Genomic DNA, 115343 nt, shown 5'->3' on the forward strand with positions numbered 1-115343 from the left:
CCGAGTTTTTTCGCCCCTACAGGCCCGCAAGGGCCTGAGCTGTAAGCAGCCGGGCTACCAAGCGGTACTGCTCTACGAAGAACTCATCATTCGTGAACCATTCGGCATAGGGCGCCATGCGAACGCCCTTCGCTTCGGCATCGTTGATCTGGCTGGCGCCGGCGAAGATTAGCCGTTTGCCGTCCGATGAACGAACCATCTCAGCGCTGACGGTCATTGCAATGCCTCGCCCATCGTTAACCGGAACGCTCAATGCGTGGTTGACGTTGATCTTCAGCCTGGCGGAGGCGCCCGATGCCGCGTCTGTCACGCGGTATCCCTTGCTGACAAGGTCTTCCTTCGCCTGACTCTCGATGAACTCGCGGAGGTTGGTGCGCGTATCCACGACCTCTTGAAGACGGGAAGTGGCCTCTGCCACCGTGGCGGGCACTTTCCCCGAACTTGCATTTGCCTCACTTGAATTTGGCGCAAAGACAGTGGCTTTCGACAGCTGCACCGGCTCCACGTAGACGAAGCCCAAGGAGGCCTTGCTCTGCGGGTCAATGGAGGACGCGACGCAACCTGTAAGAGCGATCGCGACAAGGGCAATAAGACTGCGGCGAAGCAATGGAATCTCCAAATTTTCAAAGTCGATTCGCTATACTACGGAACAGGTTATTCGGAGAGGGCCACGCGCGTTCACTTCGGCCGCGCCGGGCGTCTACATGAAAGCAATCTACAAGGATGAGGCCGGCGGCGAATCCACGATCCTGATGAAACTGGATCCCGGCCTTGCACGCTCACGATGAACTCGAGGAAGTGCGCGTGCAGGGAGGCTCGGAAGGCGCAGAGGATGAAGATGGCGCAGAGCGTCAGCATCTGGGCGGCAATGCTGCCGCGCTCCGGAACTGCGGCAGGAAGGCGAGGAAGATCGCCACCTTCGGGTTAGTCACGTCCATGACGATGCCACGCATATACGGCGTGCCGGGCGAATTCTAATCGCGGTCACTGGCGAGACGCCGTCTGCGGTTGCTCACGATCGCCGGCGTCCAGCCGAGGCCGCGACAGGTGATCCAAAGCAGAACGGCCTGACCGGCGAGGCCGACGACGATCGAAGCAACGGCTATGCCCGAGACGATATCGGAATCCATGTTTGCGAGCCCCCGCCCGGCATGATTACCAGCAGGAAGTATTGGCTCGACCGGCGTGCGAGTCACTTACCGAATAATATGGACTAGGCCGAAAGGGGTATGTCGTGACGGGCGAAGCAATTCCTGCAAGCGCAGCGGTCGCCGATGGCGACAGCGGGCGCGTCAAGGAGCGCCGTGTTTGTCACCTTCGTCATCCTGGGGCGGAGCAAGGAGCGAAGCGACGCGCGCAGACCCTGGATCCATGCCGCGACCTGCGCGCCTTGCGACGGTGCAGTTTTTGATCCGCCGCATTCTACGAAAAGCGTCACGGCATGGATCCTCGGGTCAAGCCCGAGGATGACGAAGCGTTGGCGGAGCCGGAGCACCAGGCGCTGAGAGCGCCGGCGGACAGCGCACCCCTTCGGGTCAAGCCCGAGGATGACGAAGCGTGGCGCGAGTCTGCGGCAGGTCGCGATGCACGGCCCGCTCAGGCGGCCCTGGTCTTCACCAGGCTCACGGCAGCCATCAGCGCCTCCGCCGCCTCGACCGACGACCCCGGATTCTGACCGGTGACGAGCCGGCCGTCGACCACCGTGTGCACGCCCCAATCCTTGACCCTGGAGAAGACCGCGCCGAGCTGGATGAGCTCGTCCTCGACGAGGAAAGGCACGACGTTGGTGAGACCCACGGCCGCTTCCTCGGCGTTGGTGAAGCCGGTGACATAGCGGCCTTGAACGAACGGGGTGCCGTCGGGATTGGTCACGTGACGCAGGACGCCCGGCGCATGGCAAACGAGGCCGACCGGCTTGCCGGCGGCAGCGAAGGATTCGATCAGCCTGATCGAATTCGGATCTTCGGCCAGATCCCACAGCGGCCCGTGTCCGCCCGGGTAGAAGACCGTGTCGAAGTCCTTCTGGTCGATGCTGTCCAGGCGCACCGTTTCCCCAAGCTGCGCCTTGGCAAGCTCGTCGGCGCTGAAGCGCCGCGTAAGGTCGGTCTGGAACATCGGCTCGTCGCTCTTCGGGTCGAGAGGCGGCTGGCCGCCCTTCGGCGAGGCGAGCGTGATCTCGGCGCCGGCGTCCTTGAAGACATAATACGGCCCTGCCAGCTCTTCGAGCCAGAAGCCGGTCTTCTTGCCGGTGTCGCCCAGAGTGTCGTGGGAGGTGAGTACGATGAGGACTTTCATTGTCGCTTGCTTTCGTCAGAGGATGCCGCGCCGCGAGGCGTCGCCGCCGGTTGATTGGGAGCTCGATCAGCCGCATCGGCTTATCGAGGAGCCGATAATGGCACTTGCCCACATATTTCAGAAATTTACTTCTTCGATTTCAGATATTTATCTGAGATTATATCTCGATGAGATACGACCTGAACCTGCTCCCGGTTTTCCTGGCCCTGATGGAGGAGCGCAGCGTGACACGGGCGGCAGCGCGGCTGGGCATCACGCAGCCGGCGCTGTCCAATTCGTTGAACCGCCTGCGCGACACCCTGCGGGATCCGCTGTTCATCCGGGAACGCTACGGCATAAAGCCGACGCAGCTCGCCGAGGAGATCGCGCCGACGATCGAGGCGGCGCTGGCGCAACTGGACGATCTCATCCTGAACCAGCAGGAGTTCCAGCCGGCAACCACCGAACGACTGTTCACCCTTGCCCCCAACAGCTACGTGGAGATCGTGCTGATGCCGGCGCTGGTGGCGAGGGCGCGCGAACGAGCGCCGGGGATCAAGCTGCGCATGACGGCCTTCGGCAACGATCTGGCCGAGACCGGGGTCATTTCCGGCACCACGGCCATGGTGCTCGGCCGGATCGTCGATCCGCCGGACAACCTCGTCGTCCAGCATCTCATGGACGATGGGCTGGCCTGCGTGGTGCGCAAGGACCATCCCGGCGTGCGGGACCGGATTTCCCGAGAACAGTACGAAATGCTCAAGCATGTGAACGTGCTGCCGCCGGGCCGGCTGCGCGCGGGTGTCTTCCAGGCATTGGGGCAGCAAAACCTCAAGCGCGAGGTTGCGGTTTCCGTCACGCATTTCCTTGCCGTGCCGGAGATGCTTGCCGTCACCGACTATTGCGCAACGCTGCCGAAGCTTATCTGCCGCAGTCTGGAGCGCGATCCCCGGCTGAAGGGGCTGCCGACGCCGGTCGACCTCGGCACCTTTCCGGTGGAGATGGCCTGGCACGTTCGCTACCGCCACGACCCCGCCCACAGGTGGTTGCGCTCGCTGATCGGCGAGCTGGCAAAGGAAATGACGGCGCAAGTCCCCTGAGAGCGCCTTTCTGGTTCGGCGCGTGTTGCTCGAGCCTGTCCCCCACAAGGTGGGGGCCGCGTAGCGGTCGGAGAGGGGGATGGCGCTGCCCAGACCCCCCCTCACGCCCCCAGCGTCGGCTCCGTATTCACCTCCAGCGCCTCTTCCGCTTCGTCCTCCTCGCCGAGCACCTCCTCATGCACCCCCAGCGCCTGCCCGATCCACACCGGGTCGACCGTGTGGTCTCGCTTGGGGTTGGTGGTGTTGGGGTGGATGAGGATGCTCAAGCCGCCGTGGTTCAGCATCAGCCATGGCACCAGCGTGGCGAAAACCGCGTTGGCGAAGGAGACCTGGTACATGGCCTGCTGGTGCGGACCGACTGGCTCGTCGCGCCAGTTGCCCAGGCGCACGCGGAAGCGTTCCGCGATGCGCAGGCGCAGCCATTCGGCATGCTGCCGCTCAGGCTGCCCGGCGTAGTAGATATGGGCGTGATAGCTGGCGATCTCCGCAAGCTGCCTCGGACTGTTTTTCTCGTTCACCGCGATCCTCCCCTTCGATTGGTGTCGCGCCCGGCTCTCCCAGGCCCTCCAGGCAGCCTCGCGCGCTTGGCGGACTTGAGTCAATTCAAAGGCGAATGGCCGCCTTTTGCCAATCCTGCCAAAGTCGAAAGTCCGGCCCGCCGACATCTTGACGAAAACTGGTGCGCCTGATGAGACATGGTGCAATCGGTTCCAGGGGGAGATGGGCAAGCGGTGGGCAGGCTGTGAAGCGCGTTTTTCGTTTGCTTGCCGCTGTTATCATGGCGTCCGGGCTGACCGGTTGCACCAGCATCTCCTACTACGCGCAGTCGCTGCAGGGTCATGTCGAGATCATGGCCGCGCGGAAAGATGTCGGAACGCTCGTCCAGGATCCTTCGACGCCTCAGGCCTTGCGCGCCAGGCTGACGTCGGCGAGCGCCATCAGGCGGTTTGCGACGGATGAGCTGGCGCTGCCCGACAACAGCAGCTACCGCAGCTATGTCGACATCCATCGCGACGCCGTGACCTGGGCCGTTTTCGCCGCGCCGCAGTTCTCGCTTGCGCCGCGCACATGGTGCTTTCCAGTGTTCGGCTGCGTTCCATACCGGGGCTACTTTGCCCGCAAAGCCGCGACCGAAAGCGCGCTCGAACTGCACAGGCAGGGGCTGGACGTCTATGTCACCGGCATCACCGCCTATTCCACGCTGGGCTGGTCGAGCGACCCGCTGCTCAGCACCATGCTCGGTCAGGACGACACCTATCTCGCCAGCCTGATCTTTCATGAACTGGCGCATCAGCGCCTTTATGTCGACGGCGACTCCGCCTTCAACGAGGCCTTCGCGGTTGCCGTCGAAACCACCGGCGTCAGGAAATGGCTGCGCGCCGCTGGCGATCGCGCCGGATTGCGCCGCTACGAAGCCGATCGCAGGCGCAGGGCCGATTTTCTCGCACTGCTGGCGAAAACCCGCGACGAGCTGGGGCAGGTCTATGAAAGCTCCCGCAGCCCGGAGCAGATGGCGGCCGCCAAGGCTGCCGCGATCGACAGGCTGCGCATGCGCTATCGGCAGCTGCGCGACCGGCGCTGGGCGGGATATCGGGGCTACGACGCCTGGTTCTCGGCCCCGATCAACAACGCAAAGCTCGCCGCGACCGCCGTCTACGGCGAACAGGTTCCGGCCTTTCTTCGCCTGTTCGACCTGTGCGCCGGCGACTATCCGAGGTTCTACGCTTCCGTTCGACGCATCGCCGATCTGCCCCAACCTTCCCGTGCCGAAGCGCTCAAGACTGCCGCTACCTGTGATCGACCGGGCGCCGGGACCGCGGCCGCGCGGCCTAACGCTTTCTGAAGAAACCGGACAGGATGTTCGGACCCGCTTCGCCGGGCCGCAGCCTGATCCCGTCCTCGAACGAGTTCAGCGTCACGCACTCGAAGCCGTGGTGCGCGAGCAGCGCCACCAGCGAGCCGCGGTCGAAATGGTGCAGGTGCTCGTCGGGCAGGCGCATGCGCCAGGTCTGGAACCACGCATCGCCGTCGGCGCCGAGCTCGCGCCAGCGGCAATAGGGCACGGCGATGGCCAGGTGGCGGGCCTTGAGGCGGGCGAGGAAACTCAGGTCCGGTATATGCTCGAGCACGTCGAACATGGCGACGAGATCCCACGAGCTGGCGAGCGCCTCATCCCAATCGACGAAGCGGACGCCCTGCGGCAGCGGAAACCTGGCGATGTCGCAGCCGGCGCAGTCGGCGACGCCGGTTATCTTCGCCGCTTCGACGAACGTGCCGGTGCCGTAGCCGATCTCCAGCACCGACCGGGGAATCTCGCCGGTGACGCCCAGCACCCAGCCAAGCCGCTGATAGCCGAGCTTGATGGTCCGGTCGCTCAAATCCTCGTAATAGGAGATGTATTGCTTGTCGTACTTGATCGGGGTGAAGTCGATCTGGTGGATCACGCCGAACCCGTCCAGCTCGTAGTTGTCCAGCATTCGCGTGCGCCCTCCGCAGTGCGGATTCCTTACATGGCGGAGCTAAACGCAAGGTAACCGGCCGAGCCGGCCAAAGAATCGAACCAGCGGGCCTCACTCCACCTCACGCCGCGCTCCGCCCTTCGTACCGCTCCCCCACAGGGCGCGCTGGAACACGTTGCGCTTGCCCTTGCGCGGGACGAGCTCGATGTCGCTGACCAGCTTGGCGCCGCCCTTGCGCCGCTCCAGCGTGATCTTGCGGCTGTGAAAGGCTTCGAGTTCGGCGCGATGCGCCACGCTGATGATGGTCACCTTCGGCAGCTCGTGGACGATGGTCTTCATCATCTTCTCCTGGCTCTTCTCGTCCAGCGCCGAGGTCGCTTCGTCGAGCACGATGATGTCGGGGCTGTGCAGCAGGAGGCGCGCGAAGGCGAGGCGCTGCTTTTCGCCGCCCGACAGCGTCTGGTCCCATGGCGCCTCTTCCTCGAGCCTGGCCGCGAGATAGGCGAGGCCGACCTTGTCGAGGGCGGTGTTGATCTCTTCGGCCGTCCAGTTGTCGGCGGCGGCGGGATAGGCGACGGCGCGGCGCAGCGTGCCGGTGGGGATGTAGGGCCGCTGCGGCAGCATGAACAGCCGCCTGCCGGGGTGGAAATTGACGCTGCCGCCGCCCCATGGCCAGAGGCCGGCGACGGCGCGCACCAGCGTCGACTTGCCCGAGCCGGATTCGCCCGCCACCAGCACCCGTTCGCCGGGTTCGATCGCGACTCCGGTTTCCTTGACCACGGCGGTGCCGTCGTCGAGCGTCACCGAGAGATTGTCGAGGCTGAGCATGGCGCCGTCCTCGGTTTCGCCGCGGCTTATGCGTCCGAGCGCGTCACTCTGCTCGGCGCGCTCCAGCCCGTCGAGCGACATCATCAGCGACGCGATGCGCCGCGCCGAGGCGTTCCAGTCGGCAAGCCGCGGGTAGTTGTCGACCAGCCAGCCGAACGCGCCCTGCACGATGCCGAAGGCGGAAGCCGCCTGCATCACCTCGCCAAGCGACATGCCGCCTGCGAGGAATTTCGGCGCGCAGAGCAGGATCGGCACCACCGGCGCGAACAGCAACGACCCTTGCGATACCAGCGCGGTGCGCATGTGCTGGCCGGTCAGCAGCGCCCATTGCCTCAGCACATGGCCGAAATTCCTGTCGATGCCGCTGCGCTCCTCGTCCTCGCCGCCGAGCAGCGCGATGCTCTCGCCGTTCTCGCGCACGCGCGTCAGCGTGTAGCGCAGCTCGGCCTCGGCCTGGTTCTTCGTCTCGGAGATGCGCACGAAGTTGCGGCCGATGACCACCATCGAGGTCGAGGTGATGGCGGCATAGATCACCGCCGTGATCACCAGGAAGCCCGGAATGGTGACGCTTTCGCCGCCGATCGGCAGGGTCAGCGCGCCGCCGATCGTCCACAGCACGATGATGAAGGTCGAGGCCGACAGGAACGCGTTGAGGACGCCGGCGATGAAATCGACGGGCGATTCGGTGGCGATGCGCAAATCCTCGGTCATGCGCGCTTCGGGGTTCTGGTGGTCGCCGCCGACCAGGTTGAGCTGATAGTAGCGGCCGCTGGCCAGCCAGCGCGCGATGACCGCGGTGGTCAGCCAGGAACGCCAGCGGCGCTGGATCGTCATGCGCATATAGACCTGCGTGACGACAAGGCTGCCGCTGCACAGCACCAGCGGCACGAAGACGGCACTGAGGAAATAGACGCTGCGGGCGTTGCGCTGCTCGAGCGCGTCGAAGATCGAGCGGTTCCAGACATTGATGCCGTACTGGAAGCCGATATTGATGCAGATCAGCAAAAGCACGCCGATGGTGAGCGGCCAGGCGAGCCGGTCGCCGCGACGGCTCCAGTAGCCGCGCGCGCTGATCCAGAAACGCTTCAGCAGATATTTCCTGCGCGCCTGCTCGGCTTGCTCGGGCGCCAGCTGCGGATCGGGTTCGGCAGCCTCCGGCGGTGGCGCCGCCTCGCCATTGACCTCAGGCGCGGCTTCGACAACCAAATGCTTGTCTTCATTCGATTTCTCCCGGCCCGATTTCGCTTTGCCCGGCGTTCGGGCAGTACGCGATTTGGCGCCGCGGGCCGGTTTCGATTTGGATCTAGCTTCTGACATCAGGCCGACAACGGCCTAAAAATCAAAAGGTTTCACGACGTTCGCCCGGCCATGCGGCCGCCGGCGCGCCTTGGTTCCGGTGCTGGCGGCCATCCGCCGTGATTGCCGGGATAGCCGCGACAAGTGGAAACACGGAGCCGGAAGCTTGCCTATCGGACAAACCTCACGCGATTATTCCGGCCAACAATGCCTGCACCGGATCGACAGGCTCGATCCGGTGCCGGCCTGAAGGGGGTTCGATGCGGCGTGTACCGATCGTCATGCGACCGCTTGGCGGTATGGGCAACAGGATGTTTCAGTACATGTTCAGCCATGTGCTGGCCAGGCGCATTCCCGGCGGCTATGTCTGCAACGCCGACCTGCCGGAATGGTCCATCGCCACGGTGCGGCCGCCCCTCTTGTGGCGGTACCGGGCGCTTCGGCTCGAAGGCTCGCATCGCTACGATCTCGACGCGATCGCCGCCGCGTTCCGCCAGAAACGGGCGCGCAGCGTCCTGTTCAAGGGCTTCGCACAGAGACTGGGCTATTACGATCGAGCCGAGGTTTCCAGGATTTTCGACGGGCGCCCAGCCGAGGCGCCGACCTATGGCGACGACTTCCTCGTCATCCATGTGCGGGCCGGCGACATCCTCGACGGCTTCCACAAGAACTACTGCCCGATGCCGTTCGCCTTCTTCGAAACCTTGATCCGCGACAGCGGCCGCAAGCCGGTCTTCGTCGGCCAGACCCATGACGACAACGACTATTGCCGGCGCCTGCGCCAGCGCTTTCCGGATGCCGTCTTCGCGCCGCAGGCATCGCCATTGACCGATTTCGAGACGCTGCGCCGGGCAAGCCAAGTCGTCGCGTCGGTAGGCACCTTTTCCTGGCTGGCCAGCTGGCTGTCGTCGGCGCACACGATCCATCTGCCGGTGGCCGGCATCCTCGATCCGATAATCAGGCCGGACATCGACCTGCTTCCGGCGGGCGACGCGCGCTACCGCTTCCATCAACTGGACATCGGCGACTGGACGGCGTCCGCCGAGCAGCTCGCGGCCTTCTATGGCGATGCGATCGCGTTTCGGCAGGTCGAACTTGGGCAAATTGCGCGATGAAAGAATTGCGATGAGATTTCCGCTTTCCATCGACAGGCCTTTGATCTGCGCGATCATGAAGCTGGAGCAGCCCTATGTGATCGAGTGGATCGCGTGGCACAAGCTGCACGGCTTCGATCTGATGATCGCCGACAATTGTCTCGCCGGACCGCAGACGGCAGTGCTTTCGGCGTTGCGCGACGCCGGCTGGATCCAACTGGTCGACTGGCGGCACGATCGCTCGCAGCCGCAGCGGCGCGCCTATTCGCACCTTTATTGGCGGGCGCTGCTGCAGGGCTATCGCTATCTCGGCTTCCTCGACGCCGACGAATTTCTCGAGCCACTCGACGGACCGCCCTGGAGCGGCGCCGAGCTCGTCCGCTCGCTGCTCAGACGGCGCGGCGTGCGCAGCGTCGCCTTCCGCTGGGCGAATTTCGGCAGCGACGGCAAAGAGGCCTATGACGACGAGCTGGTCACCGTCCGGTTTCCGAGACGCGGCAGGCACGACGCCTCGACGGCGCGCTGGAAGAAGGCGTTTGCGCGCGTCGCCTCATGCCTGCCGAAGGCCCTGCGAAGCCCGACGCTGTTCATGGCGCATCCGCACGGTTTCCCGATCGGGCAGCGCAGGACGCTGGTCGACGGCATCACCCTCGACAGGCATCAAGCCGCCATGCCGATGGAATGGAAGCTCGGCTGGGTCCGCCACTATGCGGTGAAGTCGCGGCAGGAATTGCTGAGCAAGCACGCCCGCGGCGGAGGCTTCACGCCGGCGAGCGAGGCGCCCTCCCTGGAAGAATACATCGCGTCGCGGGATCAAAATGACATTCTCGAACCGCTCGACGACGCGGCGATCGAGGCCCTGCGGGCCAAGGTCGCGGAGATCGTCCGGTCGCTCGATCCGGCGATCCTCGAGCAGACGCGGCCGCTGTTCGAACAGCACAAGTAGGATCGGCGCCGTCGCGTGCCCCTAGGCAAGCACAAGCGGCGCGGTGCTCATCCCGTGGAACGACAGCGACGGGCGGCGCCCGGCGCCGGCGGCATCGAGCCACCAGCCAGGGGCGCGGGTGAACAGCGCCTCGATCATCGCCGCGATCTCGATGCGGGCGACATGCTGGCCGAGGCAAACATGCAGGCCGGTGCCGAAGGTCAATGACAAGGCCGGCGAGCGGGTGAGGTCCAGCCGGTCACCGTCCGCGAAGACCGCATCGTCGCGGTTGCCGCTGCCGAGCACCGCCACCACCGCCTCGCCGTTCGCGATCCTGGCTGTGCCGAGGTCGATGTCTTCGGCCGCAATGCGCGCGACCGCGTATTGCACGGAGGCGCCGTAGCGCAGGAGCTCGGCGGCGGCGCTGCTCCAGTCGACAGCCCGGCGCTCGAGCAGGTCGCGCTGTTCTGGAAAACGGTGCAGCGCGACCACCGCGTTGCCGAAAGCGTCGACGACGGTCTCCTGTCCGGCAAACAGCATGAACACGACGTTGGCCACCATGTCTTCGTGGGACCAGCGCCCTTCGGCGACTTCCCGCGCCATGCGGGCGACCATTCCGTCCGGCCGGAAGGCCTGTTGCGCCAGCCGTTCCTCGACAAAGGCCCGGCACTCGCCATAGGCCGCGGTGCTGGCAGCCGGCGGCTGGTCTGTTCGCAGGTCGAACGCACCAGCCATGCGGCTGGTCACCGATTTCAGCGCCCATGGATCCTCGATCTCGATGCCCATGATTTCCTGCAGGAGCCAGAAGGAGACCGGCACGGCGAGCCCGGCGACGGCATCGATGCGGCCGTCCGCCATCGCCCGGTCGACCAGCTCGCGGCTTAGCGCGCGCAGGCCCTGTGTCAGCGTCTCGACGGCGGATCTGGAGAGGCAGCCTGCAACCGGCCGGCGCAGCTCACCATGATGCGGCGGATCGGCGAGCATCACAGACCGGCTGAGCAGCGCCATCGGCGCCTGGTCGACAAGCTTGCGGCGGACCTCCTCATACCTGCCGGGCGGCGCCTGCAGCAGGGCCGGATGCTTGAGGACGCGGGACACCAGTTCATGGCTGAAGACGTAATGCGCGTCGGCAAGTTCCGGATAGGGCGCGGCGCCGCGCGCGATGCCGCCCGACGCGCGCATTCGGGCAAAATGCGCAAACGGATCGTCGCCGAGCGCGAACGGATCGAAGAACGGAGCCGTCATGCCGTGGCCGGCCCGCATGTCATTTCTTGAGGTCCTTGGCCGAGATGACCCGGAACCCACCGGACGCGGCGTCCTGAGGGAAGAAATCCGGCATGACGTAGAGGAATTCGCAGTCGTAGACGCGGTAGTGCAGCCGCAGCAGCGGATCGCGGATGATCTCTTCGAGCGGCGGCCTTATGCCGGTCTCGTTCCAGCGGTCTATGGTGGCGCGGAACCGCGGGTCGGACCTGACCTGGTCGTCGTCGTCCTCGTCGCCGGATGAGCCGGCATAGGCCGAGCAGCGGCCGTCGCCGATCAGCCAGCGCGCGCCGAGGCGGCGGCCGTGGTGCTCCATCTCCTTCAGCAGCCGGATTGCCGTGTTGCCGCCGCGGTGGCTGGGGCGGACGCAGAGATTGTAGGCATAAAGCGAGTGCACCGGCTCGCTGCGCGGCAGCGATGCAAAGGCATCGAAATTCGTGGGAAAATCGGCGCGCACCAGCGGGTCCTGGCTGGTTTCGGTGAAGCAGAGCGTGCCGGCCAGCGCGTCGCCGTCGATCGCGCCCAGCATGGTGTGGCCAAGCGCCAGCCGGCGGCGGATGGTCGCCTCGCTGGCTCGCAGCGGACCGGCCCAGGCGGCAGCCTCAAGCTCCATCAGCAGCGGCATGTCGTCCGCGTCCAGCTTCCGGATTGGAAGCGCATTGCTCTCGACGTTCATCTCTCGGCCACCCGACTTGCCCACGCGCTATAGGGCGTGCCGCAGCTTTTTGCTAGTCAGCAAGGCTGCCGTTTGCAATTGTGCAGGCCGGGGGACGCGATCACTTGATATTCTACGTCACGCATAGAAAGCACGCCTATACTCATGCGGTCGTGCTTCTCTATCACCGCCCAGACCTGCAAGCATCGTTCCGGCTGGTTCGCTATGAGGATGCCGGGTTGCTGCGCGGCGTTCGCGCGGGCGTGGTGGTCTGGTCGGACATGGACCGGCTGAGCGCCGAGGAGTTGCAGCGGGCAGCCGAGCTGAGCGCCGAGCTGGCGCAGCAAACGGGCTTGACGCAGCTCAACCATCCGACGGCCAGCCTGCAGCGCTTGGATCTGTTGCGCGTGCTGCGCGGCGACGACGGCAACTTTTTTCGCGCATTCAGGCCGGACGAGCTCGATGACACGATGTGCTATCCCGTCTTCATCCGCGACGAGGTGGGCGCGCTGTACGAGGAGCCGCCGCTTCTGCACGACCGGCCGGCGCTGGACGCGGCACTCGCAAGGCCGGACGGGCGCAAGCTGGTGCGGCCGATCGTGGTGGAGATGACCGGCACGCCAGGGCCTGACGGATACTACCGGAAATTCGCCGCCTACCGGGTCGGCGATACGATCTACGCCCAGCATATTGCGATGTCGAAATCGTGGTTCGTCAAGAATGCGGCCGATCGGCTCTTGCCGGCCCACATCGACGAGATCAGGGCCTACATTACCGAGAACCCGCATGCCGGGCGGGTGATGCAGGTCTTCGAAAAGGCCCGCATGCAGTACGGGCGCATCGACTACACGCTTGCCGAGGGCAAGCTCGTGGTGTTCGAGATCAACAGCAATCCGACCGTGCTGAGTGACCCGCCGACGCCGTTCGCCACCTACGACCCGCAGCCTTTCGCCGACCGCCACGCCGACGCGCTGCTCGCGCTGCCGCAGGCGGCAGCGCCGGACTCGCTGCCCGCGATCGACGCCGCCAACCGGGCGACGCTGGCCAAATTGCGGCGCCGCTACGAGTTCAAGCGGCTGAAGCTCGTGCTGCAGAAGATCTTTGGGCGAGGTGGGGCAAAATAGTCTGAAGCGCGACGCCTTGCCCAGCGACCCGCTCGAGCGAAACAACCGCAAAGCCGGGGCCGGCGGAAGTCTTGGCGGGCCGGCGCACTGCGCCGGCCCGTTCGCCTTTCGCCATCAGGCGGCCTTGACCTTCAGCTCTTCCTCGCCGCGCACCAGCTTGGTCACGCCGGCGAAGTCGAGCTTGCCGGAACCGAGCACCGGCACCTTCGGCACCACGCGCACCTCGGCCGGCACCATCAGGTCCATGGCGCCGTTGGCCTTGGCGAAGGCCAGGAATTCGGCCCGGGTGGCGTTCGCGGCCTCGGTGATGAGGATCAGCTTTTCGCCCTTGCGGGCATCCGGCACGCTGGCAACCGCCGACAGCGACCCTTTCCACAATTCGCCGGCCAGCGCCTCGACAGCGGCCAGCGAGATCATCTCGCCGCCGATCTTGGCGAAGCGCTTGGCGCGGCCGCGGATGGTGATGAAGCCGGCCTCGTCGACGGTGACGACGTCGCCGGTGTCATGCCAGCCGTCTGCCAGCGGCTCGAGCACGCCCGGCTTCTCGGCCCGCAGATAGCCCGACATGACATTGGGGCCGCGCACGTAGAGCCGCCCGCCGTCATCGACGCCGGGCACCGGATCCAGCCGATACTCCATGCCGGGCATGATTTTGCCGACGCTGCCGGACCGGTTGTACATCGGCGTGTTGATCGAGATCACCGGAGCCGCCTCGGTCACGCCGTAGCCTTCGAGGATACGCAGGCCGAACTTCTCCATATAGGTCATGCGCGTCGCCGGCTTGACCGGCTCGGCGCCGGCAAAGCAGTAGCGCACCGAGCGGAAGTCGTAAGGATGCGCCGTGCGCGCATAGCCGGAGAGGAACATGTCGGTGCCGAAGATGATCGTCGCATTCGACGCGTAGACCAGTTCCGGCACGATGCGGTAGTGCAGCGGCGAGGGGTAGAAATAGACCGGCACGCCCGAGATCAGCGGCAGCACCGTGCCCGCCGTCATGCCGAAGGAGTGGAAGATCGGCAGGACGTTGAACACCTTGTCGCCCGAGTGGAAATCGATCCGCGAGGCAGCCTGGGCTGCGTTGGCCAGGATGTTGCGGTGGGTGAGCACCACGCCCTTCGGCGTGCCTTCCGAACCCGAGGTGAACAGGATCACCGCGGCGTCGTCGGGCTTGCGGGCGACGCGCGGCGTGGTCTTGCGCAGCAAGCCGAGCAGCTTGTCCTTGAGGCCGATGCCGGCCCGCAGCTCGTCGAGCCAGACGATCTCCACCGAGCGGCCGATTTCCTCGACCACGGCGCCGAGCTTTGCCTGTTCGACAAACGCGCGCGAGGTGAGCACAGTCTTCACCTCGGCGGCCTTGCAGGCGGAGAGGATGTTCGCCGCACCGGCGGTGAAGTTGATCATCGCCGGCACCTTGCCGGCCGACATGACGCCGAGCAGCGTCGCGCATGCGCCATTGGCGTTGGGCAGCATGATGCCGATCGTCTGCTGGCCGGCATAGAGGTGCTCGAACTTCTCGCCGAGCACGGCGGCGGCCGTCAGCAGCTTGCCATAGCTCAGCGAGCCGGTGACCGGGTCCTGCACGGCGAGCTCCTTCATGCCGCGCTCGCCCGCCGTCAGGATGATCTTCTCCAGCACGGTCCTATCGATGTCCTCGGTGCGGAAGACGAGATCCGACATCACCTGATAGAGGGCGGCGCCCGCCGCGGTGCGACGCTGGCGGCCCTTGAGCTCCTGCGGAACGTCGAGCTTCACCGGCTCCAGGATGGTCACCTTGACCTTCGGGAACAGCCGGCGGCGCACGTGCTGCGACGTTAGCCGCGAGAAGTAGCTCTTCTCCAGCCCGTCGATGCGCACAGGCACCACCATCGAGCCGGTCTTGTCGGCGACCATGGCCGCGCCGTCATAGACCTTCATCAGGCCTCCGGTGACGGTGATGCGGCCTTCCGGGAAGATGACCAGCGGGTCGCCGCCCTGCACGATCTTGATCAGCGTGCGGGTCGACATCGGCTTCGCCGGATTGAGCGGCAGGGCGCGGGCGAGTTTCAGGAACGGCTTCATCCACCAGGCCTGCGCGATGGTGTGGTCGATGGCGAAGACCGGCTCCTCGTCGGTCAGCGTCAGGGCCAGCGGACCGTCGAGGAAGCTGACATGGTTGAGCGCCAGGATCGGCGCCGGGCCGGCGGCCTTGAGGTTGTCCAGCCCCTCGACCTCCAGATGATGGAAGGCGCGGAACAGTATGGAGACGAAATCGCGGAAAGGATTCGTCGGCAGGTATTTCAGCATCAGCCAGGCGGCGACGGCATTGACCGCGGCAAGGCCGGCCAGCACGCCGGCGATCGAGACGCCGGCGCCCTGGATGACGGCGACGAGGCCGCCGCCAATGGTCATGAAACCGGCGCTGACGACATTCACCGCGGCGACGACACGGGCGCGGCGGTCCTCCGGCGCCCAGGCCTGCACGGCCGCGAAGGTCGGCACGACCAGGAAGGCGCCGGCGATCGCCAGGCCGGCGAGATCGATGGCGACGCGAATGGTGTTCTGGCCGGCGAAGAAGGCGCCGAGCGTCTCGGCCTGGACCGTGCTGTGCAGGCCCCACACGCTCCAGGCGAGGTCCAGCCCGAAAACAGCCATCAGCGCGGTGCCGACAGGAGCCGGCAACAGCACCATGCGGCCCTGCGACATCCATGCGGCGATGGCCGAGCCGACGGCGACGGCGACCGCGAAGACGGCCAGATAGGCGGTCACCGCGATCTCGGTGCCGCCGAGCGAATTCTTGACCAGGGGGGGCAGGATGGAAAGGACGATGGCCCCGACCAGCCAGAACCACGACGCCATCAGCGCCGCCCGCCAGATGCGCTGGTTGGTGCGCAACTCGCTGACCAGACGCCAGGTGGAGCGCAGGATGTTCTTGTCGATCGCGAGATCGGGTGCGGCCGAACCGGTGGCCGGGATGTAGCGGCTGACGAGCCAGCAGCCGACGGCAAGCGCCATCATGATCGGGCCGAACACCGCAACGCCGATGCCGTCGGCCGAGACGATGCCGCCGGCGATGGTGCCACCGAGGATCGCGGCGAAGGTGGCCGACTCGATCCAGGCGTTGGCGCGCGGCAGTTCCTTGCGCTCGAGGTGATCGGGCAGGATGCCGTACTTGATCGGGCCGAACAGCGCCGAAATGACGCCGAACAGGAACAGCGCCGTCAGCAGAACCGGAATGGAGGAGAGCGCGATGCCGATGACCGCGAGCAGTGCGGCGCCGATCTCGACGAACTTCAGCCTGCGCGCCACGAAAGCCTTGTCGAAGCGGTCGGCGATCTCGCCGCCAAGCGCGGACAAGAGCAGGAAAGGAGCCATGAAGATGGCGCCGGCCAAGGTCACCAGTGACGCCGCCTGGTCGGCGGCAAGGGTGAAGAGGATGAGGAACACCAGCGTGTTCTTCAGGAAATTGTCGTTGAAGGCGGACAGGAACTGCGTCCAGAAGAGAGGCGCGAAGCGCCGCGACATCATCAGATGGGTGTTCATGGCAGGTTCCAATGGGCAAGGCCATCGAGCAATCCGAGATGGATCGGTCAGCGGTTGCTTGCGCGGTTTGAGCCTCGTTTTAAGCGGGAAGCCGGTTAAACTTCGTTACTGCGGTTGATATCCATCATCAGCTTTTCGGTCTTAGCGCCTTGCAGCCTGTTGATGAACCGGCCCGTTTCCTCCGCGTCACGCAGCGTCTTGGTGATGGCGATGGACGTCTTCCAGGCACTCGAATGGTTGGAAACATAACTGTTGGTGGCCATCGATATGATCCTTTCGTTTCAGGGTTAAGCCGGGTCGGCGCTGGCTGGTTTCAGGGCCGGATACAATCAGCCGGCTTCGTCATCCTCTTCGCCGCTCATTTTCCATGAACGATGTTCATAAACGCAACATAGCACATTGTGAACGGCGTTCAAGAGAAAAGTGAACACCGTTCAAAGATTCAAATGAAGGCGGCGACCGCGACCTTGGGCGAGGCCGCGCATACGGCGAGTTCCGCCTCGCCGATGCGGGATGTCACGCCTCGCCGGTCAGCCGTGCCGCAATCAGGCGCGCCGCCTTGACCGCCGCAGCACCCTGGTTGGCCGCGACCGCATCGTCGACGCGGGATATGGGGGACGCCACCGCCAGCGCGCCGATCGGTTGGCCGTCGGCGCCGAGGATCGCGGCGCCGATGCTGTGCACGCCTTCCTCATAGCCCTGCGAGCTGCGCGAATAGCCGCTCGCGGCGGCAAAAGCGATGGCTTTGGCCAGCGTGTCCGGTCCTGTCACCGTATGCGCGGTGAAGGCCTGCAAGGGCTTCTCCAGATAGGCGCTGACCACTTGCAGCCGCGAGGCGGCGAGGAAGGCGATGCCGGAGGCCGTGCCGTGCAGTGGCAGGATCTGGCCGACATCGACATTGACGCGGTTGGCCTTCGCCGACAGTTCGACATGCACGGTGAGCAGCGCGCCGGCGCTGAACTCCGACAGATGCACGGTCTCGCCGGTTTCGAGCGACAGCTCCCGCGCCACCGGCGCCGCCACGCGCACGAAAGGGAAATGCGCGTCGCGGATGCGGGCCAGCCGCGACAGGCCGGCGCCCAGCCGGTAGCGGCGGCTTTGCGGCTCCTGCTCGATCAGCCGATGGTTGGCGAGCGCCATCAGCAGGCGCCGGGCTGTCGCCTTGTCGAGGCCGGCCTTGCGGGCGAGGTCGGACAGCCCGATCTCCGGCTCGTCGAGCGTGAACAGCTCCAGCAGCGAGACCGCCTTGCCCACCGTGCTCATGATGCATTCTCCAAGATAGTTCGCATGTGAATTAACTTGACAGCAGCCGAGGTAGCCTGCAGTTTGTCTATAACATACAAAACGATGGTTCAAATAGTGAACCGACAAGAAAATCATCTTGTGCCCAACTGACGGCACACAAGGGAGGCTTCGCCCCGTGACGGCTGCCAAAAACGCTTTCCATTCAAAGACAACCGGCGATCTGCTCGACAGCGAGCAGCAGCGCTTCCTCGAAAACCACCCGCGCTCGGCGGCAGCATGGGAAGAGGGCAAGAGGCACTTCCTCTATGGCGGTCCCTCGCACTGGATGCGACGCTGGGCCGGCGGCTTCCCGGTCTATGCGGCGTCGGCCAGCGGCGCCCATATCCGTGACATCGACGGTCACGACTATGTCGACTTCGCCCTTGGCGACACCGGAGGCATGTGCGGCCATGCGCCGGAAGCGGTCACCCGCGCCGCGCTTCGCCAGTTGCAGAACGGCACCACGATGATGCTGCCGACCGAGGACAGCCTCTGGGTCGGCGCAGAGCTTACGCGCCGCTTCGGCCTGCCTTACTGGACGCTGACCACCTCGGCCACCGACGCCAATCGCGGCGCCATCCGCATCGCCCGCATGATCACCGGCCGCGACAAGGTGCTGGTCTTCTCCGGCTGCTATCACGGCGGCGTCGAGGAAGCGCATGTCGAGATCCGCGACGGCCGCGTCGGTATGCGCAACATGATCCATCCCAACGGCGTCGACCATTCCGCCGTCTCCAGGGTGGTCGAGTTCAACGACATCGCGGCGCTGGAGGAGGCGCTCTCGGCCGGCGACGTCGCCTGCGTGCTGACCGAGCCGCTGATGACCAATTTCGGCATGATCCCTGTCGCCGACGGTTTTCACGCCGCGCTTCGCGAAATCACGCGCCGCACCGGCACGGTGCTGATCATCGACGAGACGCACACCATCTCCAGCGGGCCGGGCGGCTATACTGCGCAGCACGGTCTGGAGCCGGACATGCTGGTCGCCGGCAAGGCAATCGCCGGCGGCATCCCGGCCGGCGTCTTCGGTGTCTCGCGGGAGATCGCCGAGCGGCTGTGGGCGATCGTGCCGATGGTCAATCCGCGTGTGCGTCAGTCGGCGCATCTCGGCATCGGTGGCACGCTGGCCGGCAACGCGCTGACCGTCGCCACCATGCGCGCGGTGCTGGAGGAGGTGCTGACGCCGGCCAATTTCGAAAAGATGATCGCCAACGCTTCGCGGCTGGCCGAGGCGGCGCGGGGCATCATCAGCGCCAACAAATTGCCCTGGCATGTGACGCAGATCGGCGCCCGCGCCGAGATCATGTTCATGCCCGCGCCGCCGCGCAACGGCGCCGACGTCATTGCCGGCCGGCGCGGCGATCTCGAGACGCTGCTGCATGCCTTCTACATGAACGAGGGCATATTGGTGACGCCGTTCCACACCATGTTCCTAATGTGCCCGGCGACCTCGCCGTCCGACGTCGACCGCCACACGGATGTCTTTACCCGCTTCGTCGATCTGGTTCGCAGCGCGGGCGTCGTCTAAGCGATGGCAAATCCATTCGACCTCAAGGGCCGGGTGGCGCTGGTGACCGGCGGGGGGCGCGGTATCGGTGCCGCGATCGTCACGCGCTTCGCCGAGGCTGGCGCTTCGTTGGTCATCGCCAACCGCACGCTCGACGTTGCCGAAACCCTCGCGGCCGATCTCTCGGCGCGGGGCCTCTCCGTCCGCGCCGTTACGCTTGCCGGACTCGACCGCGCCGCCTTGCACGGGCTCGTCGGCGACGTCATCCGCGAAGCCGGCCGCCTCGACATCGTCGTCCACAATGCCGGCGGCTGCCCCTGGGCCTCGATCGAGGACCTCGACGAGGACAAGCTCGAAGAGGCATTGGCGCTCAATCTCAAACCCTGCTTCTGGCTGGCGCAGGCGGCGGCGCCGGCAATGCGCGCCAACGGTTTCGGCCGCATCCTCGTCACCTCGTCAGTGTCGGCGCGCGTGGCCATGGCCGGCGGCGCGCACTATTCGGCGGCCAAGGCCGGCGTCAACGCCTTCATCCGGGGCGCCGCCTTCGAGTTCGCGCGCGACGGCATCACCATCAACGGCGTCGAGCCGGGCTTCATCGCCAAGGGCAGGGGCACAATGAGCGCGCCGGAAGTCGCCGACAGGCTCGGCCGGTTCATCCCCGCCGGCCGTCTCGGCGAGGCAGACGACATCGCCTATGCCATGCTCTACCTCGCCTCCGAGCAGGCGAGGTACTTGACCGGCCAGACCATCGTCGTCGACGGCGGCTCGACCTTGCCGGAGACCGGCTATGCCGTCGAGCGGCATTGGGGGCTGGCATGAGCCGGCGCCTTGAAGGCCGCAAGGCGCTGATCACCGGTGCCGCCACCGGCATGGGCCGCGCCACCGCCGAGCTGTTCGGCCGGCATGGCGCCGAGGTCATCGCCTTCGGCCATGGCGACGAAGTGCTGGACGAGGCCGCGAGGGCAAGCGGCGGCATCGCCGTGCGCGGCGACATCACGGTTCCCGGTGACATAGCCTTCGCCATCGACGCCTGCGAGGGTCGCCTCGACATCGTCGTCAACGCCGCCGGCGTGATGATCCTCGACGAGCCGGAGACGCTGAGCGACGAGACCTGGGCCAAGAGTTTCGCCGTCAACGTCACCGGCTCGATGATGGTCTGCCGCGCGGCGCTGCCGCTGCTGAAGCAGCGCGGCGGCGCGATCGTCAACATCGCTTCCGTCGGCGCGTTCAACGCCAGCGGCCAGAACGCCGCCTATTCGGCAAGCAAGGCAGCGCTCGTCTCCTATACGCGCTCGCTCGCCTTCGCACACGGCCCCGACGGCATCCGCGCCAATGCCGTGGCGCCCGGCTGGGTGCGCACGCCGATGAGCGTGTACGAGATGGAAGTGGCGGCGGCCGCCAACGGCTCGACGCCGGAGAAGGAGTTCGCGGCGCTGACCGGCCGCATCGCGCTGCGCCGTGTCGCCGAGCCCGAAGAGATCGCCTCCTGCTGCCTGTTCCTCGCCTCCGACGAAGCGTCCTTCGTCACCGGCGCGGTGCTGGTCGCCGACGGCGGCGGCCGCGCGCCGACGCAGAACAGGGCGGTGTGACGTGATCTGAAATTTCCCGTTCACCACGTTGGTCGCGGGTAAAACTTTGCGGCAGTTGGAGCTACACCAGCGCGCCGCAAACGGCTATCTATCGTCGCGGTATCATGCTTCGGGGTCATGAGAGGCGCGGGCTTGCAACTGGACCTGAAAACCATTGAAGCGCTTGCCCCTGACCAGGCCTCGCTCAGCGCCGCCTCCAAGCTGACCAAGCGCTCGAACTGGCCGCGCCTGGAGATGAATGAGCAACTGGGGCTCATCTGGGGGGAATGCCAGGGCTCGGGATCGAATCCCTATCGTGTCGCGTTCGACACCGGCGACCATGGCTACAAATGCACCTGTCCATCGCGAAAATTCCCGTGCAAGCACATATTGGGGCTGATGTGGATCGGCGCCACCGCGCCGGCCAGCTTCGATCGCGTCGATCAGACGCCGGAATGGGTGAATGACTGGCTCGGACGCCGCCGCAAGACCGGGCAGCAGCCAGCACAATCGGCGGCCAGCGCCGAAGGCAAAAGCATCGACGAGGCATCGCGGCCGGACGAGAGCGCCCCGGTCGAGGATGCCGCGGCCGCCGAACGCCGCGAGGCGGCACAGCGCAAGCGGGCAGAGGATACGCGAAGCGCGGTCTCGGCGGCGTTGGACGAGCTCGATCAATGGATAGCCGACCAGCTCCGGCTCGGCCTTGCCGGGTTCGTCGATGCCTGCAGCGAGCGCTGCCGCCGCATTGCAGCCCGGCTTGTCGACCTCAAGGCGACCGCGCTTGCCGGCCGCATCGACGAGTTGCCGGCGCGGCTGATGGCGCTGCGCGGCGAGGAGAAGCCGGATGCCGCGATCCGCGAGCTGGGCAAGCTGGTGCTGCTCGCCAAGGCCTGGCGCGCCACGCCCGATGATCCCGAGCTGAAACGACTTGTGTCGACATCTGAGACGCGCGAGCAGGTCCTCGCCAACCCCGATGCCGTCCAGGTCGCGAGCGACTGGGAGGTGCTGGGAGAAAAGATCGAGACCCGCCGCGACGGCCTCGTCAGCCATGCGACCTGGCTGCTCGATCTGCAGAGCCCGGCGCCGCGCTTTGCCGTCCTGCTCGACTTCTTCCCGGCCTCGGCCGGGCGGCGCTCAGGCGCCTTCGCGCCGGGCGATCGCTTCAAGGCCAGGCTGGTATTCTATCCATCGCGCACTCCGCTGCGGGCGCTGGTCGCGGAGCGGCTCGGCGATGCGGCGCCCGGTGCATGGCCAGCTTTCGCCTCGGACGCCGGCGATCCGCTTGCCGCCTATGCCGCTTTCCAGGACGGTGCGCCATGGCTGTCGGATTGCCCGGTCATCCTGCCGGCCGGCGCGATCGCGCTGGACGAGAAGGACGGCGCGTGGTGGCAGGCGGCGAACGATCCGCACGGCATTGCCCTGCCTGTCGAGGGCTCGGTCAACCGGACCTTGCTGGGCCTCGATCTCGCGGCCACGGCCGCGCTCTGGAACGGCGCCAGGCTGGAGCTGCTGGCGTCGCAGAGCAATATGGGGAGGCTCGATCTGTCGTGAACGAGCCCGAGCAGGCAGGGCTGGCGAGATTGCGCGACGGCTGGATTTCCGGCGGCGCCGCTTTCGAACTTGCCCCTGCAGAATGGAAGGAAGTGGCGGCAGCGGCCAACCCGGACGAGCAGGAGCGGCGGCTGTTGGCGATTGCCGCGCAGGCGCTCGATGTCGCGCTTCGCCCGGCAGCGCCGAAAACCCTGAAGCGGCGCCCGCCGTTGCCGGCGCTGGCCATGCCGATGATCCCGGAACGGCTGCGGCCGTTGCTGCGCGCCGCATTGAAATATGCGGCCGATGCGAGGCTCAAGGCCCGCGTGGCCACGCTCGTCGCCAGCCGAGGCTTCGTGCTGCATCCGATGGATTGGATGCCCGCTGCCTCGGATCAGGAAAGTCCCGAGGTCTATGCCCCCTGGGTCGACTGGCAGGCAGGCGCGGATGGCGAGAAACAGTCCCGGCGCGAGCAGCTGACAGCGGAGACCTGGGATGACTTCTATCCAGCGGCGCGCCGTACCGCGCTGGTCGATTTGCGGCGCACCACGCCTGCTCTGGCGCGGACGCTGATCGAGACCAAGGGGGCAAGCGAGTCGGCGGAGGTCAGGCTTGCGCTGGTTGAACTCATGCGCTTCGGCCTGGGTGCCGACGACGTTCCGTTCCTTAAGAGCCTGTCCGCCGATCGCTCCGGCAAGGTGCGCGAACTGGCCGGCCGGCTGCTGGCAAGGCTGGGGGAGCATGGCAATCAGGCTGATGGCGGGTCGGAAGATCCGACAGCCGAGCTCGCCGCCTTCATCGAGGAAGGCAAATCCGGCTTCATTCGCCGCCGCACCACCTACGCACCGATGAAACTCAAATCGCCTGCGCAACAGGCCCGTCGCGCCGACTTGTTCGCTTCCTGCTACTTCGGCGATCTTGTTGCTCGCTTCGGCAAGACAGAGCCTGATTTCATCGGCGCATGGCAGTTCGGCGTCGATGACAATGCCGATCGTTTTCTCGTTCTAATGGTCTCGGTGTCCGGCAGCGATGCGGCGGTGGCCTGTTTGGCGGATAGGCTTGTCGCCGAAGGCGGCAAGCTTCCGCTTCTCGCCCTCCAGCTCATGTTGCGTTTGGACAGCGGCAGGAAGCGTCTTTTGATCAGTCAGATCCTGAATGACGCACAAAATCTGCACGCGCTAAACCTGGTCGAAGGCGTAGAAGCAGGCTGGCTGGATTGGGGCGACCTCGCCAAAGGCAAGACGCTTTCGGCGCTGCGCTCCGCCGTCTCGGGTGACAACTCCGTCATGAAGCGAAGCGCTGAGCAGTATCTCGAGGCCATAGGCTTTCTCGCCACGGCGGCGACGGCGGAGAAACTGATCGGCGAGGTCGTCACCGCCGGCCTGCCGCCGGCATCGCCATCGCTCGGCCTGCTGCGGCTCAACGCGGCGCTGGCCGAAAATCGTTCCCAATCCGAAAGATGATCAACCCGGAGATGATCGCATGAACGCAGCCATCCGCCTTCCGGCCGAGCAGGTCTATGCCTCCGAACTGCAGGCGCTCGCGCGCGGCGACGATCGCCAGAAGCCAGCCGGCTGGAGCTTGTCGCCGAAAGCCGTGCTCACCTACCTGATGGGCGGCAAGGCTAGCGACGGCACCGTGATTTCGCCGAAATATGTCGGCCGCCGGCAGCTGATGGAGACCGCGATCGCGACGCTTGCCACCGACCGGGCGCTGCTGCTGCTCGGCGTGCCGGGCACGGCGAAATCCTGGGTCTCGGAACATCTCGCCGGCGCCATCATGGGAAACTCGACGCTGATCGTGCAGTGCACTGCCGGCACCGACGAGAACCAGATCCGCTATGGCTGGAACTATGCCCAGCTGCTGGCCAAGGGCCCGAGCCAGGAGGCGCTGGTGCCGACGCCGCTCTACCGCGCCATGCAGGAGGGCAAGCTCTGCCGGCTGGAAGAGCTGACGCGCATGGGTTCCGACGTGCAGGACACGCTGATCACCGTGCTGTCGGAAAAGATGATGCCGGTGCCGGAATTGAACACCTCGATCTACGCCCAGCGCGGCTTCAACATCATCGCCACCGCCAACAATCGCGACAAGGGCGTCAACGAGCTCTCATCGGCGCTGAAGCGTCGCTTCAACGTCGTGGTGCTGCCTCTGCCCGAGGACATGGCGGAAGAGGTCTCGATCGTCTCCCGACGCGTCGGCGAGATGGCCGGCGGGCTGGACCTGCCGGTGCCCAAGAATGTCGGCGAGGAGATCGCGCGGGTGCTCACCATCTTCCGCGAGTTGCGCTCCGGCGCGACCGCCGACGGCAAGGTGACGCTGAAGACGCCGTCGGGCTCGCTCTCCACCGCCGAGGCGATCGCCACGATGGTCAGCGGCCTCAGCCAGGCGGCTTGGTTCGACGGCGGCAAGCTCCACGCTGAAGGCCTGGCGCCAAGCCTGGTCGGCGCGATCGTCAAGGATCCTGTGCAGGACAAGGTGGTGCTGGAGGAATATTTGGAGACGGTGCTGAAGAAGCGGCCGGACTATGCCGGCTACTACGCGGCGCTCAACGCGGCCATCTGAGCCATGACTGAGGACGGCATCAGCTATTTCGGCATACGCCACCACGGTCCGGGCTCCGCCGAGAGCCTGGTCAAGGCGTTGCAGGAATTGCAGCCGGTCGCGGTGCTGATCGAAGGGCCGGTCGATGCCTCGCCACTGCTGCCGCTGCTCGCCAGTCCCGAGATGAAGCCGCCGGTGGCGCTGCTCTGCTATCCCGAGGACGATCCGGCCGCGACCAGCTTCTGGCCCTTCGCCGAATTCTCGCCCGAATATCAGGCGGCGCTGTGGGCCGTCGCCAACAAGGCGGCGCTGCGCTTCGTCGACCTGCCGTCCGCGGCGCGGCTGGCCGAGAAGGCGCCCGAAGGATCGACCGACGCCGAGCCCGCCGAAGCGGAACCCGTCGAAGAGCAAGGCGAGGAAGCGACGCGCATCCAGGATCCGATCGGCACGCTGGCGCGCGCCGCCGGCTACGAGGATGGCGAAAGCTGGTGGTCCGACATCATCGAGCAGAATCCCGAACCCGGCCCAATCTTCGCGGCCATCGCCGACGCGATGACGACGTTGCGCGACGGCGAGGGGGCGATCGGCAAATTCGAGGCGATGCGCGAGGCGCACATGCGGCTGGAAATCGCCGCCGCGCGAAAGGAGTTCGCTGGGCCGCTGGCGATCGTCTGCGGCGCCTGGCATGTGCCAGCCCTGCAGGCGGCACATACGCAAAAGAGTGACCAGGCGCTGCTCAAGGGAATGGCTCGCCGCAAGACGATGATGACCTTCGCGCCATGGACGGGACCGCGCCTGGCGCTGGGCTATGGCTACGGCGCCGGCGTCGTCGCGCCCGGCTGGTGCAAGCATCTGTGGCAGACGCGCGGGCAGGGCGACTCTTCCATCCTGTGGCTGGCACGGATCGCATCGGTTCTCAGGGCCAAAGGCCACATGATCTCGACCGCATCGCTGATCGAGGCTGAGCGGCTGGCGCGGGCGCTCGCCGCCATCCGCGAACGCCCGAAGCCGGGTTTCGAGGAACTGCGCGACGCTTCGATTTCGGCCCTGTTCAACGGCGAGGCCCTGCTGTGGAAGATGGTCGAGGCCGAACTGCTGCTCGGCGCCGATGTCGGTGAGATTCCGCCGGACACACCGCTGGCGCCGCTGATCGACGACCTTCAGCGCAACCAGAAAGCGGCGCGGCTGAAGCCCGAGGCCTTGGAGCGGGAGCTCTCCATCGACCTGCGCAGCGAGAGCGGGCTGTTTCGGTCGACGCTGCTGCACCGGCTGAACGTGCTTGGCGTGAGCTGGGGCAAGCTGACCGACACCGGGCGCAGCCGCGGCACCTTCCGCGAGCGGTGGGTGCTGGCCTGGCAGCCGGAATATGCCGTTCGCCTGGTCGAGAACCTGGTCTATGGCCCGACCATTGAAAAGGCCGCCAACGGCCGCCTGGTCCAGATGATCGGTGCCGCCGCGACGCTCGACACCCTTGCCACGCTGGTCCAGAGCGCCATCACGGCGGCACTGAGCGAAGCCTCCGCCGCCGGCCTCGTCGCGCTGGAGGAAAAGGCGGCGCACAGCAGCGAGTGCCTGGAACTGCTGGCCTCGGTGCCGCCGCTGGCCGACATCATCCGCTATGGCGAGGCGCGCAAGACCGAGACCGAACGTCTTGCCGGCCTCTTGGAACGGCTGATCGTCGAGGGCTCGATCGCGCTACCCTACGCCGCGCGCGATCTTGATGCGCAGGCGGCCGCGGCGCTGATGGGCGCGCTGCGCAAGGCCGACGAGGCGATCAGGCTGGTGGAGCCGGGCGCGGATGTCGTGGATGCCTGGCGCAACGGCCTCGCGGCCGTGCTCGAGTCGTCGCGATCGACGGCGCTCGTCGCCGGTTGCGCGGCGCATCTGCTCTACGAGGCCGGGCGGCTTTCCGCCGAGGACGCGGCCGACCTTTTGGCAAAGCGCCTGTCGCCGGGGACGCCGGTCATCGAAGCGGCCGCCTTCTTCGAGGGTTTCTTCAGCGGCGCTGGTCAAAGACTGATCTATGACGAGGGTCTGCGCGGCGCCGTCGATGCATGGCTTGCCTCACTCGACGAAGAGGCCTTCGTCGCCCATCTGCCCTTGCTGCGCCGGGTCTTCTCCAACCTCGACAGCATGGAGCGCCGGCGTTTGATCGAGGCCGTGCTCGGCCGCAGGGCCAGCCTGCCCACCGGGCTGACGCCGGCGCCCGATGGCGGCGAAGCCTGGCGCCGGCATTTTGGTCTCCTCGGCAGGCTGCTCGCGGGGGAGCCCAGCCATGGATGATGACGCGATCGTGCCGGACCCAAGCGAAGATCAGCGCGAGCGCCGCTGGCGGCTGGCGATCGGCGCCGACGATGAAACGTCGTCGGCACTGTCGGCGGAAGACCGGCGGCTTTCGGCGGCGCTCGATGCGCTTTATGGCGACGGCAGCGGCGAGACGGCCGGCGATCCGCGCAAGCGGCGCGGCGGGCTCGGCCGCTCGGCGCCGCGCGTCGCGCAATGGATGGGGGATATCCGCTCGTTCTTCCCCGAGCAGGTCGTCCAGGTCGTGCAGAAGGACGCCTTCGAGCGGCTGAACCTGAAACAAATGCTGATGGAGCCGGAGTTCCTCAAGGCGATCGAGGCGGACGTCAATCTCGTCGCCGACCTGGTCTCGCTGCGTTCGGCGATGCCGGACAAGACCAAGGACATCGCCCGTTCGATCATCTCCGACATCGTCGCCAAGCTGATGCAGCGCCTCGAGCAGAAGACCACCGAGGCGATCCGCGGCGCGCTCGACCGGTCGCGGCGCACCAACCGGCCGCGGCAGCGCGACATCGACTGGCCGCGCACCATTACGGCGAACCTCCGCCACTACCAGCCGGACCACAAGACCGTCGTGCCGGAAAGACTGGTCGGCTTCATGCGGCGCCAGCGCCGGCTGGTCGACCTCGACGAGGTGACGCTCTGCGTCGACCAGTCGGGCTCGATGGCAAGCTCGGTCATCTACGCCTCGATCTTCGCCGCGGTGATGGCCTCGTTGCCGGTGGTGCGCACCAAGCTCGTCTGCTTCGACACCGCGATCGTCGACCTGACGGAGGAACTCAGCGATCCGGTCGAAGTGCTGTTCGGCGTCCAGCTCGGCGGCGGCACCGACATCAACCAGGCCGTCGCCTATTGCGCCGAGCGGATCGAGCGGCCGACCAAGGCGCATTTCATCTTGATCACCGACCTCTACGAGGGCGGCAACGGCCAGGAGCTTCTGCAGCGGTTGGCTGCGCTGGTCCGGTCGGGCGTCAATGTCGTCGTGCTGCTGGCGCTGACCGATCAGGGCCGTCCCGGCTATGATCCCGCAATGGCGGGATCGGTCGCATCGCTCGGCATCCCGGTTTTCGCCTGCACCCCTGACCATTTCCCGGACATGATGGCGGCGGCGCTGCGTCGGGAAGACATCGGCGCCTGGGCGGCAGGGGCGGACATCAAGCTGATCCGGGCCGACACCGAAGCAGCCAAGACAGCCGAGTAAGCCTGCCGCCGCCTTCAACGATGATCAGCCTGCTTTCTCGCTGATCAGCTCGAAGCGCTCGACTTCGCAGTGCTGGCCGACCGCGGCCAGGATTTCCATCGACGGTTCGACCGCATCGGGCTGCTTCCATCCGAGATTGAAGGTGTGGACGAAGCGGTCACGGCCGGCGTCATGTTCCATGCCGACAAAGCGCGCGTCATAGCCGAGTGGACGAACCATTTCCCGCAGATCCGGCGGCGAGCCTTTCGGCCACGAGACCGCCAGGATCGCATGGTGGTCGCGCGGGATCCTGAGATCGACCCATTTCAGCGCCTGCAGCGTCACCAGCGTCAGCACCGTCGCGATCGCGCCAAGGCCGAACTGGCCGCCGCCGAAGGCCAGCCCGATCATGGTCATGATCCACATCGTGGCGGCGGTGGTCACGCCTGTCACGAGATCGCCGCGCCGCAGGATGGCGCCGCCGCCGATGAAGCCGACACCGGTGAGCACGCCCAGCGGAAAACGCAGCACGTCCATGCGCACGAAAGAGTCCGTGCCCTTGCCGGCGACATCGAGCAGCATGTTGGCCTGGATCATGGCGATGGCGGCGGCAAGGCCGACCAGGATCGTCGTGCGAAGCCCGGCGGTGTGGCCGCGTGCCTCCCTGTTCAGACCGATCAGGAACCCCGCCAGCAGCGTCAGCAGAAGCCTCGCCAGCAGGTCTGGCCAGCCCGGATGAAGCGGCATGTCGCAGCAAAGCGGCTCGAACATCGTTCCACGAGGCGCGGGCGAGCCGCGCTCCTTGTTCCCAACGACTTCAACCTCGTTGGCGGGCTGAAGGTTCCTTGGCGGGCCAGGAGCACTGGCGCCGTCTGTCACACCCCGCGCACGATTTTGAGACACGCGCCGCTTGACTCCGGCGAAGCCTTGTGAAAAATTTTGCAGCAACTGATAAAAATATCAAAAGGGCGGAAATGGTTGGGTTCGGCAATGGCCTCCTGCGCGACGACGAGACCAGCATGGCCGCCCGCGCCGCCTGGCTTCACTATGCCGGCGGTCTGACCCAGGCCGAGGTCGCCAAGCGGCTCGGCCTCACCAGCCTCAAGGCGCATCGCCTCATCACCAAGGCCAACCAGGAAGGGCTGGTTAAGGTCTATATCGACGGCGAGATCTCCGAATGCGTGGCGCTCGAGGACGAGCTGTCCGGCCGCTACGGGCTCGACTATTGCGAAGTGGTGCCGGACTTCGATCCGGAAGACCTGCCGCTCAAGGCGCTTGGCATTGCCGGCGCGCAATTCCTCAAGCGCGAGATCGAGCGCGGCGAGGACAAGCTGATCGGCGTCGGCCACGGCCGCACGCTCGCCGCTTGCGTGGAGTACCTGCCGCGCATTTCGGCCGACGGCATCCGCTTCGTCTCGCTGCTCGGCGGCCTGACGCGCAAGTTCTCGGCCAACCCGCACGACGTGATCCATCGCCTCGCCGAGCGCACCGGCGCCGAAGCCTATGTCATGCCGGTGCCGATGTTCGCCAACACGGTGGAGGATCGTGCCGTGCTGCTCGGCCAGAAGGGCATTAGCGAGGTCTTCGATCTGGCGAAATCCGCCGACCTGCTGCTGGCCGGCATAGGCACCGCCGAGCAGGAGGCCTCGCTGGTCGCCACCGGCATGATCGACAAGGCCGAGATGGAGGAGACTCGCCGCAACGGCGCCGTCGGCGAACTGCTCGGCCATTTCTTCGACGAGGCCGGCAAGCCGGTGGCGACCACGGTTTCCAGCCGTGCCCTGGCGTTGGCGCGGGAGGACATCGCCAACCGCAGGATCGTCGCCGTCGCCGGCGGCAAGGTGAAGGTTCGCGCCATCAAGTCAGTGCTGGAGGGCCGTTATCTCAAGGGCCTGATAACCGACGAGCGGACGGCGCGATCGCTCGTGGAACAGACGCCGGTCGGGTAGCCGGCACCGCTTTGGTTGAAACTACCCTGTGGAGGAGAAGAGGACATGCATGAGAAAGAAAAAGACCTGATCGACGCGTTCCTGCGTGGACAAGTCGACCGCCGTGGACTGATCAGGGGGCTGGGCGCCATGGGCCTCGCCGCCAGCACCGCCGGCGTCCTGCTCAATATGGGCCAGACCCGCGCGCTCGCCGCCGATTTCGACTGGCAGGCGCACAAGGGCAAGACCATCAAGCTCTTGCTCAACAAGCACCCCTATGCCGACGCGATGATCGCCGACCTCGACAATTTCAAGCAGCTGACCGGCATGAACGTCGTCTATGACGTGTTCCCGGAGGACGTCTATTTCGACAAGGTCACCGCCGCGCTCTCGGCGAGCTCCTCCGAATACGACGCCTTCATGACCGGCGCCTACATGACCTGGACCTATGGTCCGGCCGGCTGGATCACCGACCTCAACGAATGGATCAAGGACCCGGCCAAGACCAATCCGAAATATGCCTGGGACGACTTCCTGCCCGGCGTCAAGAACTCCTGCGCCTGGAACGGCAAGCCGGGCGGTGCGCTGGGTTCGGAAGACGCCAAGCAGTGGTGCATTCCATGGGGCTTCGAGCAGAACAACATCACCTACAACAAGGCGATGTTCGACAAGGCCGGCGTCAAGGTTCCCGGCAGCATGGACGAGATGGTGGCGGCCGCCGCCAAGCTCACCAAGGATGTCGGTGGCGGCGTCTACGGCATCGGCGTGCGCGGCTCGCGCTCCTGGGCGACGATCCATCCGGGGTTCCTGTCGGCTTACGCCAATTTCGACCAGAAGGACCTCAACGTATCGGCCGACGGCAAGCTGTCCGCCGCCATGAACACCGCCGAATCCAAGGCCTTCCACAAGCAATGGGTGCAGATGATCCAGGAGAGCGGTCCGAAGGACTGGTCGACCTACACCTGGTACCAGGTCGGCACCGATCTCGGCGCCGGCGCCTCGGCGATGATCTTCGACGCCGACATCCTCGGCTACTTCATGAATGGCGGCACCAACAAGATGGCCGGCCAGCTCGCCTTCGCCGGCTTCAAGGCCAATCCGGCCGCCAAGGCGCCGACGCCCAACATCTGGATCTGGTCGCTGTCGATGTCAAACTTCTCCAAGGACAAGGACGCCACCTGGTACTTCATGCAGTGGGCTTCCGGGCTCGATCACTGCCTGTTCGGCGCCACCAAGATGGACTTCGTCAATCCGGTCCGGCAGTCGGTCTGGAAGGACGAGGTGTTCCGTGAGAAGCTGAACAAGAGCTATCCGGGCTATGTCGAGATGTTCGACGCCTCGGCACCCGGCGCCAGCATCAAGTTCACGGCGCAACCGCTGTTCTTCGACCTCACCACCGAATGGGCCGCGACGCTGCAGAAGATGGTGGCCAAGGAAGTGCCGATCGACGAGGGCCTCGACAAGCTGGCCGAGAGCATCAACGGCCAGCTCAAGGAGGCCGGCCTCGGCTGATATCGGGCAGCGGCTGGCGCGCAAGCGCGGGCCAGCCGCGACCCTCAACGACACTCGCGAGGCGAAGCGGTATGCTTCGCCAACGCCCGACCGGCCGCCTTGCTCCCTTGGGCGGCCGGCAGGGCGGAGCAACCGGGATAACGGAAGAGCGCGATGACCGCGGCGACGACAGTCCACAGACCCTCCGGCTTCAGGATCAGCAAGCGGGTTCTGCCCTATCTCCTCAGCCTGCCGGCGCTCCTGGTCTGCATCGGCATCCTGATCCCGTTCCTGACCTCGGTGGTCTATTCCTTCCAGCGCTACAGGCTGAGCCAGCCATGGGCCAGGCAGTTCAACTGGGGCGACAACTACATTTCCTTCTTCACCGACCCGAAGTTCTGGAACACGCTCGAGGTGTCGCTGCTCTATGCCGGCATCACCGTGGTGCTCGAACTGCTGCTCGGCCTCGGCATCGCCATGCTCCTGCAGAAGCGCTCGACGCTGAACAACTTCATCTCGATCATGCTGTTGATGCCGCTGATGACGGCGCCGGCGCTGGCCGCGCTGATGTGGAAGCTGATGACCAATCCCGGCTTCGGCGTGCTGAGCTATCTTGCCAGCCTCATAGGCCTGCAGGACTTCCGTTGGGCGTCCTCGCCGTCGACCGCGCTGCTCACCGTCGTGCTGGTCGACATCTGGGTCTACACGCCCTTCATCATGATCCTGCTGCTCGCCGGCCTGCGCAGCCTGCCGACTCAGCCCTTCGAGGCGGCCGCGCTCGACGGCGTGCCGAGGAGCTTCGTGTTCTTCCGCATCACCCTGCCGATGCTGACGCCCTATATCCTGACGGCGACGCTGTTTCGCCTGCTCGATTCCATCCAGCAGTTCGACATCATCTACGCGATGACTCAAGGCGGCCCCGGCGACACGCTGACCGTGTTCCAGGTCGAGGCCTATCTCAACTTCTTCCAGTCGACCAATGTCGGGCGCTCGGCGGCGCTGATGATCATCCTGTGGGCGATCACCTATTTCCTCTCCAACATCTTCATCAAGAACTGGCTCCGGCTGCGCGAACGCGCCCGCGGCCAGGCATAGGAGGCAGGGATGGAACACACCTCGCTTCTCGAACGCATCCTGCGCGGCGCAGCGCTCACGCTGGTGGTGATCTTCTTCATGTTCCCGATCGCCTGGATCTTCATGATGTCGTTCCAGACCAACGAGACCATCCTGCGCATCCCGCCGCAGCTGATCTTCGAGCCGACGCTCGCCAACTACACGGCGCTGATCACCGGCAAGCTGGTGACCGCGGCCGGCACGCTCGACATCGCCTTCATGCGCAATCTCTGGAACTCGGTGTTCCTGTCGGTGACCTCGGTTGCCGTCTCGCTGCTGCTCGGCGTGCCCGCCGCCTATGCCTTCGCCCGCCACAAATTCCGCGGCTCGGAGGACATCGCCTTCACGCTCTTGTCGTTCCGCTTCGCGCCGGCGCTGCTGGTGCTGCTGCCGCTCACGCTCTATTTCCAGAAGCTCGGCCTCGCCAACACCTATATCGGCCTGATCTGGGTCTACCAGCTGATCTGCCTGCCGCTGATCCTGTGGATCGTGCGCGGCTATTTCGAGGACATCCCGGCCGACATCGAATACGCCTACCGCATCGGCGGCCATTCCTGGTTCGCCACCTTCCGCAAGATCGCGCTGCCGCTTGCCGGGCCGGGCATCGCCGCCGCCGGCCTGCTCGCCTTCATCTTCGCCTGGAACAATTTCGTCTTCGCGCTGGTGCTCGCCTCCGCCGACAAGCAGCCGGTGACGGTCGGCGCGCTCGCCTTCATCACCTCGTCCGGCATTCAGTATGGCCAGATCTCGGCCGCGATTGTGCTGTCGATCACGCCGACGCTGGCGCTGGCGCTATACGCGCAGCGCTATCTCGTCGAAGGCCTGTCGCTCGGCGCCGTGAAAGGGTAGTTCCGATGGCCAGCCTCGAACTCAAAAATGTCGTCAAGCGCTACAAGAGCCAGACGGTCCTCGACAATCTGTCGCTGAGCGTCGCCGACGGCGAGACGCTGGTGCTGTTCGGCCCGTCCGGCGCCGGCAAGACGGTGCTGCTGCGCATGGTTGCCGGCGTCATCGATCCCGACGAGGGCAAGATCCTGATCGGCGGCGAGGACATGACCGATGTCGACGCCGAGTTCCGCGGCGTCGGCATGGCGTTCCAGAACTTCGCGCTGTTCCCGCATATGAGCGCCTTCGACAACATCGCGACGCCGCTGCAGGCCAGGCACTCCTCGCAAGGCGCGATCAAGGCCGGCGTCGAGAGCGTCGCCAAGCTGCTCAAGATCGACCATGTGCTGAGCCACAAGCCGCGCGCGCTGTCCAACGGCCAGAAGCAGCGCACCGCGCTTGCTCGCGCGTTGGTCGGCTCGCCGCCGATTCTCCTGCTCGACGATCCCTTGCGCAATGTCGACGCCAAACTCCGCTTCGAGATGCGGCTTGAACTGCCGCGGCTCCTGCATGATCGCGGCGCGACCGTCGTCTACGTCACCCAGGACTACAAGGAGGCGATGGCGCTCGGCAACCGCATCGCGGTGATGTCGCAAGGCGTCATCCGCCAGCTCGGCACGCCCGAGCAGATCTATCGCGAGCCGGCCAATGTCGAGATCGCCAGGCTGTTCGGCGACCCGACCATCAATTTGCTCGACGTCAAGCCGGCGCGCGACGCCAAGGGCATCTATGTCGGCCTGTCGAACGTACAGGTCCATCTCGCCGGCGCCTATGAGGCGGCGGTCGGGCGCGACTGCGTTATCGGCCTGCGGCCCGAGGCGCTGAGTTTCGTCGGTGAGGCCACGCCCGGCGCCGTTCCTGTGACCGTCGAGGCCGAGACGCCGCTCAACGAAAAGATCGTCACCTTGGTGCGCACCGTGCGCGGCCGTGAAATCCTGGTTTCGCGCCCTGCTGGAACGCCGGGCCAGACCGAGGGCAAGGCGCATGTCGCCGTCGACGGCAAAAGCGCGCTGCTGTTCGATCATGCCAGCGGCGAGCGCATCGGCGCCAACAAGGTCGTCACTTTGCGCAGCGGAGAAGCGGCATGAGCGCCAGCGCCCTCACCATTTCCGGCGTCGACAAGTTCTACGGCCCGATCGACCGCGGCGTGCATGCGGTGAAGCAGCTGACGATGGAGATCGCCAGGGGCGAGATCGTGGCGCTGCTCGGCTCGTCGGGCTGCGGCAAGACCTCGACGCTGCGCATGATCGCCGGCTTCGAGGAGGTTTCGCGTGGCGAGATCGCCGTCGCCGGCCGCAAGGTGCACACGCTGGCGCCGGTCAAGCGCAACGTGGCGATGGCCTTCGAGGGCTATTCGCTCTATCCGCCGCTCACCGTGCGCGAGAACATGGCCTTCGCTCTCAAGGCGGCAAGGCTTTCGAAGAGCGACGTCGACGCCAAGGTCGCCAGCATCGCCAAGCTGCTCGAGATCGAGGACATCCTCGAGCGCTATCCGAGCTCGATCTCCGGCGGCCAGCAGCAGCGCGCCAGCCTCGGCCGCGCCTTGATCCGCGAGGCGGACCTGCATCTGCTCGACGAGCCGATGGGGCAGCTCGAGCCGCAGTTGCGCGCCGTGCTGCGTGGCCGCATCAAGCACTTCATCAAGGAGCGCGGCCTGACCGCGATCCTGGTCACCCACGACCAGACCGAGGCCAACGCGCTCGCCGACCGCATCGCGGTGATGGAAGGCGGCGTGCTGCAGCAGTTCGACACGCCCGACATGATCAAGCGGCGGCCGGCGAACCTGTTCACCGGCACCTTCGTCGGCGAGCCGCCGATGAATGTCTTCGAGGCCTTTGTCGGCACGACTGCCGGCAAGATCAGCCTGAAGCTCCCCGACGGGCTCTCGCTCGACTACGACAAGGATGCCTTCAGCGGCCCGGTGCGCGACCAGCTGCTCGCCCGCGAGCGTGTCGTCATCGGCGTCAGGCCCTACGCGGTGCGCCGCTCGAAGGACGGCGTGCCGGCCACCGTCTCGGCCAATCAATGGCTCGGCGACCAGACCCACATCGCCGCCGATTTTGCCGGCGGCTCGCTGGTGCTGGTCGAGCACGACCGCACCCGCCTCGAGCTCGGGGCGCCGATCAAAGTCAGCATCGATCCGAAGAACCTGCACGTCTTCGACCAGGCCGACGGCAAGGCGATTTCGCACGGGATGGAGCTTGCCTGATGCGGGATGTGCTGATCGGCATCGACGCCGGCACGTCTGTCATCAAGTCCGTCGCCTTCGACAGGGCGGGCCGGCAGATCGCGGCCACCGCGCTGGCGAATCGCTACGAAACGCTGCCGGGCGGTGGCGCCGAGCAGGACCTGGCGCGCACCTGGGCCGATACGGCGACCACCTTGCGCCAGTTGGCCGACAAGGTGCCGGACCTCGCCAGCCGGGTGATCGCCATCGCGGTGACCGGGCAGGGCGACGGCACCTGGCTGATCGACAAGGCCGGCGAACCGGTGGCCAAGGGCTGGCTGTGGCTCGATGCGCGCGCCGCCAGGATCGTCGAGGAGATCCGGGCACGGCCGGAGGACCGGCTGCGCTTCGAAAAGACCGGCAGCGGGCTTGCCGCCTGCCAGCAGGGATCGCAGTTCGTCTTCATGAAGCGAAACATGCCGGCCATGCTCGAGAGGGCCGCGACGGCGTTCCACTGCAAGGACTGGCTCTATTTCAAGCTGACCGGCGAGCGCGCCACCGACCCTTCGGAAGGGACCTTCACCTTCGGCGATTTCCGCACCCGCGACTACAGCGACGAGGTGCTCGACGTGCTCGGCGTCGCCGACCTCAGGCACCTTCTGCCGCCGATCGTCGACGGCACCAGGCACAGCGCCGGCCTGTCAAAGGCCGCGGCCGACGCGACCGGGCTCACCGCCGGCACGCCGGTCGTGCTGACCTATGTCGACGTGGTCTGTACCGCGCTCGGCGCCGGCCTGTTCGACCGCAAGCACAAGCCCGGCTGCACCATCATCGGCTCAACCGGCATGCATATGCGACTTGCCGAGACACCGGACGAGGTGCAGCTCAACGAAGCGAAGACCGGCTACACCATGACCATGCCGGCGCCGGGCGTGTTTGCCCAGCTGCAGTCGAACATGGCGGCGACGCTCAACATCGACTGGGTGCTTGGCCTCGCTTCCGGCATCCTCGCCTCGCAAGGCATTTCGCGCTCGAACGGTGAGATGATCGCGCTGGTCGATGACTGGATTTCGTCGTCCAAGCCGGCCTCGCTGATCTACCAGCCCTATGTGTCCGAGGCCGGCGAGCGCGGTCCGTTCGTCGATGCCAATGCGAGGGCCGGCTTCGTCGGCATCTCCTCCCGCCACGGCTATGCCGACATGGTGCGCGCCGTCTTCGAAGGGCTCGCCTTCGCTTCGCGCGATTGCTACGCCGCTATGGGCCCGCTGCCGCGGGAAATCCGCCTTACCGGCGGCGCGGCGCGCAGCCCGGCGCTGCGCAAGATCCTTGGCGCCGCCGTCGGCGCCGCCACCCGCACCAGCGAACGCGAGGAGGCGGGTGCCGCCGGTGCCGCCATGATCGCAGCGGTCTGCGTCGGCCTCTACCGGTCAATGGACGATTGCGTCGCCGAATGGGTCACCCCCCTGCTTGGCGAGGCCGAGCCGAGCGACCCGGAACTCGCCGCCATCTACGACAGGATGGCGCCATCCTACACATTGGCGCACGAGGCGCTGCGTCCGGTCTGGCGGTCGATGGCCGCGACCAAGGCAGATTGAGAAGTCGAGCATGCACAGGAAAATTGCGATCATCGGCGACCGTTTCATGCTTCCGGAGGTCTTTCGGACTGAGATCGAGAAGGCCTGCGGCAACAGCCTCGACATCCGCACGCTGGAAACCGCGTGGCCCGACGAGCCGATGGAGTTCGGCAACACCGCGCTCGGCCTCGACAAAGTCAAGGAGTATTTCGGCCATCCGGACGAGGTGGTCGATTTTGTCGGCGATGCCGAGATCCTGGTCACCCAGCTCGCTCCGCTCTCGGATGGAATGATGCGGCGCCTTCCGGCGCTGAAATTGGTCGCTGTGTCGCGCGGCGGACCGATCAACATCGACATGGCGGCCGCCAAGGCTCACGACATCCGCGTCGTCAACGTTCCAGGCCGCAATGCGAGCGCGGTGGCCGAATTCACCATCGGCGCCATCCTCGCCGAGACGCGGCTGATCCGCGTCGGCCACGAGGCCTTGCGCAAGGGCGAATGGCGCGGCGATCTCTATCGCGCCGACCGCACCGGCCGCGAGCTCAGCGAGATGACCGTCGGTGTCGTCGGCTACGGCAATATCGGCACCAAAGTGGTGCGCCTGCTGCGCGCCTTCGGCTGCCGCGTCCTGGTCTGCGATCCCTACGTGCAGCTGAGCGCGGACGACCGCAATGCCGGCGTCGAGCTGGTCTCGCTCGACGAACTTCTGTCGCGCTCCGACGTGGTCACCCTGCATTCGCGGGTGACCGCGGAAACCCGCGGCCTGATCAACAAGGACACCATCGCCGGCATGAAGCCCGGCGTGATCTTCATCAACACCGCGCGCGGGCCGCTGGTCGACTATGACGCGCTTTACGAGGCGCTGGTCGCCGGCCATATCGCCAGCGCCATGCTGGAAACCTTCGCGATCGAGCCGGTGCCTTCGGACTGGCCGCTGCTGCAGCTGCCGAATGTGACGCTGACCCCGCACATCGCCGGCGCCTCGGTGCGCACCGTTACCTACGCGGCAGAGCAGGTGGCCGAGGAAGTGCGCCGCTACATCGCCGGCCTGCCGCCGGTCAATCCGTGCTGACCGCCATGAAGCGTTGTGCAGAGGGTTCGGCGAGATGAGCGGCGACGGCGACATTGTCGACCTTTTCGTCATCGGCGGCGGCGTCAACGGCGCCGGCATCGCGCGCGACGCCGCCGGCCGTGGCCTGTCCGTCATCTTGTGCGAGAAGGACGATCTCGCCGAAGGCACCAGCTCGCGTTCGGGCAAGCTGGTTCATGGCGGCCTGCGCTATCTCGAATATTACGAGTTCCGCCTGGTGCGCGAGGCGTTGATCGAGCGCGAGGTGCTCCTGGAATCCGCGCCCCACATCATCTGGCCGATGCGCTTCGTGCTGCCGCACAGCCCCGACGATCGCCCGGCCTGGCTGGTCCGCATCGGCCTCTTCCTCTACGACCATCTCGGCGGCCGCAAGCGGCTGCCGCCCACCCGCACGCTGAACTTGCGCACGGCGCCGGAGGGCGCGCCGATCAAGGACGCTTTCAGACGCGGCTTCGAATATTCCGACTGCTGGGTCGACGATGCCCGCCTCGTCGTCATCAACGCGCTGGACGCGGCGGAGCGCGGGGCGAAAGTCTTCACCCGCACCGCTTGCACCGCCGCCCGCCGCGACAAAGGCCTGTGGTCGGTCGAGATGCGCGACGGCAGGACCGGCGTGAGGACCGCGGTGCGGGCGCGCGCGCTGATCAACGCCGCCGGTCCCTGGGTCAACGACGTCGTCAACCGCGTCGCCGGGCAGAACTCCAAGCGCAACGTCCGCCTGGTCAAGGGCAGCCACATCGTCGTGCCGAAATTCTGGGAAGGGCGGCAGGCTTATCTCGTCCAGAACAACGACAAGCGCGTCATCTTCATCAATCCCTATCAGAACGACCTGGCGCTGATCGGCACCACCGACATTCCCTATGAAGGGCGGCCGGAAGACGTGGCGGCGGAGGAGAGCGAGATCGACTACCTGATCAAGGTCGTCAATCGCTACTTCAAGCGCGGGCTGACGCGCGGCGACGTCGTCTATTCCTTCTCCGGCGTCAGGCCGCTCTACGACGACAATGCCGACAATCCGAGCGCGGTGACGCGCGACTACATCTTCGAGCTCGATGCGCCGACCGGGCAGGCGCCGCTGCTCTCCGTCTTCGGCGGCAAGATCACCACCTTCCGCAAGCTCGCCGAGCACGCGCTCGACCGCATCGAGCCGTTCTTTCCGAAGATGGGCAAGGCGTGGACGTCCGGTGCGCATCTGCCGGGCGGCGACATCGCAAATGCCGATTTCGAGCAGTTCCTCGGCGATCTCGGCCGCGACTACCCCTGGATGCCGGCGTCGCTGCTCAAGCACTATGGCCGGCTCTACGGCACGCGCACCCGTTCAATCGTCGGCAATGCCGGATCGCTCGAACAGCTCGGGCGGCGCTTCGGCAAGGATTTCTTCGAGCGCGAGGCGAGCTACCTGTTCGAGCATGAGTGGGCGTCGACTGCTGCCGACATCCTGGACCGCCGCACCAAGCACGGCCTGCATCTCTCGGCCGCCGAGAGAGGGGCCTTCGAGGACTGGTGCGCCAACCGTTTGGCAAAGGCCGGCTGATGGCAGCTCGCATTGATCACGATGCCGTCGAATTGCAGGCGTTGCGTGTCCTGTCGGCCAGTGTTGGCGCCGATCCTCTGCTGGTCCAGGGCGCCGGTGGCAACACCTCGCTCAAGCAAGCCGGTGTGCTGTGGATCAAGGCGTCCGGCACCTGGCTGATGAATGCGGCGACAGCCGACATCATGGTGCCCGTGGAGCTGTCGCCCTTGCTCGATGCCGTCGCGCGCAAGGACCCGGCGGCCGAGAAGACCGCCGCATTCACGCTTGCCGAGCTCAACCCGCACCAGTTGCGGCCGTCCATCGAGACGACGGTGCATGCATTGCTGCCGCAAAAGGTCGTCGTCCATGTCCACTGCGTCGAGACCATCGCCATCGCCGTGCAGACCAATGCCGAGGCGCTGCTGGAGGAGCGTCTGCGCGGCCTCGACTGGGCCTTCGTGCCCTATCGCCGCCCGGGCCTGCCGCTGGCGCAGGGCATTGCCGAACGGCTGAAGCCGCGCACCGACGTCCTCGTCCTCGGCAATCATGGGCTGGTCGTGGCCGCCGACACAGTCGCCGAAGCAAACCTGCTGCTGCGGCGCGTTACCGGCCTGCTTGCCCGCGCGCCGCGCAAAGCGCCGGCGCCCGACCTCGACGCGCTGCTCAGGCTGGCCATGGGCAGCGATTACCGCCTTCCGGTCGCGGTCGAGGCCCATGCCGCCGCCACCGATCTCGCCAGTTGCCGGATCGTCGCGTCGGGCAGCCTTTACCCGGACCACGTCATCTTCCTCGGCATAGGCTCGGTGATCGCCGGTCCGAACGAGAATGCCGCTGCCGTGGTGGCGCGGACAACGGCCGGCGGGCAGCCGGCACCCGCCTCCATCCTTTTCCCGGGCAAGGGCATATTGATGCGCCGGGATGCCAATGCCGGCGCCGAGGCGATGGCGCGCTGCCTTGCCGATGTCGCCATCCGCGTCGATCCGACGGCGCGCGTCAACTATCTCAGCATCGAGGAGAATGCCGAGCTCCTGAACTGGGACGCCGAGAAATACCGCCAGGAGCTCAACCGGCGCGCCGGCAGCGTGCTGCAATGATTGCGCTTCATGCCGGCAGTTCGGGTGCGTGCGCCATCGATCGCCACGCCGTCGGGCAGGCCTGAACAGGAGACTGGAATTTGGCCTTCACGCTCTCCCTCAACACCAATCCGCTGGTCAACCGCTTTGCCGATCCGGACGACCTGATCGACGCCATCGCCTATGACATCGGCATAAGGGACGTCCAGCTCACACATGAATTCGTCAATCCCGGCTGGCCGGCGGCGACGATCGCCAAGTTCGTCCGGCTGTTCCAGGCAGCACTTGCCCGCACCGGCGTGCGCATCACGTCCGGCATGACCGGCCCCTATGGTCGGCTCAACCATTTCGGCCATCCCGATGCCGACGTGCGCCGCTACTATGTCGACTGGTTCAAGACCTTCGCCGCCATCTCGGCCGAGCTCGGCGCCAGCGGCATCGGCACGCAATTCGCGATCTTCACCCACAGGGACTACGACGATCCCGAACGCCGCGCCCGGCTGCTCGACATCGCGATGGAATGCTGGCGCGAGGTCGCCGATCATGCCAAGGCGGCTGGCCTCACCTACCTGTTCTGGGAGCCGATGTCGGTCGGCCGTGAATTCGGCCATACCATCGACAGCTGCCGCGCGCTGCACCGGGAGATCGAGGCAGCGGGCTTGGCCATCCCGCTGCAGATGATGGTCGACATCGACCATGGCGACGTCACCTCCAGCAACCCCGCCGACATCGACCCTTACGCCTGGGCCGAGGCCTTCCCGAAAGAGTCGCCGATCATCCACATCAAGCAGTCGTCGATGAACAAGGGTGGCCACTGGCCATTCACCGCCGCCTACAACAGGGATGGCCGCATTACTCCGGAGAAATTCCTGGAGACGGTGCGGCGCGGCGGCGGCACCGACAACGAGATCTGCCTGGAGCTGTCATTCCGCGAGCGCGAGCCGGTCGATCACCAGGTCGTCGCCATGATCCGTGAATCGGTCGACTACTGGACGCCGTTCATCGACGCCGGCAGGGCGGACCTGAGGCCGCGACCAAAATGAAAAAGGGCGGGAGCCGCTATGGCTCCCGCCCTTGAACTCTCGATCAGATGTAACTCAGCCGAACTTCGGATCGAGGCTGCCCGCCTTGTAGCGCTTGGCCATGTCCGACAGCGGGATCGGCTTGATCTTCGGCGCATTGCCGGCGGTGCCGAACTGCTCGAAGCGCTCCTTGCAGAGCTTCTTCATCGCCGCCATGGCCGGCGTCAGGTATTTGCGCGGGTCGAACTCGCTCGGGTTCTCGGTCAGCACCTTGCGGATGGCGCCGGTCAGCGCCATGCGGTTGTCGGTGTCGATGTTGATCTTGCGCACGCCGTGCTTGATGCCGCGCTGGATCTCCTCGACCGGAACGCCCCAGGTTGGCTTCATCTGGCCGCCGTACTTGTTGATGGTCTCCTGCAGATCCTCCGGCACCGACGACGAGCCGTGCATGACCAGGTGCATGTTCGGCAGGCGGCGGTGGATCTCCTCGATCACGTTCATCGCCAGCACCGCGCCGTCCGGCTTGCGCGAGAATTTGTAGGCGCCGTGGCTGGTGCCCATGGCAACCGCCAGCGCGTCGACATGCGTGTCCTTGACGAACTCCACCGCCTGTTCCGGATCGGTCAGAAGCTGGTCGTGGCTGATCGCGCCTTCGACGCCATGGCCGTCTTCCTGCTCGCCGCCGCCGCTCTCAAGCGAGCCGAGCACGCCGATCTCGCCTTCGACCGAGACGCCGCCCCAATGCGCCATGTCGACGACGCGGCGCGTGATGCCTGAATTGTAGGCGTAGTCGGCCGGCGACTTGCCGTCTTCCTTGAGCGAGCCGTCCATCATCACCGAGGTGAAGCCGTACTGGATCGCGGTGACGCAGGTGGCTTCGTTGTTGCCGTGGTCGAGATGCATGCAGACCGGGATGTCGGGGTGGATTTCGACCAGCGCGTCGATCAGCTTGGCAAGCACCACGTCATTGGCATAGGCGCGCGCGCCGCGGCTGGCCTGCAGGATGACCGGCGACTTGGTCTCCTCGGCCGCCTCCATGATGGCGAGGCCCTGTTCCATGTTGTTCATGTTGAAGGCCGGCACGCCATAGCCGTGTTCGGCGGCATGGTCGAGCAATTGTCTCAGTGTGATGCGAGCCACCCAATAGTCTCCCGTAACTGGTTTCGAATTCGGTTGCTGGCTGTTCGACCGTCGTCCAGCCCGCCGATGCTTCTGGCCGGAATCCCGGCGGACCGCAACCGTCCGGCACGTCGCAGGGAGCAATTCTTGTTACAGGTCGGCAATCTCCGGCAAAGGAAAATCCCACGCCATTGTCACATTATCACAGATATTATGATATGAATGCGATATCCGTTGTTATATATGGAAGAGCGACCAAAGCGCCCGGACGCTCGGAGGAACCGCGGAATGAAGAGCGACAGCCGCCGGCAAGGCGTCATGGATTTCCTAATGGAGGCCGGCACGGCCTCCGTCGAGGATCTCGCCGCGCGCTTCGGCGTCTCGAAGATGACCGTTCATCGCGACCTCGACGAGCTTGAGGAGAGCGGATTCCTGCGCAAGGTGCGAGGCGGCGCCTCGATCCAGCCGAGCGGCCTGTTCGAGAGCGATTTCCGCTACCGGCAAAAGCAGGCGGTCGGTGAGAAGCAGCGCCTTGCCGCCGCCGCCGTCGCCATGATCGAGCCGGGGCAGACGGTGATCATCGACGACGGCTCGACGGCGGGCGGCATTGCAGGGCACCTCGCCGATCTTCGCCCGCTGACCGTGATCTCCAACAATCTGGCCGTCATCCAGGACCTCGCCGGTGTTGGCGGCATCACGCTCATCGCGCTTGGCGGCCAGTACAGCAAGAAGTTCCACGGCTTCTTCGGCCTGCTCGCCGAGGAGACGCTGAAATCGCTGCGCGCGGACGTCGCCTTCCTCTCGTCCTCAGCCATCCACGGCGCCTCGGCCTTTCACCAGGACGAGGAGGTGGTGCAGACCAAGCGCCTCATGATGGCGGCCGCGGGGCGGAAATATCTGCTGGTCGATCACGGCAAGTTCGGCCGCACGGCGCTGCATTTTCTCACCGACCTCAAGGCGTTCGACGCGGTCTTCACCGGCAGCGAACTCGGCCAGCCCGTGCGGGACGAGCTGGAAGCCACAGGGGTTTCACTGACGGTTGTCGATGGCAAGGAATAGGGGAGCGGTACGCGTGGTCTACTGGGTCGGTACAAGCTGGAAGATGAACAAGACGCTCGCCGAGGCGCTCGCTTTCGCCAGGGCGCTGGCCGGCTTCGCGCCGGGGTTCGACCAGCGCATCCAGCCCTTCGTCATTCCGCCCTTCACGGCGGTGCGCGAGGTCAAGCAGGCGCTGGCCCCGACGCGCATCAAGGTTGGCGCCCAGAACATGCACTGGGCCGATGCCGGCGCCTGGACCGGTGAGATCTCGCCGCTGATGCTTGGGGATTGCGGCCTCGACCTGGTCGAGCTCGGCCACAGCGAACGGCGCGAGCATTTCGGCGAGACCGACCACACGGTCGGCCTGAAGACGGCGGCGGCGGCCAAGCACGGCCTGATCCCGCTGATCTGCGTCGGCGAAACGCTGGCCGAGCGCGAGAGCGGCAAGGCCGATGCGGTGCTGACCGCGCAGGTCGAGGGCGCGCTGCAATTCCTCGAAGGCGAGGCGAGGGGCGCAAAGATCCTGTTCGCCTATGAGCCGGTCTGGGCGATCGGCGACAAGGGCATTCCGGCCAGCTCCGACTATGCCGACAGGCAGCAGGCGCTGATCAAGACGGTTGCCGGCGGCCTGCTGCCTGCCGTGCCGCCGGTGCTCTATGGCGGCAGCGTCAACCCCGGCAATGCCGCCGAACTGATCGGCCAGCCAAACATCGACGGCCTCTTCATCGGCCGCTCCGCCTGGCAGGCGGAGGGCTACATCGACATCCTCCAGCGCGCCTCAGCCGCGATCTGACATCATCCGACCAGGAAAGGACACGACCATGAGAATAGCCATCGGAGCCGACAGCGCCGGCAAGCCGCTGCTCGACGTCATCGCCGCCCACCTCGCCACCAAGCCCGGCCTGACCGTCAGCGACCTCAGCCAGGCCGGCTTCTATGCCGACCTGTCGCAGAAACTCGCCCAGACCATCGTCGACGGCGAGAACGATCGCGGCATCCTGTTCTGCGGCACCGGCATCGGCGTCTCGATCTCGGCCAACAAGGTGCCGGGCATCCGCGCCGCACTCACCCACGACACCTATTCGGCCGAGCGCGCGGCGAAATCCAACAATGCCCAGATTATCACCATGGGCGCCCGCGTCATCGGTCCGGAGCTCGCCAAGGCGATCGTCGATACCTGGCTCGCCTCGGAATTCGACGAGAAGGGGCCGTCGGCCGGCAATGTTCAGGCGATCAACCGTTTGGATGCAGCAAAGGCCTAATTGAGACTGCTTCGCATCGCGCCGATGACGGTGACGGCCGAGGCAGCACCCGGGTCGATATGGCCGAGCGAACGCTCGCCAAGCCGCGAGGATCGGCCCTTGGCCGCGATCATGTCCTTGGTCGCTTCGGCGCCGCGTTCGGCGGCGGTCAGCGCGGCCTGCAGGCTCTCGGCCAGGCTTTTGCCCGCGGCATGCGCGGCGGCGGCCGCCTCGGCCGCCGGCTGCCAGGCGTCGATCATCGTCTTTTCGCCGATTTCGGCCTTGCCGCGATCCTTGATGCCTTGCGCCATCGCCTGGACCATGGCGATCACATCGTCTGCCGCCAGCGTCGCCTTGCCTTTGACGGCGGCGGCGGCGCGCATCAAGGCGGTCGCGTAAAGAGGTCCCGATGAGGCGCCGACGGCGTTGAGGAAGGATTTCGCCGCAGTGTTGAGCAGCGCCGTCGGCTCGATCGCCACAAGGTCGAGCGCGGCGAGCGCATCGCGCGCGGCATTGAAGCCGAGCGCCATCGCGATGCCGTGGTCGGCGTCGCCGATGACGCCGTCGAGCTGGCAGAGCCGGTCCTTGTCGGCCTCGATCGCCGCGGCGATGGCGACGAACATTGTCTTCAGCTCTGCCGTTCCGATGGCGGTCATGGACAGTCCCCTCAGCCGGCGCGGAACATGGCGCAGTCGCACGGATGGTCGAGCAGGGTCTGCAACTCGCCGTCGAGATGCTCCAGTGTCAGCGAGGCGCCAGCCATTTCGAGCGAGGTGCAGTAATTGCCGACCCAGGTCGCATGCACCGAGACGCCGATGTCGTCGAGCCGCTGCTTGACGCGCCGGTTCATGATGTAGAGCTCCATCAACGGCGTCGAGCCGAGCGAGTTGACCAACACCGCGACCTTGTCGCCACGCGACGGCGCCATCTCGGCAATGATCCTGTCCAGCATCTCGTCGGTGATCTCGTCAGCGGTCCTGAGCTTGCCGCGCGCGATGCCGGGCTCGCCATGGATGCCCATGCCGATCTCCATCTCGTCGGCGCCGATCTCGAAGTTCGGCCGCCGCGTCTGCGGCAGCGAGCAGGGCGACAGCGCCACGCCCATGGTGAAGGTGTGGTCGTTGGCCTTCCTGGCGATGCGCTCGACCTCGTCGAAGGAGAGCATGCGCTCGCAGGCAGCGCCCGCCGCCTTGAAGATGAAGAAATTGCCGGCGACGCCGCGCCGCTTCTGCCGCTGGTCGCGCGGCGCCGAGGCGACGTCGTCGGTGGTCAGCACCGTGCGCACCTCGATGTCGTCCATCGCCGCCATCTCGGCCGCCATGTCGAAATTCATCACGTCGCCGGCATAGTTGCCGTACATGAACAGGACGCCCGCGCCGCCGCTCACCGCCTTGGCGCATTCGAGGATCGGGTCCGGCGGCGGCGAGGCAAAGACATTGCCGATCGCCGCGGCATCCGCCAGCCCCTTGCCGACGAAGCCGAGAAAGGTCGGCTCGTGGCCCGAGCCGCCACCGATGACCAGCCCGACCTTGCCTGGCCGCGGCCCGTCGCGGGCGATGATCGAGCGCGGGCTGCCGTCCACGCTCCTGAGGTGGCGAGGATGCGCGGCCAGTATTCCTTCCAGCATCTCGTCGACGGAACGGTTGCCGTCGTTGATGATCTTCTTGGTCTGCACCGGCATCCTCCCGATCTCGGTTTTTTCGCGATATTAGAGGCTGTTACCGGGATTGCCACCCCGGCAACCGCGCCTCACGCCGCGATCTTTTCACGCGCCGCACTTATCTCAACGCAGGCCTTGGCCGCTTCCTTGCCCTTGACCTGGAAGTGCTCGAAGAAGAAGCGGTGGTGCTCGGCGCTGTCGTGATAATTGTGCGGCGTCAGCACCGCTGAAAGCACCGGCACGCCGGTCGCAAGCTGCACGGTCATCATGCCGCCGAGGACGGCGCCGGCGACGAAATCGTGCCGGTAGATGCCGCCATCGACGACGAAGGCGGTGCCGAGGATCGCGGCATAGCGGCCGGTCTCGGCGAGGGTCTTGGCATGCAATGGGATCTCGTAGGCGCCGGGCACGTCGAAGACGTCGACGGTGAAGCGGCCGCCGCCGAGAACGGCAAGCTCCGCCTCGAACGCCGTCACGCACTGGTCGACGATGTCGGCGTGCCAGCGCGCCCGTATGACGGCAACGCGGCGGATTTCATAGTCTTTTGGGGAATGCTGATTCATGGGTCCATCCTTCCGTTTCGAACCAGAATCAGGACGCACGATACGAAAACCCGGCCCGCGCGAGCGGCCCGTCCTTCCGTTCGTTCTCTTTCATCCGGACTGTGACCGTCGGCTCCGGAATCACACCGGATCTGCTGACCTTCCCTTCCGGGAAGCGCTCGCGGGCTTGAGCCGAGGCTCTTACCGCCGGTGGGGACTTTCACCCCGCCCTGAGAACTTTAACGGTGAAGCTATGGAGGGGGAGGGCGGCGCTGTCAATTAGCGCCGTCGCCGCAGCTGCCAATCTCCCTCCTTGTGGCTAACCACGCTCCGGGAACATCGCCTTCAGCCCTTCGCGCGAGGCCTTGGCGACGCCGCGCTCGGTAATCAGGCCGGTGACAAGCCGCGCCGGGGTCACGTCGAAGGCCGGGTTTGCCGCCGGCGTCGCTTCCGGCGAGACGCGCACCTGGGCGATCTCGCCCTTGGCGTTCTTGCCCCAGACCAGCGACACCTCGTCGCCGGAGCGTTCCTCGATCGGGATTTCCGCGAGCCCGTCGCCCACCGTCCAGTCTATGGTCGGCGAGGGCAGCGCGACATAGAAGGGCACATCATTGTCGGAGGCGGCCAGCGCCTTGAGATAGGTGCCGATCTTGTTGCAGACGTCGCCGTCGGCGGTCGTGCGGTCGGTGCCGACGATGACCATGTCGATCTGGCCACGCTGCATCAGGTGGCCGCCGGCATTGTCGACGATCAGCGTGTGCGGCACCCCGTGCCCGGCCATTTCCCAGGCGGTCAGCTGGGCGCCCTGGTTGCGCGGCCTGGTCTCGTCGACATAGACGTGGACCGGAATGCCGGCTTCGGTCGCCAGATAGATCGGCGCGGTGGCGGTGCCGTAGTCGACGGTCGCCAGCCAGCCGGCATTGCAGTGGGTCAGGATGTTGACTGTCTCGCCCGGAGCTTTTCGCGCCGCGATTTGCTTGATGATGGCAAGCCCGTTCTCGCCGATGGCGCGGTTCAGCCCGACATCCTCGTCGGCGATCTCCGCTGCGCGCTTGTAAGCGGCCTCGGCGCGCTCGGCCGGCGGCAGCGGCTTGAGAACGCGCCGCATCTCGTCCAGCGCCCAGCGCAAATTGATCGCCGTCGGCCGCGTCGCGTGCAATGTCTCCCAGACGGCGTCGAGCGCCGCATCCGACGGGTCGCCTTCCATCTGGATGGCTACGCCATAGGCGGCAGTGACGCCGATCAGCGGCGCGCCGCGCACCCACATGTCTCGGATCGCAGTGGCGATGCCGGCAACGGTGCCGATCTTCTCGATGCGGAACTCATGCGGCAGCCAGCGCTGGTCGATGATCTCGACCGAGCGGCCGTCGCCGCTCAGCCAGATGGTGCGGTAGTGGCGCTCGCCGACGTTCAAAGGCTGCTCTCCTGTTCGATCCGCGCGGCCAGATTGTTGACCTCGTCGATGCCATGGATCTGGCGCCGGTTGACGGCGATGTGGCGGCCGAACTTCAGCGCCTTCGCCTCGCATGTGGCGCGCAGATTCTCATCGGCAATGGCCTCGAAGTCGGCATTGTGGGCGAGGCCGAGGATACGCCGGTGCACCTCGATGCCGGCAAAGCCGAGCAGGTCGGTCCAGATCGAATGGAGCATATGGTCGAGCGCCTGCTCGGCGCCGAGCCGGTCGCCCTGATCCTCGAACAGGCTTCTGTGGTAGAGCATGCCGGTGCGCTCGGTCCGCCACAGATGCGAGAACTCGGCGCGGAACACAGCCCAGGTCTCGGCGGTGACCCCAAGCAGATAGGCGCGCATGGCGTCGCGTTTTTCCGTCTGCTCATGGCCGCGCTGCGAGAAGAACGACATCCAGAAATTGGCGAGCAGCATGCCGACGTCGAAGGCGATCGGTCCGTAGAAGGCGAACTCCGGATCGATCATCCGGGTTTCTGTGTCGGTCACCATGATCGAGCCGGAATGCAGGTCGCCATGCAAGAGCGTCTCGGCATTGGCGGCGAAAAGATGCTTCAGCCGCTGCGCCTCGACCTTGAGATCGCGGTCGGCGCGCAGCTCGGCGACCAGGCCGTCTAGCTGCGGCGACGTATGCCGGTTCAGCTTGGCGTCGAAATAGGGATCGGTGAACACCAGGTCCTCGGTGATGCCGCAGAGCTCGACATTGTCGACGAACAGCGCCAGATCGGCTTTGCGGTCCCTGGTCGGCATATGCAGGTCGGAGCCGCGGAACAGGGTGCGGGCCATGAACAGGCCGATGTCGCGGGCGATGTTCGGCAGTTGCCGGCCTTCGATCAGCGCACGCCGCAGGATGATGTGCGGCGGCGCCAGGTATTCCATGACGATCAGCGCCTGGGCCTCGTCGAAATGGTGGATTGCGGGCACCGAGCCGGGCGCTCGGCGCTCCTGCCTGGTCAGCGCGTGATACTCGAAGAAGGAGCGCTTCAGCGGCAGCGGCCAGCTGTCGCCGACCAGCCGCACATAGGGCAGGGCCTGCTTGACGACGACCGCGCCTTCGGCGCCCTCGACGATGAACACCAGGTTGAGATTGCCGTCGCCGACCTCACGCACCTTCCAGCGCCGGGCATCCTTGCCGATCTGCGCGGTGACGGCCTCGTTGGCGCCGAGGCGCGCCGGCAGCGTTTCGACCGATAGTGCTTCGAACGGCAGTTTCTGCGTCATCATCATCCTCTCGCTTATGCGCTCCGAACATAACGGAGGCATGGCGGCGGGGCCAAGCTAGGAAGCAAGCTGGCAATTGTCAATCGTGTTGACAATTGCCGATATAGCCCATAGCGTCTGTGTCAGGGAGGAATGAATGGGCACTGGTGCCGTGTTCCGCGTGGACGGCCTGAGGAAGTCCTTTGGCCATATCGAGGTGCTTGGCGGCATCTCGCTCGACTTGCATGCGGGCGAAGTCACCGTGCTGATGGGCGCCAACGGCGCCGGCAAATCCACCCTGGTCAAGATCGTCAGCGGCGTTTACGAGCGCGGCGTCGGCATGATGCATCTCGCCGGCGAGGACTTCGCGCCGAACACGCCGGCCGAGGCGATCCGCGCCGGCGTCGTCACCGTGCATCAGAACATCAATGACGGTGTCGTCGCCGACCTCGACGTCGCCACCAACCTGACACTCGACAGGCTGACCGGCAGCGGCGCGCCGACTTTCTTCAATCCGGGCCGGGTGCGCCGCGAGGCCAGGGCCGTCGCCGATCGCATGGGGCTCGCCATCGACCTCAAGGCCCGCGTCAGCGACCTGTCGCTGGCAGACCGCCAGATGGTGGCGATCGCGCGGGCCATGGCGCACCGGCCGAAGGTGCTGATCCTCGACGAGCCGACCTCGTCGCTGTCCAGCGCCGAAGCCGACCGGCTGTTCCAGCTGATCGACCGGCTGCGCGAGCAGAGCGTGGCGATCCTCTACATCTCGCACCGCATGTCCGACATCCGCCGCCTTGCCGACCGCATCGTCTCGATGCGCGACGGCGTGGTGAGCGGCGTGTTCGACAACAAGCCGCTCGACTATGAGGGCGCCGTCAACGCCATGCTCGGCCGCAAGATCCATCTCGACCGGGTGGTCGCGAGAAGCTCGGCGCGTGCCGTCTTCACCGCGGAAGGCCTGCGGATCGCGCAAGGGTCGAAGCCGATCTCGATGACGCTCGGCGCCGGCGAGGTGGTGGCGATCACCGGCTTGGTCGGCGTTGGCAAGACGGCCTTGGCCGAAACGCTGTTCGGCGTGCGCCGGCCGCTCGCCGGCGTCATGACCATGGACGGCAAGCCCTATGCGCCGGCCTCGGCCGGCGAAGCGATCGCCGCCGGCGTCTTCCTCGTCGCCAAGGACCGCGCCACCAGCGGCATCGTCGGCGGCTTCAACATCGAGCGCAACATCAGCCTGCCCTTCCTCAAGCGCCTGTCAGGCTTCGGCATCATGAAGCGCCGCGCCGAACGCGGCATCGCACGCCGGCAGATCGACGAACTCGCCATCGTCTGCCGTTCGGAGCGGGACGAGCTTTCCACACTTTCGGGCGGCAACCAGCAGAAGGTGATGGTCGGCCGCTGGATGTCGCAGGATGCAAGACTGTTCATCCTCGACGAGCCGTTTCAGGGCGTCGACATCTCGGCCAGGCGCGACATCGCCGCCAAGCTGCGAGCCAGCGCCGACGGCCGCGCCACGCTGCTCTTCGTCACCGAGCTCGACGAGGCGCTGGAGACGGCCGACCGCATCCTGGTCATGTCGGAGCAGACGATCGTCGGCGAACACAGGAACGAAGACGTCGATCTCGAGCGGCTGCTTGCCGAAGTGGCGGGCGGCCCGCTGCACAGCGCGGCGTGAGAGCATGGACAGGAATGGAGCAGGCATGCGTTGGACTGACACGGCAACGGCGCCGGAGAGCGCTGCATGACGGTGCGTGACCACGCCATCCGCTACGGCTTCATCGTCCTTCTGTTCGGCCTGATCGCCTATTTCGCGGTCGCCGCCGACGGCTTCGTCTCGCCGCAAAGCGCGGTCTTCATCTTCCAGTCCGTCGCCATCACCGGCGTGCTGGCGCTCGGCGTCACCGCCACCTTGGTGGTCGGCGGCTTCGACCTGTCGATCGGCTCGGTCGCCACCAGCGCCATGATGGCGGCCGCCTATGTCATGGTGGTGCTGGAACAGAACGCCGTCGTCGCGGTCGTCGTCTGCCTGCTGATCGGCGCCGCCGTCGGCCTGATCAACGGCTGGCTGATCGTCTATATGCGGGTGCCCGACCTGCTGGCCACGCTCGGCATGATGTTCCTGCTCGTGGGCCTGCAGCGCATCCCGACGGAAGGCCGCTCGATCGCCACCGGCATGACCATGCCCGACGGCTCGGTCGCCAACGGCAAGTTCGGCGAAGCCTTCCTGGCGCTCGGCCGCCATCGCTTCGATTTCTTCGTGCCAAACCTCGTTCCCGTGTCGGTCGTGGTGCTGATCGTGCTGGCGCTGCTGATCTGGTTCTTCCTCGAATACACGCGCTTCGGCCGCATGATGTATGCCGTCGGCAGCAACGAGCGCGCGGCCGAGCTCGCCGGTGCGCCGGTCAAGGCCTACAAGATCTGGGCCTACGTCATTTCGGGCGTCTTTGCCTCGATCGGCGGCATCCTGCTCGCCGCCCGGCTCGGTCGCGGCGACATCGCCTCCGGCAACAATCTGCTGCTCGACGCGGTGGCCGCCGCGCTCATCGGCTACGCGGTGCTTGGCGCGGCCAAGCCCAACGCCTTCGGCACCGCCGTCGGCGCGGTCTTCGTCGGCGTGCTGCTGCAGGGCCTGACGATGATGAACGCGCCTTACTACACGCAGGATTTCGTCAAGGGCGGGGTTCTCGTCGTCGCCCTTGTCTTCACCTTCGCCCTTTCCGGCAGGGGCAGGAGATAGGTTCGACCGGGGCATATTTTCGAGTTCAACAAAGTGGAGGAAACAAAGTGAGCATCACAAGAAGACTTTTGGGGAAGGCGGCGCTCGGGTTGGCTGGCGCCGCGCTGCTGATGCAGGGGACTGCGATGGCCGCTGACATGCCTGTGCCTTTCGACAAGCCGGGCGTCAAGATCGCGCTGGTTCGCTATCTCTCGACCGGCGACTTCTTCCAGGCCTATCTCTCCGGCGTCGAGGCGCAGGCCAAGGCGCTCGGCGTTGACCTGCGCGTGCTCGACAGCCGCCAGGACGCCGCCCTCCAGGCCGACATGGTCGACCAGGCCATCGCGCTCGGCGTGCAGGGTATCATCATCCAGCACGGCCTGACGGAATCGATGAAGGATGCCGCCCAGCGCGCGGTCGATGCCGGCATCAAGGTCGTCGCCTTCGACGTCAATGTCGAGAACCCGAAGATCCCGCAGATCGAGCAGTCCGACCGCGACCTTGCCCGCCTCGCGCTGGAGCAGGCGGTCACCGACAATGGCGACAGCTGGAAGGCCGGCTATGTCTACGTCGCCGGCATCGCGCCGCTCGACCGCCGCAACGAGACCTGGGTCGACGTCAAGAAGAAGCATGCCGGCATCGACGAGGTCGCCATGTTCGGCACGCTCGACAATCCGATTGCCAACTCGGTCGCCAACCAGGCGCGTTCGGTGCTGTCGGCGCATCCCGACATCAAGGTGATGTTCGCCCCCTATGACGAATTCGCCAAGGGCGTGAAGATCGCCGTCGACGAGGCAGGCATGAACAAGGCCATCAAGATCTATTCGGCCGACATCTCGACCTCGGATATTTCGGCGATGCGCGAGCCTGACAGCGCCTGGGCCGCCACCGCCGCCACCAACCCGGCCGTCGTCGGCCAGGTCTCGGTCCGGGCGCTGGCGCAGCTGCTTGCCGGCGAGGATCCCGGCCACAACGTCATCGTGCCGCCGACGCTGATCACCCAGAAGGAACTCATCGACAAGGACATCAAGAACATGGAGGACCTGTCGGCCAAGCTGCCGCAATTCGCCCATGCCGATGTCGCCATGCCCGCCTGGATGCCCAACCCGAACGCCAAGTAGTTCTGGTCTAGGCGAAAGGGGAGCCGTCGACCCCCACTCCGTCGAGCTTCGCTCGACACCTCTCCCCCGATCGACGGGGGAGAGGAAAGGCGCGACCTCAATCAGATGGCACCTTCCTCTCCCTCCGGAGGGGGGAGAGGTGGCGCCGCGAAGCGGCGACGGAGTGGGGACGGCGCTTCTGAAATGCGCACTCGCCGAAAAACAGGCACAACCCAGCAAGCACGAAGACTCAGGTCGGCAGCTAAACCCAACCCTCAGCCCACTCTTCCGGCGCGCGCCAGCCCGTGCGCCACCAGCCGGTCGATGACCTCCGGGTAGCTGACGCCGCTTGCCGCCATCGCCTTGGCGTACATGCTGATATCGGTGAAGCCGGGAATGGTGTTGAGCTCGTTGATCAGGAACGTCATGTCCGGCATCAGGAAGAAGTCGATACGTGCCATGCCGTCGCAACCGACGGCCCTGAAGGCCCTTGCGGCCATGTCGCGCATCGCCTGCTCGACTTCCCGCGGCAGTTCGGCCGGCACGATCAATGCCGCGCCGTTCTCGTCGATATACTTGGCATTGTAGTTGTAGAAGCCGTGGCTTTCCGCCGGCACGATCTCGCCCGGCCGCGAGACGAAGAGCTTGCCCGCGGAGTCTTCCAGCACGCTGAATTCGATCTCGCGGCCACGGACGAATTCCTCCGCCAAGAGCTTGCGATCGTGCTGGAAGGCTTCCGCAAGCGCTCGATCGAATTCCTGGCTGGCATTGACCTTTGCGACGCCGACAGACGAGCCCTGCCGCGCCGGTTTGACGAAGAGCGGCAGGCCGAGCTGGTCTACCAGCACGGCAAGCGATGGCGCCGAACCTTCCTCAATAGTCACCGACCGCGCGACTGGCAGGCCGGCAGCTTTCAGCAGCCGCTTGGCGATGTCCTTGTCGAGCGCCGTTGCCGAGCCGAGAATGCCGCAACCGGCAAGCGGCACCTGCGCCACTTCCGCCAGCCCCTGCACCGCGCCGTCCTCGCCATGCAGCCCGTGCAGGACGGGAAACAGGATGTCGATATCTGGCAGCGCGTAGGGCGCGCCCTCGGCCGGGACCGCCAGCATGCGCCCGTGTCCGCCCGGCACCAGGCAAACCTCCGTGCCACTTGAAGGCGTCGCCAGCGCGCCACCCTCGAAACGGCTGAGCAGCCATTTTCCTTCGCGGGTGACGAAGATCGGAACGGCATCGTACTTCGCCGGCTCCAACGCCCGCATGACATTGGTTGCCGAGAGCACCGAAACTTCATGCTCGGCCGAACGCCCGCCAAAGAGGACGGCAATACGCAGCCTGTTCGCGGTCACGACTATCTCCACCTTGCGAAGCCGTTCAAGGCATAGATTGAAGCGGAATTTCGGCAACCGCTTCAGACCGGCGACAGTTTCCAGCTCGTGGCGGCGAGGTCGCTGATTGTCGAAGTCGCCGCCGGCCCTCTGAACCCCTGCATGACGGCAGGGGTTCATGGCAGGGGTTGTCGCTAGCGCAGCGCCGCCGCGATGTTGCCGCCGTCGACGGTCGTCACGTCGGCGGTGGTCCGGTCGGCCAGCGCCTGGTGCAGGAAGGCCTGCGCCACGTCCTCGGCCGTTACTTCCTGGCCGAGCAGATTGCCGGACATGTATTCCTTCTCCGACACGCCGCGCGCGCCCGAGCGGCTGGCGATCATGGCGTCGGTCAGAAGGCCCGAGCGGATGCGGTCGGCGTTGACCGCGTTCGAGCGGATGCCCTGCGCGCCGTAGTCCAGCGCATATTGCCTGGACAAGAACAGCGTCGCCGCCTTCGGGATGCCATAGGCGCCGAACTTCGGCCCCGGGTTGATCGCCTGCTTGGACGTGTTGAACAGGAGCACGCCGCCGGTGCCCTGTTCCAGCATGATGCGCACGGCATTCTGCGCCGCCGACTGGTGGGCGAAGAAATTGAGCTCGAAGCTCTTGCGCAGCGTGGTGTCATCGAGCTCGCCGATGCGGCCTTCCCAGGCCGCGCCCGCATTGGAGACCAGGATGTCGAGGCCGCCATAGACCGCGACCGCCCGGTCGAATGCGGCGCGCAGTTCGACGGGATTGGTGATGTCGGCGCCGACGCCGATCGAGCCGTTTCCGGCCTTCTTCGCCGCTTCCGCGGCCTTGGCCGGATCGAGGTCGACGATGACGGCATGCGCGCCATTGTCGGCGAACAGCTTCGCCGTCGCCGCGCCGATCGCGCCGGCGCCGCCGGTCACCAGCACCACCTGGCCGGTCAGCGGCTTCGGCTTGTTGGAGGCGAGCTTGGCCTGTTCCAGCGACCAGTATTCGAGCGGGAAGAGATCGGCCTTGGACAGCGGGTGGAAATGGCCGACGGCCTCGGCGCCGCGCACCGCCTCGATCCACATCTCGCCGACATCGGAGGCGATTTTTGCGTCCTTCAGCGTGCGGCCGTGGCCGAACATGCCGAGGCCCGGCACCAGCGTCAGGCGCGGCATCGGATCGAGCATGGTGCGCTTGACGTCGTCCAACGCGTCATTGGTCTGGAAATAGGCGCGGTAGTCCTTGGCGAAGGTCTCGACATGGTTGCGGATGACGGCTTTGTAGTCGCCGATCTTGTCGGCGTCCGGCGCCGGCACGGCCATCGGCCCGGTCTTGATGCGGATCGAGAGATCCGGCGTCGAGACACCGCGCCCGGCATAGTCGGCGATGCTGGCCGAGTTGATGAAATCGACGATCGCATCCGAAGTGCGGAAGTCGCTGATCATGCGGTCGAAGCGGCCCTCGCCGCGCGCCACCGCGACGGCGCCGCGCAGCGCGGGCGCGATATCGGACGGTCTGGCGAGCTTCGCCGGCAGCGCCGCCTTGACCGTCTTCGGCTTGCCGTTTTTGGCGACATAGTCCTCGGCGACCGTCACATGGTGGATCATCCGGTCATAGGCCTGCCTGGCGTCGTCGCCGAAGGTGAAGATGCCGTGCTTGTCGAGGATCAGGCCTTCGACGCTTGGATCGGCATCGAAGACGTCGCCCGCCGCCTTCGCCAGGTCGAAGCCTGGCATGATGTAGGGCACGTAGCCCATCTTCTCGCCGAACACTTTCCTAACCAGCGCCTTGCTGTCTTCCTGGTCGACAATGGCGAGGACGGCGGTCGAATGCGTGTGGTCGACGAATTTGTGCGGCAGGAAGGCGTGCAGCAGCGTTTCGACCGACGGATTGGGCGAGGCGGGATCGATGAGGTTGGCGCGTTGCAGCGCCACCATGTCTTCGTCGGAAAGCCTCTCCAGCGCGCGCGCCTTGAGCAGCGCGCCCATCTTCACCGCCGGCAGGCCCTGCGGCTCGATGACGGCCATGTCCCAGCCGCTGCCCTTGACGCAGAGCACGTCCCACTCGTCGCCGACAAGATCGGTGGCCTTGATCTTGCACGACGTGTTGCCGCCGCCATGGAGCACCAGCCGCGGCTCGCCGCCGAGCAGCCGGGTCGTGTAGACGCGCAGCGCGAGGTCGCGGCCGACGCCCTTCTTGGCATAGTCGGCAACCATCTTTTCCGCGTCGCCGTCATTCCACAGGTTCTTCATGTCGCTTCGTCCGCTTTCATGTCTTTGATTGCTGTGAACAGGAATGCCGCGACGCTTTGATGACAAGGCGCCGGCGGCGAGGGTTGTTTGTCTAGGAGGCCTTCTTGGTCACCGCTCCGGCATGGTCCAGCAGCCGCTGCGCCACGCGCGCGCCGACAACCAGATGCGTGCAGAGCCCGCCGGCGAGCGCGGCAAGCAGCGGCTCGAACTTGCTGTCCTCCTGCACCACCATCAGCCGCTTTTCGATGGCGCCGAGCGAGCCGAGTTCGGCGGAGATGACCCGGCGGTTGTAGCTGCAATCGAGCGCCTCGCCGGCGGCATCGATGATCTGTCCCGCGATCACGCCGGCGGCGCCGGCGTTGCGAAGCACTTCCATTTCGCTCACCGTCAGCGCGCCGCATTTGACGACATGGCTGTCGGCGTCGACGGTGCCGACTGAAAACAGCGCGAGGTTGCAATCGCTGATGCCTGCCAGTTGCTCGCGGATCACCGGCTCGGCGCGCAGGGCCCGCGCCAGCTCTTCCGTCGACAGCACCAGCGGCGCGTAGAAGTTCAGCCCCTTGGCGTTGAGCCGCCGGGCTATTTCCATCGTGCACTGGTCGGGCCGGTAGGAATAGGGCGCCCCGAGGTTGCCGCAGAGCTGTACCACCGTCACGTCCTGCAGGTCTGCGAAGGACATGATGTCCGCGATGGTGTAGACGGTGCGGCCCCAGGCGACGCCGATGCGGTCGCCCTTCTTGACCAGCTCGAGAAAGACGCTGGCCGCGAGCACCGCGATGTCGGTCGACGGATCGACGACATAGGCGTTTTCGGGCGCGATCCAGACGGCGTCGAGCTTCAGCGCGTCTTCCAGTCGGCGCGCCAAGACGTCGTCGGTGAAAAGCTGGGTCGAGGTTGAGATGTTGACGATGCCGGTCTCGCGGGCCTTGCGCAGATACATGGCGACCGAAGCGCGCGAAATCTTGAGCTGGTTCGCCACTTCGTCCTGGCGCAGGCCATGGGCGTAGTAGAGCCAGGCGGCCTTGTGGATAAGCTGTTCTGCCGGTCGGATCGCCATGCCATCTCCTCGGCTGACATTATTCACGGCTCTCGACAAAAGTCAAACCGAGCGGAGGTATGCATTTCCGTTTCACCGGCTGAATCTAGATCACCATTGTGCCAAATGCCCCCTGTCGTGGCATCGTTGGTGGTGACGCGGAGCGGAGCCTGTGATTAGAAGTCGATAAACATATTGGGGAGGATGGGATGGGCAATCCCTACGAACAGGATCTCGACAGGAATGCCGCCAACCACCAGCCGCTGACGCCGCTGACCTATCTGGAGAGGGCGGCAAAAACCTATCCCGACCATGTCGCCATCATCCATGGCAACCAGCGCATCACCTATCGCGATTTCTGGCGTCGCTCGCTGCGGCTCGCCTCGGCGCTGGCCAAGCGCGGCATCGGCAAGGGCGATACGGTGACGGTGATGCTGTCGAACACGCCGCCGATTCTGGAGGCGCATTTCGGCGTGCCGATGACCAGGGCGGTGCTGCATTCGCTGAACACAAGGCTCGACGCCGCCGTCATCGCTTTCCAGCTCGACCACGCCGATACAAAGGTGCTGATCGTCGACCGTGAATTCTCCGGCGCGGTCAGGGAGGCGTTGTCATTGGCCAAGGCCAAGCCCTTGGTCATCGACTATGACGATCCCGACTATGCCCCCGATGCCCCCTATCCGAAGGGCGAGCGGATCGGCTCATCAGACTATGAGGAGTTCGTCGCAGGCGGCGATGAGGCTTTCGCCTGGTCGATGCCCGACGACGAGTGGGACGCCATCTCGCTCAACTACACCTCCGGCACCACCGGCAACCCCAAGGGCGTCGTCTATCACCATCGTGGCGCGGCGCTGATGGCCTATACCAACACCATTCATGCCGGCATGGCCAAGCACGCGGTCTATCTCTGGACGCTGCCGATGTTCCACTGCAACGGCTGGTGCTTTCCCTGGACGCTGGCCGTGCAGGCCGGCACCCATGTCTGCCTGCGCTGGGTGCGGGCAAAGCCGATGTATGACGCGATCGCCGATCATGGCGTCACCCATCTCTGCGGTGCGCCGATCGTCATGTCGGTTCTGATCAACGCCAAGGCCGAGGACAAGCGTGAGTTCGCGCAAACCGTCACCTTCAACACGGCGGCCGCGCCGCCGCCGGAGGCAGTGCTGTCAGGCATGGCCGATGCCGGCTTCGCCGTCACCCATCTCTACGGCCTGACCGAGACCTACGGGCCGGCTGTCGTCAACGAATGGCACAATGAGTGGGACGAGCTGGAGAAGGGACCGCGCACGGCGAAGAAGGCGCGCCAAGGCGTGCGCTATGCTTCGCTCGAGGGCCTGACGGTGATGGATCCCGAGACGATGACGGAAACGCCGGCGGACGGCGAGACCATCGGCGAGGTCATGTTCCGCGGCAACATCGTCATGAAGGGCTATTTGAAGAACAGGAAGGCGACTGACGAGGCCTTCGCCGGCGGCTGGTTCCACTCAGGCGATCTCGGCGTCATGCATCCGGACGGCTACATCCAGCTCAAGGATCGCTCCAAGGACATCATCATTTCCGGCGGTGAGAACATCTCCTCGATCGAGGTCGAGGATGCGCTCTACAAGCATGCAGCCGTCGCCTCCTGCGGCGTCGTTGCGAAGTCCGATGACAAATGGGGCGAGGTGCCTGTCGCCTATGTAGAGCTGAAGCCAGGCAAGAGCGCGACCGAGGCCGAGATCATCGACCACTGCCGCACTTTGCTCGCCCGCTTCAAGGTGCCGAAGGCAGTGGTGTTTGCGGAGATCCCGAAGACCTCGACCGGGAAGATCCAGAAGTTCCGGCTGAGGGAAATGGCGAAGGGTCTCTGAGTTCGTCATCCGAGGGTGAGAGCAGTCGCGGAGCGACGTCGCGGAAACCCTGGGATCCATGCCGTGACCTTGCGGCCGTGCTCCGGCGGTCGAGAATAGCCTGCACGAATCGCGGCGCTGGCAAGCTAACTGCTTGATCCGACTTTATTCTTTGGCCGACGTCACGGCATGGATCCTAGGGTCTGCGCTGCGTCGCTTCGCTCCTTGCTTCACCCTAGGATGACGAACTCGTCGTGGGTTTCACGCTTCCTCGCTGTCACCATCTGTCACCAATTGTACGCGTACGTCGATTCCGCGTTGACATGCCGCTCGTTTCGATTTACGACTGACGAAAATTGAAATTCGTCACTCGTTATTTGACAGAGAGCTAATGTCCGAAGCCGCCCACATCGTGGCCGACCCCGCCCGCCAGGAAAACGTGACGCGCATCCTCGATTGCGCCGAGCGTCTGTTCCGGCATTACGGTTACGGCAAGACCAACGTCGCCGACATCGCCCGCGAGCTCGGCATGTCGCCGGCCAATATCTATCGCTTCTTCGCCTCCAAGGTCGAAATCCACCAGGCCGTCTGCGGCCGCATGCTCGGCGCCAGCTACAAGATGGCCTACGAGATTTCGCGTCTGCCGCTCAGCGCCGAGGAGCGGCTGCGCCGCTATGTGCATGCCCAGTACAAGATGACCACGGAAGTCATGCTCGACGACCAGAAGGTGCATGAGATGGTCATCGTCGCGCTCGAGCGCGACTGGGCCGTCATCGACAAGCATGTCGACAGCATCCACGATCTGTTCGCCGAGGTGATCCGCCAGGGCATCGAAGCCGGCGAGTTCAGGGACCAGGATCCGGTGATCGCGTCGCGCTGCTTCGGTGCCGCCACCGTCATCCTGTGCCACCCGCAGATGGTGGCGCAGTGCCTTGCCAAGACCAACCGGGCGATGCCCGACGATCTCATCGATTACGCGATCAAAGCCTTGAAATAGCCGCCGCCCGCCGGGCGCGCGGTGTCGAAAAGTTGATCTCCAGTCAGGAGTGCTAAGGTGTCTTTGTCCAATTCCATCATCCGCAGGCTGCCGGTCGCCGGCCTGATCGTCGCCGCTCTCGGGCTTGCCGGCTGCAGCCAGGAGAAGGCCGAAATCAAGGAAATCATCCGGCCGGTCAAGGTGGTCGAGATCGGTGAGGCCCAGACCACCCGCGAGCTCGACTATTCCGGCTCGGTGCGCGCTCGCACCGAGATGAACCTTGGCTTTCGCGTCGCCGGCAAGGTCACCGAGCGCCTCGTCGATATCGGCCAGCATGTGAATTCGGGCGATGTGCTCGCTCGCATCGATGCCTCCGACTACGATTTGTCGGTCAGGAGCGCGGCGGCGAGCCTTGACGCCGCCGAGCGGCAGGTCGAAACGGTGGATCTGGCAAAGAAGCGCGCCGAGCAGCTCTACGCCAAGAGCTTCGCGTCGAAGTCGCAGCTCGATCAGGCGACGCTGACCTATGCTCAGGCCGTGGCGACGCGCGACGCCGCCCGCTCGACGCTTGCCCAGGCGAAGAACCAGGTCGGCTATACCGATCTCAAGGCGAGCGAGGACGGTATCGTTACCGCCATCAGCGCCGATATCGGCCAGGTGGTCGGCGCCGGAACGCCGGTGATGACCGTTGCCGTCGACGGCGAGAAGGAAGTGCTGATCGCCGTTCCCGAGATGGACATCGCCGAGTTTCGGCCGGGTAAGGACGTCAAGGCGGGCTTCTGGTCCGACGATGCGCTGACGCTGGCCGGCAAGGTGCGTGAGGTTTCCGGCAGCGCCGATCCGCAGTCGCGCACCTTCGCTGTCCGCGTCTCGCTGCCCAACGATCCGCGCGTGCTGCTCGGCATGACCGCCAACATCGAAGCCTCGGTGGCGAGCCGGAAGCAGATGGTGTCGATCCCCCTCAGCGCGCTCGCCGAGAAGGACGGCCGGAAGATTGTCTGGACCGTCGACCGCACCAGCGAGACGGTTCATCCGCGCCCGGTCAAGGTCGGCGACTTCACGGTCGACGGCGTCAATGTCGCCGACGGGTTGAAGCAGGGCGACGTCGTGGTTGCCGCCGGCACGCAGTTCATGACCGAGAACCTCAAGGTCAAGCTCTCCGGCGACGCGGCGCAGCAGTCGGCGTCGGCCGAAGGCAAGGCCGACATCACCAGCAGCCTGCGCTGAAGCCGGGCGAATGAAAACGCCGCTCGCTCGGCGAGTGGACCATGGTTTCCGGGCGGCGAGCGCCCGGCTGTCGAGACGTCAGGTTGATGTAACCCCCACATCGATCCTCGCGTCCCACCGCGACGAGTGTCTCTCCGCCTCGGAAAGCCTCGCCGCCCGGAAGCCAGCATCGGAAATATCGTGAGCACGCGCAGTTGCGTGCCTTGCCGATCAATCGGAATGGACTGACGCCGATGACCACCGACAGCACTGAGAAGCGGCCCTTCAATCTTTCGCGCTGGGCGATCGGCCACCCCAGCATCGCGCGCTTCCTGTTCGGCCTGATCATCCTTGCCGGCGCGCTCGGCCTGATGCGCATGGGCCAGAAGGAAGATCCTGACTTCACCTTCCGCGTCATGGTCGTCCAGGCCGTCTGGCCGGGCGCCTCGATCCAGGAGATGGAGGACCAGGTCGTCAACAAGATCGAGCGCAAGCTGCAGGAAACGCCGCATCTCGATTTCGTGCGCTCCTATACGCGCGCCGGCAGCGCCATCATCACCTTGCAGGTGAAAGGCGACACCAATGCCGAGCAGGTGAAGGACGCCTTCTACCAGGTGCGCAAGAAGGTCGGCGACATCGCCAGCGACCTGCCGCAGGGGCTGCTCGGCCCGTATTTCAACGACGAGTTCGGCGACACCTTCATCACGCTGCATTCGATCAGCGGCAACGGCTACAGCTATCCGGAGCTGAAGAAGTTCGCCATCCAGGCGCGCGATATGCTGTTGACGACGCCGGGCGTCGAGAAGGCCGTAATCATCGGCGACCAGCCCGAGAAGATCTATATCGACGTTTCGTCGAAGGCGCTGGCCGAGCGCGGCCTGACGCTGACCGACCTGCAGAACGCGATCAAGGGCCAGAACAATGTCGATCCGGCGGGCTCGGTCGACACCGGACAGCGCTCGGTGCGCATCTCGGTCGAGGGCGACGTCACCAGGGCCGCCGACATCAGGGAACTGCGCCTGCGCGCCGGCGGCCAGGTGACGCGGCTCGGCGACATCGCCACAGTCTCTTCGGGGCTGGAGGATCCGTTCCAGCGCAAGTACCGCTTCAACGGCCATGAGAGCGTTCAGCTCGGCGTCGTCATGGCCAAGGGCTTCAACGTCACCGACGTCGGCAAGGATGTCGAGGCGACCTACCAGCGCTTCGAGGAAGGCCTGCCCTACGGCGTCGCCGTCGACCAGATCTCCGACCAGCCGGAGGTCGTCCGCGATGCCGTCAAGGAGTTCATGGAGGCGCTCGGCGAGGCGCTGCTGATCGTGCTGGCCGTCTCGCTGCTGTCGATCGGCTGGCGTTCCGGCCTGGTCATCGCCATCGCCATTCCGCTGGTGCTCGCCGCCACTTTCGCCATCATGTACGAGCTCGGCATCGACCTGCAGCGCATTTCGCTCGGCGCGCTGATCATCGCGCTCGGCCTGCTCGTCGACGATGCGATGATCGTCGTCGAGATGATGGAACGCAAGCTGGAGGAGGGGCTGGTCAAGATCGAGGCGGCGAGCTTCGCCTATTCCTCGACCGCCTTCCCGATGCTGACCGGGACGCTCATCACCACCGCCGGCTTCATCCCGGTCGGCTTCGCCGCCTCGACCGCCGGCGAATATGTGCGCACCCTGTTCTACGTCGTCGGCATCGCGCTGGTCGTATCCTGGTTCGTGGCGGTCTATTTCACGCCGTGGCTCGGCCACATGATCCTGAAGCAGCGCAAGCATGCCGGCAGCCATCACGATGTCTTCGACACGCGCTTCTACCGCCGCCTGCGCGCGACCGTCGGCTGGGCCGTGCGCCATCGCATCATCGTGCTGGTGATGACGCTGGTCACCTTCGCCACCAGCCTGTGGGCGTTCCAGTTCATTCCGCAGAACTTCTTCCCGCAGTCCTCCCGGCCCGAAATCCTCGTCGACCTCTGGCTGCCGGAAGGCACCTCGATCAAGGAGGTCGAGACGCAGGCCAAGGCGCTCGAAGGCAAGATGATGGACGATCCGGACAAGCGCTTCATCGCCACCTATATCGGCGAGGGCGCGCCGCGCTTCTTCCTGCCGCTCGACCAGCAGCTCAGGAATCCGAACTTCGCCCAGCTCCTGGTGATGGCCAAGGACGAACCGGCGCGCGAGCGGCTGATCGTCAAGCTGCGCACCATCCTGGCCGAGGATTTCCCATCGATCCGGTCCAAGGTCGACCGCCTGTTCCTCGGTCCGCCGACCGGCTGGCCGGTGCAAATGCGCGTCATGGGCCCGGACCGCCAGGAGGTGCGCCGCATCGCCGACGAGGTGAAGGCGAAGTTCCACGCCAACCCGCTGCTCGGCGCCGTGCATGACGACTGGCTGGAGCCGGTGCTGGCGATGAAGCTTGTCATCGACCAGGATCGCGCCCGCGCGCTCGGCGTCACCTCGCAGCGCATCCGCCAGATGCTGCAGGCCACCATGTCCGGCGCGCCGCTCGACGATTTCCGCGACGGCGAGGAGACGGTCTCGATCGTCGCTCGCGAACCGGAGGCGAGCCGCAAGCTGCTGTCCTCGGTCGATTCGGTCTACATCCCGACCGATTTCGGCGGTTTCGTGCCGCTGTCGCAGGTGGCCAAGGTCGTTCCGGTGCTGGAGCAAGGCATCGAGTGGCGGCGCGACCGCCTGCCGACCATAACGGTGCGCGGCACCCTGCCGGACGGCGTGCAGTCGAACGACGTCGTCACCAAGATGTACAACGACATGAAGGACCTGCGTGCCGGCTTGGCGCCCGGCTACAAGGTCGAGATCCAGGGCGGCGCGGAGGATTCGGCCGAAAGCCAGGCCTCGATCGCCGCCAAGGCGCCGATCATGCTGGCCATCATCGTCGTGCTCTTGATGATCCAGCTGCAGCATTTCGGCAAGGCGATGCTGGTGCTGGCCACCGGTCCGCTCGGCATCATCGGCGCCGCCGCGGCGCTGCTGATCAGCGGCGCGCCCTTCGGCTTCGTCGCCATCCTCGGCGTGATCGCGCTGCTCGGCATCATCATGCGCAACTCGATCATCCTGGTCGACCAGATCGATCAGGACATCGCCGCCGGCATGGAGCGATCCGAGGCGATCATCGGCGCCGCCGTGCGCCGCTTCCGGCCGATCATGCTGACGGCGCTCACCGCCGTGCTGGCGCTGATCCCGATCTCGCGCGCCGTGTTCTGGGGGCCGCTGGCCTACGCCATGATGGGCGGCATCCTCGTCGCTACCGTGCTCACCATCCTGGTGCTGCCGGCAGGCTACGCGCTGTTCTTCGGCCGCGAGCGCAAGAAGGCCGGGGTCGAGGACAAGGGGCCGGAGTCCGAACTGACGCAGAACAACGAAAAGCCGGAGCTGGCGCTGGCCGCGGAATAAGGTGGTGGCAACCTCGGATCGTCCGCCATCGCCACGAGTCGATGGCGGACGATCTGCGTCGCGGGCCGGCGCGCTAGAGCAATTCCAGGAAAAGTGTGAAGCGAATTGCAGGGGCGCGGCATCTTCAGGCGCGAGTATGAGGGATCGACGCTGCGCGAGAATCTCGGCCTGAAGCGGCCGCCGAACCGGTTCTTCGAGGAGACGACGATCCGCAGGGCTGGCTGACGAGAGGCCGTTGGACAAAAGAGATCGGGCGCGCCGAGGCGCGCCCGATCTTGTTCTCAGGTCGCTGCGTCAGATGACGAACAGCCAGTTGGCGATCAGCATCACCGCCACGCCGGCGATCAGCGTCAGATAGGGCAGGGCGCCCGCCTTCTTGACCTTGAGGTCGGCCGACGTCATGCCGAGATCGGCCAGCATATGGTCGGGGAACTTGCCGCCGTCCTGGATGTAGTGACGGAAGCAGAACACCGGGATGATCAGCGCCGCAGTGATCAGGCCAGCCCACAGCGCCATCGGGTTCCACACCTTGGCGCCGGCGCCCATGAAGACGGCGTTGACATAGGCGAAGATCGCGCCGATGCCGAGCAGCCAGGTCGGCGCCCGCCACGGCCGCGCGATGTGGCCGTTGTCGATGCGGTGGATCCAGCCGGCATTGAGGTTGAGGAAGTTGAAGATGATGTAGCCGCAGTTCGACACGGCGAGGATGAAGAAGAAGCTCGTCGCGTCGGCCGAGGCGATGGCCAGCACGGCCAGGTTGAAGACGAGGTCGGTCCACATCGCCCGCGTCGGCGCGCCATGCTCGTTGACATGGCTGAGATAGCGCGGCAGCCAGCCGTCGACCGAGCCCTGGTAGAGCGTGCGCGAGGAGCCGGCCATCGCCGTCATGATGCAGAGCACAAGCGCCAGGATCATCAGCATGACCAGCAGGCTGTGGATGATCTTGCCGCCGCCGACCATGCCGGCCAGCGCATCGGCGACGCCGGAGCCGTCGACGATCGGCGTCGCCAGCATGCCGTTGAGGCCGAGCACGCCCTGGAAGGTGAACGGCACCAGGATGAACAGCAGCATGCAGAGCAGGCCCGAATAGAAGATCGCCTTGAACGTGTCGGTGCCGGGGTTCTTGAACTCGGACGTGTAGCAGACGGCGGTCTCGAAGCCGTAGGTCGACCAGGCGGCGATGAACATGCCGCCCAGCACCAGTGTCCAGCCGGCGATGTTCCAGGCTCCCGGGTCGGGCGCGTAGGCGGCCGCCAGCGGCACCAGCGGCGAGAAGTTCGCCCAGTTGATCTGGCCGGTGAAGATCGGCACCACGCCGACGATCAGCATCGGGATGATGACCAGCAGGCCGATATATTTCTGCACACTGGCCGTGCCGAGGATGCCGCGATGCTGGATCGAGAAGATCATCAGCATCAGCACCGCGCCGATGAAGAAGGTGGCGTTGAAGGTAAAAGACACCGGACCCAGCGTATGGCCCCACAGCGACCAGGTGCGGATCGCCGGCGTCGCGGCTGCGGCCACCGCCGCGATGGCATCGGCGGGCGCCGTGCCGGCATGGGCGGCGATATAGGCGACCACTTCCGGCGAGGTCTCGCTGAAGACCGGGATCGGCGCCAGCGCGTTGAGGATATAGGCGGCGGCGATCGAGCAGCCGAGCGACAGCACCGGCGACCAGGCGAACCAGTTGCACCACACCGACAGCGGCGCGATGAATTTCGAGTAACGCAGCCAGGCGGTGGCGCCGTAGATCGAGGCGCCGCCGGACTTGTTCGGGAACAAGCCGGCGATTTCGGCATAGGTGAACGACTGCAGGAAGCCCATGATCATGGACACCGTCCAGATCACGAAAGCCAGGGTTCCGGTCGTGCCGGCAATGCCGCCGATGGAGAACAGGACGAGGGCGGGAACGCCGCTTGCCACCCAGAAGGCGCCACGCCAGTCGATATGCCTGAGCAGCTTGCCTTCCGCAGGCTGCTCAAGGACCGTGCTCATTGTGCTCATATGTATGAATTCCCCTTTTTTGCTGTTCCCCGCCGGTGTGCCTCGGCTGCGCGAAGCTTCCCCCCGGCCTCATTTCGAACGGCTGTAGTGTTTCCACTCAGTCGCATTTTTTTCTTAACAGTGAAGATTGATCCGACGCGCTTTCACGTCAAGCGTTTTGTGGCGCCGTGCACATCACGCTTGCGAAACATGGCACGGACGCCACTGCGGCCGCCATCAAGACGGTCGGATGAGGCCTTGGAGGCGGCCGTCAGGAGCGCGGTTTCGTCTTTTGCGGGTCGTAATGCGCGAAGGCCACGACTCGCGCCGGCAGCCGCTTGGCATGGCCGTCGAGCTTGCCGACCTCGACCTGAGTGCCGATGTCGGCATGGGTGACGTCGAGCCGCGCCAGGGCGATGGTCTTGCCGAGCAGCGGAGAGCGCATGCCGGAGGTGACGACGCCGATCTGGGCGCGGCCGACATGGACGCAGTCGCCGTGGCCGACAGGGATGTTCGCATCGATGTCGAGGCCGACCAGTTTCGTCTGCGGATGTTCCTTGCGCCTTATCAGCGCGTCGCGGCCGATGAAGTCGTCGGTCTTGGTCTTCAGCGGCACGGTGAAGCCGATGCCGGCCTCGAACGGATCGGTCTGGTCGGAGAACTCGTAGCCGGCGAAGATCAGCCCGGCCTCGATGCGCACCATGTCGAGCGCCTGCAGGCCCATCGGCTTCAGCCCATGCGGCTGGCCGGCCTCCCAGATGGCGTCGAACACCTTTTCGGCGTCGCGCGGATGGCACCAGATCTCGTAGCCGAGCTCGCCCGTATAGCCGGTGCGCGAGACGACCACCGGAACGCCGTTGCCGCCGCCGATGCGGGCGACCGCGAAGCGGAACCATTCGAGCTCGCCGATCGAGGGCTGCAGCGGCGAGGTCCAGACGACCTCCTTCAAGATGTCACGGCTCTTCGGGCCCTGCACGGCGATGTTGTGCATCTGGTCGGTGGACGAGCGCACCAGCGCATTGAGGCCGAGTTCCCTGGCCGTCTCGCGCAGCCATTCGCCGGACAGGTCGTCGCCGCCGACCCAGCGGAAATTGTCCTTGCCGAGCCTCAGCAGGGTGCCATCGTCGATCATGCCGCCATGCTCGTAGCACATCGCCGAATAGACGACCTGGCCGACGCCGAGCTTCTTGACGTCGCGGGTCAGCGTGTATTGCAGCAGCGCTTCTGAATCCGGCCCTGTCACCTCGAACTTGCGCAGCGGCGACAGGTCCATGATCACCGCCGCCTGCCGGCAGGCCCAGTATTCGGCGATGGCGCCCTCTTTGGCGAAGGAGTTGGCCAGCCAGTACCCCCTGTACTCGGCGAAGTCGCGCGTGTGCATGGCAAAGCTCGAATGAAAGGCTGTCTCTCGGGTCATCTTCGGTTCCGAATCGGGCGTCATGCGTCTGGCGATCGCGCGCGAGAATTTGTGCTGGCCGGAATAGGTGCGCACATGGATGTCGGTGAGGTTCCAGCCATTGGCGGGCGTGGTGTCGTCGGGGCAGGCGGAGGAGACGCAGACGATGTCGGTCAGTGCGCGCAACAGCACATAGTCGCCCGGCCGCGACCACGGCTCGTCCGACACCATTATGCCATGCGCGTCGATTGCCGTGTTGAAGAAGAAGTTGATCGCCATCCAGCCGGCGCGGGGCGTGACGCCCTTGTCCGAAAGCGCCTTGTTGAAATTCTCCGAGCAGTTGGTGTGCCCGGGATAACCAATGTCGTCGTAATATTTGGCGGCACAGGCGAGCGCGAAGGCGTCGTGCCGCCCGCAAGTGTCCTGCACCACCTCGACCAGCGGCTCCATGTCCTGGTCGTAATATTTCGAGTGCAGGCCGGGCATCGGATAGGCGGCGCCCATCAGCGTGCGCGTCGTCGTCACGTCGAGCGGCAGGTCGCGGCCCTTGTCCAGCTTGCGTGCCGAGAAGCACTGGAAGTCGGTGCACTGGCGGCCGTCGACATCGATGATCTGCAGATAGTCGCCGGCCTTGACGAAATAGGCTTCGGCAGTCGCCGAATGGACCCTGAGATCGAGCACCGGATCGGCGAGCGGATCGGCAAGCCCGGACTTCGCCTTCAGCCGGATCGTCGCGCGGCGCACGATGACGCTGAGCGGCGTCGCGGTGTCGTGGCCGTCGACCAGCATCGGCCCGCCGGGCGCCGCGACCAGCAGCGCGCCATCGCGCTGCACGGCGAAGCCTTGCTCGGTGCCGGCGGGCGTCGCGCCGCCGAAGACGCGCACGGCCTTCGGTTGCTCAAGCTGAACTTGGCGGCGTTGCAGGCCGAGACGCAGCGCCGACAAGCTGTCGTCGCCATCCGCCAGCAGCGCCTTGATGCCTGCGGCGTTGCTGTTTGCGGCCTCGCCGAAAATGCCGGGATCGGTGACGCCGTCCTTGCCCCAGGCCAACAGCTCGCAGGCCTGTCCGCCTTCGATATTGCGCACGCTCACCGTATCGCCGGCCTCGACGTCGAGCAGCACCGCGCCGTTGCCCTGCACGGTGTAGCGCTCGATGCCGGGCGGCAACGCGATCTGGCCTGGCCTGAGGATCAGGCTCGGCCGGGGCGGCCCGGAGGCGACGGCGGGGTAGGGCGACTGGCTCACATCTCGACCCTATGTTTCGAGCAACAAGTTTGCCTGTGTGTGAAATTAGTTTAGCAGCAAGAATAGCAGCGGGGTTGGATTTGGCAAGGTGGAGATGGCGCCGGCTCCTCCTTCTCCCCTTGTGGGAGAAGGTGTCGCCGAAGGCGACGGGTGAGGGGTGCGCGAAGGAACGCCAGGGTCTCACTCCGTCGCGCACCCCGCATCCGTCTGGGCGCCAACGCGCCGATCCACCTTCTCCCCCAGGGGGAGAAGGAGGGGTGCGCGCACATGCGCTACGCCAGTTCCTCGGAATGGCCGATCGTAACGCCATACTCCGCGGCCGAATCGAGAATGGTGTGCCAGAGACTTTCGGCGAAGGTCGAAAACACCAGCAGGTTGAACACCGCCTGTCCGCCGCGATCACCGCCCCGCCACAGCGTGACGCTGGTGTGATCCATCGAGGTTGCAGCAGCGGAGCCCACCGCAAACACATCGGGATGCAGATCGATCGACGACAGCTTGGCGAGCATCGCGCGCACTCTCTGCCCGGATACGCTGATCAACGCCCGCGCATGCGACTGGTCCGAAAGCGATGCCGATCCGGCAAAGACCGAGGCAAGCGCCTCAATCCCGTGCCTGCCGCCTTTCGACAGCACGAAAAACTGATCCGGTCCGGACCAGATCAGCGTCGCGTCGGCGTTGCCGACCGCCTTCGGCGTTTCCGGCGCGGCGACACCGAAGCGGGCCTTCGCGGCCGCGGCCATCTCGGCCGCCTTGCCGCGGCGCGCCATCGCCTGGACGAGGTCGAAATTGCGGATCTCGGTCAGCGACAAGCCGGCTTCACCCCGCTCGCCATACGGCCCGGTGACGAGGGTGCGGTCGAGCGGGCTGCGGATATCCCAGGAAAACTCAGCCACGCTGGCGCCCTCCTTCCGGATCGTAGAAGACGGGATTGCAGAGCTCGACATCGTACGCCTCACCACGCAGCGGGTCGTGCGCGCGCACGATCTCGCCGATGCGCTCGCGGCCGCGTTCGACCAGCCCGAGCCCGATCCATTGGTCGAGCGTCGGCGAGAAGCAGACCGAGGTGACATAGCCCTGGTCGTTGCCGGGGCCGGGGATCTCGCCCTTCGGAATGACATGCGCGCCGGAGCGCAGCCGCCGCGCCTTGTCGGTGGGCTTGACGCCGACGACCACCTGCCGGTCCGGCGCAACCAGCGCCTCGCGGCCGGCCATGACGCGGCCGATAAAATCCTTCTTGGTCGACATCATCTTGCCGAGGCCGAGATCGGCGGCGGTCGTGGTGCCGTTGAGCTCCGGTCCGGCGACATGGCCCTTCTCGACGCGCATCACGCCGAGCGCCTCGGTGCCATAAGGTGTCACGCCTAACGATTTTCCCGCAATCATCAGATTGCGCACCAGCGCCTCGCCGTAACGCGCCGGCACCGAAATCTCGAACGCCATTTCGCCGGAGAAGGAAATGCGGAACAGCCTGGCCTTGATGCCGCCGCGCAAGGCGACTTCGCGCGCGCCCATGAACGGAAAGCCTTCGTTCGACAGGTCTTCCGAGGGATCGACAATTTCGCGAAGCAGCTCACGGGTCTTCGGCCCGGCGATGGAGAACTGCGCCCACTGGTCGGAGACCGAGGTCAGCTGCACGTCGAGTTCGGGGAACAGCACCTGGCGGCAGAATTCGAGATGCTGCATCACCAGCCCGGCTTTGGCGGTCGTGGTGGTGAGGAAATAGTGATGCTCGGCCAGCCGCGAGGTCGTGCCGTCGTCGTAGACGATGCCGTCTTCGCGCAGCATCAACCCGTAGCGCGCCTTGCCGACGGCGAGGTTGGAGAACGAGTTGATGTAGACGCGGTCGAGGAAGACGCCGGCGTCGGGACCGTGCACGTCGATCTTGCCCAGCGTCGAGACATCGCAGAAGCCGACGCCGCCGCGCACCCCCTTGACCTCGCGGGTCACCGATTCCAGCCAGTCCTTTTCGCCCGCGCGGGGATACCACTGCGCCCGTTTCCATAAACCGGTGTCGACGAACACCGCGCCCTGTTCCGCCGCCCAGTGATGTGACGGCGTCAGCCGCGTCGCATGGAAGGTCTCGTCGCGATGGTGGCCGGCGAAGGCGCCAATGGCGACCGGCACATAGGGCGGCCGGTAGATCGTCGTGCCGGTTTCCGGGATCGACTTGCCGGTGACGGCGGCCATGATGGCGAGGCCGGCAATGTTGGAGGTCTTGCCCTGGTCGGTCGCCATGCCGAGCGTGGTGTAGCGCTTGAGGTGCTCGACCGATTCGAAACCTTCGCGCTGCGCCAGTTCGACGTCGGAAGCGGTGACGTCGTGCTGCTGGTCGACGAAGGCCTTGCCCTTGCCGGCGACGTGCCAGAGCGGGGTGAGCGAGAAGGCCTCGTCGTCGGCGACCGGCGCTGAACCTGCGGTGCCGCCGCGCCCGCAATCGCTTGCGGCAGCGGCGCCGGCCTCAAACCCTTGGCGCAGGCAAGCGCCGAGGCCGAAGGCGCCGTTGGCGGCGCCTACAGCGACCATGCCGGGCGGCGCGCCATCCGGCACGAAGGCGGCGATGTCGTCGCGCCATTTCGGCCGGCCGCGATGATAGGAGGTCAGCCCAACCGAAGGATTCCAGCCGCCGGAAACGGCAAGCCCGTCGGCGTCGACCTCGGCGCGCGCGCCGCCGGTCAGCGAGACGGCGATCTTGCGCACACCGTCCTTGCCGCCGTCGACGCCGGCAACTGAGCCGTTGAGCACCGGGAAGCCGTTCTTCGAAGCAAGCGTGCGATGCGCCGGCGAGACATCCGGCCGCGCATCGATCACCGCCGCGACCTGCAGCCCGGCGCCAATCGCCGTCTGGACCGTGCGCCAGCCGTCCTCGTTGTTGGTGAACAGCGCGACGCGTTTTGCGGGCGTTGCCGCGTAGCGGCCGACATAGCTGCGCATGGCGGAAGCCATCATCACGCCGGGCGTGTCGTTGCCCGCAAAGACGATCGGCCGCTCGATGGCGCCTGCCGCGACAATGCTGCGCTTCGCCACGATCCGCCACAGCCGCTGCCGCACCTGGTGCTCCGGCGGAACTGGCAGATGGTCGTTGACGCGCTCGATCGCGCCATAGGTGCCGCCGTCATAGACGCCGAACAGCGTCGTGCGCGTCATGATGCGGACATCGGGCATCGAGCCAAGCTCGGCCAGCGTGCGGGCAATCCATTCGGCGGCCGGCAGGCCGTCGATCGTTCCGCCGTCAGCAAGCAAGCGGCCGCCCGGGACAAAATCCTCTTCGCACAGGATGACGCGCGCCCCGCTGCGGCCTGCCGCCAAAGCCGCCGCCAGTCCCGCCGGACCGGAGCCGGCGATCAGCACGTCGCAATGCGCCCAGGCCTTGTCGTAGTGGTCGGGATCGGCAATGCCAGCGGCGCGGCCGAGACCGGCGGCGCGGCGGATCGCCGGCTCGTAGACCGCTTCCCAGAACTTCGCCGGCCACATGAAGGTCTTGTAGTAGAAGCCGGCGACGAAGATCGGCGCGAACAGCTGGTTGACCGACAGGAAATCGTGGCGCAGCGACGGCCAGCGGTTCTGGCTGGCGGCCTCGAGACCGTCATAGAGCTCGGCCGTCGTCGCCTTGGTGTTGGGCTCGCGCCTTGCGCCGCTGCGCAATTCGACCAGCGCATTCGGCTCTTCCGATCCCGCCGTCAGGATGCCGCGCGGGCGGTGGTACTTGAACGAGCGCCCGACCAGCTTGACGCCATTGGCGACCAGCGCCGAGGCCAGCGTGTCGCCCTGGAAGCCAAGCAGCGTCTTGCCGTCGAAGCGGAAGCTCAGCGGCACCGAGCGGTCGATGAGGCCGCCGTCTGCCAGCCGGTGTGTTTGCGCGCCGCCCACCATCACGCGTCAACCTTTGCCGCACCGGCGCCAGCAGCGGGCACGACAGCCGAAATCTCATGCGTCAGCGTGTTGCGGGTGACCTTCAGCCAGGCCCTGCAGCCGCCGCCATGATACCAGTGCTCGCTCATCGGGCCGGCGATGTTGTCGCGCAGGTAGACATAGTCGTAGACGGCCTCTTCGCCCGCGTCCGCCGCCGGCCGTCGCGGCTTGGCGTCGCCGAGATAGGTGAACTCGCCGAGTTCGCGTTCGCCGCAGAAGGGACAGACAATACGCATGATTTCCTGGCCGCCTTCAGTGCAGGTTCGGTTGGGCGCCCTGGCCCTTTTCGTCGATCATCGCGCCGCGCTGGAAGCGATCGAGGCGGAAGCGCGCGGCTTCTTTGTGCGCTTCGTCGCGAGCGATGAGATGGGCAAAGACCAGGCCGGAGCCGGGCGTCGCCTTGAAGCCGCCATAGCACCAGCCGGCATTGAGATAGAGGCCTTCGACAGGGCTCTTGTCGATGATCGGCGTGCCGTCCATCGACATGTCCATGATGCCGCCCCACTGGCGCAGCAGCCTGACGCGGCTGATCATAGGGATCAGCGCCATGCCGCCCTCGCAGACATCCTCCATGACCGGAAGGTTGCCGCGCTGGGCGTAGGAATTGTAGCCGTCGATGTCGCCGCCGAAGACCAGGCCGCCCTTGTCCGACTGGCTGACATAGAAGTGGCCGGCGCCGAAGGTCATGACATTGGGCAGCAGCGGCTTGATCGCCTCGGAGACGAAGGCCTGCAGCACGTGGCTTTCGATCGGCAGGCGCAGGCCCGCCATCGCGGCGACGCGCGATGAGGAGCCGGCAACCGCCATGCCGACCTTGCCGGCGCCGATGCGGCCGCGCGAGGTGTCGACGCCGGTCACCTTGCCGTTGGTGTCGCGCGTGAAGCCGGTGACCTCGCAGTTCTGGATGATGTCGACGCCAAGCGCGCTGGCCGCATGTGCATAGCCCCACACGACGGCGTCGTGTCGCGCCGTACCGCCGCGCCGCTGCAGCAGCCCGCCCTGCACGGGGAAGCGCGCATTGTCGAAGTTCAGGAACGGCATCATTTTCCTGACCGCCGCGAGGTCGAGCAATTCGGCGTCGATACCGTTGATGCGCATGGTGTTGCCGCGCCGCGCATAGGCGTCGCGCTGGGCGTCGGAATGGTAGAGGTTGATGACGCCGCGCTGGCTGACCATCGAATTGTAGTTGAGGTCTTGCTCCATCCGCTCCCACAGCTTCATCGACAGCTCGTAGAAGCCGGTATTGCCGGGCAGGCCGTAGTTGGAGCGGATGATCGTGGTGTTGCGGCCGGCATTGCCGGAGCCGATCCAGCCCTTTTCGAGGACGGCGACGTTGCGGATGCCGAACTCGCTGGCGAGGAACCACGCCGTCGCCAGCCCATGGCCGCCGCCGCCGATGATCACCACATCGTAGCGGTCCTTCGGGCTGGCGTCGCGCCAGGTGCGCTGCCAGTTCTTGTGGCCGGAGAGGGCGGCGCGGGCGAGCGAGAAGATCGAATATTTCATAAGGTCATTCCGAGATCGCTCGCGTCGCGCTGGTGGTCTTCCTCAACGCATCGGATTCGTCCGAAAACCGCTTCGCACTTTTCGGTCCGATGCTTCAGATATCCAGCGTGTGGTCGCGCTCCCACTGCGTGAAGTGCGAAGCATAGGAATTCCATTCCTGCTGCTTCAGCTTTAGATAAGCCGACGAGAATTCCTCACCCAGCGCCGCCTTCAGCGATTTGTCATTGTCGAACTCGCGCAGCGCGTCGAGCAGGTTGAGGGGCAATTTCGGCGCGTCCGTCACGGTATGGCCGAACTGGTACATGTCGATGTCGTAGCGTTTGCCCGGGTCGGCCTTCGAGCGGATGCCATCGAGACCAGCGGCGATGATGACGGCTTGCAGCAAATACGGGTTGGCTGCACCGTCGGGCAGGCGCAGCTCAAAACGGCCCGGGCCTGGCACGCGCACCATGTGGGTGCGGTTGTTGCCGGTCCAGGTCACCGTGTTCGGTGCCCAGGTCGCGCCAGAAATCGTGCGCGGCGCATTGATGCGCTTGTAGGAATTGACCGTCGGGTTGGTGATGGCCGCAAGCGCCGAGGCATGCTTCATGATGCCGCCAAGGAAATTCTTGCCCTTGGCCGAGAGGCCGAGCTCCATCGCATTGTCGGCGAAGACATTGGTCTTGCCGGTCTCGTCCCACACCGAGATATGCGCATGGCAGCCATTGCCGGTCAGGCCCTGGAAGGGCTTGGGCATGAAGGTCGCGCGCAGGCCGTGCTTTTCGGCAATCGACTTCACCATGAATTTGAAGAACGAGTGCTTGTCGGCGGTCGCCAGCGCATGGTCGAAGGTCCAGTTCATCTCGAACTGGCCGTTGGCGTCCTCATGGTCGTTCTGGTACGGGCCCCAGCCCAGCGCCAGCATGTGGTCGCAGATCTCGGCGATGACGTCGTAGCGGCGCATCACCGCCTGCTGGTCGTAGCATGGTTTTGAGGCGGTATCGTATTCGTCGGAGATCGCCTTGCCGTCCGGCGAGATCAGGAAGAACTCGGCCTCGACGCCGGTCTTGACATGCATGCCGTCGCGGGCGGCCTCTTCGATCACCCGCTTCAGCGTGTTGCGCGGCGCCTGGCCGACCTCCTTGTCGTCCATGACGCAATTGGCGGCGACCCAGGCGACCTCCGGCTTCCACGGCAACTGTATGACCGAGGCTGGATCCGGCACCGCCAGCATGTCCGGATGCGCCGGGGTGAGATCGAGCCATGTGGCGAAGCCGGCAAATCCCGCGCCGTCCTTCTGCATGTCGGCGATCGCCTGTGCCGGCACCAGCTTCGCACGCTGCCCGCTGAACAGGTCGGTGTAGGAGATCATGAAATATTTGACGTTTTTCGCCCTTGCGAATTCTGCAAGATCAGTAGTCACACCAGTTCCCCATTTTTTGTCGGCCATGGCCCAAGGCATTTGGGTCTTGGCCCTTCAATTGATTAGAAGCCGTTCTTCCCTGGTATCCAGTTGGTGCCGGCAAGCGGCACGCCCGCCATGGCAGCCGCCTCGATGGTGAGCGCGACGAGATCCTCGGGCTCGAGGTTGTGCAGGCTGTTCTTGCCGCAGGCGCGAGCGATCGTCTGCGCCTCCAGCGTCATCACTTTCAGGTAATTCGCCAGCCGCCGTCCTGCCGCGATCGGGTCGACCCGCTTCATCAACTCGGGGTCCTGGGTGGTGATGCCGGCCGGGTCGCGGCCTTCGTGCCAGTCGTCATAGGCGCCAGCGGTGGAGCCGAGCGCATTGTACTCCGCCTCCCAGCGGGGATCGTTGTCGCCCAGCGCAACCAGCGCCGCCGTGCCGATCGACACAGCGTCGACGCCGAGCGCCAGCGCCTTGGCGACGTCGGCGCCGTTGCGGATGCCGCCGGAAACGATCAGCTGCACCTTGCGGTGCATGCCGAGGTCCTGCAGCGCCTGCACCGCCGGCCTGATGCAGGCAAGCGTCGGCTGGCCGACATTTTCGATGAACACTTCCTGCGTCGCGGCGGTGCCGCCCTGCATGCCGTCGACCACGACGACGTCGGCGCCGGCCTTCACCGCGAGCGCGGTGTCGTAGTAGGGGCGGGCGCCGCCGACCTTGACGTAGATCGGCTTTTCCCAGTCGGTGATCTCGCGCAGCTCGAGGATCTTGATCTCGAGGTCGTCGGGCCCGGTCCAGTCGGGATGGCGCGACGCCGAGCGCTGGTCGATGCCCTTTGGCAGCGTGCGCATCTCGGCGACGCGGTCGGAGATCTTCTGGCCGAGCAGCATGCCGCCGCCGCCGGGCTTGGCGCCCTGGCCGACGACCACTTCGATCGCGTCGGCGCGGCGCAGGTCGCGCGGGTTCATGCCGTAGCGTGACGGCAGGTACTGGTAGACCAACTGCTTGGAATGGCCGCGCTCTTCCTCGGTCATGCCGCCGTCGCCGGTGGTGGTCGAGGTGCCGGACAGCGTCGCGCCGCGTCCCAGCGCCTCCTTGGCGGGGCCGGACAGCGAGCCGAAGCTCATGCCGGCGATGGTGATCGGGATCTTCAGCTCGATCGGCTTCTTGGCGTGGCGCGTGCCGAGCACCACGCTGGTGTCACAGCGCTCGCGATAGCCTTCCAGCGGATAGCGCGAGATCGAGGCGCCGAGGAACAAGAGGTCGTCGAAATGCGGCAGCTTGCGCTTGGCGCCGGCGCCGCGGATGTCATAGATGCCGGTCGCCGCGGCGCGGCGGATTTCGGAGAGCGTGTAATCGTCGAAGGTCGCGGATTTGCGCGGCGTCGTCGGCGGGTTGCGATAGGTCATCTTGCCTCAATACGCGTCGGCGTTGTCGATATTGAAATTGTAGAGCTTGCGCGCCGAGCCGTAGCGCTTGAACTCCGAAGCTTTGACGCCGGTCACGCCGGCGCGGTCGAGCAGGCCTTGCAGGAATTCCAGATGCTCGGGCCGCATCTCCTTGGCGATGCAGTCGGCGCCCAGGCTCTCGACCTTGCCGCGCACGAACAGCCGCGCCTCGTAGATGGAATCGCCCAGCGCATCGCCGGCATCGCCCAGCACCACGAGGTTGCCGGACTGTGCCATGAAGGCCGACATGTGGCCGATATTGCCGTGCACGACGATGTCGATGCCCTTCATCGAGATGCCGCAGCGCGACGACGCGTTGCCTTCGATGACCAGCAGGCCGCCGCGGCCGGTGGCGCCGGCATACTGGCTGGCGTCGCCTTTGATCACGATCGAGCCCGACATCATGTTCTCGCCGACGCCGGGGCCGGCCGAGCCATGCACGGTGATGGCGCCGCCGGCATTCATGCCGCCGCAATAGTAGCCGACGCTGCCGCGCACATCGATGGCGACCGGCTGGTCGACGCCGACGGCGACCGAATGGCTGCCCTTGGGGTTGAGCACCTCCCAGGCCGTCTCGTTGGAGCCCGGGGTCAGCTGATGCAGCGCCTGGTTCAGCTCGCGCAGCGACAGTGCGGCAAGGTCGAACACCCTGGCGTGGCTCTGGTCGCGCTGAGCGGTGGATACGTTGGTTGCCGGCATGAACTCAGTGCTCCCAGAAATAGACGGTTGCGGGCTCCGGTTCCCAGACCCTCGCATTGTCTATGCCGGGCAGTTTGGTGAGCGCGCGATATTCCGAACCGAACGCGACATACTGGTCGGTCTCGGCCATGACGGCGGGCTTGCAGGCGATCGGGTCGCGCACCACGCCAAAGCCGTTCTTGGTGCCGACGACGAAGGTGAAGAAGCCGTCGAGATCGGAGAGTGTGCCCTCCAGCGCCTCGCCGAGGTTCTTCCCATGCGCGATCTTGGAGGAGAGATAGGCGGCTGCCACCTCGGTGTCGTTTTCGGTCTCGAATTTCATGCCCTCGCGGACCAGCTCGCGCCGCACATTGTTGTGGTTGGACAGCGAGCCATTGTGCACCAGGCATTGGTCGGCTCCGGTCGAGAAGGGGTGCGCGCCCATCGTGGTGACCGCCGATTCCGTCGCCATGCGGGTGTGGCCGATGCCGTGCGTGCCGGTCATCGAGCGCACGTCGAAACGCTCGACGACGGCTTCCGGCAGGCCGACCTCCTTGTAGATCTCGACCGCTTCGCCGGCGCCCATGATGCGGATATCGGGCCGAAGCGATTGCAGTGCCTCACGCGCGGTGTCGACCTTGTCCGGAGCCGTCCTGATCACCGCATGCGTCGATTTGACCGCGACGCTCACCGGCGCGCCGATCGCCTTGGCGAGCTCCGCGTCGAGGCCGCGGAAGTCGTGTTCCGGTTTCGCCGACTGGATGGTGATCTTGGCCTCGTTGCCGGCCGGTGCGCCATAGATGGCGATGCCGGCACTGTCCGGACCCCGGTCGGTGAGGCAGATCAGCATCTCCGACAGCATCGCGCCCAGCTTGGGCTCCAGCGACCTGTCCTTGAGGAAAAGTCCGACGATTCCGCACATGTCAGCCTCCGACGTTTATGGCTCTCAAATGATGTACCGAATGAGGAATTAGAATTCAACCATATGAAAAAAATTTTCCTCTAGTTACGTGTGCGGCTCTACGCCGCCGGCCGCGCCGTCATCGCTTCGGCGGTCACTATGAGCCCATTGCGTGTAGCGGATGCGTGCCATCTTGTAGGCATCGAGAATCGACAGTGCATAAATCAGGAAGCCGCCGGCATGACGGCCGACGAAGCTGGCGTCCGGTGCCGCCACCTTGGTGGTCACCCAGCCAAGGATCACCATGAAGAACAGGAATTGCAGCCCGCGCGTCGGCACGCCGAGCATGACATGTCCGCTCCCCGGCAGCACGATCGCCGCACCGAGCACGAGATACGGATTCGCCGAGGCGGGGGAACTGGCTTTGTCGGTCATGCGGCCTGCCGTTTGCGCTCGTTGATGGCATCGCGAAGCGTCGAGGCCGATTGCAGCAGCCTTTCGATCAGCGCCGGATCCAGTTTCGTGTCGCCAAACGCAGCCTGCCGGAACACGCCGTAGCGCGCCCGCTCTGCCTCGGCCAGCAGCCAGACGATGCGCACGCCCTTCGGTGTGACCAGCAGCTCCTTGGCCCGGCCCTCGGCAAAGATGTCGAGATGGCCGGCGATCACGTCCTGCGGGAAGGCGACTCCCTTGCGGTCCGTGCGCAGTACCGCCTCGACGGGAAAGCCGGCGGTCTTCGGCAGCGTGTGGCCAAGGTGATCGAAATTGGAAAACGTGGTCGCCGAGCCCGGCCGCATCATCATGTCGAAAGTTCCCGGAACGTCGACAGGCTCGGTGACCGTGACGGTGAGCCAGCGCGCCGGCAGTTTTCGGGTCGCCAGCGTGTCGACGATGGTGCGGACCTGCACACGAAGCCCGTTCCAGGTGCCCGCCCAGATGGCGACACCAGCCGTGCCGTCGGAGATATCGACGGCGTCGGCAACAACGGTGCGAATGCCGGCGGTGTCGGCGGCAAGCGCCGCCTCGGCCCGGTTGCGGCTTTTGCGCGCGAGCCAGGCAAGGTGGACGACGACGGCAAGCGCAATCGCCCCGGCAAACAAGACTGACGTCAACTCAGACATCTCGACACGCCAGAGCCCGCCGTCAGCCGGCGGGCTTTCTTTCCACTCAATAGCCCTGCGGCTTCGGCCACGGCATGGTGAACTGGTCGCCGCGGCGCACGAATTTGTAACGGTAGAAGTGGAACCACAGCGAGATCAGGAAATAGAAGATGGTCATCGCGATCAGCTGCGAGCCGAAGCCGAGAAAGATGGCGAAGAAGGTGACCACGCACAGGCAGAACAGCACGATTGCCGGCAGCGGATGGAAGGGGTGCGTGTAGCCGCGGCGGATGGAACCCAGTGGCCACTTCTTGCGGAACATCATGATGTTGATGCTCATAAAGGTGTATTGCAGCACGCCCGACAGGATCGAGAAAGTGATCGCCTGGTTGAGGTCGGCGATGAAGGCGAAGGCGAGCGCGATCGGCAGCAGGAACAAGATCGAGCGGTAGGGCGTGCGGTATCTCGGATGCACCGCCGAGAACCAGCTCGGCAGGTAGCGGTCACGGCCGAGCGAGAACCATGCACGGGCGGCATCGTTGATGCAGCCATTGGCCGAGGCAAGTGCTGCCAGCAGCGTCGCGATGAACAGCAGGTTCTCGAGCAGCGGGCTGCCCGTCAGCTTGCCGGCGTCCCAAAGCGGATAATAGGTGATGCCGAGATACTCCCACGGCATCATCGAGGCGCAGACATACCAGGTCATGGCAGCGGCGATCAGAAGCGTGATCATGCCGGCCATGGTGCCGTAGGGCAGCGAGCGCGCCGGTGAGCGCACTTCTTCGGCCGCCTGCGTGGTGCCCTCGATGCCGAGATAGTACCAGATGCCGAACTGGAAGGCGGCGATGACGCCGATCCAGCCATAGGGCAGCGCATTGCTGGGCGTCACCAGTTCGTTGAGCTTCAGCACCGCGCCTTGCGTCCACGGGCTCACCGAGAAGAACAGGATGACGATCGAGATGTAGGCAATCGCGGTGATGACGAAGTTGACGTTGAGCGTCATCAGCACGCCGCGATAGTTCAGCCAGGCCAGCACCACGATGGTGGCGGCGATGAAGGAATTGTGCGTTAGGCCCTCGACGCCGGCCTTGGCGACGATCGTGTCGCCGAGCAGGATGGCGTCCGACACTTCCAGCATCGTGTAGGCGAAGACCAGGAACAGCGCGACGTTGAAGGCCATCAGCGGCCCGACGATGTGCTTGGCCTGCGCATACTGGCCGCCGGCGGCGGCGACGGTCGATGTCACCTCGGAATCGATCATGGCGACCGAGGTGTAGAGCAGCCCGACGAGCCAGCAGACGATCAGCGCCGCCAGCGCGCCGCCCTTGTCGGCGGCGAAATTCCAGCCGGTGAATTCGCCGACCAGCACGATGCCGACGCCGAGCGCCCAGACATGTGCGGGGCCGAGCACCCGGAGCAGCGAGACCCTGTCGCCGTGGATGGTGGTGGTGTTGTCAAGCGCGACCGTCATCGATCAGTCCCCACTCAGATCCGGTGCTTTTCGGAAACGGCTTCAAGCTCGCCTTCGCGCGAGGAGGTCAGCACCTCCTCGGAATAGGTCGTATCGACCTTGAACCAGTCGTAGAGCATCCACAGCGCGAGCACGATCGAGATGCCCCAGCAGGCGTAAGACAGCGGTATCCACATGATCGTGTCCCCGGGTTACTTGTCGTCGAACTTTTCGTTGATGACTTCGCGATATTCCCGGTCCGATGCGCGGAACAGGAACACGAAATAGCCGATCAGAACCGCCGCCATGATGATCAGCGTCGGCCAGTCGATCACATAGTGGAAGCGGTTCTGGATGATGTCGTGCGCGGTCTCGGGCGTGTAGCCGAGCTTCTCCCAGATCGACGCCATGGTCGCATTCTGGCCAAGCGCGTCCCAAGTCTTGGCGTCGAGCGGATCGATGGACTTCGCGGCTCCGGCGAGGCCGAGCTTCAACGGCAGCCAAAGCGCCACGAAAATGGCGACCACGACCACAGCGATATCGAGGATCTGGCCGGCCTTGCTCTGTTCCGGCGGCTTGTAGCGGGACATGCTGTCTACCCCTTGCGGTTGCGGAACGCGTCGGCGTTCTTGATGTCGAGCCCGTAGATGAAGTCCTTGTCTTCCTTGTAGTGGTTGACCATCGCCAGGATGGCGGCCGTGTTGAAGATCAGCACGGCGCCGGCGGCGACCGCGACGACCAGCTTGATGCCGGCGTGCGGAATGTATGGCCATGTCATGATGAGGACGAAGAGGATCGTCGCCCACAGGCAAATGATCAGGAGCGCGGATCCGCGCACGTCGGAACGGTACAGCGCTTCGATGCGCTGCTGCAGGTCGGACATCGGTTTTCCCCTTCTCTCGACGTCATCGGCCGGGCGTCTCACTCTTTCAACAGAGTGAAATTTTTTTCATAAATTCCGACCGAATTCCGGAATTGTCAAGCCGCATTTCGGCGTTGTGAACCGTTCGTTCCATGTCAAGAAATTTGCCTGACAATGAAATTATTTGCTTCAAGGGGATTGCAGCGCTTCGTCGTTTGCGGTCAATATTCGATCAAAGCTCCGGCCATCGAGCCAAGGAGCAGGGAACAGCAATGACTTTCTGACGGAGGACGATCGGATGACGGCATCCTGGAGATTTTCGACCTTGGCGGACCGCCATCGCGCGCTCGGCTCGAAGCTCGAGGACTGGAGCGGCATGGGCACCGCCTGGACCTACGACAAGGATGCCGACGAGGAATATGTCGCCATCCGCACCAAGGCCGGCCTGATGGACGTCTCCGGCCTGAAGAAGGTTCACATCACCGGGCCGCACGCCGCGCACCTCATCGACCTCGCCACCACCCGCGACGTCGAGAAGATCTATCCCGGCAAGTCGGCCTATGCCTGCATGCTGAACGAGGCCGGCAAGTTCACCGACGACTGCATCATCTACCGCATCAGCCCCAACAGCTGGATGGTCGTGCACGGCTCCGGCACCGGCCATGAGGAGTTGCAGCGCGCAGCGGCGGGCCGCGACGTCTCGCTACGCTTCGACGACAATCTGCACGACCTCTCGCTGCAGGGCCCGACCGCCGTCGACTACCTGGCCAAGCACGTGCCGGGCATCCGCGACCTCAACTACTTCCATCACATGCAGACGCAGCTCTTCGGCTTTCCCGTCATGATCTCGCGCACCGGTTACACTGGCGAGCGCGGCTACGAGATCTTCTGCCGAGGCCAGGATGCCGGCACGATCTGGGACAGGATCCTCGACGAGGGGAAGGGCGTCGGCATCATCCCGTGCCGCTTCACCACGCTCGATATGCTGCGCGTCGAGAGCTACCTGCTGTTCTATCCCTATGACAATTCCCAAAAGTATCCGTTCGAGAGCGAAGGCCCCGGCGACACGCTGTGGGAACTCGGCCTCGACTTCACCGTCAGCCCCGGCAAGACCGGCTTCCGCGGCGCCGAGGAGCACTATCGCCTGAAGGGCAAGGAGCGCTTCAAGATCTACGGCGTCCTGCTCGACGGCAGGGAGCCGGCCGACGAGGGCGCGCCGGTCTATCGCGACGGCAAGAAGGTCGGCGTCGTCACCTGCGCCATGTATTCGCCGCTGGTCGAGAAGTCGATGGGCATCGCCCGCCTCGACGTCGACTGCGCCGTCAGGGACACCAGGCTCGAGATTCGCAACAGGAGCGGCTCGATCAGGGCGACGGCGCAGCCATTGCCGTTCGATGATCCCAAAAAGACCAAGCGCACCGCCAAGGGCTGAGGCATTATCAACGGGGAGGGGTTGAGAGCAATTCCAGGAAAAGTGTGAACGGTTTTCCGTCCGGAATTGCGTCAAAACAAGGAGATTGAGCGGTTCGCCGTTTCCGTGAAACGGTGAAACGCTCCAGGGCACGAAGGAAGAATGGCAGCCAAGACGATCATCAGCCGGCCCGTTTACGGAACCCTGTCTCCGCAGCCCGGCAAGCACCACCTTTTCGTGGCGGATGCCGAAGGCGCGCTCGCGATCATCGACATGGCCGGCAAGGCGCCGGCCGGTTTCTTCGACGGCGCCGAGATCGTCTTCATTGCGGCTCCAGACGGCAAGCACATCGCCGCTCTCGAAGCGCTGAAGCCGGCACAGCTCCATCTGCCGCCGTCCTTCGCCAGCCTGCTGCCGCGATTGAGGCAGACGCTGACCAACGCCCATATGGGCCTGCGCCTCTATCTTAGCGGCACCGAAGGGCTGATCGGCCAGGCCATGCAGGTGGCGCTCGAGGCCGGCATCGACCACACCTCCATGCAGACCGAGCATCGCGGCTCGCTGGCGCGCCGCATGCAGTGCGTGCACTGCAAGGGCATCACCGAGAACGTGACGACGCAGCCGGCAACCTGCGCGCATTGCGGCCTGCTGCTTCTGGTGCGCGACCACTATTCGCGGCGCCTCGCCGCCTTCCAGGGCGTCTGCATCAATGCCGAGGATCGCTCAGAGATTCCTCCGATGGAGGAGGTCTTCCGATGAGCACCGGCACCACCAAGCTCGACGTCGTCGTCAGCGATGTCGTCCCCGTCAACGACCTGGTCACCCGCTTCCATTTCCGCCGCCGCGACGGTGAACTCCTGCCGACCTTTTCAGGCGGCGCTCATGTCGTGGTCGAGATGCGCGACGGCGACCGCACCAGGCTCAACCCTTATTCGCTGATGGGCTCGCCGCTCAATACCAGCGAATACACGATCTCGGTGCGCCGCGACGATGTCGGCCGCGGCGGCTCGCTGTTCATGCACAGGTCGGTCAAGCCCGGCCTGGAGATGGTGATCAGCTATCCGGTCAACCTGTTCTCGCTCGACCTGAGAGCCAGGAAGCACCTGATGCTGGCCGGCGGCATCGGCATCACGCCGTTCATGGCGCAGACCGCGCAACTGGCGGGGTCCGGGGGCAATTTCGAACTGCACTACACCTGCCGCACCGCTTCGCTCGGCACCTATGCCGATATACTGCAGCAGCGCTACGACCGCCGGGTGAAACTCTACCATGACGATCGCGACGAGCGCATCGATCTCGACCGTCTGCTTTCGACGCAGCCGCTCGGCACGCATCTCTATGTCTGCGGCCCGGCGGGCATGATCAACTGGGTGCGCGACCGCGCCGCCGCTCTCGGCTGGCCGTCGGAAACGGTGCATTTCGAGCATTTCGCGGCGCCGCAGCCCGGCGCGCCTTTCGATGTGGCGCTGGCCGTCAGCGGCAAGACGATCCGCGTCGGCTCGCAGCAGAGCCTGCTCGAGGCGATCGAGGCCGCCGGCGTCGATCCGCCCTATCTCTGCCGCGGCGGCGTCTGCGGCCAGTGCGAGACCAATGTCATCTCTTCCGACGGCAAGTTCATCCACAACGACCACTGGCTGAGCGAGGAAGACCATCGCTCCGGCTGCAAGATCATGCCTTGCGTCTCGCGCTTCGAGGGCAAGTCGCTGGTCCTGGAAAGATAGGAGGCGAGCTTGGGCATCACCTTTCGCAAGGAAACCTTTCGGGACGACTACACGTTCAGGAACAGCCCGGAGCACATCAGGCGCTTTCCGTTCCCGTTCAACGAAGACAGCTACATGTATGCCGTCAACATCGAGCCGCACGTCGTCGGCCCGAAGGGCAGCGTTCTGGAAAACCTGATCGACGTCGATGAGCACTATGTCGCCGAGATGCAGGATCGCGCTTTGGTTCTGGCCGAGGATCCGCTGCGCTGCCAGTCGCTGCCGCATATGACGCTGGCCGGCTGGGACCTGCTCGAGCTGCTGATGGAGCAGCAGGCGCTCGGCTATCCCGAGCATTTCACGCTGACCCGCGACGGTGACCGCTGGCGCTGGATCAACCGGCCGCTCGGCATCGACGACACCTTCACCTTCGGCGACACCTCGACGCTGCCCTATGGCCCGATGGAATACATCACCCGCCAGAGCCAGGGCGATTTCTGCATCCTCGACCAGCGCGACGGCAATCTGTGGATGGATGCCGGCATGGTCACCACCCAGGCCGACTGGTCGCTCGATTTCGACATCGGCATGAACTTCTTCGAATGGCACGCGCCGGTGCCGCTGGCGCACGAGAAGGGCATCTTCATCCGTGCGCTGAAATTCCTCACCAACATCCAGCAGGGCAAGCCGGCGCGACGGCTCAACTGGACGATGACCATCAATCCGCGCCTCGACACCAGCCCGGAGAACTACCACAAATGGGGTCCCGACCGGGCGACGGTGACGCCTGAGAATGTCGGCGATAAGGTGCATCTGCGCGTCGAGTTGCAGAGCTTCTGGCGGCTGCCGCGCTCGAACGGCATCGTCTTCCCGATCCGCTGCTACCTGATCAAGATGGACGAGCTGGTGACGCAGCCCAAATGGGCGCGTCGCCTGCATCGCGTCATCCGCGACCTGCCCGAGGAGCTTGCCACCTACAAGGGCCTGACCCGCTACCGCCCGACGCTGGTCGAGTGGCTGTCGAAGCTGGACGATGGCAGCCCGACGAGCCCGGGATTTGGACCGGACTGAAGCTGTCGATCTCCCCCACGAGGGGGGAGATTGGCCATTCACCCAGCGCTGCTCTGCGGATAGCAGATGATCGACAGGTACCGCATCGGCAGCCGGGTTAGCTGTTCGGGCCCATGCGGCGCGTCGGCGTCGAAGAACAGGCTGTCGCCGGGCTTCATCGGATAGAGGTTGTTGCCGTGCCGGTACACCACCTCGCCCTCCAGCATATAGAGGAATTCCATGCCCGCATGCTGGAAGGTCGGGAACACGTCCGAGTCCTCGGTCAGCGTGATCAGGTAGGGCTCGACGACGACGCCGCTGGTGTTGGAGCCGATATGGCCGAGCAGATTGTACTGGTGGCCGGCGCGCGTGCCGCGCCGTTCGACATCGAGGCCTTCGCCGGCCTTGACGAAGACCGCGGCATGCTCTTCCTCGAAGCGGCGGAAGAAGGCGGTGACCGGCACGCCGAGGGCCCTCGACAGCGCCTGCAGCGTGGTCAGCGACGGCGAGGTGATGCCGTTCTCGATCTTCGACAGCATGCCAAGCGAAATGTCGGTGGCGACGGCGAGATCGGCGACCGTGATGCCGAGCTTCTTGCGGAATGCCCGCACCTCGCGCCCGATCGCCACTTCAAGCACCTTCTCGCGCGTGTCGCGAATGGCGTGCGGGTTCTGGGTCAGCGGCGTGCGGATCGTGCGCCCGTCGGCCGACACGGCCTTCGGCGAAGGCTTGCTCTTGGCGGCGCCGGCGCCGTGCTTGAGATCGGAAGCCTTCTTGGCCATGTCGCCCCCTGCATTCTACGGAATTATTTCACTCAAGGTGAACATATTCGTTGCCGGTACACGAGCGCAATCGTCGCAACAAGCCATCCACGGCCGATTTCTGCCTTTCCCGCTCACAGCCCGCCGGCGGTTTTTCACCGGAAGTTGCCGACGCGGAACGCGCTTTCGCCAGAAGGACCGTTGACAGCACGAGAGGTGCGATTACTGTTACTGACAGTGAAATTTGTTTCGCTGGGGAAATGAGAACGGGAGACCCGCCATGAACAGTCGCGTTGCCGTCATCGGAGCCGGGCCGTCCGGTCTGGCACAGCTTCGAGCCTTCAAGTCAGCCGCCGACAAGGGCGCCGGGATTCCGGAAGTCGTCTGCTTCGAGAAGCAGTCCGACTGGGGCGGGCTGTGGAACTACACCTGGCGCACCGGCCTCGACGAGCATGGCGACCCGGTGCACGGCTCGATGTACCGCTATCTCTGGTCGAACGGGCCGAAGGAGTGCCTCGAATTCGCCGACTACACATTCGAGGAACATTTCGGCCGGCCGATCGCCTCCTATCCGCCGCGCGCCGTTTTGTGGGACTACATCAAGGGCCGCGTCGAAAAATCAGGCGTGCGCAAATGGGTACGTTTCAACACGCCGGTGCGCATGGTCACCTATTCCGACGCAACGAAGAAATTCACCGTCACCGCGCATGACCGCAGCAACGACGTCACCTACTCGGAAGAGTTCGACAATGTCGTCGTCGCCTCCGGCCATTTCTCCGTGCCCAACGTGCCGTTCTTCGAGGGCTTCGCCACCTTCAACGGCCGCATCCTGCACAGCCACGACTTCCGCGACGCCATGGAATTCAAGGGCAAGGACATATTGATCATCGGCCGTTCCTATTCGGCCGAGGACATCGGCTCGCAGTGCTACAAATACGGCGCCAAATCGATCACCTCCAGCTACCGCTCGAAGCCGATGGGCTTCAAATGGCCGGAGAACTGGAAGGAGGTGCCGCTGCTGCAGAAGGTCGTCGGCAAGACGGCGCATTTCAAGGACGGCACCACCAAGGATGTCGATGCCATCATCCTGTGCACCGGCTATTTGCATTCCTTCCCCTTCCTCACCGACGACCTCAAGCTCAAGACCGCCAACCGCATGTGGCCGCTCGACCTCTACGAGGGCGTGGTGTGGGAAAAGAACCCGAAGCTGTTCTATATCGGCATGCAGGACCAGTTCTATACTTTCAACATGTTCGACGCGCAGGCCTGGTATGCGCGCGACGTCATCATGGGCCGCATCAAGCTGCCTTCGGCCGAGGCAATGGCCGAGCACGGCGCCAAGTGGCGCGCACGCGAGGAGACACTGGAAGACGCCGAGCAGATGATCTGGTTCCAGGGCGACTACACCAAGGAACTGATGGACCAGACCGACTATCCGGGCTTCGACGTCGAGGCGGTCAACCACACCTTCATGGAGTGGGAGCATCACAAGGTGGAGGACATCATGGGCTTCCGCGACCACGCCTATCGCTCGCTGATGACCGGCACCATGGCGCCGCTGCACCATACGCCCTGGCTGCAGGCGCTGGACGACTCGATGGAGAGCTATCTCGAGGTGAAGGGCGTCGCGGCGGAGTAACGCTTTCGCGACCAGGCGCGCTTGCCGTCAGGCCGGCACGGCGACCCAGCCGTGCCGGCGCTTGTCGAAAACCGATCGAGTCGGCGCCGGAAAGGATGGGTCGGCGAAACAGCCGACGGCAACGGCGACCGCGGCCGGCCGTCGCGACGGATACCAGAACACCGTCGAACCGCAGCTTCCGCAGAAGTGAAAGGCGATCGAAAATCCGCTATCGGAATTGCGCTCGAATGTCCGCGACAATCCGGTGACATCGGTCGCGGCGGCATCGAAGAAGGCCGCGATCCCGAACGGGCTGCCGGTCCGCCGCTGACAGTCCAGGCAATGGCAAAGCGAAACGATGTCGGGTTCCTGCGGGCAGCGGATCTGCAATTGGCCGCAGGCGCAGCTGGCCGTCCGGCTGGTCATGGTCCTGTCTCCTTTGGGTGGTTTCGGCGCTTGGGGCTTTACCCGAGCCTCGCCCTGGCTTTCGCTGTCCAGGCATTGAACAGCCGGTCGGCGACGATGCCGATGAAGGCGATGGCCAGCCCCGCGACGATGCCGCGGCCGGAATCGGCCTTGGACAGCGCGATGAACACTTCCTGGCCGAGATCGCGGGTACCGACCATGGCGCAGATGATGATCATCGCCAAGGCCATCAGGATCGTCTGGTTGACGCCGAGCATGATCTCGGGCAGCGCCAGCGGCAGCTGCACGCGGAAGAAGGTCTGGCGCGGCGTGCAGCCCGAAACCTTCGCCGCCTCGATCAGCGCCGGCGGCACCTGGCGGATGCCGTGATTGGTGTAGCGGATCGCCGGCACCACCGCGAAGGCGATCGTCGCGATCATCGCGGTGACGTCGCCGACGCGGAACAGCATCACCACCGGGATGATGAAGCAGAAGGACGGCAGCACCTGCAGCGTGTCGATGATCGGCGTGACGATCTTCTCGAAGCGGTCGCTGCGCGAGGCGGCAAAGCCGATCGGAATGCCGATCAGGCATGAGATGAAGGCCGAGATGCCGCAGAGATAGACCGTCGCCATGGTCTTTTCCCACAAGCCCGTCACCGCGCAGAAGGCGGTCAGTGCCGCGACCAGCGCGGCAAGCCGCGCGCCGCCGAGCTGGTAGCCGGCAAGGCCGAGCAGGAACACGGCGCCGAGCCACGGGAAGCCCTCGCAGAAGGCGCGCACCGGATTGAGCACGTTGAGGATCAGCGCCACGCGGAAGGCCTCGATGATGTCGAAGAAATTGATCGTCACCCAGTTCACAGCCGCCTTCCACAAAGGCGCCGTGGTCAGCGTCATCGCTTTCGGCACCGCCGCGAAGCCGGGCACGAACAGGCTGAGCAGCGTGGTGACGACAAGGACGGCGACAGCCAGTGTCAGGTTGGGATAGCGCCGCCAGAAATGGAGGCCCGCCGCCCGATGCGTCTGGCCCATCGCGTGGTTGTGGGCGATCGCCTGGCTCAGCCGGTCGAGCGCGATGGCCAAGGCGACGATGGCGAGGCCGGCCTCCATCGCTTCGCCGACCTTCAGCGCCCTGAGCGCCAGGAGCACGTCATAGCCGAGGCCGCCGGCGCCGATCATCGAGGCGATGATCACCATGTTCAGCGCCAGCATGATGACCTGGTTGACGCCGACCATCAGCGTCGGCCGCGCCGAGGGCAAAAGCACACGCCACAGTTTCTGCCTGGCCGTGCAGCCGGCCATCTCGCTGAACTCGTCGATCTCGGACGGCACCCGCTGCAGGCCGAGCATCGTCGCCCTGACCATCGGCGGCGTGGCGAAGATGGCGGTGGCGATCATCGCCGACACCGGGCTGTTGCCGAACAGGAGCAGCATCGGGATCAGATAGGCGAAGGTCGGGATGGTCTGCATCAGATCGAGCGCAGGGGAGACGATGAGCCTTTCGGCCCATGGCTTGCGCCAGCCCCAGATGCCGACGAACAGGCCGGTGACGATGCAGAACGGCACCGCGATCGAGATCAGCGCCAGCGTCAGCATGGCGCTGGTCCATTGCCCGAACAGCGCGACATAGGCAAAGCAGCCGCCGACCAGCACACCCAACTTCCAGCCGCCGGCGGCGCGGCCGGCGAGGAACGCCGCAACGCAGACGCCGAGCCAGGACAGGCGCGGCAGCGTGAAGGCATCCGCGCCATGGCCGACCTTGAAGTTCTTGGCCAGAAGATCGAGCGCGAAGTCGAGCGGCACGCCAAGCACCGCCGTGATCGAGCGGGTCAGCCAGGAGAAGTTCGTCTTTATCCACTTCATCAGCCCGCCTATCCAGTCGGCGACCGGAATGACGGCGTCGGCCGGATAATTGACCGCCCAGGGCACTTTGTCCTCGAGCAGGAACACGACCAGCACTGCGGCAAGCGCCAGCGCCCAGATCGCCAGCCAGCGCTGGACCGGCGGTCTGGCTTCGCTGGCGCTCGCCGTTACCGTCATGCGCCGGCTCCGCTGCGCTCGATGCCGGCGAGCAGGTCGATCACCGCTTGCGGCGTCACTTCGCCGATCGGCTTGCCGCTGCCGTTGACGACGGCGAACGGCTTGCCGGCGGCGACGATACCGGCCGAGAAGCTGGCGATCTTCGCCTCCGGCGAGACCGTGCCGCCATGCTCGGCGCCGCCGCAAGCGCGCATCAGGCTCCTCGCCGAGATCACCTTGGCGCGGTCGACGTCGCGGGTGAACTCGGCGACATAGTCGGTCGCCGGATTGACCACCAGTTCTTCCGGTGTGCCGGTCTGGATGACCTCGCCATCCTTCATGATGGCGATGCGGTCGGCGAGCCGGATCGCCTCGTCGAAATCATGGGTGATGAAGACGATGGTCTTGTGCAGCATTGTCTGCAGCCGCATCAATTCGTCCTGCATCTCGCGGCGGATCAGCGGATCGAGCGCCGAGAACGGCTCGTCGAGGAACCAGATCTCCGGCTTGGTGGCGAGGCTGCGCGCGATGCCGACGCGCTGCTGCTGGCCGCCGGAAAGTTCGCGCGGATAGAAATGCTCGCGCCCGCGCAGGCCGACGAGATCGATCACCTCGCGGGCGCGGGCCTCTCGCGTCGCCCGGTCCTGTCCCTGGATGCTCAAGGGAAAGGCGATATTGTCGAGCACGTTGAGATGCGGCAGCAGCGCGAAATTCTGGAACACCATGCCCATGCGGTGGCGTCTGAGCTCGATCAGCGCCGCATCGGAAATCTTGAGCAGGTCCTTGCCTTCGAATTCGACCTTGCCATGGCTCGGCTCGACCAGCCGCGACATGCAGCGCACCAGCGTCGACTTGCCTGAGCCGGACAGCCCCATGATGATGAAGATCTCGCCCTGGCGGATCTCGAGGTCGACGGCGCGTACCGCGCCGACCAGTCCCGCCGCCGCGATGTCGGCGGGGCTCGCCTTGCCGGCGCGCTCGCGGATGAAGCTCGCGGCATTGGCGCCGAACAGCTTCCAGACATTGCGGCAGGCAAGCTTTATCGGGCGCGCATCCCTGGGCGCGCCGGCGGCCTGCGGTTCAGTCGCGTCGCTCATGCATTCGTCCTTCTGGAACGGGCAGTAGAGACCCGGCCATGCCCGGCCGGGTCTCGCAATTTCCAGTCGGAATGGTCACTGCGCCCAGGCCTTCCAGTCGGCCTCGTGGGCGGCGATCCAGGCGGCGGCGACCTCTTCCGGCGTCTTGCCGTTGAGGTCGATGTCGCCGCTCATCTTGTTGAGCTCGTCGGTGTCGATCGTATAGGCCTTGGCCACCTTGTAGGCGACCGGCCATTTCTCCTTCATGCCGCCCCACGCATATTTCCAGATTTCGCCATGCGGCTTGCCGCAGTCATATTTGGCGTCGGGGTTGGTGCCCCATTTGGGGTCGGTGTAGCACTCCGGCGTGTATTCGGGGAATTCGACCCACTCGCCCTTGTACTTGGCCGGCGCCCAGTGCGGCGAATAGATCCACAGCATGATCGGCGCCTTGCGCTGATAGGCGGAGTCGAGCTCGGCGAACATCGCCGCGTCGGTGCCGGCATGGATGACGGTGAAGGGCAGTTTCAGTGCCTCGACGCGCTCGTCGTCAAAGCCTTCCCAGGTCACCGGGCCGCCGAGGTAGCGGCCCTTCGGCGTTGTCTCGGCCGTCGAGAAGGCCTCGGCGCATTTCGGGTCCTTCAGCGCTTCCCAGTTGGGCAGGCCGGGGCATTTCTCCTTCATGTATTCGGGGAACCACCATTCTTCCTTGGCCTTCGGGCCGAGCTTGCCCAGCCGCTCCGTCTGTCCGGTAGCGTCGGAGGCCTTCATGGCTTCGCCGGCCGTCGTGTCCCAGAATTCGAGGCCGACATCGAGGTCGCCATTGGTGAGGCCGGTCGTCAGGCTGGAGAGGTAGTCTGCGGTCGGGTATTCGACCGTGTAGCCGAGCTTTTCGAGGATGCCGCCAAGAATCTTGGCGTTGAGGTTGACGCTGGTCCAGTCGAACAGGGCGATCTTGATTGGATCGCTGGATTCAGGCCCGGCGGCTTGCGCTGCCGGCGTCAGTGCGCTTGCCAGGGCAAGCGTTAGGGCTCCCATTGATGCTGTCGAAATCATGCTCCGAAGTGACATGCTTGTTCTCCTGTCAAGCTCTAGAGGATTATCGGTCGTTCCCTTCTTCTGGTCTTTTTATGATTGTGTTGGAAAAGCCGGTCGCTGCGCAAGCGCCCATCCGGCACTGAAGCCGGCGCGAAAGGGTGAAATGATGCCAGGATGAAGGTGCCGTGCGGAGCGAGGCCGCGTCATGGCCGCCCGTCGATGGCTGCCGGGGCAGTCATCCGCGCTTCGATCGCCGCCAGCGCGGCGCTCTTGAGCATGCGAGCCATCAGGGTCCCATGATCGAGGCCCGGCGCGCCATGCGGCGAGCCGAGGCCGTTTCACAGGATGAAATTATATATACCAAGGTTCATGTCGCGCAACGCACAAACGCACTGAGCGATGCGCAATCCGACAGCCTCAGGACATGATCAGGCCGCCATCGACATTGATGGTCTGGCCGGTGATGTAGGCCGCATCGTTGCTGGCGAGGAAGCTGACCAACCCGGAGACGTCCTCGCCGCTGCCGGCACGGCCCATCGGGATGTTCTTCACCCACTCCGCCATCAGCTCGCCCGGCTTGTAGTCGCCGAGCAGCTTGCCCCAGGCGGTGTCGTTATAGGCCCACATGTCGGTGTCGATGATGCCGGGGCAGATGGCGTTGACGGTGATCTTCTCCTTGGCCACTTCCTTGGCAAGGCTCTGGGTGATGCCGACGACGCCGAATTTCGAGGCCGCATAGTGCGGCGTGTAGATGAAACCCTGCCGCGCCTGGCCCGAAGCGGTGTTGATCAGCCGGCCGCCCTCGCCATGCTTGCGCATGCGCCCGATCGCTTCCTGGCAGCACAGGAACACGCCCTTGGTGTTCACCGCCAGCACCTTGTCCCACTCGGCCTCGGTCATCGCTTCGATCCTGGCGATGGTGATGACGCCGGCGTTCTGCACCGAGATGTCGACGCGGCCGAATTCCTTTTCGGCGAGGTCGTAGAGCGCCGCGACCTCGTCCCTCCTGGTGACGTCCATGCGCATCGAGGCAACCTTCGCGCCCGCCGCCTTGAGGCCTGCCGCGACCTCGTCCACGCGCGGATCGATGGCGCTGACCACGACCGCGGCGCCCTCCGCCGCGAAGCGTTTCGCCATCGCCGCGCCGATGCCGCCGCTGGCGCCCGTGACGACCGCCGTCTTTCCTTCAAAGCGCTTCTGCATCTTCTCTCCTACCAGCAGACGAAGCCGCCATCGACGATGAGGTCGATGCCGGTGACGAAACTCGAGGCGCGGGCCGCCAGGAACACGGTCGGTCCGACCATCTCTTCCGGCGTCGCCATTCGGCCCATCGGCGTGTCGCGCTTGAAGATTTTTATCTGCTCGGCCACCTCCGGCCGCTTGTTCATCGGCGTCAGCGTGTAGCCGGGGCTGACGACGTTGACGCGCAGGCCGCGGTCGGCCCACTCCATGGCGAGGCTTTTCGACATGTGGATCACGGCCGCCTTAGAGGAATTGTAGTGCGCCTGCGTCAGCCCGCGATTGACGATCGAGCCCGACATCGAGGCGACGTTGATGATCGAGCCCCTGCGGCGCGGCAGCATGACGCGCGCCTCGGCCTGGCAAGATAGGAACACGCCGCTGACATTGACGTCGTAGATCTTCTGCCATTTCTCCAGCGGCAGCGTCTCGGCGGGCTCGGCGCCGGCGATGCCGGCATTGTTGACGGCGATGGTCAGCGCGCCGAGTTCTTTCTCCAGGCGCTCGATCGCCGCCGACAGGTCGCTTTCGGAGGTCACCGAGCCAGTCAGCACCAGCGCCTTGCGACCGAGCGCGGATATCTTCTGCGCGGTCTCTTCCAGCCCGCCCTTCGAGCTGTGGCCGAAGCAGGCGATATCGGCGCCGGCTTCCGCGAGGCCGATGGCGATCGCCTGGCCGATGCCGCTGCCGGCGCCCGTCACCAGCGCAACGTCGCCGCTGAGATCGAATAGTTTGGTCATTGGTTCCCTCCTGCCGGCTTTCGCGAAATCAAAGGGCGCCAACACTTTGTTGGCGCCCCGCGCGGTCCGGTGCCTGGGAGGCTATCACCTGCTGCGCCAAGTTTCGATTCCCCGGGTTCCTCACGTCGATCTCAGCTTGTCGCTAGCTCCATCACCGCGACATTGCTGGCTTCGCCGCGCTCGAGGATGCCGCGCTGGCGGCCGCGGCTCAGCACCAGCACGCGGTGAGAGAGCCCCAGCACCTCCTCGAGATCCGAGCTCACCACCACCACCGCCATGCCGGAGCGGGCGAGGTCGGCGATGACGTCGTAGATCGCGGCACGGGCTCCGACGTCGATGCCGCGCGTCGGCTCGTCGAGGATGAACACCTTGGGTGGCCGTGACACCCATTTGGCGATGATCACCTTCTGCTGGTTGCCACCGGAAAGTTTCGAGACCGCCTGGTTGGGCTTGCCCTTGACGCCGAGCCGGGAGATGCCGGCCTCGGCGAATTTCTGCACTGCCTTGGGAAACACCCAGCCCTTCGGCGCGACATGGTCGAAATTGCCGAATGCCAGGTTCTCGCCGATCGTCTGCTCCAGCACCACGCCTTGCGCCTTGCGGTCTTCCGGCACCAGCACGACGCCGGCCCTGATCGCGGCGGCCGGGCCGTTGAGATGCACCGGCTTGCCGGCGACGTGCACCGCACCGGAAGAGATCGGGTCGGCGCCGGCGATCGCCCGCACCAGCTCCGTGCGCCCGGCGCCGATCAGCCCGGCGATGCCGAGGATCTCGCCTGATTTCACCGAGAAGCTGACGGCGTTGAAGCTCTTGTCCGGCGACGACAGGTTCTCGACCTCGAGCAGCGTTTCGTCGCGCGGCGGCGACAGCTTGGGGAACATGCGCTCGACGCTGCGCCCGACCATCTGCTCGACCACGGTGCGCACCGGGATGTCGGCACGCTCGTGCCGGGCGACGATGCGGCCGTCGCGCATCACCACCACGCGGTCGGCGATCTGCGCGATCTCGTCGAGGCGATGGCTGATATAGATGAAGGACATGCCCTCGGCCTTGAGCTTGCGGATCTGCTGGAAGAGCAGCTCCGTCTCCTCGCCGCCGAGCGCCGCGGTCGGCTCGTCGAGGATCAGGAGCTCGGCGTTCAGCGTCAGCGCCTTGGCGATCTCGACCTGCTGCTGGGCGGCAATGCGCAACGTGCGCACCTTGCGCTCCGGCGAGACGTCGAGGCCGAGGCGCTTCAACTGCGCCGAGGCCTTGGCATTCATGGTCGCGCGATCGATGCGGCCGCCGCGCATCGGCAGGCGCCCGACATAGACGTTCTCTGCCACCGACAGGTCCGGCAGCAGCTTCAATTCCTGATGGATCATGCCGACGCCGGCCTCGATGGCCGCGGCCGGATTGGCGGGAGAATAGGGCTTCCCCCGCCAGATGATGGTGCCGGCATCCGGCTTGGTCGAGCCGGCGATGATGTTGGAGACGGTCGACTTGCCGGCGCCGTTCTCGCCGAGCAGCGCCACGACCTCGCCCGGCCGCACCTCGAAGCTCGCATCGGCTAGGACCTGCACCGGTCCGTAGCTCTTGCAGAGCCCGTTGACGAAGAGCCCGTGATGCGGGCTTTCGCTGTGGCGAGGGTCGGAGGACATCGCGGCGCTGTCTCGGGTGCCTTACGGATGCTTTTCGATGAACTGCGCGACATTGTCCTTGGTGGTCAGCGTCGCTTCCTGCAGCTGCTCGGCAGGGATCTTCTCGCTGGCCACCAGCTTGATCGCCGCGTCGACGGCGAGCCGGCCCATGCCCTGGGTCTGCTGCGTGGCGGTGACGTCGAACACGCCGTCCTTCAAGGCCTTCAGCGCTGCGACGTCGCCGTCGAAGCCGGCAACCCAGACCTTGTGGCCGGGATTGGCGACCTTGACCGCCTGTGCCGCGCCCAGCGCCAGCGCGTCGGCCTGGCCGAAGATGATCGACACGTCGGGATGCGACTGCAGCAGGTCCTGCGTCAGCTTGAAGCCTTCGTCTTGGTGCCAGCCTTCGCTCCACAGCTCGCCGACCACCTTGATGTCGGGATAGGCCTTGAGCGCCTCGCCGCAGCCCTTCGAGCGGTCGACTTCCGGTGTCGTCCCCTTCTGGCCATGGATGATGATCATCTCGCCCTTGCCGCCGGCCTGCTTGGCGATGTAGTCGCACACGCCCTGAGCCGAGGCGACGCTGTTGGTGGCAATGAAGGTGTCGCCCGGCGCGCCGTCGGCGTTGCGGTCGACATTGACCACTGGGATGCCGGCGGCCTTCGCCGTCTTGGTCGGAACGGTGGCGGCGGTGGCGCCGGCCGGGATGTAGATCAGCGCGTCGATGTTCTGCGTGATCAGGTCCTGCACCTGGCTGACCTGGGTCGCCGAATCGCCCTTGGCGTCGACGGTGACCACATCGATGCCCTTCTCCTTGGCGTAGGCTTCGACCGACTGCTTGATCTGGTTGAAGAAGTCGGCCTGCAGGTTGGCGACGGCCAGCCCGAGCTTCTTGGCGTCCTTGGCCGAGGCCGCGTCGGACAGGCCAAGCAGCGGGACGATGGCCGCGGCGGCGAGCAAGAGTGAACGTTTGGTCAGCATGTTTTTCCTCCGTTGATATTCAGTATGTTCCGCCCGCGCACCACGGCGCCCCTTGGCCGAACGTTCCCAGTCTCGGATCGACCGATCCGTCCATCGCCCGGAGATCCGGGCGAATTCTCATTGCGCCCGGCTCCTCACTGCGATCTGCGGCGCCAGGTGTCGGTGGCGACGGCAAGCGCGATCACCACGCCGATCACCACCTGCTGGATGAAGGGAGAGACGCCGAGCAGGTTGAGGCCGTTGCGCAGCACGCCGATGATCAGCACGCCGACCGCGGTGCCGCCGATCGAACCGACGCCGCCCGAAAGGCTGGCGCCGCCGATGACCACCGCCGCGATCGTGTCGAGCTCGTAGCCCAGGCCGGAACTCGGCTGCACGGAATCGAGACGGGCGGCGAGCACGATGCCGGCGAGACCGGCAAGCACGCCGCAGATCGCGTAGACCCAGTTGGTCAGCGATTTGACCGGAATGCCGGACAGCCGCGCGACCTCGGCGCTGCCGCCGATCGCATAGAGGCTGCGGCCGGTGGCGCGGTAGTTGAGGAAGATGGCGAAGACGATCGCCAGCACGATCATCAGCCCGACGGTGACCGACAGGAAGCCGAAATGGCGGACGATCGACAGGTTGGTGAACCAGTCGGGGAAGCCGACGATCTGCGAGCCGTCGGTGATCATGTTGGCGAGGCCGCGCGCCACCGACATCATGGCGAGCGTCGCGATGAAGGGCGGCAGCTTGGTCATCGTCACCAGCAGCCCCGAGACGAGCCCGCAGAGGCCGGCGACGACGAGCGCCGCCACGACGCCCGCCGGCACGCCGAGATTGAGATAGTCGGGGTGGGCGATATAGCCCATCACCATGGCGGCCAGCGCCAGCACCGAGCCGACCGAAAGGTCGATGCCGCCGATCAGGATGACCAGCGTCATGCCGATCGCCATGATGCCGAGCACGGTGATCTGGTCGAGCACGTTGAGGATGTTGCGCACCGTCAGGAAGGTGTCGGTTGTCAGCGTCAGCGCCAGGCACAGAAGCGCGAGCCCGATCAGCGGCCCCATGGTTCCGGCGAACAGCGCCGAAAACTTCGTGCCCGTCGCGCCCTGCGCGCCGGCCGCGGCCTTCAGCTCGCTTGCATCATTGCTCACAGCCACCTTGTCTCCTCCGTCCGCGAACCGGCGATGCGCTGCCGTCCGCTCTTGTTCACCAGGCATCCTCCCTTGTGAACAATTTATCTTTGATATGCAATTTTGTTCAGCTAATCTGTTCATCAGAAAATTGTCAAGTGCCGCGGACGCATTCGGCGGCGGTTTGCGCCACCCGGCGGATTGGCCTAGGGAAGGCCAAGGGAGATGCGGAGGGGCACGAGGATGGCGGTGATCGAGAACGAGAAGGCCTCGCGCTTCCCGGATGCCGAGCTCAAGGCCCGCGCCGCCTGGCACTATTATGTCGAGGGCCTGACCCAGGAGCGCATCTCCGAGATCCTCGGCATCGGCCGCATCAAGGTGCATCGCATCCTCTCTGCCGCCCGTGAGGAAGGCGTGGTCCAGTTCCGTATCCGCGACAGCGTCGTCGAATGCGTGCAGCTCGAGGAAAGCCTGAAGCAGCGTTTTGGCTTGAGCCAGGCGGTGGTCGTGCCTTCAGCCGCCGACAGGACCAACGCGCCGCTGATGATCGGCCATGCCGCGGCAACCTATCTGGCCGACAACGTCAATCCCAGCGATGTCATCGCGCTGGGCTGGGGCCGAACGCTGAAGTTCGCCATCAACGAACTGCCCCGACGGCCAATCGCCAGGACCACGGTGGTTTCGATGCTCGGCGGTCTTACCCATGCGCAGCCGCTCAACCCGACCGAGAGCGCCTGGGAGTTCGCCGAGAAGATCGGCGCCGAATGCTATCTGCTGCCGGTGCCGGTCTATGCCGACAGGCCGGAGCAGCGCGATGCCTTCATGAGCCAGCGCAGCGTCCAGGACGTTGTCTTCCGCGCCCGGCGCGCCAACATCGCCGTGCTCAGCGTCGGCGCCTTCTCGGGCAATAGCCCGATCGCCAATTACGGCTTCATCAAGCCGAGCGAGCTCGAGGAATTGCAGGCGGCCGGCGCCGTCGGCGACATCCTCTGCTACTTCATCGACGCCGAGGGACGCCCCGTCGACCATGAGGTCAACCGCCGCGTCTGCGCCTATCCGCTGCAGGATCTCTCCGATATTCCGTCGATCATCCTGGTTTCGGGAGGACAGGACAAGGTGGCCGTCATGCGCGCCGCGCTTGCCAACACCAGGGTCTCGGTGCTGATCACCGACGAGGACGCGGCCAAGGGCCTGCTCAGTCGCTAGTCCAGCCGGCTAGAAAGTCACAGACCTTGGGGCGCCTCTCGTAAGACCAGTCTTTCAGCAGCACGGGCTTGAAATTTCCCTTGATCGGCCTGCTTTCTTCCAGGTCCTTGGAGACGGTGCCCTTGCCGGTGAGGTAGTTGATGTCGCAGTCGCCCTGGATCGTATCGACGGTGTCATCGGACGTCCGGTTCCCCCAGTCCCAGCTGCGGCTGTAGCCGCCGACCATGAATTGGCCGTGGCGATAGACGACGGTCAGCGTCTCTTCGGTCGATTTGCTGGCGCCGCAGCCGAAGCAGGAGGTGATCGCCAGCGATCCCTTGCCCTTGGCTTCGAGATCGATGATGCGGTCCTCGGTCAGCGCTTTCCTGACGAAGTCGGGTTTTCGCGAAGGACCGGGCTTTTCCGCTCCTGTCCCCAGATAGACGTAGAGCTCGGCTGGACCATCGTCCTGCATCACCACGGCCCGGTCCATCGTGCCGTCCTGGTCGATGTCGAGCGAAAGCTCGAACGCGGGTTTGTCGCCGGCAAGCGCCGGCACGGGCATTGCCGCCAGCGCAACAAGCCAGGCCGCATGATGAAGGGCTGTCGTCATGAGCAATCGTCCGCCGCGCGCCGGGAGCGTATCACCAGCAGGGCAAGACGCAATATGCGTCGGTTCACACAGATTTCATGCCGCGCCCAGCCGCGCGTGGATGTCGCGCGTCGCATGATAGAGGTCGCGGTAGATTGCCTTGCGCGCGCGATAGACCGGCACCAGCGCCTCGACCGGATCGACCTGTCTTGCCGGTGGCGCGGCCATCGCCTTGGCGGCGTCCTCCGGCGAACCGAACCATCCGATCGCCGAGGCCGCCAGCATGGCGGCACCGAGTGCGGCCGCCTCGTTGACCGGCGAAATGGAGAGCGGCCGTTCCAGCACGCTCGCCATGATCCGCATCAGCAACGTCGAATTGGTGCCGCCGCCGGCAGCGATCATCGCCTCTGCCTTGCCGGTCTGCGCCTCCATCGCATCGGTGGCGATCGCCTGCTCGAAGGCGATGCCTTCCAGCACCGCGCGGAAGAGATGTCTTGGCTCATGGTCGAGCGACAGGCCGACAATGGCGCCGCGCGCAGCACCATCCCAGTACGGGCTCATGACCCCGGCCCAGTACGGCATGACCAGCAGGCCGTCGCTGCCTGCGGGCACCTCCATCGCGGCCTTCTCCAGGATGGCGGCGGAGGGTGCACCGGTGGTGCGCACGATCCAGTCGACCAGCTGCATGCCCGAGCGCAGCACCGTCTCCAGCATGAAGCCGGAGCCGGTCGGTGAGACCAGCGTGCGGAACGCGTCCGATGTCGTGACCGTGCCGGAATAACTGCCGCTGACGACGCCCGAGCCCAGCGAGAGATAGCTCTTGCCGGGACCATGGACGCCCATGCCGAGGCCCATCGCCTGGCCGTCGCCGGCGCCGGCGATGATGGGCGTGCCGGCCTTCAGCCCCGTTGCCGATGCGATGATTTCGGAAAGCCCGCCGCAGGTTTCTCCCGGCCCGACCAGCTCCGGCAGATGCTCCGGCCGCAACCCGGCGGCCTCGACCAGGCGGGGCTGCCAGGTACCGGTCTTGATGTCGAGAAGGCCGAGGGGATCGGCGCTCGCGGTGCTGGTGACCAGCCGCCCGGTCAGCCGATGGACGAAGAAGCCATGCACGTCGACGAGTGCCGCTGCCTGGCCAAGCGCCTGCGGCCGATGTTCTGCAAGCCAGGCGAGCGCATAGAGCGCCGGCGTCGGATCCGGCGGCTTGCCGCTCCAGTCTCGGATCGCCTCGCGGCCGAGCTCGGCCGAAAGCCGCGCCACTTGCGGACGGGCGCGCTCGTCCAGCCACAGGATCGCCGGGATGAGCGGCTTGCCGGCAGCGTCGATCAGGGTGAATGTCTCGCGCTGGTGGGCGATGGAAATCGCCGCCACGCGCGAACCGCCGACCTTGCCTGCGACCTGCTTCAGCGCGGCAAGCAGCGCCGTCCACCAATGCTCGGCGTCCTGTTCGAAATGGCCGGGCGCAGGGTTGGACAGCGGGTAGGTTTCGCGCGCCTGGAACAGTTCCGCCCCGTTCCGCGCGAAAGCGATCGCCTTCACGGCCGTCGTCGAGGCGTCGATCCCGATTACGACATCGTCCATCAGGCGGAGATCCGGGATGTCAGGCGGCGTTGGTGACGAACCGTCCGTCCGACTGGTCGAGACGACGGCGGATCTGGGTTATCACCATCGAATCGTCGGGTACACAGTTTTCATAGGTGAGGAAGTCGCCGGCCTTCACTGGCTTCACCACCTTGGCGCGTTCGGCAAGCCCGAGCGGCAGTGCGCCCCTGGCACGCGCGTCCTCCCAGGTCATGGCGAAGCCGCGATAGTCGTTCTCGCCGATCATGCCGAGCGACTGGCCGGCGCCGAGGTTGCTCTTGGCGACCGCCACGGCTTCCGCCACCGGATGGTCGAGCGGCTCCATGTCGGCGCGCTTGTAGACCACGGCGCGCGCCGCCGACAGCGGCACTTCCAGGCTGGTCAGGTGATAGGGGCGGAAGATCGTGAAATAGGGGCCCTTGCCGACCTTGAGGTCGATCATGCGCTCCAGCACGCGCGGATGCCTGGTCTCGATGATGCAGAACACGCCGGGCGCCACGCCCTTGCCGATCGAATAGTCGACCACGCCCTTGCGATGCAGCACGCCGCCATCCTCGCGCGGACAGAGCACGTTGGCGAGTTCGTCAAGCGTCGCGGTCGGGCCGTGCATGCCCGGCACGTCAGGCACCAGGCCGGTGGCGTTGGCGATCGCCACCATCTCGATCGCCGTCTTCGAGCCGTCGACGAACTCGACCAGCATGCGCGCGTTCATGTTGCGCTCGCTGGCCTCCTTCTCGTAGTCGGCCGGCACGGCGTCGAACTTCAGCGGATTGTTCTTGCCCTTGCCGGCGGCGACTATTGTGAAACCAAGGCTCTTGGCAAAGCCGATGATCTCCAGCGTGCAGGCAGGCTCGTCGCCGGCGGCGCCCGTGTAGACGACCCCGGCCTTGCGCGCTTCTTCCTTCAGGAAACGGCCGATGGTGATGTCGGCCTCGACATTGAGCATGACGATATGCTTGCCGTTCTTCATCACTTCGAGCGCGAACAGCGTGCCGATGTTGGGGTTCCCGGTGGCGTCGATGATGACGTCGATGCGGCCGGCGGCAGCAAGCGCATGCAGATCCTCGGTGACGGCGATCTTGCCGGCCTCGATGGCACGGTCGATGGCAGAGGCGTTGGGCGCCTGGACGATGTCGGAGAGGTCATGGCCGGCAAGCAGGGCCGCGTCGATCGCCGCTTGCGGACGCACCTCGGAAATGGCGCCGATGCGCATGCCCGGCATAAGTGCTACCTGAACGACGATGTCGGTGCCCATCTGCCCGGCGCCGGCGAGACCGATGATGATCGGCCCCTGCTTTTCAGCGCGCTGCAGGAGTTCCGCTGCGAATTGCGGATGGGACATGTAGCTTCCTCCGGTCCTTGGCGCGCCGCTGCGCCGGGATGATTATCATGAACATTCCTATTTCCAATTGAAAAATATTTCAACCGGCATTTGGGCAGATGCTGCGGGAATCCGATTTGCAGGCGCCGGTGCAGCGGCAATGCCGGACCTTCGATGTCGGCAGGGCGCTTTCGTGAGGGATTTTGTCGGGCGTTTTGGCCAAAATCGACGCCTTCAGCACGAATAGTGCTGAGTGTCTGAACAAGCGCTCAACCTGGAACCGGCGTCGCCGATATGCGGCGGATCTTCATCTTCAGCCGCCGATCTCGAAGAACGGTTTGCCGAGCAGGTCCGGCACCACGTCGATCCCGAGGCCAGGCCCGTCGGGGATGCCCATGCGGCTGCCGGTCACCGGCGGTTTGTTCGAGGCGGTGCGCACCGTCACCCATTCGTGGAAGGCGATGGCGTGCAGCCGCCGCTCCTCCGGCGTCGACAGCGACAGATGCGCCATGGCGGCCGTGTCGATCTCTGCGCCGCCGGTGTCCTCGACCGTGATCATGAAGCCGAGGTCGACTGCGACGTCGCGGATCTGCCGCGTCCTGGTGACGCCGCCCAGCCGCGAGATCTTCAGCGTCAGCCCGTCGGCCGCGCCCCGGCGGTGAATTTCCAGCATCTCCTCCAGCGAGGTGACGGATTCGTCGAGCACCATCGGCTTGTCGAGCATGCGGCGCACCGACATGTTCTCGTCGAGCGTCGTGCAGGGCTGCTCGAACGTGTAGTCGATGGCGCGCGTCGCATCGGCGAACTGGCGCGCCTGGTAGGGTGTCCAGCCGGCATTGGCGTCGCAGAAGATCACCGTGCCCTTTGGTACGGCGGCGGCGACCGTCGTCACGCGCTCGATGTCGTCGCGGACATTGCCGCCGACCTTGACCTGCAGCCGTTGGTAGCCCTCGGCGACGATGCGCCTGGCGAGCGCGGCCATCTGGTCGAGCGTGCCGTGCGTGACGACCCTGTAGAGCTCCGCCGTCTCGCTCTCGCGGCCACCGAGCATCGTCACCAGCGGCACGTCCGCGGCGCGTGCCGCGAGGTCCCAGCAGGCCATGTCGAACGCCGACTTGATGTAGGGATGACCCTTGAACACCGTGTCCATCAGCCGGCCGATGCCGGCAAGGCCGCGCGGATCCTGGCCGATCAGATGCGGCGCGATTTCCGGCACGCCCGCGCGCGTTCCCGCCGGAAACGCGGCCGAGTAGAAATTGCCGAGCGGCGCCATCTCGCCCCAGCCCGTCACGCCGCTGTCGGAGGTGATGGCGACGATCACCGCGTCGAAGCAGTCGGCGACGCGCCCCTTCGACATCCGGTAGGGCCCGTCCACGAAGGGCTGCACGACATGGTAGGCCTTGATGCTCTTGATCTTCACGTTGTCGTCCACTGTCTGCGGGATTGGTCAGGCGCCTTTCGAGGCGCGCTTTTCGAGGCTGCGCGCATAGGCGAGAAGCTCTTCGAAATCGAGGTCGATATGCTCGCGCGCGTGGCGTTGGGCGGCGCGCATGTCGTTGCCCTTGAGCAGCGCCACATAGGTCTCGTGTACATCCTCCGCGGGCACCGGCTCGGCGCGCGCCTGCTGGTGCAGCGCGAAATACATCTGCAGCCGGCTGGTCAGGCGCTGCCAGGTTTCCAAAAGCACGGAATTGTCGGCCCATTCGTAGATCAGGCCATGCAATTGCAGCGCCGTCTCGATCTGGCGCGTGGTGTCGAGCGCACGCGTCGCCTGCTTGACCGTCGCGTGGCGGCGGTCGAGCTCGTCGAAGAAGCGCTGGTCGCGCAGCGGCCAGGTGCACTCGATGGCGAATTCATCGAGCACCTTGTTGAGCGAATAGGCGTCGATGATGTCCTTGGCGGTGACATCGATGACGAAGGTGCCGGCGTAGGGAATGCTGGTCAGGATGCCGTCCTGGACCAGCTCACGCATCGCTTCGCGCAGCGGCGCGCGGCTTACCCGCATCTGTTCGGATATCCTGAGCTCGTTGAGCTTCTGCCCCGGCTCCAGCTGGCCGGTCAGGATGGCGCGCCGCAACAGCGCAACGATCTCCGCCCTGCGCGTCGTATCCGCGATCGGACTGAAATCCAGCTTCGCCATGCGCCCACTCCGGATGAACCATCGGAAGACAAACAGATTGTCGACAATCTAACAAGAGGGCAATTTGCGAATTCCGAAATTTCTGTCGATGGCTCAGGCCGCGCGGCAATCATGGCCGGGGCCGATCTCGAAGCGGGCCGCCTGATCGCGCTGTCGTCGGTCTCGGTGCGCCTCGGCCAGCCCTATTGCGCCTTCATGCTGCCGGCAAAGGCCGAGCGTGCCGACATCGCCGGGCTGGTCGCCTTGCTCAACAAAACGGCGCCCTCGACGTGGGAGTCGAGGGCGCCGCGGGACCGGGACTGATGGGGGTTATCAGCTGGCCGGTTTTTGTTGCGGCAGCGGCGAGACGGGCATGCCGGGGCCGATCTTCTGCAGGTTGCCGGTAATCACCTGGTCGCCCTCGGCGACGCCGCTCAGGATGGCCACCTGGTCGCCATTGACCGGGCCGAGCGACACCATGCGCTGGTCGACAGTATTGCCCTTGCCGACGACGTAGAGGTACTTGCCGAGCTGGCTGGAGCCGAGCGCCACCTGCGGGACCATCAGCGTGTCGGGCTGCTCCTTCACATGCAGCCGGACGCGAACATACTGGCCGGGCAGCAACGAGAACTTCGCATTGCCGATCGTCGCCCGCGCCGTGATGGTGCCGGTCGAATGATCGATCGTGTTGTCGATGAAGGTGAGCTCGCCCTTCTGGCTGGGTTCCGTCTGACCCGGCAACAGAACATCGACGGCGATCGGGCCGGCCGCCTTGGCCGCCTCGATCTCAACCAGATCCGTCTCGCTCGGATTGAAGGTGACGTAGATCGGATCGAGCTGCACCAGCGTGTTGAGCACCGTGCCGGCGACGCTGACCAGCGTGCCGACCGAAGCCTGGTTGCGGCCGATGCGCCCCGGGAACGGCGCCTTGATCTCCGCATAGCCGAGGTTGAGCTCGGCGGTGCGGAGCGCCGCCCTGTCGACCGCAAGCGCCGCCTCGGCCGCGCGCAAGGTGCTGGTGCGCTGGTCGAAGCTGTCCTTGGCGAGGTAGCCGCTCTTGGCGAGCTCGGTGCCGCGACCGAGATTGGAGCGCGCGTAGTCGAGCGTCGCCGTGTCACGCTCGATCTCGGCCTGCGCCTGGTCGAGTGCGGCCTGATAGTCCTGCGGCGCGATCCGGTAGAGCAGGTCGCCCTGCTTGACGTCGCTGCCGTCGGCGGCAGCCTGCTCCTGCAGGTAGCCGGGCACGCGGGCCTGCAGCGTGATGCTGCGGATCGACTCGACGCGCGCGGCATAGTCGAGATAGATCGGGATGGTCTTCTTGACGACGTTCACCACCGGCACCGGCATCACGAAGGCCGCCGGCGCGGGCGCTGCGCCCGCCGTGCCGGCATTGAGGCTCAAGCTGCCCATGTCGAGCAGATGGACGCTGGCCATCGAAATTGCGCCGAGCGCCACGGCCGTTCCCAAAGCGATTTTCCATTTACGCATTTTGGTCTCCAATCCTATTCGGCCGCTTCAGCCAGGCGCAGGGGCGCCGGCTCGGCAGTCGGTTCAATATGCTCTTGTTCATGTTCCGCGGCGGGTTCGCTCCGCTCACGGCGCTCGCGCAACTGCTCGATCACCGCGTAGAAGACCGGCACGAACACCAGCGACAGCACCGTCGCCGCCACCATGCCGCCGAAGACGGTGGTGCCGATCGACTGGCGGCTGGCGGCACCCGCGCCGGTGGCGTACATCAGCGGCAGCACGCCGAGGATGAAGGCGAAGGCCGTCATCAGGATCGGCCTGAGCCTCAGCCGCGCGGCTTCCATCGCCGCCTCGACGATGCTGAGGCCTTCCTCGCGCCGTCGCCTTGCGAACTCGACGATCAGGATCGCGTTCTTCGCCGCCAGGCCGATCAGCATGACGAAGCCGATCTGCGAGTAGACGTCGATCTGCATGCCGCGCAGCAACAGCACCGCGAAAGCGCCGAACAAGGCGAGCGGCACGGCGAGCAGCACCATGAACGGCATTGCCCAGCTTTCATACTGCGCCGCCAGGATCAGGAAGACGAAGACGATTGCCAGGCCGAACACGATCGAGGCGATCGAGCCTGCCTTGAGCTCCTGATAGGTGATGCCGGTCCACTCATAGCCGAAATCCCTGGGCAGGACATTTGCCGCGGCGCGTTCCATCGCCGCCACCGCCTGTCCGGACGAGAAGCCGGGGGCGGCGCCGCCATTGATCAAGGCCGACGCATTGTTGTTGTAGTGGGGCACCGTCTCGGGCCCGACGATCGGCACCAGTTTGCCCAGCGTGCTCAGCGGCACCATGCCGCCCGACGAATTGCGCACATAGAGCCGTGAAATGTCGGTCGCATCGGCGCGCGCATCCTTGTCGGCCTGGATCGTCACCCGGAAGGTGCGGCCGAACAGGTTGAAGTCGTTGACGTAGAGCGAGCCGAGATAGATCTGCAGCGTGTTGAACACGTCGGGCAGGTTGAGGCCGAGGAGCTTCGCCTTGCTGCGGTCGAGGTCGTAGTTGAACTGCGGCGTCGAGGTCGAGAAGGACGAGAACAGCTGCTGCGGATTGAGCTCGGGCTGCTTGCGCGCCTCGGCGAGCAAAGCCTGGGTGACGTCGTTCAGCGCAGCACTTCCGCGCCCGGACAGGTCCTCGACCTGGAACTCGAAGCCGCCGGTGGTGCCGAGGCCCGGGATCGAAGGCGGGTCGAAGGAGAGTGCGAAGGCTTCCGGCATTTGCAGCAGCTTGCCGCGCACCTGCTCGACGAGCTTGGAGGCGCTCTGGTCGGGCCCGCGCTCGTCCCATGGCTTCAGGATGGCGAACTCCACCGCCGAGTTCGACTGCGCGGCGCTGGTCAGGAAGTTGAGGCCGCTGATCGATCCGACGATGTCGACGCCGGGCGTGTTCTGCAGGATGTCGCGCGCCTTCTCGGCCACCGCATCGGTGCGCTCCAGCGAGGCGCCGTCGGGCAGCTGGATGACGACGAAGAAATAGCCCTGATCCTCGACGGGGAGGAAGGTTGAGGGCAATTTCTGCCAGACGAAATAGGTCGCGACGAGACCGGCCGCGAACAGGCCGAGCATGATCCAGCGCAGCCTGATCAGGATGCGCACGCCGTGCGCATAGGCATGCGACAGCCAGTCGAAGCCGGCATTGAACCAGCGGAACAAGAAGAACTGCGTCTCGCCGCGATGGCGCAGGAATGCCGCACTCAGCGCCGGGCTCAGCGTCAGCGAGTTGAAAGCCGAGATGCCGACAGAGATCGCCACGGTGAGCGCAAACTGGTTGTAGAGCTTGCCCGAGACGCCGGGGATGAAGGCGACCGGAATGAACACCGCCATCAGCACCGCGGTGGTGGCGATGATCGGTCCCGTCACTTCCGCCATCGCCGCGCGCGTGGCTGCCAGCGGTTTGAGGCCGGCCTCGAGCTGTCGCTCGACATTTTCCACCACCACGATCGCGTCGTCGACGACGAGGCCGATCGCCAGCACCATGCCGAGCAGCGACAGCATGTTGAGCGAGAAGCCCAGCATGTACATCACCGCCAGCGTCGCGATCAGCGACACCGGGATGGCGATGGTCGGGATGATGGTGGTGCGCCAGCTTTGCAGGAAGATGAACACCACCGCCACGACCAGCACCAGCGCTTCGCCGAGCGTGATCAGCACGTCATGCATCGAGGCCGACACGAAGCGCGTCGTATCGTAGTGCATTCCGTATTTGACGCCTTTCGGGAAGCGCGCCGACAGCTCCTGCATCTTGTCCTTGACCCGCTGCTGCAGGTCGAGCGCGTTGGAGCCCGGCATCTGGTAGACGGCGAGCACCACCGTCGGGTCCTTGCCGAAGAAGGCGGAGGAGGAATATTGCAATGCGCCGAGCTCGATGCGCGCGACGTCGCGCAAGCGCACCAGCGAGCCGTTCGCCGGGTCGGCGCGCACGACGATTTCGCCGAATTCCTTCGGGTCGCTCAGGCGGCCGACGGCGTTGACCTGCATCTCGAAAGCGGTGCCGGCAGGCGCCGGCGACTGGCCGATCTTGCCGGCCGCCACCTGCACGTTCTGTTCGGCGATCGCGTTCTGCACGTCGACGGCGGTGATGCCGAGATTGGCCAGCTTGTCGGGATCGAGCCAGACGCGCATCGAATAGCGCCGCTCGCCGAAGATCTGCACGTCGCCGACGCCGGGCAGGCGCTTCAGCGGATCGACCACCTGCAGATAAGCGAGGTTGCTCAGCGCCACCGGATCGATCGAGCCGTCCGGCGAGGTGAGGTCGACGATGAGCACGAAATTGGGGTTCTGCTTCTTGATCGTCACGCCGCTTTGATTGACGATCGCCGGCAGCGAGGATGCGGCCTGCGAGACGCGGTTCTGGACGTCGACGGCGGCGGTGCTCAGCGGATAGCCGACATCGAAGGTGATGGTGATGGTCGAGGAGCCGTCGTTCGAGCTCGTCGACGACATGTAGGTCATGCCCTGCACGCCGTTGATCTGCTGCTCGAGCGGCGTGGTCACGGTGTCGGCCACGACCTGCGCGCTGGCGCCAGGATAGTGGGCGCTGACCACCACCTGCGGCGGCGTGATGTCGGGGAACTGCGAGACCGGCAGCAGGAAATACGCGATCGCACCGGCGAGCATCATGATGATGGCGATCGCCGATGCGAAGATCGGGCGCTGGACGAAGAAGTTCACCATGACACGCAGGCCTCGTTGAATGCTTTTGCTTCGCCAAACGCGTTGGCGATCCTGGACAGCTGCCGGCTGCGCGCCGCGCCTGAATCTTCCAGGAAACGCGGCGCCGCCTTGCGGTCCGGCGCCTGCGTGGCCGCCTTCGAACGCAGCATCGCCTCGAAGCTGCGCGGATCGACCCGGTCCGCCATCATCACCAGCCGGATCATCGGATCCCGGATGGCCTCGTCGATCGTCAGGTCTTTGCGCTTCTGCATAGGAGCGGCTCCTTGCTTGCGGTCCGCATCCAAATGATCGCGAACCGTTTTCTCGTCTTCACCGGCCGAAGCCGCATGACAGGCAGGTTTCTGGCCCTATCTCACTCTGGCAGGACCGATCGGCGGGTCTTGTCGTTGACGCGGAGAGACATAGGTGTTACCAGTAAGTAACATTCTGGAAGTTACAGACCGGTAACACCCTAGTCAAGAGGTGGCCGAGGGTTTTTTGGAAACGAAAGGAGATCATGATGGCAGACGGCGTCGTGGAGCGCTCTCGCCCCCGGGATCGGATCCTGGAGACGGCGCAGGACATGTTCCACAAGCACGGCATCAAGGGTGTTGGCGTCGACGCCATCACCGAGGCAGCCGGCACCAACAAGATGACGCTCTACCGTCACTTCGAATCCAAGGACGACCTGATCATCGAATGCCTGCGCGCCACGGCGGCCAAGGCCGCCGCGATATGGGACGCATTCGAGGCCGAGCACCCGGGCGACAAGCTGGCGCAGCTGCACGCCTGGGTCCGCAAGGTCTCCGAGATGCTCACTGCCGACAGCCGCGGCTGCGACATGGCCAATGCCGCCGTCGAGCTCAGCGAGACCGATCATCCGGCCAGGCGCGTCATCAAGGAGCTGAAGGAAGCCCAGCGCGAACGCCTGGTCAGCCTTTGCCGCGATGCCGGCGTCGGCCAGGCCGAGCTGCTTGCCGATACGCTGTCGCTGCTGCTCGAAGGCGCGCGCGTCTCGATGCAGAGCGTCGGCGCCGAGGGTCCGAGCGCGCAGTTCGTGCGCATGGCGGAAGGGCTGATCGCGTCCTTCAGAGCGCGCTGACGGCGGCGCCCGTCTCCAGACCGCAACGGCAGGAACAAAAAAAGCCCGCTGCCGGGAGGAGGAGGCAGCGGGCTCGATTTCGAATGCGGCACGGGAGGAGGTGTACCGCATTCACCGTCGGCATCACATCTGGGAGGAGGAGACGGCCGACACCCGGATATCTACTGATTGCTTAACGATTCGGCAACCATGAAACTTGCATAGCTGATGTGCAGAATTGCCGCACCGTTTGCCAATCATCCGACAAATCTGGATAAAGCAGCCTTGTTGCGGCGCGCTAACCTATTGAACCGGAACGTTTTCCTTGAAGATCAATCGCGGCCCAGTTTGGGCGAGGTAAGGTAGTCGAGCGAGGCTCAGCCGCGGCCCGTTCTGCCTGCGTTCCGCGCGCCGGCCGCGCTAGATCCTGCCCAGCCAGTCGACCAGTACGACGAAGCCGCCCAAGCGTTTGGCGACGTTGCGCAGGGAGATCAGCGGCGAATCGGACATGTCGGCGGCCCCCCGACCGCGCCGCGATCTTGGAACGGATCGCGCCGGCAGTCACCGGGCCCCAACATAAAATTGTGTTGATGATGGCCGGTTCTTGCAGGGTTGTCAGATCAGGCCGGCCCTGGCGAGGTCGCGCATCAGGTGGCTGGCGCCATAGGTCCAGTGCGGGCAATCCGGTGACAGGCGCACCCGGTTGACCAGCGCGCCGAGCTTCTCCGACGAGATGGTGACGATGTCGCCGACCTTGTGGGTGAAGCCCTTGCCCTTCTCGCCGCGATCCTTCGACGGTACGAACATGGTGCCGAGATAGAGCGCCAGCCCGTCCGGATACTGGTGATGCGGCCCCATCGCTGCCTTGACCAGCTCCTCCGGCGAGCGGCTGATCTCGGCCATCGAGCTTGCGCCCTCCAGCGCGAACCCGTCCTCGCCCTCGACGCTGAGCCGCACCGTGGCGCGCTTCACGTCGGCGATGGAAAACGTCTCGTCGAACAGCCGGATGAAGGGACCGAGCGCTGCGGACGCGTTGTTGTCCTTGGCCTTGCCCAGCAGCAGCGCCGAGCGCCCCTCGACGTCGCGCAGATTGACGTCGTTACCGAGCGTGGCGCCGACAATGCGGCCGGTGCTGTCGGCGATCATGGCGATCTCCGGCTCCGGATTGTTCCAGGTGGAGACCGGGTGCAGGCCGACATCGGCGCCGAAGCCGACAGATGCCATCGGCTGGCATTTGGTGAAGATTTCGGCGTCCGGACCAATGCCCACCTCCAGATATTGCGACCAGGCGCCGCGCGAAATCAGCTTGGCCTTGATCTCCATCGCTTCCGGCGAGCCGGGCTTCAGCTTCGACAGATCGTGGCCGATCAGGCCGGCGATGTCGGCGCGGATGGCGTCGGCCTTCTCCGCCGAGCCGCGCGCCTGTTCTTCGATGACGCGCTCGAGCAGGCTGACGACGAAGGTGACGCCGGAAGCCTTCACCGCCTGCAGGTCGGCGGGGGAGAGCAGGAACGGCTTCTTCGCGTCGCGCTCTGCCTCGAAACTGTTGGCGGCGATGTCTTCAAGCGCGCCGATCGGCTTGCCCTTGGCGGAGCGGACATAGCCGGCCGGGTCCGGCAACTCGCAGAGGTCGCGCACGGTTGGAGCGGCGCTCGACGTAATGTCGAAGACCGTGCCGTCGCGCACCGCGACCACCAGCGGATGGGCCGCCTCGCTGGTTCTCGCTCGCCCGATGAAAATTCCGTCGGCGGGCAG

98 protein-coding genes and 1 riboswitch (1 of these 99 only partly in view) are annotated in these 115343 nt (G+C 65.5%); of the genes, 42 read left to right on the forward strand and 56 right to left on the reverse strand.

Features of this window, described 5'->3' with window-relative positions; genetic code table 11:
• Positions 1 to 16 precede the first annotated feature (16 nt).
• The 3 genes from EN857_RS10335 to EN857_RS10345 all read right to left on the reverse strand — a co-directional run bounded on the left by EN857_RS10335 (position 17) and on the right by EN857_RS10345 (position 2295).
• Positions 17 to 607, reverse strand: a complete 591-nt coding sequence (locus tag EN857_RS10335) for a hypothetical protein (protein WP_135858508.1) — start codon at positions 605 to 607, stop codon at positions 17 to 19.
• Positions 608 to 974: 367 nt separating this feature from the next.
• Positions 975 to 1130 (reverse strand): hypothetical protein, encoded by a 156-nt coding sequence (locus EN857_RS34650; protein ID WP_187331221.1) that lies wholly within the window; start codon positions 1128 to 1130, stop codon positions 975 to 977.
• A gap of 466 nt (positions 1131 to 1596) precedes the next feature.
• Entirely contained in the window at positions 1597 to 2295 is a 699-nt protein-coding gene (locus EN857_RS10345; RefSeq protein WP_127393772.1) for a type 1 glutamine amidotransferase domain-containing protein, read from the reverse strand.
• Between the two features lie 167 nt (positions 2296 to 2462).
• Here EN857_RS10345 and EN857_RS10350 point away from each other — a divergent pair, with 167 nt between their 5' ends.
• A complete protein-coding gene (locus EN857_RS10350) occupies positions 2463 to 3374 on the forward strand; it encodes a LysR family transcriptional regulator (RefSeq protein WP_128346357.1) in 912 nt (303 codons plus the stop codon).
• Between the two features lie 101 nt (positions 3375 to 3475).
• On the opposite strand, the gene EN857_RS10355 is transcribed toward EN857_RS10350, so the two are convergent.
• Positions 3476 to 3892 (reverse strand): DOPA 4,5-dioxygenase family protein, encoded by a 417-nt coding sequence (locus EN857_RS10355; RefSeq protein ID WP_127393597.1) that lies wholly within the window; start codon positions 3890 to 3892, stop codon positions 3476 to 3478.
• A gap of 260 nt (positions 3893 to 4152) precedes the next feature.
• Between EN857_RS10355 and EN857_RS10360 the strand changes: the two genes are divergently transcribed.
• Positions 4153 to 5217, forward strand: coding sequence for an aminopeptidase (locus EN857_RS10360; RefSeq protein ID WP_187331258.1), 1065 nt, complete (start codon positions 4153 to 4155; stop codon positions 5215 to 5217).
• On the opposite strand, the gene EN857_RS10365 is transcribed toward EN857_RS10360, so the two are convergent.
• Together EN857_RS10365 and EN857_RS10370 are read right to left on the reverse strand one after the other, a co-directional pair.
• Positions 5204 to 5851: a class I SAM-dependent methyltransferase gene (locus tag EN857_RS10365; RefSeq protein WP_127393599.1), complete on the reverse strand. Its 648-nt coding sequence runs from the start codon at positions 5849 to 5851 to the stop codon at positions 5204 to 5206. The two genes, EN857_RS10360 and EN857_RS10365, sit on opposite strands and share 14 nt — an antisense overlap.
• Before the next feature lie 93 nt (positions 5852 to 5944).
• On the reverse strand, positions 5945 to 7978 hold the full coding sequence (locus EN857_RS10370; protein WP_128346358.1) for an ABC transporter ATP-binding protein/permease: 2034 nt from the start codon (positions 7976 to 7978) through the stop codon (positions 5945 to 5947).
• Between the two features lie 239 nt (positions 7979 to 8217).
• Here EN857_RS10370 and EN857_RS10375 point away from each other — a divergent pair, with 239 nt between their 5' ends.
• Both EN857_RS10375 and EN857_RS10380 read left to right on the forward strand, forming a co-directional pair.
• Positions 8218 to 9072, forward strand: coding sequence for an alpha-1,2-fucosyltransferase (locus EN857_RS10375; RefSeq protein ID WP_128272670.1), 855 nt, complete (start codon positions 8218 to 8220; stop codon positions 9070 to 9072).
• Positions 9073 to 9082: 10 nt separating this feature from the next.
• The gene (locus EN857_RS10380) at positions 9083 to 9997 is read left to right on the forward strand and encodes a glycosyltransferase family 2 protein (RefSeq protein ID WP_127394354.1); all 915 of its coding nucleotides are present in this window, start codon (positions 9083 to 9085) and stop codon (positions 9995 to 9997) included.
• A gap of 21 nt (positions 9998 to 10018) precedes the next feature.
• Here the strand turns inward: EN857_RS10380 and EN857_RS10385 are convergent, their stop codons facing one another.
• Positions 10019 to 11239: a cytochrome P450 gene (locus EN857_RS10385; protein ID WP_135858511.1), complete on the reverse strand. Its 1221-nt coding sequence runs from the start codon at positions 11237 to 11239 to the stop codon at positions 10019 to 10021.
• Between the two features lies 1 nt (position 11240).
• Complete coding sequence (locus EN857_RS10390; protein ID WP_127285858.1) at positions 11241 to 11915, reverse strand: N-acetyltransferase; 675 nt, start codon at positions 11913 to 11915, stop codon at positions 11241 to 11243.
• Between the two features lie 104 nt (positions 11916 to 12019).
• Here EN857_RS10390 and EN857_RS10395 point away from each other — a divergent pair, with 104 nt between their 5' ends.
• Complete coding sequence (locus EN857_RS10395) at positions 12020 to 13018, forward strand: hypothetical protein (protein WP_127392831.1); 999 nt, start codon at positions 12020 to 12022, stop codon at positions 13016 to 13018.
• A gap of 114 nt (positions 13019 to 13132) precedes the next feature.
• Here EN857_RS10395 and EN857_RS10400 read toward each other — a convergent pair whose 3' ends face one another.
• The 3 genes from EN857_RS10400 to EN857_RS10405 form a co-directional block, all read right to left on the reverse strand.
• Positions 13133 to 16537, reverse strand: a complete 3405-nt coding sequence (locus tag EN857_RS10400; RefSeq protein WP_135858513.1) for an acyl-[ACP]--phospholipid O-acyltransferase — start codon at positions 16535 to 16537, stop codon at positions 13133 to 13135.
• A 95-nt stretch (positions 16538 to 16632) separates the two neighbouring features.
• Entirely contained in the window at positions 16633 to 16800 is a 168-nt protein-coding gene (locus EN857_RS34655; protein ID WP_187331219.1) for a hypothetical protein, read from the reverse strand.
• A 253-nt stretch (positions 16801 to 17053) separates the two neighbouring features.
• Positions 17054 to 17800, reverse strand: a complete 747-nt coding sequence (locus EN857_RS10405; RefSeq protein ID WP_127311962.1) for an IclR family transcriptional regulator — start codon at positions 17798 to 17800, stop codon at positions 17054 to 17056.
• 157 nt (positions 17801 to 17957) lie between these two features.
• Between EN857_RS10405 and EN857_RS10410 the strand changes: the two genes are divergently transcribed.
• The 8 genes from EN857_RS10410 to EN857_RS10445 all read left to right on the forward strand — a co-directional run bounded on the left by EN857_RS10410 (position 17958) and on the right by EN857_RS10445 (position 28472).
• Positions 17958 to 19349, forward strand: a complete 1392-nt coding sequence (locus tag EN857_RS10410; protein ID WP_128346397.1) for a transaminase — start codon at positions 17958 to 17960, stop codon at positions 19347 to 19349.
• A 3-nt stretch (positions 19350 to 19352) separates the two neighbouring features.
• On the forward strand, positions 19353 to 20147 hold the full coding sequence (locus EN857_RS10415; protein WP_127310139.1) for an SDR family oxidoreductase: 795 nt from the start codon (positions 19353 to 19355) through the stop codon (positions 20145 to 20147).
• The gene (locus EN857_RS10420) at positions 20144 to 20917 is read left to right on the forward strand and encodes an SDR family oxidoreductase (RefSeq protein ID WP_127310138.1); all 774 of its coding nucleotides are present in this window, start codon (positions 20144 to 20146) and stop codon (positions 20915 to 20917) included. The genes EN857_RS10415 and EN857_RS10420 overlap by 4 nt, the downstream gene beginning before the upstream one ends.
• Positions 20918 to 21049: 132 nt before the next feature.
• Positions 21050 to 22447, forward strand: a complete 1398-nt coding sequence (locus EN857_RS10425; protein ID WP_127310137.1) for an SWIM zinc finger family protein — start codon at positions 21050 to 21052, stop codon at positions 22445 to 22447.
• Positions 22444 to 23889 carry a DUF5691 domain-containing protein gene (locus tag EN857_RS10430; RefSeq protein ID WP_128346398.1) on the forward strand — a complete coding sequence of 482 codons (1446 nt, stop codon included), beginning with the start codon at positions 22444 to 22446 and terminating at the stop codon, positions 23887 to 23889. The genes EN857_RS10425 and EN857_RS10430 overlap by 4 nt, the downstream gene beginning before the upstream one ends.
• A gap of 19 nt (positions 23890 to 23908) precedes the next feature.
• Positions 23909 to 24988 carry an AAA family ATPase gene (locus EN857_RS10435; RefSeq protein ID WP_127392160.1) on the forward strand — a complete coding sequence of 360 codons (1080 nt, stop codon included), beginning with the start codon at positions 23909 to 23911 and terminating at the stop codon, positions 24986 to 24988.
• Between the two features lie 3 nt (positions 24989 to 24991).
• Entirely contained in the window at positions 24992 to 27250 is a 2259-nt protein-coding gene (locus tag EN857_RS10440; RefSeq protein WP_135858515.1) for a DUF5682 family protein, read from the forward strand.
• Positions 27243 to 28472: a VWA domain-containing protein gene (locus EN857_RS10445; RefSeq protein ID WP_135858517.1), complete on the forward strand. Its 1230-nt coding sequence runs from the start codon at positions 27243 to 27245 to the stop codon at positions 28470 to 28472. Before EN857_RS10440 ends, EN857_RS10445 begins: the two co-directional genes overlap by 8 nt.
• A 24-nt stretch (positions 28473 to 28496) precedes the next feature.
• Here EN857_RS10445 and EN857_RS10450 read toward each other — a convergent pair whose 3' ends face one another.
• Positions 28497 to 29222 (reverse strand): MgtC/SapB family protein, encoded by a 726-nt coding sequence (locus tag EN857_RS10450; protein WP_127392157.1) that lies wholly within the window; start codon positions 29220 to 29222, stop codon positions 28497 to 28499.
• Between the two features lie 203 nt (positions 29223 to 29425).
• Between EN857_RS10450 and EN857_RS10455 the strand changes: the two genes are divergently transcribed.
• The 11 genes from EN857_RS10455 (at position 29426) to EN857_RS10505 (ending at position 42328) form a co-directional block, all read left to right on the forward strand.
• Positions 29426 to 30400, forward strand: a complete 975-nt coding sequence (locus EN857_RS10455) for a sugar-binding transcriptional regulator (RefSeq protein WP_127284683.1) — start codon at positions 29426 to 29428, stop codon at positions 30398 to 30400.
• Between the two features lie 45 nt (positions 30401 to 30445).
• Complete coding sequence (locus EN857_RS10460; RefSeq protein WP_127284684.1) at positions 30446 to 31891, forward strand: extracellular solute-binding protein; 1446 nt, start codon at positions 30446 to 30448, stop codon at positions 31889 to 31891.
• Between the two features lie 153 nt (positions 31892 to 32044).
• Complete coding sequence (locus tag EN857_RS10465; RefSeq protein ID WP_126056079.1) at positions 32045 to 32965, forward strand: sugar ABC transporter permease; 921 nt, start codon at positions 32045 to 32047, stop codon at positions 32963 to 32965.
• Positions 32966 to 32974: 9 nt separating this feature from the next.
• Entirely contained in the window at positions 32975 to 33832 is an 858-nt protein-coding gene (locus EN857_RS10470; protein ID WP_127284685.1) for a carbohydrate ABC transporter permease, read from the forward strand.
• Between the two features lie 5 nt (positions 33833 to 33837).
• Complete coding sequence (locus EN857_RS10475; protein WP_127392156.1) at positions 33838 to 34956, forward strand: ABC transporter ATP-binding protein; 1119 nt, start codon at positions 33838 to 33840, stop codon at positions 34954 to 34956.
• Positions 34953 to 36077: an ABC transporter ATP-binding protein gene (locus EN857_RS10480; protein WP_127392155.1), complete on the forward strand. Its 1125-nt coding sequence runs from the start codon at positions 34953 to 34955 to the stop codon at positions 36075 to 36077. Before EN857_RS10475 ends, EN857_RS10480 begins: the two co-directional genes overlap by 4 nt.
• Positions 36077 to 37630: an FGGY-family carbohydrate kinase gene (locus tag EN857_RS10485; protein ID WP_127286816.1), complete on the forward strand. Its 1554-nt coding sequence runs from the start codon at positions 36077 to 36079 to the stop codon at positions 37628 to 37630. The genes EN857_RS10480 and EN857_RS10485 overlap by 1 nt, the downstream gene beginning before the upstream one ends.
• A gap of 10 nt (positions 37631 to 37640) precedes the next feature.
• Positions 37641 to 38681: a 2-hydroxyacid dehydrogenase gene (locus tag EN857_RS10490; RefSeq protein WP_127392883.1), complete on the forward strand. Its 1041-nt coding sequence runs from the start codon at positions 37641 to 37643 to the stop codon at positions 38679 to 38681.
• Between the two features lie 34 nt (positions 38682 to 38715).
• Complete coding sequence (locus tag EN857_RS10495) at positions 38716 to 40233, forward strand: glycerol-3-phosphate dehydrogenase (protein WP_127286818.1); 1518 nt, start codon at positions 38716 to 38718, stop codon at positions 40231 to 40233.
• A complete protein-coding gene (locus EN857_RS10500; RefSeq protein WP_135858519.1) occupies positions 40233 to 41306 on the forward strand; it encodes a class II aldolase/adducin family protein in 1074 nt (357 codons plus the stop codon). Before EN857_RS10495 ends, EN857_RS10500 begins: the two co-directional genes overlap by 1 nt.
• A gap of 80 nt (positions 41307 to 41386) precedes the next feature.
• Complete coding sequence (locus EN857_RS10505) at positions 41387 to 42328, forward strand: TIM barrel protein (RefSeq protein ID WP_127287349.1); 942 nt, start codon at positions 41387 to 41389, stop codon at positions 42326 to 42328.
• 54 nt (positions 42329 to 42382) lie between these two features.
• Here EN857_RS10505 and fba read toward each other — a convergent pair whose 3' ends face one another.
• A complete protein-coding gene (gene fba, locus EN857_RS10510; protein WP_127392880.1) occupies positions 42383 to 43447 on the reverse strand; it encodes a class II fructose-bisphosphate aldolase in 1065 nt (354 codons plus the stop codon).
• A 267-nt stretch (positions 43448 to 43714) separates the two neighbouring features.
• Here fba and EN857_RS10515 point away from each other — a divergent pair, with 267 nt between their 5' ends.
• From EN857_RS10515 to EN857_RS10525, 3 genes are read left to right on the forward strand one after another with little or no spacing between them, the layout of a single operon-like run.
• On the forward strand, positions 43715 to 44485 hold the full coding sequence (locus EN857_RS10515; protein WP_127285482.1) for a DeoR/GlpR family DNA-binding transcription regulator: 771 nt from the start codon (positions 43715 to 43717) through the stop codon (positions 44483 to 44485).
• Positions 44472 to 45257 (forward strand): triose-phosphate isomerase, encoded by a 786-nt coding sequence (locus tag EN857_RS10520; RefSeq protein ID WP_127285483.1) that lies wholly within the window; start codon positions 44472 to 44474, stop codon positions 45255 to 45257. Before EN857_RS10515 ends, EN857_RS10520 begins: the two co-directional genes overlap by 14 nt.
• A 28-nt stretch (positions 45258 to 45285) precedes the next feature.
• Positions 45286 to 45726: an RpiB/LacA/LacB family sugar-phosphate isomerase gene (locus EN857_RS10525; RefSeq protein ID WP_127285484.1), complete on the forward strand. Its 441-nt coding sequence runs from the start codon at positions 45286 to 45288 to the stop codon at positions 45724 to 45726.
• On the opposite strand, the gene dhaL is transcribed toward EN857_RS10525, so the two are convergent.
• The 5 genes from dhaL to mtnK all read right to left on the reverse strand — a co-directional run bounded on the left by dhaL (position 45723) and on the right by mtnK (position 50592).
• On the reverse strand, positions 45723 to 46361 hold the full coding sequence (dhaL, locus tag EN857_RS10530; RefSeq protein WP_127285485.1) for a dihydroxyacetone kinase subunit DhaL: 639 nt from the start codon (positions 46359 to 46361) through the stop codon (positions 45723 to 45725). The genes EN857_RS10525 and dhaL overlap by 4 nt on opposite strands.
• Positions 46362 to 46372: 11 nt before the next feature.
• On the reverse strand, positions 46373 to 47386 hold the full coding sequence (locus EN857_RS10535; RefSeq protein ID WP_189379608.1) for a dihydroxyacetone kinase subunit DhaK: 1014 nt from the start codon (positions 47384 to 47386) through the stop codon (positions 46373 to 46375).
• A gap of 68 nt (positions 47387 to 47454) precedes the next feature.
• Positions 47455 to 47928 carry a 6,7-dimethyl-8-ribityllumazine synthase gene (locus EN857_RS10540; protein WP_127393997.1) on the reverse strand — a complete coding sequence of 158 codons (474 nt, stop codon included), beginning with the start codon at positions 47926 to 47928 and terminating at the stop codon, positions 47455 to 47457.
• 78 nt (positions 47929 to 48006) lie between these two features.
• Positions 48007 to 48149, reverse strand: a riboswitch (FMN riboswitch).
• A gap of 77 nt (positions 48150 to 48226) precedes the next feature.
• Positions 48227 to 49321 carry an S-methyl-5-thioribose-1-phosphate isomerase gene (gene mtnA, locus EN857_RS10545; protein WP_127393998.1) on the reverse strand — a complete coding sequence of 365 codons (1095 nt, stop codon included), beginning with the start codon at positions 49319 to 49321 and terminating at the stop codon, positions 48227 to 48229.
• Positions 49318 to 50592 (reverse strand): S-methyl-5-thioribose kinase, encoded by a 1275-nt coding sequence (gene mtnK, locus EN857_RS10550; protein WP_128346294.1) that lies wholly within the window; start codon positions 50590 to 50592, stop codon positions 49318 to 49320. Before mtnK ends, mtnA begins: the two co-directional genes overlap by 4 nt.
• Positions 50593 to 50728: 136 nt before the next feature.
• Between mtnK and EN857_RS10555 the strand changes: the two genes are divergently transcribed.
• The 3 genes from EN857_RS10555 (at position 50729) to EN857_RS10565 (ending at position 54402) form a co-directional block, all read left to right on the forward strand.
• Positions 50729 to 52240 (forward strand): sugar ABC transporter ATP-binding protein, encoded by a 1512-nt coding sequence (locus tag EN857_RS10555; protein ID WP_127393858.1) that lies wholly within the window; start codon positions 50729 to 50731, stop codon positions 52238 to 52240.
• A gap of 66 nt (positions 52241 to 52306) precedes the next feature.
• Positions 52307 to 53302, forward strand: coding sequence for an ABC transporter permease (locus EN857_RS10560; protein WP_127285490.1), 996 nt, complete (start codon positions 52307 to 52309; stop codon positions 53300 to 53302).
• Between the two features lie 47 nt (positions 53303 to 53349).
• A complete protein-coding gene (locus EN857_RS10565; RefSeq protein WP_127393859.1) occupies positions 53350 to 54402 on the forward strand; it encodes a substrate-binding domain-containing protein in 1053 nt (350 codons plus the stop codon).
• Between the two features lie 254 nt (positions 54403 to 54656).
• Here EN857_RS10565 and EN857_RS10570 read toward each other — a convergent pair whose 3' ends face one another.
• The 3 genes from EN857_RS10570 to EN857_RS10580 all read right to left on the reverse strand — a co-directional run bounded on the left by EN857_RS10570 (position 54657) and on the right by EN857_RS10580 (position 59012).
• On the reverse strand, positions 54657 to 55733 hold the full coding sequence (locus tag EN857_RS10570; RefSeq protein ID WP_127394141.1) for a D-alanine--D-alanine ligase family protein: 1077 nt from the start codon (positions 55731 to 55733) through the stop codon (positions 54657 to 54659).
• Positions 55734 to 55900: 167 nt separating this feature from the next.
• Complete coding sequence (locus EN857_RS10575; protein WP_128346293.1) at positions 55901 to 57955, reverse strand: bifunctional aldolase/short-chain dehydrogenase; 2055 nt, start codon at positions 57953 to 57955, stop codon at positions 55901 to 55903.
• A 91-nt stretch (positions 57956 to 58046) separates the two neighbouring features.
• Positions 58047 to 59012, reverse strand: coding sequence for a sugar-binding transcriptional regulator (locus EN857_RS10580; protein WP_127392308.1), 966 nt, complete (start codon positions 59010 to 59012; stop codon positions 58047 to 58049).
• Between the two features lie 188 nt (positions 59013 to 59200).
• Here EN857_RS10580 and EN857_RS10585 point away from each other — a divergent pair, with 188 nt between their 5' ends.
• The 4 genes from EN857_RS10585 (at position 59201) to EN857_RS10600 (ending at position 66403) form a co-directional block, all read left to right on the forward strand.
• The gene (locus EN857_RS10585) at positions 59201 to 60841 is read left to right on the forward strand and encodes an acyl-CoA synthetase (RefSeq protein ID WP_127392309.1); all 1641 of its coding nucleotides are present in this window, start codon (positions 59201 to 59203) and stop codon (positions 60839 to 60841) included.
• 370 nt (positions 60842 to 61211) lie between these two features.
• A complete protein-coding gene (locus EN857_RS10590) occupies positions 61212 to 61817 on the forward strand; it encodes a TetR family transcriptional regulator (RefSeq protein WP_127286231.1) in 606 nt (201 codons plus the stop codon).
• 57 nt (positions 61818 to 61874) lie between these two features.
• Entirely contained in the window at positions 61875 to 63023 is a 1149-nt protein-coding gene (locus EN857_RS10595; protein ID WP_127311840.1) for an efflux RND transporter periplasmic adaptor subunit, read from the forward strand.
• A gap of 233 nt (positions 63024 to 63256) precedes the next feature.
• Positions 63257 to 66403 carry an efflux RND transporter permease subunit gene (locus EN857_RS10600; RefSeq protein ID WP_135858522.1) on the forward strand — a complete coding sequence of 1049 codons (3147 nt, stop codon included), beginning with the start codon at positions 63257 to 63259 and terminating at the stop codon, positions 66401 to 66403.
• Between the two features lie 294 nt (positions 66404 to 66697).
• Here the strand turns inward: EN857_RS10600 and EN857_RS10605 are convergent, their stop codons facing one another.
• The 16 genes from EN857_RS10605 to EN857_RS10680 all read right to left on the reverse strand — a co-directional run bounded on the left by EN857_RS10605 (position 66698) and on the right by EN857_RS10680 (position 84286).
• Positions 66698 to 68407: an APC family permease gene (locus EN857_RS10605; RefSeq protein ID WP_127282569.1), complete on the reverse strand. Its 1710-nt coding sequence runs from the start codon at positions 68405 to 68407 to the stop codon at positions 66698 to 66700.
• A 250-nt stretch (positions 68408 to 68657) separates the two neighbouring features.
• Positions 68658 to 71027, reverse strand: a complete 2370-nt coding sequence (locus EN857_RS10610; RefSeq protein ID WP_135858524.1) for an aminomethyltransferase family protein — start codon at positions 71025 to 71027, stop codon at positions 68658 to 68660.
• A 272-nt stretch (positions 71028 to 71299) separates the two neighbouring features.
• Positions 71300 to 71923: a sarcosine oxidase subunit gamma family protein gene (locus EN857_RS10615; protein WP_135858526.1), complete on the reverse strand. Its 624-nt coding sequence runs from the start codon at positions 71921 to 71923 to the stop codon at positions 71300 to 71302.
• A complete protein-coding gene (locus EN857_RS10620; RefSeq protein ID WP_245511293.1) occupies positions 71916 to 74900 on the reverse strand; it encodes a sarcosine oxidase subunit alpha in 2985 nt (994 codons plus the stop codon). The genes EN857_RS10615 and EN857_RS10620 overlap by 8 nt, the downstream gene beginning before the upstream one ends.
• Positions 74900 to 75175 (reverse strand): sarcosine oxidase subunit delta, encoded by a 276-nt coding sequence (locus tag EN857_RS10625; protein WP_127393066.1) that lies wholly within the window; start codon positions 75173 to 75175, stop codon positions 74900 to 74902. Before EN857_RS10625 ends, EN857_RS10620 begins: the two co-directional genes overlap by 1 nt.
• A gap of 16 nt (positions 75176 to 75191) precedes the next feature.
• Positions 75192 to 76445 (reverse strand): sarcosine oxidase subunit beta family protein, encoded by a 1254-nt coding sequence (locus tag EN857_RS10630; RefSeq protein WP_135858528.1) that lies wholly within the window; start codon positions 76443 to 76445, stop codon positions 75192 to 75194.
• Positions 76446 to 76539: 94 nt separating this feature from the next.
• Positions 76540 to 77847, reverse strand: a complete 1308-nt coding sequence (gene glnT / locus EN857_RS10635) for a type III glutamate--ammonia ligase (protein ID WP_127393064.1) — start codon at positions 77845 to 77847, stop codon at positions 76540 to 76542.
• Between the two features lie 62 nt (positions 77848 to 77909).
• The gene (locus EN857_RS10640; RefSeq protein ID WP_126056046.1) at positions 77910 to 79238 is read right to left on the reverse strand and encodes an FMN-binding glutamate synthase family protein; all 1329 of its coding nucleotides are present in this window, start codon (positions 79236 to 79238) and stop codon (positions 77910 to 77912) included.
• 6 nt (positions 79239 to 79244) lie between these two features.
• Complete coding sequence (locus EN857_RS10645; protein WP_126056045.1) at positions 79245 to 79976, reverse strand: GXGXG domain-containing protein; 732 nt, start codon at positions 79974 to 79976, stop codon at positions 79245 to 79247.
• A gap of 4 nt (positions 79977 to 79980) precedes the next feature.
• Positions 79981 to 80877 carry a glutamine amidotransferase family protein gene (locus tag EN857_RS10650; protein ID WP_127393063.1) on the reverse strand — a complete coding sequence of 299 codons (897 nt, stop codon included), beginning with the start codon at positions 80875 to 80877 and terminating at the stop codon, positions 79981 to 79983.
• A gap of 84 nt (positions 80878 to 80961) precedes the next feature.
• Complete coding sequence (locus tag EN857_RS10655) at positions 80962 to 81291, reverse strand: hypothetical protein (RefSeq protein ID WP_127393062.1); 330 nt, start codon at positions 81289 to 81291, stop codon at positions 80962 to 80964.
• On the reverse strand, positions 81288 to 81977 hold the full coding sequence (locus tag EN857_RS10660) for a hypothetical protein (RefSeq protein ID WP_127393061.1): 690 nt from the start codon (positions 81975 to 81977) through the stop codon (positions 81288 to 81290). The genes EN857_RS10655 and EN857_RS10660 overlap by 4 nt, the downstream gene beginning before the upstream one ends.
• 46 nt (positions 81978 to 82023) lie before the next feature.
• The gene (locus EN857_RS10665) at positions 82024 to 83424 is read right to left on the reverse strand and encodes an amino acid permease (protein WP_127282579.1); all 1401 of its coding nucleotides are present in this window, start codon (positions 83422 to 83424) and stop codon (positions 82024 to 82026) included.
• A 14-nt stretch (positions 83425 to 83438) separates the two neighbouring features.
• Entirely contained in the window at positions 83439 to 83600 is a 162-nt protein-coding gene (locus tag EN857_RS10670; RefSeq protein ID WP_127282580.1) for a hypothetical protein, read from the reverse strand.
• A gap of 15 nt (positions 83601 to 83615) precedes the next feature.
• Entirely contained in the window at positions 83616 to 83993 is a 378-nt protein-coding gene (locus EN857_RS10675) for a hypothetical protein (RefSeq protein WP_127282581.1), read from the reverse strand.
• 5 nt (positions 83994 to 83998) lie between these two features.
• Positions 83999 to 84286 carry a hypothetical protein gene (locus tag EN857_RS10680; protein WP_127282582.1) on the reverse strand — a complete coding sequence of 96 codons (288 nt, stop codon included), beginning with the start codon at positions 84284 to 84286 and terminating at the stop codon, positions 83999 to 84001.
• Between the two features lie 277 nt (positions 84287 to 84563).
• Here EN857_RS10680 and EN857_RS10685 point away from each other — a divergent pair, with 277 nt between their 5' ends.
• The 4 genes from EN857_RS10685 (at position 84564) to EN857_RS10700 (ending at position 88447) form a co-directional block, all read left to right on the forward strand.
• Complete coding sequence (locus EN857_RS10685) at positions 84564 to 85697, forward strand: aminomethyltransferase family protein (RefSeq protein WP_127392722.1); 1134 nt, start codon at positions 84564 to 84566, stop codon at positions 85695 to 85697.
• Between the two features lie 141 nt (positions 85698 to 85838).
• Positions 85839 to 86435: a dimethylamine monooxygenase subunit DmmA family protein gene (locus tag EN857_RS10690; RefSeq protein ID WP_127392723.1), complete on the forward strand. Its 597-nt coding sequence runs from the start codon at positions 85839 to 85841 to the stop codon at positions 86433 to 86435.
• Positions 86432 to 87397 carry a PDR/VanB family oxidoreductase gene (locus tag EN857_RS10695; RefSeq protein WP_127282585.1) on the forward strand — a complete coding sequence of 322 codons (966 nt, stop codon included), beginning with the start codon at positions 86432 to 86434 and terminating at the stop codon, positions 87395 to 87397. Before EN857_RS10690 ends, EN857_RS10695 begins: the two co-directional genes overlap by 4 nt.
• 9 nt (positions 87398 to 87406) lie before the next feature.
• Positions 87407 to 88447, forward strand: coding sequence for a DUF3445 domain-containing protein (locus EN857_RS10700; protein WP_127311185.1), 1041 nt, complete (start codon positions 87407 to 87409; stop codon positions 88445 to 88447).
• 38 nt (positions 88448 to 88485) lie between these two features.
• Here the strand turns inward: EN857_RS10700 and EN857_RS10705 are convergent, their stop codons facing one another.
• Positions 88486 to 89208, reverse strand: coding sequence for an XRE family transcriptional regulator (locus tag EN857_RS10705; protein WP_127282587.1), 723 nt, complete (start codon positions 89206 to 89208; stop codon positions 88486 to 88488).
• Between the two features lie 259 nt (positions 89209 to 89467).
• Here EN857_RS10705 and EN857_RS10710 point away from each other — a divergent pair, with 259 nt between their 5' ends.
• A complete protein-coding gene (locus EN857_RS10710; RefSeq protein WP_135858530.1) occupies positions 89468 to 90826 on the forward strand; it encodes an NAD(P)/FAD-dependent oxidoreductase in 1359 nt (452 codons plus the stop codon).
• A 27-nt stretch (positions 90827 to 90853) separates the two neighbouring features.
• Here the strand turns inward: EN857_RS10710 and EN857_RS10715 are convergent, their stop codons facing one another.
• From EN857_RS10715 to EN857_RS10755, 9 genes are all read right to left on the reverse strand, one after another.
• Positions 90854 to 91231, reverse strand: coding sequence for a GFA family protein (locus EN857_RS10715; RefSeq protein ID WP_127392726.1), 378 nt, complete (start codon positions 91229 to 91231; stop codon positions 90854 to 90856).
• 38 nt (positions 91232 to 91269) lie between these two features.
• Complete coding sequence (locus tag EN857_RS10720) at positions 91270 to 93249, reverse strand: ABC transporter permease subunit (protein WP_128346174.1); 1980 nt, start codon at positions 93247 to 93249, stop codon at positions 91270 to 91272.
• Positions 93246 to 94325, reverse strand: coding sequence for a glycine betaine/L-proline ABC transporter ATP-binding protein (locus EN857_RS10725; protein ID WP_127393903.1), 1080 nt, complete (start codon positions 94323 to 94325; stop codon positions 93246 to 93248). Before EN857_RS10725 ends, EN857_RS10720 begins: the two co-directional genes overlap by 4 nt.
• Before the next feature lie 75 nt (positions 94326 to 94400).
• Positions 94401 to 95375, reverse strand: a complete 975-nt coding sequence (locus tag EN857_RS10730) for an ABC transporter substrate-binding protein (protein ID WP_127393902.1) — start codon at positions 95373 to 95375, stop codon at positions 94401 to 94403.
• A 384-nt stretch (positions 95376 to 95759) separates the two neighbouring features.
• Positions 95760 to 96545 (reverse strand): SDR family oxidoreductase, encoded by a 786-nt coding sequence (locus EN857_RS10735; RefSeq protein WP_127310446.1) that lies wholly within the window; start codon positions 96543 to 96545, stop codon positions 95760 to 95762.
• A gap of 8 nt (positions 96546 to 96553) precedes the next feature.
• Positions 96554 to 97321 (reverse strand): SDR family oxidoreductase, encoded by a 768-nt coding sequence (locus EN857_RS10740; protein WP_127310447.1) that lies wholly within the window; start codon positions 97319 to 97321, stop codon positions 96554 to 96556.
• A 131-nt stretch (positions 97322 to 97452) separates the two neighbouring features.
• On the reverse strand, positions 97453 to 98961 hold the full coding sequence (locus tag EN857_RS10745; protein ID WP_127393982.1) for a sugar ABC transporter ATP-binding protein: 1509 nt from the start codon (positions 98959 to 98961) through the stop codon (positions 97453 to 97455).
• 21 nt (positions 98962 to 98982) lie between these two features.
• Positions 98983 to 99921, reverse strand: coding sequence for a sugar ABC transporter substrate-binding protein (locus EN857_RS10750; RefSeq protein ID WP_127282596.1), 939 nt, complete (start codon positions 99919 to 99921; stop codon positions 98983 to 98985).
• 134 nt (positions 99922 to 100055) lie between these two features.
• On the reverse strand, positions 100056 to 101066 hold the full coding sequence (locus EN857_RS10755) for an ABC transporter permease (RefSeq protein ID WP_187331217.1): 1011 nt from the start codon (positions 101064 to 101066) through the stop codon (positions 100056 to 100058).
• Between the two features lie 216 nt (positions 101067 to 101282).
• On the opposite strand from EN857_RS10755, the gene EN857_RS10760 reads away from it, so the two are divergent.
• The gene (locus tag EN857_RS10760; RefSeq protein WP_135858532.1) at positions 101283 to 102245 is read left to right on the forward strand and encodes a sugar-binding transcriptional regulator; all 963 of its coding nucleotides are present in this window, start codon (positions 101283 to 101285) and stop codon (positions 102243 to 102245) included.
• On the opposite strand, the gene EN857_RS10765 is transcribed toward EN857_RS10760, so the two are convergent.
• The 5 genes from EN857_RS10765 to EN857_RS10785 all read right to left on the reverse strand — a co-directional run bounded on the left by EN857_RS10765 (position 102235) and on the right by EN857_RS10785 (position 107858).
• Entirely contained in the window at positions 102235 to 102837 is a 603-nt protein-coding gene (locus EN857_RS10765; RefSeq protein WP_127282598.1) for a hypothetical protein, read from the reverse strand. The genes EN857_RS10760 and EN857_RS10765 overlap by 11 nt on opposite strands.
• Positions 102838 to 102912: 75 nt before the next feature.
• A complete protein-coding gene (locus EN857_RS10770; protein ID WP_127393929.1) occupies positions 102913 to 104397 on the reverse strand; it encodes an FGGY family carbohydrate kinase in 1485 nt (494 codons plus the stop codon).
• A gap of 19 nt (positions 104398 to 104416) precedes the next feature.
• A complete protein-coding gene (locus tag EN857_RS10775) occupies positions 104417 to 105739 on the reverse strand; it encodes a homoserine dehydrogenase (protein ID WP_127287316.1) in 1323 nt (440 codons plus the stop codon).
• 292 nt (positions 105740 to 106031) lie between these two features.
• On the reverse strand, positions 106032 to 107138 hold the full coding sequence (locus tag EN857_RS10780) for a mandelate racemase/muconate lactonizing enzyme family protein (RefSeq protein ID WP_127394050.1): 1107 nt from the start codon (positions 107136 to 107138) through the stop codon (positions 106032 to 106034).
• Between the two features lie 27 nt (positions 107139 to 107165).
• Positions 107166 to 107858, reverse strand: coding sequence for a GntR family transcriptional regulator (locus tag EN857_RS10785; RefSeq protein ID WP_127394051.1), 693 nt, complete (start codon positions 107856 to 107858; stop codon positions 107166 to 107168).
• Positions 107859 to 107969: 111 nt separating this feature from the next.
• On the opposite strand from EN857_RS10785, the gene EN857_RS10790 reads away from it, so the two are divergent.
• A complete protein-coding gene (locus EN857_RS10790; protein ID WP_245493438.1) occupies positions 107970 to 108161 on the forward strand; it encodes a hypothetical protein in 192 nt (63 codons plus the stop codon).
• Between the two features lie 9 nt (positions 108162 to 108170).
• Here EN857_RS10790 and EN857_RS10795 read toward each other — a convergent pair whose 3' ends face one another.
• Genes EN857_RS10795 through EN857_RS10805 form a run of 3 tightly spaced genes read right to left on the reverse strand, consistent with a single transcriptional unit; the run spans position 108171 to position 112779 of the window.
• Positions 108171 to 109325: an efflux RND transporter periplasmic adaptor subunit gene (locus tag EN857_RS10795; protein ID WP_127393688.1), complete on the reverse strand. Its 1155-nt coding sequence runs from the start codon at positions 109323 to 109325 to the stop codon at positions 108171 to 108173.
• A gap of 14 nt (positions 109326 to 109339) precedes the next feature.
• Positions 109340 to 112528 carry a multidrug efflux RND transporter permease subunit gene (locus EN857_RS10800; protein ID WP_127393687.1) on the reverse strand — a complete coding sequence of 1063 codons (3189 nt, stop codon included), beginning with the start codon at positions 112526 to 112528 and terminating at the stop codon, positions 109340 to 109342.
• A complete protein-coding gene (locus EN857_RS10805; protein WP_127286708.1) occupies positions 112522 to 112779 on the reverse strand; it encodes a hypothetical protein in 258 nt (85 codons plus the stop codon). The genes EN857_RS10800 and EN857_RS10805 overlap by 7 nt, the downstream gene beginning before the upstream one ends.
• A 248-nt stretch (positions 112780 to 113027) precedes the next feature.
• Here EN857_RS10805 and EN857_RS10810 point away from each other — a divergent pair, with 248 nt between their 5' ends.
• Positions 113028 to 113609, forward strand: coding sequence for a TetR/AcrR family transcriptional regulator (locus EN857_RS10810; RefSeq protein WP_127286709.1), 582 nt, complete (start codon positions 113028 to 113030; stop codon positions 113607 to 113609).
• Positions 113610 to 114203: 594 nt separating this feature from the next.
• Here EN857_RS10810 and EN857_RS10815 read toward each other — a convergent pair.
• A protein-coding gene (locus EN857_RS10815; RefSeq protein WP_127286710.1) for a fumarylacetoacetate hydrolase family protein crosses the window boundary here: on the reverse strand, positions 114204 to 115343 show its 3' portion. 18 nt of this gene lie beyond the right edge of the window; only the last 1140 of its 1158 coding nucleotides appear in the window; the start codon falls outside the window, past its right edge; the stop codon is at positions 114204 to 114206.

This window comes from Mesorhizobium sp. M4B.F.Ca.ET.214.01.1.1 (assembly GCF_004791545.1).
GTDB classification, from domain to species: Bacteria; Pseudomonadota; Alphaproteobacteria; order Rhizobiales; family Rhizobiaceae; genus Mesorhizobium; species Mesorhizobium abyssinicae.

Excerpts from the sequence above, each read along its gene's own strand:
- EN857_RS10665 (WP_127282579.1), bottom strand. The coding sequence starts at position 83,424 with ATGACGGTCGCGCTTGACAACACCACCACCATCCACGGCGACAGGGTC.
- EN857_RS10525 (WP_127285484.1), top strand. The coding sequence starts at position 45,286 with ATGAGAATAGCCATCGGAGCCGACAGCGCCGGCAAGCCGCTGCTCGAC.
- EN857_RS10730 (WP_127393902.1), bottom strand. The coding sequence starts at position 95,375 with ATGTCACTTCGGAGCATGATTTCGACAGCATCAATGGGAGCCCTAACG.
- EN857_RS10500 (WP_135858519.1), top strand. The coding sequence starts at position 40,233 with ATGGCAGCTCGCATTGATCACGATGCCGTCGAATTGCAGGCGTTGCGT.
- EN857_RS10460 (WP_127284684.1), top strand. The coding sequence starts at position 30,446 with ATGCATGAGAAAGAAAAAGACCTGATCGACGCGTTCCTGCGTGGACAA.
- EN857_RS10795 (WP_127393688.1), bottom strand. The coding sequence starts at position 109,325 with ATGCGTAAATGGAAAATCGCTTTGGGAACGGCCGTGGCGCTCGGCGCA.
- EN857_RS10660 (WP_127393061.1), bottom strand. The coding sequence starts at position 81,977 with ATGTCTGAGTTGACGTCAGTCTTGTTTGCCGGGGCGATTGCGCTTGCC.
- EN857_RS10715 (WP_127392726.1), bottom strand. The coding sequence starts at position 91,231 with ATGACCAGCCGGACGGCCAGCTGCGCCTGCGGCCAATTGCAGATCCGC.
- EN857_RS10405 (WP_127311962.1), bottom strand. The coding sequence starts at position 17,800 with ATGAGCACGGTGGGCAAGGCGGTCTCGCTGCTGGAGCTGTTCACGCTC.
- EN857_RS10370 (WP_128346358.1), bottom strand. The coding sequence starts at position 7,978 with ATGTCAGAAGCTAGATCCAAATCGAAACCGGCCCGCGGCGCCAAATCG.
- EN857_RS10605 (WP_127282569.1), bottom strand. The coding sequence starts at position 68,407 with ATGAGCACAATGAGCACGGTCCTTGAGCAGCCTGCGGAAGGCAAGCTG.
- EN857_RS10695 (WP_127282585.1), top strand. The coding sequence starts at position 86,432 with ATGAGCACCGGCACCACCAAGCTCGACGTCGTCGTCAGCGATGTCGTC.
- EN857_RS34650 (WP_187331221.1), bottom strand. The coding sequence starts at position 1,130 with ATGGATTCCGATATCGTCTCGGGCATAGCCGTTGCTTCGATCGTCGTC.
- EN857_RS10675 (WP_127282581.1), bottom strand. The coding sequence starts at position 83,993 with ATGTCCCGCTACAAGCCGCCGGAACAGAGCAAGGCCGGCCAGATCCTC.
- EN857_RS10745 (WP_127393982.1), bottom strand. The coding sequence starts at position 98,961 with ATGTCCTCCGACCCTCGCCACAGCGAAAGCCCGCATCACGGGCTCTTC.
- EN857_RS10630 (WP_135858528.1), bottom strand. The coding sequence starts at position 76,445 with ATGAAATATTCGATCTTCTCGCTCGCCCGCGCCGCCCTCTCCGGCCAC.
- EN857_RS10765 (WP_127282598.1), bottom strand. The coding sequence starts at position 102,837 with ATGACGACAGCCCTTCATCATGCGGCCTGGCTTGTTGCGCTGGCGGCA.
- EN857_RS10440 (WP_135858515.1), top strand. The coding sequence starts at position 24,992 with ATGACTGAGGACGGCATCAGCTATTTCGGCATACGCCACCACGGTCCG.
- EN857_RS10535 (WP_189379608.1), bottom strand. The coding sequence starts at position 47,386 with ATGCCGGTGCAGACCAAGAAGATCATCAACGACGGCAACCGTTCCGTC.
- EN857_RS10790 (WP_245493438.1), top strand. The coding sequence starts at position 107,970 with ATGGCCGGGGCCGATCTCGAAGCGGGCCGCCTGATCGCGCTGTCGTCG.
- EN857_RS10455 (WP_127284683.1), top strand. The coding sequence starts at position 29,426 with ATGGTTGGGTTCGGCAATGGCCTCCTGCGCGACGACGAGACCAGCATG.
- EN857_RS34655 (WP_187331219.1), bottom strand. The coding sequence starts at position 16,800 with ATGGCCACCAACAGTTATGTTTCCAACCATTCGAGTGCCTGGAAGACG.
- EN857_RS10480 (WP_127392155.1), top strand. The coding sequence starts at position 34,953 with ATGAGCGCCAGCGCCCTCACCATTTCCGGCGTCGACAAGTTCTACGGC.
- EN857_RS10560 (WP_127285490.1), top strand. The coding sequence starts at position 52,307 with ATGACGGTGCGTGACCACGCCATCCGCTACGGCTTCATCGTCCTTCTG.
- EN857_RS10805 (WP_127286708.1), bottom strand. The coding sequence starts at position 112,779 with ATGCAGAAGCGCAAAGACCTGACGATCGACGAGGCCATCCGGGATCCG.
- EN857_RS10735 (WP_127310446.1), bottom strand. The coding sequence starts at position 96,545 with ATGCAGAAGCGCTTTGAAGGAAAGACGGCGGTCGTCACGGGCGCCAGC.
- EN857_RS10670 (WP_127282580.1), bottom strand. The coding sequence starts at position 83,600 with ATGTGGATACCGCTGTCTTACGCCTGCTGGGGCATCTCGATCGTGCTC.
- EN857_RS10810 (WP_127286709.1), top strand. The coding sequence starts at position 113,028 with ATGGCAGACGGCGTCGTGGAGCGCTCTCGCCCCCGGGATCGGATCCTG.
- EN857_RS10435 (WP_127392160.1), top strand. The coding sequence starts at position 23,909 with ATGAACGCAGCCATCCGCCTTCCGGCCGAGCAGGTCTATGCCTCCGAA.
- EN857_RS10705 (WP_127282587.1), bottom strand. The coding sequence starts at position 89,208 with ATGGCCAAGAAGGCTTCCGATCTCAAGCACGGCGCCGGCGCCGCCAAG.
- EN857_RS10350 (WP_128346357.1), top strand. The coding sequence starts at position 2,463 with ATGAGATACGACCTGAACCTGCTCCCGGTTTTCCTGGCCCTGATGGAG.
- EN857_RS10390 (WP_127285858.1), bottom strand. The coding sequence starts at position 11,915 with ATGAACGTCGAGAGCAATGCGCTTCCAATCCGGAAGCTGGACGCGGAC.
- EN857_RS10475 (WP_127392156.1), top strand. The coding sequence starts at position 33,838 with ATGGCCAGCCTCGAACTCAAAAATGTCGTCAAGCGCTACAAGAGCCAG.
- EN857_RS10575 (WP_128346293.1), bottom strand. The coding sequence starts at position 57,955 with ATGAAGAACCTGTGGAATGACGGCGACGCGGAAAAGATGGTTGCCGAC.
- EN857_RS10555 (WP_127393858.1), top strand. The coding sequence starts at position 50,729 with ATGGGCACTGGTGCCGTGTTCCGCGTGGACGGCCTGAGGAAGTCCTTT.
- EN857_RS10680 (WP_127282582.1), bottom strand. The coding sequence starts at position 84,286 with ATGTCCGACCTGCAGCAGCGCATCGAAGCGCTGTACCGTTCCGACGTG.
- EN857_RS10690 (WP_127392723.1), top strand. The coding sequence starts at position 85,839 with ATGGCAGCCAAGACGATCATCAGCCGGCCCGTTTACGGAACCCTGTCT.
- EN857_RS10515 (WP_127285482.1), top strand. The coding sequence starts at position 43,715 with ATGAAGAGCGACAGCCGCCGGCAAGGCGTCATGGATTTCCTAATGGAG.
- EN857_RS10445 (WP_135858517.1), top strand. The coding sequence starts at position 27,243 with ATGGATGATGACGCGATCGTGCCGGACCCAAGCGAAGATCAGCGCGAG.
- EN857_RS10770 (WP_127393929.1), bottom strand. The coding sequence starts at position 104,397 with ATGGACGATGTCGTAATCGGGATCGACGCCTCGACGACGGCCGTGAAG.
- EN857_RS10600 (WP_135858522.1), top strand. The coding sequence starts at position 63,257 with ATGACCACCGACAGCACTGAGAAGCGGCCCTTCAATCTTTCGCGCTGG.
- EN857_RS10685 (WP_127392722.1), top strand. The coding sequence starts at position 84,564 with ATGACGGCATCCTGGAGATTTTCGACCTTGGCGGACCGCCATCGCGCG.
- EN857_RS10360 (WP_187331258.1), top strand. The coding sequence starts at position 4,153 with ATGGCGTCCGGGCTGACCGGTTGCACCAGCATCTCCTACTACGCGCAG.
- EN857_RS10785 (WP_127394051.1), bottom strand. The coding sequence starts at position 107,858 with ATGGCGAAGCTGGATTTCAGTCCGATCGCGGATACGACGCGCAGGGCG.
- EN857_RS10655 (WP_127393062.1), bottom strand. The coding sequence starts at position 81,291 with ATGACCGACAAAGCCAGTTCCCCCGCCTCGGCGAATCCGTATCTCGTG.
- EN857_RS10385 (WP_135858511.1), bottom strand. The coding sequence starts at position 11,239 with ATGCGGGCCGGCCACGGCATGACGGCTCCGTTCTTCGATCCGTTCGCG.
- EN857_RS10590 (WP_127286231.1), top strand. The coding sequence starts at position 61,212 with ATGTCCGAAGCCGCCCACATCGTGGCCGACCCCGCCCGCCAGGAAAAC.
- EN857_RS10740 (WP_127310447.1), bottom strand. The coding sequence starts at position 97,321 with ATGACCAAACTATTCGATCTCAGCGGCGACGTTGCGCTGGTGACGGGC.
- EN857_RS10640 (WP_126056046.1), bottom strand. The coding sequence starts at position 79,238 with ATGACCTATCGCAACCCGCCGACGACGCCGCGCAAATCCGCGACCTTC.
- EN857_RS10760 (WP_135858532.1), top strand. The coding sequence starts at position 101,283 with ATGGCGGTGATCGAGAACGAGAAGGCCTCGCGCTTCCCGGATGCCGAG.
- EN857_RS10520 (WP_127285483.1), top strand. The coding sequence starts at position 44,472 with ATGGCAAGGAATAGGGGAGCGGTACGCGTGGTCTACTGGGTCGGTACA.
- EN857_RS10750 (WP_127282596.1), bottom strand. The coding sequence starts at position 99,921 with ATGCTGACCAAACGTTCACTCTTGCTCGCCGCCGCGGCCATCGTCCCG.
- EN857_RS10580 (WP_127392308.1), bottom strand. The coding sequence starts at position 59,012 with ATGGCGATCCGACCGGCAGAACAGCTTATCCACAAGGCCGCCTGGCTC.
- mtnK (WP_128346294.1), bottom strand. The coding sequence starts at position 50,592 with ATGACGCAGAAACTGCCGTTCGAAGCACTATCGGTCGAAACGCTGCCG.
- EN857_RS10485 (WP_127286816.1), top strand. The coding sequence starts at position 36,077 with ATGCGGGATGTGCTGATCGGCATCGACGCCGGCACGTCTGTCATCAAG.
- EN857_RS10625 (WP_127393066.1), bottom strand. The coding sequence starts at position 75,175 with ATGCGTATTGTCTGTCCCTTCTGCGGCGAACGCGAACTCGGCGAGTTC.
- EN857_RS10345 (WP_127393772.1), bottom strand. The coding sequence starts at position 2,295 with ATGAAAGTCCTCATCGTACTCACCTCCCACGACACTCTGGGCGACACC.
- EN857_RS10650 (WP_127393063.1), bottom strand. The coding sequence starts at position 80,877 with ATGTGCGGAATCGTCGGACTTTTCCTCAAGGACAGGTCGCTGGAGCCC.
- EN857_RS10725 (WP_127393903.1), bottom strand. The coding sequence starts at position 94,325 with ATGAGCGACGCGACTGAACCGCAGGCCGCCGGCGCGCCCAGGGATGCG.
- EN857_RS10450 (WP_127392157.1), bottom strand. The coding sequence starts at position 29,222 with ATGTTCGAGCCGCTTTGCTGCGACATGCCGCTTCATCCGGGCTGGCCA.
- EN857_RS10710 (WP_135858530.1), top strand. The coding sequence starts at position 89,468 with ATGAACAGTCGCGTTGCCGTCATCGGAGCCGGGCCGTCCGGTCTGGCA.
- dhaL (WP_127285485.1), bottom strand. The coding sequence starts at position 46,361 with ATGACCGCCATCGGAACGGCAGAGCTGAAGACAATGTTCGTCGCCATC.
- EN857_RS10470 (WP_127284685.1), top strand. The coding sequence starts at position 32,975 with ATGGAACACACCTCGCTTCTCGAACGCATCCTGCGCGGCGCAGCGCTC.
- EN857_RS10415 (WP_127310139.1), top strand. The coding sequence starts at position 19,353 with ATGGCAAATCCATTCGACCTCAAGGGCCGGGTGGCGCTGGTGACCGGC.
- EN857_RS10495 (WP_127286818.1), top strand. The coding sequence starts at position 38,716 with ATGAGCGGCGACGGCGACATTGTCGACCTTTTCGTCATCGGCGGCGGC.
- EN857_RS10620 (WP_245511293.1), bottom strand. The coding sequence starts at position 74,900 with ATGGTGGGCGGCGCGCAAACACACCGGCTGGCAGACGGCGGCCTCATC.
- EN857_RS10490 (WP_127392883.1), top strand. The coding sequence starts at position 37,641 with ATGCACAGGAAAATTGCGATCATCGGCGACCGTTTCATGCTTCCGGAG.
- EN857_RS10540 (WP_127393997.1), bottom strand. The coding sequence starts at position 47,928 with ATGAATCAGCATTCCCCAAAAGACTATGAAATCCGCCGCGTTGCCGTC.
- EN857_RS10400 (WP_135858513.1), bottom strand. The coding sequence starts at position 16,537 with ATGAACACCCATCTGATGATGTCGCGGCGCTTCGCGCCTCTCTTCTGG.
- EN857_RS10375 (WP_128272670.1), top strand. The coding sequence starts at position 8,218 with ATGCGGCGTGTACCGATCGTCATGCGACCGCTTGGCGGTATGGGCAAC.
- EN857_RS10420 (WP_127310138.1), top strand. The coding sequence starts at position 20,144 with ATGAGCCGGCGCCTTGAAGGCCGCAAGGCGCTGATCACCGGTGCCGCC.
- EN857_RS10365 (WP_127393599.1), bottom strand. The coding sequence starts at position 5,851 with ATGCTGGACAACTACGAGCTGGACGGGTTCGGCGTGATCCACCAGATC.
- EN857_RS10465 (WP_126056079.1), top strand. The coding sequence starts at position 32,045 with ATGACCGCGGCGACGACAGTCCACAGACCCTCCGGCTTCAGGATCAGC.
- EN857_RS10800 (WP_127393687.1), bottom strand. The coding sequence starts at position 112,528 with ATGGTGAACTTCTTCGTCCAGCGCCCGATCTTCGCATCGGCGATCGCC.
- EN857_RS10645 (WP_126056045.1), bottom strand. The coding sequence starts at position 79,976 with ATGCCGGCAACCAACGTATCCACCGCTCAGCGCGACCAGAGCCACGCC.
- EN857_RS10720 (WP_128346174.1), bottom strand. The coding sequence starts at position 93,249 with ATGACGGTAACGGCGAGCGCCAGCGAAGCCAGACCGCCGGTCCAGCGC.
- EN857_RS10585 (WP_127392309.1), top strand. The coding sequence starts at position 59,201 with ATGGGCAATCCCTACGAACAGGATCTCGACAGGAATGCCGCCAACCAC.
- EN857_RS10775 (WP_127287316.1), bottom strand. The coding sequence starts at position 105,739 with ATGTCCCATCCGCAATTCGCAGCGGAACTCCTGCAGCGCGCTGAAAAG.
- EN857_RS10380 (WP_127394354.1), top strand. The coding sequence starts at position 9,083 with ATGAGATTTCCGCTTTCCATCGACAGGCCTTTGATCTGCGCGATCATG.